Annotated in this window: 95 protein-coding genes and 12 pseudogenes (2 of these 107 only partly in view); 37 read left to right on the top strand and 70 right to left on the bottom strand. The window is 69.8% G+C overall.

Going from position 1 to position 114,122, the window contains the following annotated elements; translation table 11 throughout:
• Both zwf and P8T65_RS07435 read right to left on the bottom strand, forming a co-directional pair.
• On the bottom strand, window positions 1–373 hold the beginning of the coding sequence (gene zwf, locus P8T65_RS07440) for a glucose-6-phosphate dehydrogenase (RefSeq protein WP_316724567.1). The gene continues 1,157 nt to the left of window position 1, outside the view; the window shows 373 of its 1,530 coding nt (coding positions 1–373); it begins with the start codon at window positions 371–373; its stop codon lies beyond the left edge, outside the window.
• Between the two features lie 73 nt (window positions 374–446).
• Window positions 447–740: pseudogene (locus P8T65_RS07435) on the bottom strand (transketolase-like TK C-terminal-containing protein); the annotation flags it as partial.
• A gap of 337 nt (window positions 741–1,077) precedes the next feature.
• Between P8T65_RS07435 and P8T65_RS07430 the strand changes: the two are divergent.
• The 3 genes from P8T65_RS07430 to P8T65_RS07420 all read left to right on the top strand — a co-directional run bounded on the left by P8T65_RS07430 (window position 1,078) and on the right by P8T65_RS07420 (window position 3,802).
• Window positions 1,078–1,506 (top strand): transposase domain-containing protein, encoded by a 429-nt coding sequence (locus P8T65_RS07430; RefSeq protein WP_399098498.1) that lies wholly within the window; start codon window positions 1,078–1,080, stop codon window positions 1,504–1,506.
• 314 nt (window positions 1,507–1,820) lie between these two features.
• Window positions 1,821–2,684, top strand: a complete 864-nt coding sequence (locus tag P8T65_RS07425) for an SGNH/GDSL hydrolase family protein (protein ID WP_316724566.1) — start codon at window positions 1,821–1,823, stop codon at window positions 2,682–2,684.
• 62 nt (window positions 2,685–2,746) lie between these two features.
• On the top strand, window positions 2,747–3,802 hold the full coding sequence (locus P8T65_RS07420; protein WP_316724565.1) for a S1 family peptidase: 1,056 nt from the start codon (window positions 2,747–2,749) through the stop codon (window positions 3,800–3,802).
• Between the two features lie 345 nt (window positions 3,803–4,147).
• Here P8T65_RS07420 and P8T65_RS07415 read toward each other — a convergent pair whose 3' ends face one another.
• Window positions 4,148–5,551, bottom strand: a complete 1,404-nt coding sequence (locus P8T65_RS07415) for a glycoside hydrolase family 16 protein (protein ID WP_316724564.1) — start codon at window positions 5,549–5,551, stop codon at window positions 4,148–4,150.
• A 251-nt stretch (window positions 5,552–5,802) separates the two neighbouring features.
• The gene (locus P8T65_RS07410) at window positions 5,803–8,175 is read right to left on the bottom strand and encodes a serine/threonine-protein kinase (protein WP_316724563.1); all 2,373 of its coding nucleotides are present in this window, start codon (window positions 8,173–8,175) and stop codon (window positions 5,803–5,805) included.
• Window positions 8,176–8,355: 180 nt separating this feature from the next.
• On the opposite strand from P8T65_RS07410, the gene P8T65_RS07405 reads away from it, so the two are divergent.
• On the top strand, window positions 8,356–9,453 hold the full coding sequence (locus P8T65_RS07405; RefSeq protein WP_316724562.1) for a serine hydrolase domain-containing protein: 1,098 nt from the start codon (window positions 8,356–8,358) through the stop codon (window positions 9,451–9,453).
• Window positions 9,454–9,710: 257 nt separating this feature from the next.
• On the opposite strand, the gene P8T65_RS07400 is transcribed toward P8T65_RS07405, so the two are convergent.
• Together P8T65_RS07400 and P8T65_RS07395 are read right to left on the bottom strand one after the other, a co-directional pair.
• Window positions 9,711–10,577: an IclR family transcriptional regulator gene (locus P8T65_RS07400; RefSeq protein WP_316724561.1), complete on the bottom strand. Its 867-nt coding sequence runs from the start codon at window positions 10,575–10,577 to the stop codon at window positions 9,711–9,713.
• 7 nt (window positions 10,578–10,584) lie between these two features.
• On the bottom strand, window positions 10,585–11,010 hold the full coding sequence (locus P8T65_RS07395) for a MarR family transcriptional regulator (protein WP_316724560.1): 426 nt from the start codon (window positions 11,008–11,010) through the stop codon (window positions 10,585–10,587).
• Window positions 11,011–11,282: 272 nt separating this feature from the next.
• Between P8T65_RS07395 and P8T65_RS07390 the strand changes: the two genes are divergently transcribed.
• Genes P8T65_RS07390 through P8T65_RS07375 form a run of 4 tightly spaced genes read left to right on the top strand, consistent with a single transcriptional unit; the run spans window position 11,283 to window position 15,127 of the window.
• Window positions 11,283–12,200 (top strand): SDR family oxidoreductase, encoded by a 918-nt coding sequence (locus P8T65_RS07390; RefSeq protein WP_316724559.1) that lies wholly within the window; start codon window positions 11,283–11,285, stop codon window positions 12,198–12,200.
• A 20-nt stretch (window positions 12,201–12,220) separates the two neighbouring features.
• Window positions 12,221–13,099, top strand: a complete 879-nt coding sequence (locus tag P8T65_RS07385) for an amidohydrolase family protein (protein ID WP_230214092.1) — start codon at window positions 12,221–12,223, stop codon at window positions 13,097–13,099.
• Window positions 13,100–13,148: 49 nt separating this feature from the next.
• A complete protein-coding gene (locus P8T65_RS07380; protein ID WP_316724558.1) occupies window positions 13,149–14,657 on the top strand; it encodes a long-chain fatty acid--CoA ligase in 1,509 nt (502 codons plus the stop codon).
• Window positions 14,658–14,671: 14 nt separating this feature from the next.
• Complete coding sequence (locus P8T65_RS07375; RefSeq protein WP_316724557.1) at window positions 14,672–15,127, top strand: MaoC family dehydratase; 456 nt, start codon at window positions 14,672–14,674, stop codon at window positions 15,125–15,127.
• A gap of 36 nt (window positions 15,128–15,163) precedes the next feature.
• On the opposite strand, the gene P8T65_RS07370 is transcribed toward P8T65_RS07375, so the two are convergent.
• The 8 genes and pseudogenes from P8T65_RS07370 to P8T65_RS07330 all read right to left on the bottom strand — a co-directional run bounded on the left by P8T65_RS07370 (window position 15,164) and on the right by P8T65_RS07330 (window position 27,438).
• Window positions 15,164–16,855, bottom strand: a complete 1,692-nt coding sequence (locus P8T65_RS07370) for a PHP domain-containing protein (RefSeq protein WP_316724556.1) — start codon at window positions 16,853–16,855, stop codon at window positions 15,164–15,166.
• Between the two features lie 21 nt (window positions 16,856–16,876).
• Window positions 16,877–18,706, bottom strand: coding sequence for a LamG-like jellyroll fold domain-containing protein (locus P8T65_RS07365; protein WP_316724555.1), 1,830 nt, complete (start codon window positions 18,704–18,706; stop codon window positions 16,877–16,879).
• Window positions 18,707–18,731: 25 nt separating this feature from the next.
• A complete protein-coding gene (locus P8T65_RS07360) occupies window positions 18,732–21,704 on the bottom strand; it encodes a glycoside hydrolase family 2 TIM barrel-domain containing protein (protein WP_316724554.1) in 2,973 nt (990 codons plus the stop codon).
• 626 nt (window positions 21,705–22,330) lie between these two features.
• Window positions 22,331–23,158: pseudogene (locus P8T65_RS07350) on the bottom strand (alkaline phosphatase family protein); the annotation flags it as partial.
• A 26-nt stretch (window positions 23,159–23,184) separates the two neighbouring features.
• Window positions 23,185–24,078 (bottom strand): carbohydrate ABC transporter permease, encoded by an 894-nt coding sequence (locus tag P8T65_RS07345; RefSeq protein ID WP_316724553.1) that lies wholly within the window; start codon window positions 24,076–24,078, stop codon window positions 23,185–23,187.
• Window positions 24,075–24,959 (bottom strand): sugar ABC transporter permease, encoded by an 885-nt coding sequence (locus P8T65_RS07340; protein WP_316731511.1) that lies wholly within the window; start codon window positions 24,957–24,959, stop codon window positions 24,075–24,077. The genes P8T65_RS07345 and P8T65_RS07340 overlap by 4 nt, the downstream gene beginning before the upstream one ends.
• Before the next feature lie 124 nt (window positions 24,960–25,083).
• Window positions 25,084–26,364, bottom strand: coding sequence for an ABC transporter substrate-binding protein (locus P8T65_RS07335; protein ID WP_316724552.1), 1,281 nt, complete (start codon window positions 26,362–26,364; stop codon window positions 25,084–25,086).
• Between the two features lie 33 nt (window positions 26,365–26,397).
• The gene (locus P8T65_RS07330; RefSeq protein WP_316724551.1) at window positions 26,398–27,438 is read right to left on the bottom strand and encodes a carbohydrate kinase family protein; all 1,041 of its coding nucleotides are present in this window, start codon (window positions 27,436–27,438) and stop codon (window positions 26,398–26,400) included.
• A gap of 150 nt (window positions 27,439–27,588) precedes the next feature.
• On the opposite strand from P8T65_RS07330, the gene P8T65_RS07325 reads away from it, so the two are divergent.
• The 3 genes from P8T65_RS07325 (at window position 27,589) to P8T65_RS07315 (ending at window position 33,039) form a co-directional block, all read left to right on the top strand.
• On the top strand, window positions 27,589–28,338 hold the full coding sequence (locus P8T65_RS07325; RefSeq protein ID WP_033529655.1) for a DeoR/GlpR family DNA-binding transcription regulator: 750 nt from the start codon (window positions 27,589–27,591) through the stop codon (window positions 28,336–28,338).
• Between the two features lie 227 nt (window positions 28,339–28,565).
• Window positions 28,566–29,906, top strand: coding sequence for a 6-phospho-beta-glucosidase (locus P8T65_RS07320; RefSeq protein ID WP_316724550.1), 1,341 nt, complete (start codon window positions 28,566–28,568; stop codon window positions 29,904–29,906).
• A gap of 85 nt (window positions 29,907–29,991) precedes the next feature.
• Window positions 29,992–33,039: a glycoside hydrolase family 38 C-terminal domain-containing protein gene (locus P8T65_RS07315; RefSeq protein WP_316724549.1), complete on the top strand. Its 3,048-nt coding sequence runs from the start codon at window positions 29,992–29,994 to the stop codon at window positions 33,037–33,039.
• Between the two features lie 131 nt (window positions 33,040–33,170).
• Here P8T65_RS07315 and P8T65_RS07310 read toward each other — a convergent pair whose 3' ends face one another.
• Together P8T65_RS07310 and P8T65_RS07305 are read right to left on the bottom strand one after the other, a co-directional pair.
• The gene (locus P8T65_RS07310) at window positions 33,171–34,262 is read right to left on the bottom strand and encodes an IS630 family transposase (protein WP_316724548.1); all 1,092 of its coding nucleotides are present in this window, start codon (window positions 34,260–34,262) and stop codon (window positions 33,171–33,173) included.
• A gap of 188 nt (window positions 34,263–34,450) precedes the next feature.
• Window positions 34,451–35,632 (bottom strand): ATP-grasp domain-containing protein, encoded by a 1,182-nt coding sequence (locus tag P8T65_RS07305; RefSeq protein ID WP_316724547.1) that lies wholly within the window; start codon window positions 35,630–35,632, stop codon window positions 34,451–34,453.
• Between the two features lie 365 nt (window positions 35,633–35,997).
• Between P8T65_RS07305 and P8T65_RS07300 the strand changes: the two genes are divergently transcribed.
• The 3 genes from P8T65_RS07300 to P8T65_RS07290 are packed head-to-tail and all read left to right on the top strand — an operon-like array spanning window position 35,998 to window position 38,541.
• Entirely contained in the window at window positions 35,998–36,909 is a 912-nt protein-coding gene (locus P8T65_RS07300) for a metallophosphoesterase (protein WP_316724546.1), read from the top strand.
• Entirely contained in the window at window positions 36,854–37,561 is a 708-nt protein-coding gene (locus P8T65_RS07295; RefSeq protein WP_316724545.1) for a 4'-phosphopantetheinyl transferase superfamily protein, read from the top strand. Before P8T65_RS07300 ends, P8T65_RS07295 begins: the two co-directional genes overlap by 56 nt.
• Entirely contained in the window at window positions 37,558–38,541 is a 984-nt protein-coding gene (locus P8T65_RS07290) for a polyprenyl synthetase family protein (RefSeq protein WP_316724544.1), read from the top strand. Before P8T65_RS07295 ends, P8T65_RS07290 begins: the two co-directional genes overlap by 4 nt.
• 81 nt (window positions 38,542–38,622) lie before the next feature.
• Here P8T65_RS07290 and P8T65_RS07285 read toward each other — a convergent pair whose 3' ends face one another.
• The 5 genes from P8T65_RS07285 to P8T65_RS07265 all read right to left on the bottom strand — a co-directional run bounded on the left by P8T65_RS07285 (window position 38,623) and on the right by P8T65_RS07265 (window position 42,853).
• Window positions 38,623–38,850, bottom strand: a complete 228-nt coding sequence (locus tag P8T65_RS07285) for a hypothetical protein (protein ID WP_316724543.1) — start codon at window positions 38,848–38,850, stop codon at window positions 38,623–38,625.
• 119 nt (window positions 38,851–38,969) lie between these two features.
• Window positions 38,970–40,397 (bottom strand): FAD-dependent monooxygenase, encoded by a 1,428-nt coding sequence (locus P8T65_RS07280; protein WP_316724542.1) that lies wholly within the window; start codon window positions 40,395–40,397, stop codon window positions 38,970–38,972.
• On the bottom strand, window positions 40,381–41,589 hold the full coding sequence (locus tag P8T65_RS07275) for an MAB_1171c family putative transporter (RefSeq protein WP_316724541.1): 1,209 nt from the start codon (window positions 41,587–41,589) through the stop codon (window positions 40,381–40,383). Before P8T65_RS07275 ends, P8T65_RS07280 begins: the two co-directional genes overlap by 17 nt.
• Window positions 41,590–41,634: 45 nt before the next feature.
• Window positions 41,635–42,165, bottom strand: a complete 531-nt coding sequence (locus P8T65_RS07270; protein ID WP_316731509.1) for a toxin-antitoxin system, toxin component — start codon at window positions 42,163–42,165, stop codon at window positions 41,635–41,637.
• Between the two features lie 31 nt (window positions 42,166–42,196).
• Window positions 42,197–42,853 carry a helix-turn-helix transcriptional regulator gene (locus P8T65_RS07265; protein WP_316724540.1) on the bottom strand — a complete coding sequence of 219 codons (657 nt, stop codon included), beginning with the start codon at window positions 42,851–42,853 and terminating at the stop codon, window positions 42,197–42,199.
• A 274-nt stretch (window positions 42,854–43,127) separates the two neighbouring features.
• Here P8T65_RS07265 and P8T65_RS07260 point away from each other — a divergent pair, with 274 nt between their 5' ends.
• On the top strand, window positions 43,128–43,811 hold the full coding sequence (locus tag P8T65_RS07260) for a hypothetical protein (RefSeq protein ID WP_316724539.1): 684 nt from the start codon (window positions 43,128–43,130) through the stop codon (window positions 43,809–43,811).
• 52 nt (window positions 43,812–43,863) lie between these two features.
• Here P8T65_RS07260 and P8T65_RS07255 read toward each other — a convergent pair whose 3' ends face one another.
• Genes P8T65_RS07255 through P8T65_RS07240 form a run of 4 tightly spaced genes read right to left on the bottom strand, consistent with a single transcriptional unit; the run spans window position 43,864 to window position 47,211 of the window.
• Entirely contained in the window at window positions 43,864–44,673 is an 810-nt protein-coding gene (locus P8T65_RS07255; RefSeq protein ID WP_316724538.1) for an ABC transporter ATP-binding protein, read from the bottom strand.
• Between the two features lie 26 nt (window positions 44,674–44,699).
• Window positions 44,700–45,476 carry an ABC transporter permease subunit gene (locus P8T65_RS07250; RefSeq protein ID WP_316724537.1) on the bottom strand — a complete coding sequence of 259 codons (777 nt, stop codon included), beginning with the start codon at window positions 45,474–45,476 and terminating at the stop codon, window positions 44,700–44,702.
• Window positions 45,473–46,246 carry an ABC transporter permease gene (locus P8T65_RS07245; protein WP_316724536.1) on the bottom strand — a complete coding sequence of 258 codons (774 nt, stop codon included), beginning with the start codon at window positions 46,244–46,246 and terminating at the stop codon, window positions 45,473–45,475. Before P8T65_RS07245 ends, P8T65_RS07250 begins: the two co-directional genes overlap by 4 nt.
• A complete protein-coding gene (locus P8T65_RS07240; protein WP_316724535.1) occupies window positions 46,243–47,211 on the bottom strand; it encodes an ABC transporter substrate-binding protein in 969 nt (322 codons plus the stop codon). Before P8T65_RS07240 ends, P8T65_RS07245 begins: the two co-directional genes overlap by 4 nt.
• Before the next feature lie 390 nt (window positions 47,212–47,601).
• On the opposite strand from P8T65_RS07240, the pseudogene P8T65_RS07235 reads away from it, so the two are divergent.
• Window positions 47,602–47,876, top strand: a pseudogene (locus P8T65_RS07235) (IclR family transcriptional regulator C-terminal domain-containing protein); the annotation flags it as partial.
• Here the strand turns inward: P8T65_RS07235 and P8T65_RS07230 are convergent.
• The 12 genes and pseudogenes from P8T65_RS07230 to P8T65_RS07175 all read right to left on the bottom strand — a co-directional run bounded on the left by P8T65_RS07230 (window position 47,827) and on the right by P8T65_RS07175 (window position 58,250).
• Window positions 47,827–48,780 carry a PDR/VanB family oxidoreductase gene (locus tag P8T65_RS07230; RefSeq protein ID WP_316724534.1) on the bottom strand — a complete coding sequence of 318 codons (954 nt, stop codon included), beginning with the start codon at window positions 48,778–48,780 and terminating at the stop codon, window positions 47,827–47,829. The pseudogene P8T65_RS07235 and the gene P8T65_RS07230 overlap by 50 nt on opposite strands.
• Window positions 48,777–48,974 carry a hypothetical protein gene (locus P8T65_RS07225; protein WP_184901854.1) on the bottom strand — a complete coding sequence of 66 codons (198 nt, stop codon included), beginning with the start codon at window positions 48,972–48,974 and terminating at the stop codon, window positions 48,777–48,779. The genes P8T65_RS07230 and P8T65_RS07225 overlap by 4 nt, the downstream gene beginning before the upstream one ends.
• Window positions 48,971–50,035 (bottom strand): aromatic ring-hydroxylating dioxygenase subunit alpha, encoded by a 1,065-nt coding sequence (locus P8T65_RS07220; protein ID WP_316724533.1) that lies wholly within the window; start codon window positions 50,033–50,035, stop codon window positions 48,971–48,973. Before P8T65_RS07220 ends, P8T65_RS07225 begins: the two co-directional genes overlap by 4 nt.
• A 396-nt stretch (window positions 50,036–50,431) precedes the next feature.
• A pseudogene (locus P8T65_RS07215) lies at window positions 50,432–50,803 on the bottom strand (electron transfer flavoprotein subunit alpha/FixB family protein); the annotation flags it as partial.
• A 58-nt stretch (window positions 50,804–50,861) separates the two neighbouring features.
• Window positions 50,862–51,362: a GNAT family N-acetyltransferase gene (locus P8T65_RS07210; protein WP_316724532.1), complete on the bottom strand. Its 501-nt coding sequence runs from the start codon at window positions 51,360–51,362 to the stop codon at window positions 50,862–50,864.
• 7 nt (window positions 51,363–51,369) lie between these two features.
• Window positions 51,370–52,947, bottom strand: coding sequence for a long-chain fatty acid--CoA ligase (locus tag P8T65_RS07205; RefSeq protein WP_316724531.1), 1,578 nt, complete (start codon window positions 52,945–52,947; stop codon window positions 51,370–51,372).
• Between the two features lie 45 nt (window positions 52,948–52,992).
• Complete coding sequence (hcaB, locus tag P8T65_RS07200; RefSeq protein WP_316724530.1) at window positions 52,993–53,832, bottom strand: 3-(cis-5,6-dihydroxycyclohexa-1,3-dien-1-yl)propanoate dehydrogenase; 840 nt, start codon at window positions 53,830–53,832, stop codon at window positions 52,993–52,995.
• A gap of 3 nt (window positions 53,833–53,835) precedes the next feature.
• Complete coding sequence (locus tag P8T65_RS07195) at window positions 53,836–54,702, bottom strand: alpha/beta fold hydrolase (RefSeq protein WP_316724529.1); 867 nt, start codon at window positions 54,700–54,702, stop codon at window positions 53,836–53,838.
• 14 nt (window positions 54,703–54,716) lie between these two features.
• Window positions 54,717–55,268 (bottom strand): 3-phenylpropionate/cinnamic acid dioxygenase subunit beta, encoded by a 552-nt coding sequence (locus P8T65_RS07190; RefSeq protein ID WP_316724528.1) that lies wholly within the window; start codon window positions 55,266–55,268, stop codon window positions 54,717–54,719.
• Window positions 55,269–55,363: 95 nt separating this feature from the next.
• Window positions 55,364–56,584 carry an FAD-dependent oxidoreductase gene (locus P8T65_RS07185; RefSeq protein ID WP_316724527.1) on the bottom strand — a complete coding sequence of 407 codons (1,221 nt, stop codon included), beginning with the start codon at window positions 56,582–56,584 and terminating at the stop codon, window positions 55,364–55,366.
• A complete protein-coding gene (locus tag P8T65_RS07180) occupies window positions 56,581–56,928 on the bottom strand; it encodes a bifunctional 3-phenylpropionate/cinnamic acid dioxygenase ferredoxin subunit (protein WP_316724526.1) in 348 nt (115 codons plus the stop codon). The genes P8T65_RS07185 and P8T65_RS07180 overlap by 4 nt, the downstream gene beginning before the upstream one ends.
• Window positions 56,925–58,250, bottom strand: coding sequence for an aromatic ring-hydroxylating dioxygenase subunit alpha (locus P8T65_RS07175; RefSeq protein WP_316724525.1), 1,326 nt, complete (start codon window positions 58,248–58,250; stop codon window positions 56,925–56,927). Before P8T65_RS07175 ends, P8T65_RS07180 begins: the two co-directional genes overlap by 4 nt.
• A 306-nt stretch (window positions 58,251–58,556) precedes the next feature.
• On the opposite strand from P8T65_RS07175, the gene P8T65_RS07170 reads away from it, so the two are divergent.
• Entirely contained in the window at window positions 58,557–59,411 is an 855-nt protein-coding gene (locus tag P8T65_RS07170; RefSeq protein ID WP_316724524.1) for an IclR family transcriptional regulator, read from the top strand.
• Window positions 59,412–59,504: 93 nt separating this feature from the next.
• Here P8T65_RS07170 and dmpG read toward each other — a convergent pair whose 3' ends face one another.
• From dmpG to P8T65_RS07140, 6 genes are all read right to left on the bottom strand, one after another.
• Window positions 59,505–60,533, bottom strand: a complete 1,029-nt coding sequence (gene dmpG / locus P8T65_RS07165) for a 4-hydroxy-2-oxovalerate aldolase (protein WP_316724523.1) — start codon at window positions 60,531–60,533, stop codon at window positions 59,505–59,507.
• Window positions 60,530–61,492 (bottom strand): acetaldehyde dehydrogenase (acetylating), encoded by a 963-nt coding sequence (locus P8T65_RS07160; RefSeq protein WP_316724522.1) that lies wholly within the window; start codon window positions 61,490–61,492, stop codon window positions 60,530–60,532. Before P8T65_RS07160 ends, dmpG begins: the two co-directional genes overlap by 4 nt.
• Window positions 61,489–62,286, bottom strand: coding sequence for a fumarylacetoacetate hydrolase family protein (locus P8T65_RS07155; RefSeq protein ID WP_316724521.1), 798 nt, complete (start codon window positions 62,284–62,286; stop codon window positions 61,489–61,491). Before P8T65_RS07155 ends, P8T65_RS07160 begins: the two co-directional genes overlap by 4 nt.
• Window positions 62,287–62,292: 6 nt before the next feature.
• The gene (locus P8T65_RS07150; protein ID WP_316724520.1) at window positions 62,293–63,234 is read right to left on the bottom strand and encodes a 3-carboxyethylcatechol 2,3-dioxygenase; all 942 of its coding nucleotides are present in this window, start codon (window positions 63,232–63,234) and stop codon (window positions 62,293–62,295) included.
• A gap of 10 nt (window positions 63,235–63,244) precedes the next feature.
• Entirely contained in the window at window positions 63,245–64,222 is a 978-nt protein-coding gene (locus P8T65_RS07145; RefSeq protein WP_316724519.1) for a zinc-binding dehydrogenase, read from the bottom strand.
• A 564-nt stretch (window positions 64,223–64,786) separates the two neighbouring features.
• The gene (locus P8T65_RS07140) at window positions 64,787–65,398 is read right to left on the bottom strand and encodes an XRE family transcriptional regulator (protein ID WP_316724518.1); all 612 of its coding nucleotides are present in this window, start codon (window positions 65,396–65,398) and stop codon (window positions 64,787–64,789) included.
• Window positions 65,399–66,010: 612 nt separating this feature from the next.
• Between P8T65_RS07140 and P8T65_RS07135 the strand changes: the two genes are divergently transcribed.
• Together P8T65_RS07135 and P8T65_RS07130 are read left to right on the top strand one after the other, a co-directional pair.
• Window positions 66,011–66,667 carry a PAS domain-containing protein gene (locus P8T65_RS07135; protein WP_316724517.1) on the top strand — a complete coding sequence of 219 codons (657 nt, stop codon included), beginning with the start codon at window positions 66,011–66,013 and terminating at the stop codon, window positions 66,665–66,667.
• Between the two features lie 461 nt (window positions 66,668–67,128).
• Window positions 67,129–67,451, top strand: a pseudogene (locus tag P8T65_RS07130) (DNA polymerase III subunit alpha); the annotation flags it as partial.
• Window positions 67,452–67,758: 307 nt separating this feature from the next.
• On the opposite strand, the pseudogene P8T65_RS07125 reads toward P8T65_RS07130, so the two are convergent.
• The 7 genes and pseudogenes from P8T65_RS07125 to P8T65_RS07095 all read right to left on the bottom strand — a co-directional run.
• Window positions 67,759–67,929: pseudogene (locus P8T65_RS07125) on the bottom strand (3-oxoacyl-ACP reductase); the annotation flags it as partial.
• 20 nt (window positions 67,930–67,949) lie between these two features.
• The gene (locus tag P8T65_RS07120) at window positions 67,950–68,921 is read right to left on the bottom strand and encodes a fumarylacetoacetate hydrolase family protein (RefSeq protein ID WP_316724516.1); all 972 of its coding nucleotides are present in this window, start codon (window positions 68,919–68,921) and stop codon (window positions 67,950–67,952) included.
• A gap of 116 nt (window positions 68,922–69,037) precedes the next feature.
• Window positions 69,038–69,976 (bottom strand): VOC family protein, encoded by a 939-nt coding sequence (locus P8T65_RS07115; RefSeq protein ID WP_316724515.1) that lies wholly within the window; start codon window positions 69,974–69,976, stop codon window positions 69,038–69,040.
• Between the two features lie 4 nt (window positions 69,977–69,980).
• A complete protein-coding gene (locus tag P8T65_RS07110; RefSeq protein WP_316724514.1) occupies window positions 69,981–70,979 on the bottom strand; it encodes an amidohydrolase family protein in 999 nt (332 codons plus the stop codon).
• A pseudogene (locus tag P8T65_RS07105) lies at window positions 70,976–71,284 on the bottom strand (FAD-dependent monooxygenase); the annotation flags it as partial. The pseudogene P8T65_RS07105 and the gene P8T65_RS07110, both read right to left, overlap by 4 nt.
• 130 nt (window positions 71,285–71,414) lie before the next feature.
• Window positions 71,415–72,376: pseudogene (locus P8T65_RS07100) on the bottom strand (cyclase family protein).
• Window positions 72,373–73,374, bottom strand: a complete 1,002-nt coding sequence (locus tag P8T65_RS07095) for a fumarylacetoacetate hydrolase family protein (RefSeq protein ID WP_316724513.1) — start codon at window positions 73,372–73,374, stop codon at window positions 72,373–72,375. The pseudogene P8T65_RS07100 and the gene P8T65_RS07095 overlap by 4 nt, the downstream one beginning before the upstream one ends.
• Before the next feature lie 22 nt (window positions 73,375–73,396).
• Between P8T65_RS07095 and P8T65_RS07090 the strand changes: the two are divergent.
• A pseudogene (locus P8T65_RS07090) lies at window positions 73,397–73,711 on the top strand (IS1380 family transposase); the annotation flags it as partial.
• Between the two features lie 114 nt (window positions 73,712–73,825).
• Here P8T65_RS07090 and P8T65_RS07085 read toward each other — a convergent pair.
• From P8T65_RS07085 to P8T65_RS07060, 6 genes are all read right to left on the bottom strand, one after another.
• Window positions 73,826–74,659: an SDR family oxidoreductase gene (locus P8T65_RS07085; RefSeq protein WP_316724512.1), complete on the bottom strand. Its 834-nt coding sequence runs from the start codon at window positions 74,657–74,659 to the stop codon at window positions 73,826–73,828.
• A complete protein-coding gene (locus P8T65_RS07080; protein WP_316724511.1) occupies window positions 74,646–75,917 on the bottom strand; it encodes an FAD-dependent oxidoreductase in 1,272 nt (423 codons plus the stop codon). Before P8T65_RS07080 ends, P8T65_RS07085 begins: the two co-directional genes overlap by 14 nt.
• Complete coding sequence (locus P8T65_RS07075; protein WP_316724510.1) at window positions 75,914–76,132, bottom strand: ferredoxin; 219 nt, start codon at window positions 76,130–76,132, stop codon at window positions 75,914–75,916. The genes P8T65_RS07080 and P8T65_RS07075 overlap by 4 nt, the downstream gene beginning before the upstream one ends.
• Window positions 76,129–76,668 carry an aromatic-ring-hydroxylating dioxygenase subunit beta gene (locus tag P8T65_RS07070; RefSeq protein WP_316724509.1) on the bottom strand — a complete coding sequence of 180 codons (540 nt, stop codon included), beginning with the start codon at window positions 76,666–76,668 and terminating at the stop codon, window positions 76,129–76,131. The genes P8T65_RS07075 and P8T65_RS07070 overlap by 4 nt, the downstream gene beginning before the upstream one ends.
• Window positions 76,665–78,047 (bottom strand): Rieske 2Fe-2S domain-containing protein, encoded by a 1,383-nt coding sequence (locus tag P8T65_RS07065; RefSeq protein WP_316724508.1) that lies wholly within the window; start codon window positions 78,045–78,047, stop codon window positions 76,665–76,667. The genes P8T65_RS07070 and P8T65_RS07065 overlap by 4 nt, the downstream gene beginning before the upstream one ends.
• A 179-nt stretch (window positions 78,048–78,226) precedes the next feature.
• Window positions 78,227–79,183: a LysR family transcriptional regulator gene (locus P8T65_RS07060; RefSeq protein WP_316724507.1), complete on the bottom strand. Its 957-nt coding sequence runs from the start codon at window positions 79,181–79,183 to the stop codon at window positions 78,227–78,229.
• Between the two features lie 544 nt (window positions 79,184–79,727).
• Here P8T65_RS07060 and P8T65_RS07055 point away from each other — a divergent pair.
• From P8T65_RS07055 to P8T65_RS07020, 8 genes are all read left to right on the top strand, one after another.
• The gene (locus P8T65_RS07055; RefSeq protein ID WP_316724506.1) at window positions 79,728–80,054 is read left to right on the top strand and encodes a hypothetical protein; all 327 of its coding nucleotides are present in this window, start codon (window positions 79,728–79,730) and stop codon (window positions 80,052–80,054) included.
• Window positions 80,055–80,084: 30 nt separating this feature from the next.
• Window positions 80,085–81,059, top strand: coding sequence for an ornithine cyclodeaminase family protein (locus P8T65_RS07050; protein ID WP_316724505.1), 975 nt, complete (start codon window positions 80,085–80,087; stop codon window positions 81,057–81,059).
• Window positions 81,060–81,069: 10 nt separating this feature from the next.
• A complete protein-coding gene (locus P8T65_RS07045) occupies window positions 81,070–82,554 on the top strand; it encodes an NAD-dependent succinate-semialdehyde dehydrogenase (protein WP_316724503.1) in 1,485 nt (494 codons plus the stop codon).
• 106 nt (window positions 82,555–82,660) lie between these two features.
• Window positions 82,661–83,680: a dihydrodipicolinate synthase family protein gene (locus tag P8T65_RS07040; protein ID WP_316724502.1), complete on the top strand. Its 1,020-nt coding sequence runs from the start codon at window positions 82,661–82,663 to the stop codon at window positions 83,678–83,680.
• Complete coding sequence (locus P8T65_RS07035; protein ID WP_316724501.1) at window positions 83,677–84,654, top strand: cyclase family protein; 978 nt, start codon at window positions 83,677–83,679, stop codon at window positions 84,652–84,654. Before P8T65_RS07040 ends, P8T65_RS07035 begins: the two co-directional genes overlap by 4 nt.
• Before the next feature lie 449 nt (window positions 84,655–85,103).
• Window positions 85,104–85,544 (top strand): ester cyclase, encoded by a 441-nt coding sequence (locus P8T65_RS07030; RefSeq protein WP_316724500.1) that lies wholly within the window; start codon window positions 85,104–85,106, stop codon window positions 85,542–85,544.
• A gap of 41 nt (window positions 85,545–85,585) precedes the next feature.
• Entirely contained in the window at window positions 85,586–86,071 is a 486-nt protein-coding gene (locus P8T65_RS07025) for a hypothetical protein (protein ID WP_316724499.1), read from the top strand.
• On the top strand, window positions 86,017–86,535 hold the full coding sequence (locus tag P8T65_RS07020; protein WP_316724498.1) for a hypothetical protein: 519 nt from the start codon (window positions 86,017–86,019) through the stop codon (window positions 86,533–86,535). The genes P8T65_RS07025 and P8T65_RS07020 overlap by 55 nt, the downstream gene beginning before the upstream one ends.
• A 90-nt stretch (window positions 86,536–86,625) precedes the next feature.
• Here P8T65_RS07020 and P8T65_RS07015 read toward each other — a convergent pair whose 3' ends face one another.
• From P8T65_RS07015 to P8T65_RS07000, 4 genes are all read right to left on the bottom strand, one after another.
• Window positions 86,626–86,919, bottom strand: coding sequence for a DUF4193 domain-containing protein (locus P8T65_RS07015; RefSeq protein WP_316724497.1), 294 nt, complete (start codon window positions 86,917–86,919; stop codon window positions 86,626–86,628).
• Window positions 86,920–86,997: 78 nt separating this feature from the next.
• Window positions 86,998–89,028, bottom strand: a complete 2,031-nt coding sequence (locus P8T65_RS07010; protein WP_316724496.1) for an AAA family ATPase — start codon at window positions 89,026–89,028, stop codon at window positions 86,998–87,000.
• 918 nt (window positions 89,029–89,946) lie between these two features.
• Window positions 89,947–90,870: an alpha/beta fold hydrolase gene (locus P8T65_RS07005; protein ID WP_316724495.1), complete on the bottom strand. Its 924-nt coding sequence runs from the start codon at window positions 90,868–90,870 to the stop codon at window positions 89,947–89,949.
• A gap of 213 nt (window positions 90,871–91,083) precedes the next feature.
• Window positions 91,084–92,436 carry a helix-turn-helix domain-containing protein gene (locus P8T65_RS07000; RefSeq protein ID WP_316724494.1) on the bottom strand — a complete coding sequence of 451 codons (1,353 nt, stop codon included), beginning with the start codon at window positions 92,434–92,436 and terminating at the stop codon, window positions 91,084–91,086.
• Window positions 92,437–92,593: 157 nt separating this feature from the next.
• Here P8T65_RS07000 and P8T65_RS06995 point away from each other — a divergent pair.
• Window positions 92,594–93,144 (top strand): annotated as a pseudogene (locus P8T65_RS06995) (hypothetical protein).
• Here P8T65_RS06995 and P8T65_RS06990 read toward each other — a convergent pair.
• From P8T65_RS06990 to P8T65_RS06975, 4 genes are all read right to left on the bottom strand, one after another.
• Window positions 93,101–94,018 carry an IS5 family transposase gene (locus P8T65_RS06990; RefSeq protein WP_316724493.1) on the bottom strand — a complete coding sequence of 306 codons (918 nt, stop codon included), beginning with the start codon at window positions 94,016–94,018 and terminating at the stop codon, window positions 93,101–93,103. The pseudogene P8T65_RS06995 and the gene P8T65_RS06990 sit on opposite strands and share 44 nt — an antisense overlap.
• A gap of 143 nt (window positions 94,019–94,161) precedes the next feature.
• Window positions 94,162–95,031: a helix-turn-helix transcriptional regulator gene (locus P8T65_RS06985; RefSeq protein WP_316724492.1), complete on the bottom strand. Its 870-nt coding sequence runs from the start codon at window positions 95,029–95,031 to the stop codon at window positions 94,162–94,164.
• Between the two features lie 195 nt (window positions 95,032–95,226).
• Window positions 95,227–95,826 (bottom strand): flavodoxin family protein, encoded by a 600-nt coding sequence (locus P8T65_RS06980; RefSeq protein WP_316724491.1) that lies wholly within the window; start codon window positions 95,824–95,826, stop codon window positions 95,227–95,229.
• Window positions 95,827–96,247: 421 nt separating this feature from the next.
• Window positions 96,248–96,919, bottom strand: coding sequence for an AraC family transcriptional regulator (locus tag P8T65_RS06975; RefSeq protein WP_316724490.1), 672 nt, complete (start codon window positions 96,917–96,919; stop codon window positions 96,248–96,250).
• A 307-nt stretch (window positions 96,920–97,226) separates the two neighbouring features.
• Between P8T65_RS06975 and P8T65_RS06970 the strand changes: the two genes are divergently transcribed.
• The 3 genes and pseudogenes from P8T65_RS06970 to P8T65_RS06960 all read left to right on the top strand — a co-directional run.
• Window positions 97,227–98,024 carry a siderophore-interacting protein gene (locus P8T65_RS06970; protein WP_316724489.1) on the top strand — a complete coding sequence of 266 codons (798 nt, stop codon included), beginning with the start codon at window positions 97,227–97,229 and terminating at the stop codon, window positions 98,022–98,024.
• Window positions 98,025–98,426: 402 nt separating this feature from the next.
• Window positions 98,427–100,049 (top strand): ISL3 family transposase, encoded by a 1,623-nt coding sequence (locus P8T65_RS06965; protein ID WP_316724488.1) that lies wholly within the window; start codon window positions 98,427–98,429, stop codon window positions 100,047–100,049.
• A 36-nt stretch (window positions 100,050–100,085) separates the two neighbouring features.
• Window positions 100,086–100,457, top strand: a pseudogene (locus P8T65_RS06960) (PP2C family protein-serine/threonine phosphatase); the annotation flags it as partial.
• A gap of 69 nt (window positions 100,458–100,526) precedes the next feature.
• Here the strand turns inward: P8T65_RS06960 and P8T65_RS06955 are convergent.
• Entirely contained in the window at window positions 100,527–101,180 is a 654-nt protein-coding gene (locus tag P8T65_RS06955) for a TetR family transcriptional regulator (RefSeq protein WP_316724487.1), read from the bottom strand.
• A 137-nt stretch (window positions 101,181–101,317) separates the two neighbouring features.
• On the opposite strand from P8T65_RS06955, the gene P8T65_RS06950 reads away from it, so the two are divergent.
• From P8T65_RS06950 to P8T65_RS06940, 3 genes are all read left to right on the top strand, one after another.
• Complete coding sequence (locus tag P8T65_RS06950; RefSeq protein ID WP_316724486.1) at window positions 101,318–104,539, top strand: cytochrome P450; 3,222 nt, start codon at window positions 101,318–101,320, stop codon at window positions 104,537–104,539.
• A gap of 153 nt (window positions 104,540–104,692) precedes the next feature.
• Window positions 104,693–105,739 (top strand): zinc-binding dehydrogenase, encoded by a 1,047-nt coding sequence (locus P8T65_RS06945; RefSeq protein WP_316724485.1) that lies wholly within the window; start codon window positions 104,693–104,695, stop codon window positions 105,737–105,739.
• 119 nt (window positions 105,740–105,858) lie between these two features.
• Entirely contained in the window at window positions 105,859–106,605 is a 747-nt protein-coding gene (locus P8T65_RS06940) for a TetR/AcrR family transcriptional regulator (protein WP_316724484.1), read from the top strand.
• Window positions 106,606–106,737: 132 nt separating this feature from the next.
• Here the strand turns inward: P8T65_RS06940 and P8T65_RS06935 are convergent.
• Window positions 106,738–107,092 (bottom strand): annotated as a pseudogene (locus P8T65_RS06935) (hypothetical protein); the annotation flags it as partial.
• A gap of 44 nt (window positions 107,093–107,136) precedes the next feature.
• Here P8T65_RS06935 and P8T65_RS06930 point away from each other — a divergent pair.
• Entirely contained in the window at window positions 107,137–107,364 is a 228-nt protein-coding gene (locus P8T65_RS06930) for a hypothetical protein (protein ID WP_316724482.1), read from the top strand.
• A gap of 490 nt (window positions 107,365–107,854) precedes the next feature.
• Here P8T65_RS06930 and P8T65_RS06925 read toward each other — a convergent pair whose 3' ends face one another.
• From P8T65_RS06925 to P8T65_RS06915, 3 genes are all read right to left on the bottom strand, one after another.
• Window positions 107,855–108,490 (bottom strand): TetR family transcriptional regulator, encoded by a 636-nt coding sequence (locus P8T65_RS06925; protein WP_316724481.1) that lies wholly within the window; start codon window positions 108,488–108,490, stop codon window positions 107,855–107,857.
• A gap of 270 nt (window positions 108,491–108,760) precedes the next feature.
• On the bottom strand, window positions 108,761–110,386 hold the full coding sequence (locus P8T65_RS06920; RefSeq protein ID WP_316724480.1) for an MFS transporter: 1,626 nt from the start codon (window positions 110,384–110,386) through the stop codon (window positions 108,761–108,763).
• A gap of 134 nt (window positions 110,387–110,520) precedes the next feature.
• The gene (locus tag P8T65_RS06915; RefSeq protein ID WP_316724479.1) at window positions 110,521–111,000 is read right to left on the bottom strand and encodes a MarR family transcriptional regulator; all 480 of its coding nucleotides are present in this window, start codon (window positions 110,998–111,000) and stop codon (window positions 110,521–110,523) included.
• 524 nt (window positions 111,001–111,524) lie between these two features.
• Here P8T65_RS06915 and P8T65_RS06910 point away from each other — a divergent pair.
• A complete protein-coding gene (locus P8T65_RS06910; RefSeq protein ID WP_316724478.1) occupies window positions 111,525–113,570 on the top strand; it encodes a phosphocholine-specific phospholipase C in 2,046 nt (681 codons plus the stop codon).
• A gap of 288 nt (window positions 113,571–113,858) precedes the next feature.
• Here P8T65_RS06910 and P8T65_RS06905 read toward each other — a convergent pair whose 3' ends face one another.
• Window positions 113,859–114,122 carry the end of a hypothetical protein gene (locus P8T65_RS06905; protein ID WP_316724477.1) on the bottom strand. The gene runs 684 nt beyond the window's last position, so the window shows 264 of its 948 coding nt (coding positions 685–948); its start codon lies off the right edge, out of view — the gene reads right to left on this strand; the stop codon is at window positions 113,859–113,861.

Below are 114,122 nucleotides of genomic sequence, written 5' to 3'. Positions count from 1 at the left end.
CGTCCAGCTCCTCGACGGCCTCGCGGAGCCGCTTGAACGCCTCGTCGTCACCGAAGTCGCCCGGGATGAAGCGCATCCCCTCGGCGAGCTGCTGCCAGACCTCCTCGCGGAACTCGGTGCGGGCGTGCTCGCGGACCGCGTCGTGCACGATCTGCGCGAAGTCCTCGTCCTCCCAGTCCCGGCGGGCGAACCCCACCAGCGAGAAGCCCGGGGGCAGCAGACCCCGGTTGGCCAGGTCGTACACGGCCGGCATCAGCTTCTTGCGGGACAGGTCACCGGTCACCCCGAAGATGACGAGCCCGGACGGGCCCGCGATCTTCGGGAGCCGGCGGTCCTCCGCGTCCCGGAGCGGATTGCGCCACTCGGTGGTCATTCCCCATCAACTCCCTTGCTGTTCAAGAACTCCCCCTGGCCTGCGGCGTCGTGTCGACAGTGATCATCTTCCTTCAGGCGCGCGTGCCGGCCGCGTCGGTGCCGGGCCGAGTCGTGCGGTCGAGCACGCTCCTCGCCACGGCGGCGACGTTCTCGGCGGTGAAGCCGTACTCGGCGAACAGGGTCCTGGCGTCGGCGGAGGCGCCGAAGTGTTCGAGGGAGACGATGCGGCCGTGGTCACCGACGTAGCGGTACCAGGTCAGATCGAGCCCCGCCTCGACCGCCACGCGGGCCCGCACGGACGGCGGCACCACGCTCTCGCGATATTCGCGCGGCTGTTCCTCGAACCACTCCACCGACGGCATCATGGACAGAGACTTCCCGGACGGCGACCGGATCAAGGCCTTTCCGTTCCCCGTCGATCGCGGACTCTCCGTTGCCGGCATGTGGATCGGCCCGATGGGGACCTTTGGCTCTGGCACGTGGATGTACCCCTGGGTGGGGTCCGCCCTCGTCGACTTCCATGCCAACACCGTTGCGTCTGAGTCTTGAGTCGCAGGTCGAGCCCGGGTGAATGACGCAACGGGACGTCCTGATAGATCAACTTGTTGTCGAAGCAAGGTGATCACCGGGAGTCCCGTCGCAGGAGAAGTCTGTATCACGCGCACGGCCGAGGCGGCCGGGGGTCTGTGTGCGCCCGGTCACTTGGGCGAGCTGACGCAGACCGTGGACTTCATGCTGGTGGACGCGGTGATCGAGGAGGCCGGGTCACGCGAGAAGCGGCTGCGGCTGCTTCCGTCCCGGGTCGTGGTCTACTTCGTCCTCGCGCTGGCACTGTTCGAGAACTGCTCCTACCGGTGTGTGTGGGGCAAGCTGACGGCGGGGCTGGACGGACTGCCGTCGGTGCGTCCGGCGGTCTCCTCACTTTCCCGGGCCCGACGGCGCATAGGAGCGGCACCGCTGCGGCGGCTGTTCGAGATCCTCGCCGGGCCCGTCGCCCACCTTGGGCAGGCCGGTTCGTCCTATCGAGGGCTTCGGACCGTGGCCGTGGACGGCACTTTGCCGCACGTGCCCGATGAGGAGGCGCTCACCTGGCGCCATCCCAAGCGAGCGGGCGAGGTGCTCGGCGGTTGAGACCGTGCCTGCACTGCGTCCGCTCCCTGCCCGAACCGCGGTGCCCCCTCCGCGGAAGGGCCGGCACGGCATCCGGACGAAACGTGATCATGCAACGGCCCCTGTCATGTGTCCGGCGTCACCCTCGACCGCACACATTTACCAGCGAGTAAGGATATTTGCCCCTGGTTGTCGAGCCAAATCGATCCTAGGTTCATCGATGTCATTCACGGACACCGGTTGGGAAACCGTCGTCGCGAGTCGACGGTCCCGGTGAGAGCGTAAGGGGATCACCGATGGCAGGCGGCAGGTCACGTAAGAAGCGGCGATTCAAGATGCGACTTTTCGCCGGATTGGCAGCAGTCGGACTGTCGGGCATCGTCGTGTTCGCGGCGAATGCCGCCGACAATACCATCGACGGCACCCTCGACTACGTCGCACTCGGAGATTCGTACTCCTCTGGCCACGGCGCGAGCAGTACCTACACGGGGGCTGCCAACACCACTTGCAAGAGGAACGACTTAGCCTATCCGAATCTCTTCTTCGCGAAATACGTGGCCTCCGAGCAACCGTCCAAGTCGTCCAGCATGTTCAACCTGGCATGCACCGGAGCGAAGATACAGGATGTCATCGACAAGCAGCTCGGCAACGTAACAGGCTCTGTCGAAATGGTGACCATCACTATTGGTGGGAATGATGTGCACTTCGCCGACGTCGCGAGAACCTGTGTCCTGAACGGTTCGGCGGTCTGCACGCAGGCGTTGAACGAAGCCAGTCCCAATATTTCGGCGCTGCGGCAGCCGCTCACCGATCTCCTCGCTCAGATACGCAGCCGGGCGCCGATCGCCAACATCGTCATTTCCGGGTATCCGAAAATTTTCGCCACCGGAGATTGCGGCGCCTTGTCCATCTCGGAAGACAACCGGGACCGTATGAGGGGCCTTCAAGATGTGATGAATGATCTGATCCGGGAAGTGGCGGCGGCCAGCGATCGGGTTCAGTACGCCGATCCGGATGGCCTCTTCAACGGCCACCGGGTGTGTGACACCGGCGATCTGTGGATGAATCAGGTGAGCGACGCAATCGCGCAGCTGGATACCGGGGCGGCCTACCACCCCAACGCGAACGGCCACGCGGCCATGGCCGACGCGGTCTTCGCGGCCGCCCTGGGCGGCACCACCGGGCCTCAGGCCAACTAGCCATCCACCTCAGGACCGATCATTCCGGTCCGCGCCACATCCTGTAAGGAGTGCACCCACTCATGCCCCCCAAAGGCTCTCGCGCTCGACGTCCTCGGCCTCTCAAGGCCGCCGCCTTCGGCCTCGGGCTGCTCACCGTCCTCAGCGTCGCCGCCGGCATTGGTATCGCCAACGAGGACAGTGGCAGAGCCAGTACCGCCAACACTGTAAAGGCTGCTGATGCCAGTCGGCGCGACGAGGTCCTCGATCTTGTTAATGCCGCCGACATCCCTGGGCTGGACGCCTTCTCGGTCGGCATCGATCCGATCGCAGACAGGATCGGTGTGCACCTTTTCGTCCCAGCGGGTCTGCCGGTCGCTGCGGAGGCAGCACTCCAATTCGGTGACGATGTCACGGTAACGGTCCAGAAAGCTTCGGCGCCGGTCCCGCATATCAACGTGAGCGGCGGTGCGTCGATCGGTGACGTCGGTTTTGGGGCATGCACGGCGGCTTTCGCCGTCGGGCTCGCCGACGGGCAGTCGGGATTCCTCACCGCAGGACACTGTTTCAGCCCCCAGACCGCCGCCAACCAGCAGACCGCCCTGATCGGCTCGGTGAGGGCAACCGGGCACTCATTCAATTACGGCCCGTCCGATCACGGAATATACGCCCTGAACGACAGCCCCAACACCAACGACGCGTTGCCCCAGGTCGCTGACGACAGCGGGACCCACCCGGTCCGGGGAATCACCGAACCGACAGTCGGCACGGAGATCTGCAAGCACGGCATCACCACCGGAACGACCTGCGGGAAGGTGACTCTCGTGAACACCCGGGTCACCTATGCAGCGTCGGGTTCCCGGCCAAGTACGCAGATAAATGGTGTGATCCAGAGCGATCTGTGCTCGGAGCCCGGTGACAGTGGCAGTGCGGTCTATACCCGACCGGCGGCAGGCAACAACACCGCTGTCAACGCCGTCGCAGTCCACAGTGGAGGAAGCACCTTCAAGCAAGGTGACAAGCAATTGTGCGGCGAGAAGGTGGGATTCAACAACGTCGCCTACCACGTCCCGCTGTCCGCCACCCCTGCCAAGAGCACCAATCCGTTCGATGACGTCTTCATCAAGGTCGCTCCCTGACCTCCGATGTGACGGCGGCTTCCCGCGGCCCAACGGTCCGTCAGATCCAGGAATTCGAGGATCGCTGCAAGACAGGTTCGGTTGATCAGACCGTGGGCGGTTTGGACAGACGCTCGGCCGGGGTTTCCCAGCCGAGCGTCTTGCGTGGGCGGCCGATGAGTTCGGCGGCGACAGTGTCCAGCTTCTCGCGGGCATGACGGGAAAGGTCAATGAGCTCTTTCCCACCTGCTGATGGGTCAGCTGGTTGGCGTTCCGGGCGGAGATGCGCTGACACGCGGTGCGGGGCGGGCTCCACCGCAGTGGAGCCCGCCCCGCACCCGAGTCGTGCCTCAGCCAAGCCGACTGTCAGCGGCCGAAGTTGAACCAGTTCACGTTCACGAAGTCCTGCGGCTGTCCGCTGGTGAAGGTCAGATAGACGTCATGGGTGCCGGTGACCCCGCTGATGTTCGCGGGCACCGTCCGCCAGGACTGCCAGCCGCCGGTGTTGCCGATCGAGAAACTGCCGACCGGTGCGTTCGAACGGCTGTCGAGCCTCACCTCGACCAGGCCGCTCACCCCCGCGCCCGCGCCGGAGGCCACCCGGGCGACGAACTGGGTCGCGGCCGTGGAGCCGAAGTTCACGTGTCGGAAGAGCGCCCAGTCGCCGTTGGCCAGGGCGCCGATGTTCTGTCCGCCGCCGGTGTCGGTCGTGGTCTCGGTGAGCGTGCCGCTCTGGCTGTTGTACGACTCGGCCTGGATGGCGCTGTACGCGTCCCGGGTGCCCGTCGGCGGCGGCGTGGTGGGGCCCCCGGCCGCCGACAGCACCTGCACGTAGTCGACGACCATCGGGACACCGGAGCGGGTGTCCCCGTCCAGACCGCCGCCGAACGCGTCGGGGAAGGCGCCGCCCATGGCCACGTTCAGGATGATGAAGAACCCGTGGTCGGTGGCGTTGGTCCAGGTGGTCGCGTCGACCTGGTTGGCGTTGACCGAGTGGAACTGGGTGCCGTCGACGAGGAACCGGATCGTCTCCGGGGTCACCGAGCGGTCCCACTCCATGGTGTAGGTGTGGAACCCGGACTGGCAGGTCGTGTTCGGGCACGCGGTGGAGTTGCCGATACCCGTCGTCTCGTTGCACGGGCCGCCGGGGTTGGTGCCGCAGTGCATCGTGGCCCAGACCTGGTTGCGGCCCTGCACGTTCTCCATGATGTCCAGCTCGCCGACGCTCGGCCAGTTCTGGTAGTTGCCCCGGTAGGGCGCGCCCAGCATCCAGAATGCCGGCCAGTAGCCCTCGGCGGCCGTCCCGGTGACGTTCGGCATCTGGAGCCGGGACTCGACCCGCAGCTTGCCGCCCGCCGGGGGCTGGAAGTCGGTGCGGTTGGTCTCGATCCGGCCCGAGGTCCAGCGGCCGGCCGCGTCCCGGATCGGGGTGATGCGGAGATTGCCGTTGCCGTCGAGGGAGACGTTGGCGGTGCTGTTCGTCATCGTCTCGACCTCGCCGGTACCCCAGTTGGCAGGACCGCCGGGGTACGAAGTCCCGGTCGCGTACTGCCAGTTGGAGGTGTTGACGCCGGTGCCGGCGGTGCCGTTGAAGTCGTCGACGAAGACCTGCGTCCAGCCGGCGGGCGGGGTGGGGGCGGCGCCCTGCGCGGTCGTCGCCCAGGCGGTGGCCAGGGCCAGCGCCGTGGCCACGGCGAGGAACGCGCGTCGCAGGGGGCGGCGGCGTCCCACGGGCGCGCCGCGGTCGGGTATGCCGGGGGTTTCACTCATGGCGGCCTCTTCGGGTGTACGGAGTGAATTGCGCGGGTGTGGGGGAGCGCTCCGCGGAGTCCCGTCCTGAGAGCGCTCTCAAAGAAGAGCGTGCGGTCAATGTGCGCTCCGGCGCCGCGGCCGTCAAGAGTTAAAGCGGAGAAAGTCCGTGCGGGGGCGGCGAGTTCACGATATGAAGATCGGCCGTCTCGGGAGGTGTCCACGTCCCCACGCCGTTACCTTGCGGCTGGTTGGCTTCCGGCGGAGGGCGGTCAGTCGCCGGTGGTGGGCACGGTCGGTCCGGCCTCCGTCGGCTCGTCCGGGTTGACCGAGAAGGCCATGTTCCCGGCCGTCGCCACGATCGCGTCGTCCACGAGCAGCACCCGGGGCGGGGTCTGGGTGGCGATGTCCCCCGGGTCGTCGAGCGCGTCCGTACGCCACAACTCGGCGCCCGTGCCGCGCTCCAGGGCCAGCAGTCGGCCGAACCGGTTGGCGAAGTAGATCTCGTCGCGGGCCGCCGACACCACCGGGGCGGACAGGTTCTCCATGTCGGTGGTCAGCTCCCACAGCACCTTGCCGCTGTTCGCCGACACGGCGGTGACGGCCCCGCTGGTCCGCACGAAGTACACGACCCCGTCCATGAGCGTCGCCGCGCCGCGCAGCGCGCGCTCCAGCGGGATCCGGGTGACCTTCCCGGTCTCCGGGGCCACCCGCAGGAACGCGTCGTACGGCCGCTCGTACCCCGCCTGGTAGACCTCCTCGGTGGTCTCCGCCTCCAGGAACAGCGGCCGCCCGCCGACCGCGCCCAGGGCGAGCGACTTCTCGGGCATCGGGGTGCGTGCCCGAGGGGTGCCGTCGTCAGGATCGAGCCGTACGAGGGTGAACGGGTGCGTGTCGAGGAAGTCGTCGCCTTCCCAGCACACTTCGTGCGGGGCGTCGCCGAGCACCGTGGGGACGCAGTTGACCCCGGCGGGTTCGGAGGTCCGCCACAGTTCCCTGCCCGCCGTGTCGAGGGCGATCACCTGCGAGTGGTCGGGCGTGAGGGTGAGCAGGCCGTCGGCGAAGAGGGCCGCCGGCTCGCTCCCGCTGATGTCCCGGGCCCACCGCTGCTTCCCGGTCCGGGTGTCGAGGGCGACCAGGCGCCGCCGGGTGCTGTCGGGTTCGGTGTAGACGAAGACCAGGCCGTCCCGTACGCCGATGGGCCGTGCGGTCTGCGGGAGTTGGCCGTGACGCCATCCTGTCTTCCCGGTGGCGGCGTCCACCTTGGCGACGACGAAGCCCGTGCCGCCGCAGTACAGGTCGGTGCCGTCCGTCCGGCATCCCGTCTCGTCGTAGTTGACCGGGATGTACTCGGCAGGCAGGCCGCTGTCGGCCCGCAGCCGGGTCTGCCACGGCCGCCAGCCCCCGGGCAGCGACGCGGAACGGTAGCCCACGACGCTGTCGGCACCGGACGCCGTCGAACTGTCCTCGGCCCCCGGGTAGAGCATCAGCGCGGCGCTCAGCGCGGAGACGGTCAGGGCGGCGCCGGCGAGGAGCAACCGCCGTTTGACACGGAGCCTCGGACGGCGTCCGCCCGCAGGTCGGCCGGCCGGCGACCGGTCCTCCGTCGGCCCGCCGGCCACCGGCCGGAGGCCCGGCAGCAGGTCGTCGGCGGTCGTGTCATCCGCCCGGCCGGCGCCCACGCCGCCCGGGGCCGGGCGTTCCGTGACGGCCTGGCCCGCGTCCGCCTCGTCGACGTCGGTTCGGCCCGCGCCCCTTCGCTCCGCGACCGCCTGCCCGGTGATCGGCCGGCCGGTCTCCGCTCGTGCGGCGGCCGTCGTGTCGTCGTCGGTGGTGGGTGCGGTCCCCAACTCCCGGAACAAGGCATGCAGTTCGGTGAGATCCGGGCGGGTCGTCGGGTCCTTGTCCAGGCAGCGTTCGGCGATGGTCCGCAGCGGTTCGGGCACCGCGTCCAGCTTTGGGGCCTCGAACATGACCTGGTAGCCCGCGAGATAGGGGCTCTCGGCCTTGAACGGGCTGTGCCCGCTGGCCGCGTACACCAGCAGCGACCCGAGCGAGAACAGGTCCGACGCGGCGGTGACGTCCCTCGGTGAGCGCAGCTGTTCCGGTGACATGAACGGCGGGGTGCCGATGACCCGTCCGGTCACGGTGAGGGGCAGGTTGTCGCCGGCGCGCGAGATGCCGAAGTCGATGACGCGCGGACCGTCCTCGGCCATCAGGACGTTCGCCGGTTTCAGGTCCCGGTGCACGACGCCCGCCCGGTGGATGTCCCGCAGCGCCTCGACGAGCCCCAGCGCGAGGCCCCGGATCCGGGGAGCCGTCAGCGGACCCTCCTCACGCACCAGGTCGGCGAGCGTCGGGCCCGGTACGTACTGTGTCGCCATCCAGGGCCTGGCCGCGTCCGGGTCGGCGTCCACCACGGCGGCCGTGAACGCTCCGCTCACCCGGCGCACCGCAGCGACCTCCTGACGGAACCGGGAGCGGAACTCCTCGTCGTCGCGGTACTGGGCGTGGACCAGCTTGATCGCGACCAGTCGCCCCGACGCGGACCGCGCCCGGTAGACGACGCCCATGCCACCCGCGCCGAGCCTGTCCTCCAGGACGTATTCGCCTATGACGGTGGGATCGTCGTCCCTCAGCGGCATTTTCCACCACGCTCTTGTCCGTCGGCAGCCCCCGCACGGAGCAGCCTAGGCGATCCGTGCGGGGGCTGCCGGACCTGGGGCGCCGGGGCGCCGGGGCGGCCGGATCGGGCCGCCGCCGTTCTCGTCGGGGCCCCGGTTAATTCGATGGCTCCTCCCGAGGGGACCCGTTACCTTCCCCTCATGGCGATGACTCATGGCACGTGCACGGACCGGTTCGGCGCGGTGCGGGAGGCGTTGGCGGCCTCGTTGGACGACAAGGACGTGGGTGCCTCGGTCGCCGTGTACGTGGACGGTGAGCCGGAGGTCGACCTCTGGGGCGGATACGCCGACGTCGACCGGACCGTTCCGTGGGAGCGGGACACCCTGACCCATGTGTGGTCCACCACCAAGACGATGACCGCCCTGTGCGTGCTGATGCTCGCCGACCGGGGCGAACTGGACCTGCACGCCCCGGTGGCGAGGTACTGGCCGGAGTTCGCGGCGGCGGGCAAGGAGGACGTACGCGTGAGCCATGTGCTCTCGCACACGGCCGGTCTGCCCCGCTTCGAGGCGCCCACGACGCTGGAGGACCTCTACGACTGGCCGACCGTCACCGCGCGGCTCGCCGCGCAGGAACCGGCCTGGAAGCCCGGCACCGAAGCCGGCTACCACGCGCTGACCCAGGGGTATCTGCTCGGGGAGATCGTCCGCCGGGTCAGCGGCCGCAGCCTGGGCACCTTCCTCGCCGAGGAGGTCACGGGACCGCTGGGCGCCGACTTCCACATCGGCCTCGCCGCCGAGCACGACCACCGCGTGGCGCCGATCATCATGCCGCCCTCCTCCCCGCCCGAGGACGGCCCGCCGCCCAACCCGCACATCCCGGACGGCGCCCCCAACTCGACCGCCTGGCGCCGGGCGGAGATACCGGCCGCGAACGGCCACGGCAACGCCCGCTCGGTCGCCGCCGTCCAGTCGCTGCTGTCCTGCGGCGGCGCGGCGCGCGGGGTGCGGTTGCTGTCGGAGCAGGGGTGCGAGCGGATCTTCGAGGAGCAGTTCAACGGCATCGACAGCGTCCTGCGCGTCCCGATGCGCTACGGCATGGGCTACGGCCTGAACGGCGGCCAACTGCCCAACGCCCGCACCTGCTTCTGGGGCGGCTGGGGCGGCTCGCTCATCATGGTCGACCTCGACGCCCGGATGACCGTGGCGTACATGATGAACAAGATGATCGACGGCAGCCTCGGCGAGGAGCGGGGTTTCTCGATCCTCGCGGCCGCCTACGAGGGCCTGTCGGGCTGAACGCCCGCACGACACAGCCGAATCGACGACCACCGACCTGCCGCGACAAGCTACCGCCGCCGTCCGCGCGACCGGATCGGCCGTCGGCCGCGTCGCCCGGGAGGGGCACAACGCCGATGGCACCTCGCCGACGACTTCGGCTACGGCCAACTCGGCTCCTACGGCCGGAAACCCGCCGAACGACCGACGGGTGCGCGGCCCCGGCACGGCCACCGCGGACCGGTTCCGCCCGGGCGGACGGTTGGCTCGCCCGACGGTCAGGCGGGGGCGGAGCCCCGGCCCGGGATCAGCGAACCCCGGCGGGGTTCGTCCGGCTGCCAGCCCAGGGCGCGGGAGATACCGCGTGCCGCCACCCGCACGGCAGGCGTCAGCACCGGGACCTGGGCGCCGGCCTGGGGCACCACGACCGAGACGGCGGCGACCACGGCTCCGCCCGGTCCGCGCACGGGGGCGGCCACCGACAGCGCGTCCTCGGTGACCTGACGGCTGCTCACCGCCACGCCGGTGCGCCGTACTTCGGCGAGCGCACGACGCAACCGGGGCGCGTCCGTGATGGTGTGCGGCGTGAAGGAGGCCAACGGCCCCTCGCAGTAGGTGTCCTGTGAGTCCGCGTCGCTGTGTGCGAGGAGCGCCAGGCCCACGCCCGTGGCGTGCAGGGGCCAGCGGGCGCCGACCCGGATGTGGACGCCGACGGCGGAGCGTCCGGAGAGCCACTCGATGTAGACGACCTCGTCCCCGTCGCGGACCGCGAGCTGGACGTTCTCGTGCGTCGCCTCGTACAGGTCCTCCAGATACGGCAGCGCGATCTGGCGCAGCGCGAGCCCGCGCGGGGCGAGCGCCGCGAGTTCCCAGAGGCGGAGTCCCACGTGGTAGATCCCGCAGGCGTCCCGCTCCAGGGCGCCCCACTCGGTGAGGGCGCCCACCAGCCGGTGTGCCGTGGTGAGGGTCAGCCCGGCCCGGCGGCTGATGTCGGTCAGCGAGAGCGCCGGGTGGTCGTGGTCGAAGGAGGCCAGCACGGCGAGCAGCCGGTCGGGAGCGGAACGGACGGCCGCCGGGGTGCTTCCCGGCGCGGGCTGCCGGGGCGCGGATCCCGTCGGCGGAAGCGCGTCGGTGGTCATCGGCATCGTGGTGTCACCCCAGTCCGGCCTCGGCGATCTTCTGCAGCAGTGCGTGGAGCGTCGCGCGCTCGGCGGCGTCGAGGGGCTCCATCAGATCGTCGGAGACGCGCTGTCCGGCCTCGTCGGTGTCGCGGAGGAAGGACCGGCCGTCCTCGGTGAGTACGACGATCCGGCTGCGGCGGTCGTCGGGGGAGGGGCGCCGCTCGGCGAAGCCCAGTTTCTCCAGGTCGTCCACCAGTCCGACGATCGCGCTCGGGTCATAGCCGAGGGAGGCGCTCAGCTCGCGCTGGAGCGGGCCCGGGGAGGTGGCCAGGAAGCGCAGCAGCGCGTAGTGCCGCAGCCTGAGGCCGGACTCCTGGAGGGAGGAGTTGAACAGCTGACCGGACCTGAGCCCCAGCCGGTACAGCAGATAGCCGGTGTCCGCGTGCAGCCCGCGCATCCACGGCTCGTGCGCGTCGATCGAGGCGGCGTCCTGCGTCTGCTGGCGGGTGATGGCGAGCTCCCTGGTCCAGGGCCTGTCGTGCGGGGATCAGGCCTGCGCCCCGGTCGGGGCGGCGCGTACGTACCGCTCCAGCATGACGCAACGCCCAGGGAACAACAACTATTGACGTCAACAACTATTGCTCTTAACTTCGATCTCGACAGTGCACCTCGGCACCGCGGTGCCGCATTTCGACCTCGAAGCCGTTCCGCCACTCGAAGGGACCCCTCGTGCCCAGCATCGATCTCACCGGCAAGGTCGCCGTCGTCACGGGCAGTGGCCGTGGCCTCGGCCTGGCCTACGCACAGGCCCTCGCCGCCGCCGGCGCCTCCGTCGTCGTCAACGACATCGACGAGGCCGTGGCCGAGGCGGCCGTGAAGTCCATCACCGAGGCGGGCGGCAAGGCCGTCGCCGAGGTCGTCGCGGTCGGCACGACCGAGGCCGCCGACCGGCTGGTGGGCCGCGCGGTGGAGGAGTTCGGACGGCTCGACATCCTGGTCACCAACGCGGGCATCCTCCGCGACAAGGTGCTGTGGAAGATGTCGGACGACGACTTCGACGCGGTGATCACCACCCACCTCAAGGGCACCTTCACCTGCGCCCGCGCCGCCGCGATCCGTATGCGCGAACAGGGCGAGGGCGGCTCCCTGATCCTCGTCGGCTCCCCGGCCGGCCAGCGCGGCAACTTCGGCCAGACCAACTACGCCGCCGCCAAGGCCGGCATCGCCGCCTTCGCCCGCACCTGGGCGATGGAGCTGGGCCGCGCGAACATCACGGTCAACGCGATCATCCCGGTCGCCGCCACCGCGATGACCGAGACCATCCCGGTCTTCGCCCCCTATGTGGAGGCCCTGCGCGAGGGCACCCCGTTTCCCGACTTCCTGCGCAAGGGCGAGGGCTTCGGCACCCCCGAGGACTGCGCGGCCCTGGTCCCGTTCCTCGCCTCCGAGGCGGCGCGCGGTGTCACCGGCCAGGCCATCGGCATCGGCGGCGACAAGGTGGCACTCTGGTCGCACCCGCAGGAGATCAAGACGGCGTACGCGGACGGCGGCTGGACCCCCGAGGCCCTCGCCGACGTCTGGCCGACCTCGCTGGGCGCCGAGCCGCAGACCGTGGGCATCCCCGCCCCGAAGATCCCGGAGGCGTGATGAGCCCCGCCGACCCCGCCATGAACGTGGACGACCTCGTCGCCATCGACGTCCACACCCACGCCGAGGTGTCCTCGAAGAAGGGCACGTCGTCGCTGGACGACGACCTGCACGACGCCTCCTCCGCGTACTTCAAGGTCGAGGGCAAGCGCAAGCCCACCCTGGAGGAGACGGCCGCCTACTACCGCGAGCGGAAGATGGCCGCCGTGATCTTCACGGTGGACGCCGAGTCCGCGACCGGCACCGAGCCCGTCCCCAACGAGGAGGTCGCCGAGGCGGCCGCCGCCAACGCGGACGTGCTGATCCCCTTCGCCTCCATCGACCCCTTCCGCGGCAAGGCGGGCGTGAAGCAGGCCCGGCGGCTGGTCGAGGAGTACGGGGTGAAGGGCTTCAAGTTCCACCCCAGCATCCAGGGCTTCTTCCCCAACGACCGCTCCGTGGCGTACGACCTGTACGAGGTCATCGAGGAGACCGGCACGATCGCCCTCTTCCACACCGGGCAGACCGGCATCGGCGCCGGCGTCCCCGGCGGCGGAGGCATCCGGCTGAAGTACTCCAACCCGCTGCACGTGGACGACGTGGCCGCCGACTTCCCGCACCTCAAGATCATCCTGGCGCACCCGTCCTTCCCCTGGCAGGACGAGGCCCTGGCGGTCGCCACGCACAAGCCGGGCGTGCACATCGACCTGTCCGGCTGGTCGCCGAAGTACTTCCCGCCGCAGCTGGTGCAGTACGCGAACACCCTGCTCAAGGACAAGGTGCTCTTCGGCTCCGACTACCCCGTCCTCACCCCCGACCGCTGGCTCGCCGATTTCGAGAAGCTGCCGATCAAGGACGAGGTCAGGCCGAAGATCCTCAAGGAGAACGCCGCCCGACTGCTCGGCCTGACCAAACCGTAGAGGACACAGATGGACCTCCCCATGTGCGACGACGGACAGGGGTACACACATGCGCAATGAGGGACTGGGGTCGTGGCCCGCCCGCCGGGCCCGCAAGACCCCGCAGCGCACCGCGCTGATCCACGGCGACACGAGCCTCACCTACGGGGAACTGTACGAGCGCACCACGCGCCTCGCCCACGCTCTGCGCGCCGTCGGCGTACGCCGCGGCGACCGCATCGCCTACCTGGGGCCCAACCACCCCTCGTACCTGGAGACGCTGTTCGCCGCGGGCACCCTCGGCGCGGTCTTCGTCCCGCTCAACACCCGCCTCGCGGGCCCCGAGATCGCCTACCAGCTGGCGGACTCCGGGGCCAGGGCGCTGGTGTACGGCGCCGGGTTCACCGCACTCGTCGCCGGACTGCCGGGCGGCGGGACCGACGTACGGACGTTCGTGGAGATCGGCACCGAGTACGAGGCGCTGCTCGCCGGGGCCGAGACCGACCCCATCGACCAGCCCGTCGCCGCCGACGACACCTGCATCATCATGTACACCTCGGGCACCACGGGCCGCCCCAAGGGCGCGATGCTCACCCACGGCAACATCATCTGGAACGCCGTCAACGTGCTCGTCGACCAGGACGTCATCACCGACGAACGCGCCCTGGTATCCGCCCCGTTGTTCCACACGGCCGGGCTGAACATGCTCACCCTGCCCGTGCTGCTCAAGGGCGGCACCTGCGTCCTGGTCGAGTCCTTCGTGCCGGAGACCACCTTCGACCTGATCGAACGGCACCGGATCACCTTCATGTTCGGCGTGCCGACCATGTTCGACCAGATCGCCCGGCACCCCCGCTGGGCCGACGCCGACCTGTCGTCGCTCAGGATGCTCTCCTGCGGCGGCTCCCCGGTACCGACCCCGCTCATCGCCAGGTTCCAGGAGCGCGGGCTCACCTTCCTCCAGGGCTACGGCATGACGGAGGCCGCCCCCGGCACGCTCTTCCTCGACGCCGAGCACGCCGTGAGCAAGGCCGGGTCGGCGGGCGTACCGCACTTCTTCAGCGACGTACGGGTCGTCCGCCCCGACATGACCCCGGTCGACGTCGACGAGCCCGGCGAGGTGGTGGTCCGCGGGCCCCATGTGATGCCCGGCTACTGGGGGCTGCCCGAGGAGACCGCCGCGGTCTTCGCCGACGGGTGGTTCCGCAGCGGGGACGCGGCCCGCGTCGACGAGGACGGCTATGTCTTCATCGTCGACCGCATCAAGGACATGATCATCTCCGGGGGCGAGAACATCTACCCCGCCGAGATCGAGGACCAGCTCCTCGCCCACCCCGACATCGTCGAGTGCGCGGTCATCGGCGTACCCGACGACAAGTGGGGCGAGGTGCCGCGCGCCGTGGTCGTGCCTCGGGAGGGCGTCTCGCTGGACGCCGACGAGGTGCTGGCCTCGCTCGCCGGGCGGCTGGCCAAATACAAGATCCCGAAGTCGGTCGTCATCGCCGACGAGCTGCCGCGGACCGCCTCCGGCAAGTTGCTGAAGGCACGGGTGCGCAAGGCCTTCGGTACCAACTCCTAGCTAAGGAAAGCTACATGAGCATCACGGTCAACGGTCTCGACGAACTCAAGAAGCTCGCCGGCAGCGACCTCGGCACCAGCGAGTGGATCGAGGTCACCCAGGAGCGGATCAACACGTTCGCCGACGCGACAGGGGACCACCAGTGGATCCACGTCGACGAGGAGAAGGCCAAGGAGGGCCCGTTCGGGGCGCCCATCGCGCACGGTTACCTCACCCTCTCCCTCTTCATCCCGCTGTTCACCGAGCTCCTGGACGTCCAGGGAGTCACCACCAAGGTCAACTACGGCCTGAACAAGGTGCGTTTCCCCTCGCCGGTGAAGGTCGGATCGCGCATCCGGCTGGTCGCCAAGCTCGCCTCGGTCGAGGACGTCCCGGGTGGCGTCCAGATCACGGTGGACGGCGCGATAGAGATCGACGGCGGCGGGAAGCCCGCCGCCGTCCTGCAGAGCCTGTCGCGCTTCTACGCCTGACCGGTCACCCGGTCACCCGGTCACCCGGTCACCCGGTCACCCGGTCACGTCCACGAACACCGGGTTCGAGTAGAACCACGTGTCCTCCCACGGGTCGCCGTCGCCCGGCTCGTGGGGGACCGGGCCGTGCGGGTCGACCGCAGCGCCCAGGTAGCCCGCACCGTTGCGCTTGCCGTCGCTGCCGCGCAGGCGGAGGTAGAACGACTCGTCGCCCGCCGTGACGGGGACGCGCAGCGTGTACGTGCCCGTGCGACCGCTCACGTCCTTGGTGTGGACGACCTTCGTGTCGGGGGCCTGCCATGCGTCCCGGTCCGCCACCGACCCGCGCACCGCGCCCCGGATGACGTCGACGTGGGCCAACTCCGGCAGAATCCCGTGCGGGTTGGCGCGGGACGCCGTCGTCACCGTCACGTTCAGGGTGAGCCGCTCGCCCCTGCGGACACGCAGCCGGCCGCCCAGGGTGACGCCCCGGCCGTGGTCACGGTCGCGCTTGACCCGGACGTCCAGGCCGTCGAGGAGATGGCCGTGGTCGACCCAGACACGGCCCGCGCGCAGACCCGCCATCACCGAGCGGTAGCCGTAGCGGGTGACACCGACGTGGGTGCGGCTGAACTGGCCGGGCCAGAAGTCGCTGCCGGGCTGCGGCGTGTCGGTGTTCACCGGGTCGGGCAGCTTGCCGGTGTTGTCGAAGTTCTGCCCGGTCGGCCAGTCGCCGTTCTTCCAGGTGTCGAAGACGATCCGATGGGCGTCGGAGTTGGTGGTGATCGAGAACAGCCTGCCCTCGGCCAGCATCGCGTCCCAGAGTCCGCCCACGGTCGCCGTCGACCAGTCGAAACCGCCGTACGTGAGGTACGCCTCGGCCGGATAGCCGGGCCAGGACTGGGCGGAGGGCTTGTTCTCGTACTCCCCGCGGATCGAGTTCGTCCCGCGCCAGCCGGGGATCGCCGCGCCCTGGGCGCCGGGCGCACCCTCCATGCCGATCATGATCTCCGGGGCCGCGTCGCGCCAGTTGCGCATCTCGTGCGGGGAGTCGATGCCCAGCCGCATGGGGTGGTTGGCGAGGACCAGCACATCGTCGACGTAGCCCGAACGGCGCTGCCGGGCCAGCCACTTGATCGCCCTGACGGCGTGTGCCTCGTTGCGGGCGGTGTCCGCGCCGCCCACGGACCCGTCCGTGTAGCCCAGCAGCTTGCCGTCGTACGCGCTCTCGAAGCGGGTGAGCAGGTCGACCTCGTGCCGCCCGGGGGTGGTGAAGACCGTGCAGTGCTCGGCGGCCGGGATGTACCACTCCAGACCCTGGAAGATCAGCTGGCGGGGGTTCTCCGCACGGGCTCTGAGGATCTCCTCGTGCTCCAGCGCCGCACCGAAGTCGGTGTGCCCGAAGTTGGAGTGCTCGGTGAACACCATCCAGTCGAGGCCGTACTTCGCGCCCGCGGAGGCCAGCTGGGAGAACGTGTACTTGGCGTCGTGGCTGTAGACGGTGTGGATGTGGTGGTCGCCGACGAGGTAGGCGAGCCGCGGGTCCTCACCCCCGTACGGGCGGGAGGCGGCGGAGGCCGGAGCCGTCAGGGCGCCCGTGGCGCCCATCGCGAAGGCGGCGCCGAACAGGCCCGCGCCGCGCAGGAGTCCGCGCCGTGAGACGCCCTGCGCGTCGAGGTCGGCGGGGGAGACGGACGGATCGGCCCAGGTGGGCAGTTGCTGCTCGGGGGTGCCGGAGAGGTCGGACATGGTCTGTGGTTCCTTCGCGTCTCAGTGGTTCATGAACGACTTGACGGGCAGCGCCCGTTCGACGACGCGGACGTCACCGAGGCGTCCGTGCAGGATCTGGTCGATCTTCCCGGCGTACTCGTAGCCGCCGAGGATCCAGGGCAGTCCGACCGAGGTGAGCCCGACGGCGGTGGCCTTCGGGTTGCGCACCACCGGGCAGCCCTGGACGTAGAGGGTGGTGTGCCGGCCGTCGCTGACGACGGCGAGGTGCCACCACGTCTCCAGCGGGGTCTCCTGACCCCAGTTGGTGGCGATGCCCTGCTGGTTGAGCGGGCGCACCGCCCACTGCGGCTCCCGGTCGTTCGAGAGCGACAGCGTGGCGAGCGGCTCGTCCGGGTCGTCGGCGGTCTTCCCCGCCGCGCCGCCCGTGCCGGTGCGGCCGAGGATGCCGGCCCACGCGTGGTGCGACGGGTCCCAGTCGGCGGGCAGCCGGTAGAACGCCTCGATGGTGTAACCGTCCCTGAACGTGGCCGAGTTCAGGGGCGCACCGTCGACCGTCCGCAGATACGCGCCCGTCAGCGGGGGCTTGCCGCCGTGGAACTCCAGGCTGCCGTGGCCGGGCTGGTCCGGGTGGTGGTCGGCGGACCAGGTGAGGGTGCCGCCGCCTACGGTCACGAGGGTCAGGTCGTTGCCGCGCCCGGAGCGGTCCGGCACGGTGGCGCCGACCTGCGCGCCGTCCCGCTGCCCGTCGAACCGCCAGTAGGCGACCGTGCCGGGTATCAGCATCGTCGACACCGGACGCGAGGCCCGCGCCGGCACCGGCGTGAAACCGGCGAACCGCTTCTCGAAGTCGATCTCGACCGTGAACCGGTCGGCATCGCCGGAGAGTTCGCTCTCCTGCCGCTCCAGTTCGTTGAGCCCCTTGGCTGCCCGGCCCAGGATCCACGGGGAGATCGTCTCCACGTCGATGGTGTTCCGGTCGAGGTCGAAGCGGTAGAGACGGATCATCGCCGCGCCGCCGAAGTACCGGTTCTGGTAGTTCGTGAGGTGGAGATGGACATCGTTGTCAGCGGCGTTCCTGCGGGTCGCGCGCGCCGCCGGCCAGTAGTGCCCGTTGAGGGTGAGGAAGATCTGGTCGTGGTCCTTGATCAGCTGGTCCCACAGCTGCTGCCCGTACGACGAGAGGGAGTCGTCGCCGTCGACGATCTCGTGCGTGGTGAGGACGACCGGAGTCTTCGGGTGGCAGGCCAGGACGTCCTTCGCCCAGGCGAAGCCCTTCGCGGAGAGCCGCCAGTCCAGCGCGAGCACCATCCACTGCCGGCCCCCCGCCTCGAACAGGTGGAAGGAGTTGTAACCGTCAGGGGAGGCGCCCCCGAAGGTCGGCCGGCCCGCGAAGCGGTCGGGTCCGAACTCGTCCAGGTACGGGGTCGCCCCCCGCTGGTCGTCGGTGGAGGAGCGAACGTCGTGGTTGCCCGCGAGGACGCTGTAGCCGACTCCCCTGCGGTCGAGGAGCCGGAAGGCCTCGCCGATCGCCGCGGTCTCCCGCGCGGTGCCGTTCTGGGTGAGGTCCCCGAGGTGGGACAGGAACACGATGTTCTCCTCCGCACCGTGCTCCAGGAGGTACCGCAGGGACGCCGCGACGGGCGCCTTGTCGATGCTCGGCCCGTCGAACAGGTACTGCGTGTCGGGCATGACGGCGAGCGTGAAGCGACGGCTCGTGCGGTCGGGCTTCCAACGCCCGGGCGCCGCCTGCGCCACGACGGGCAGCGAGACGGTCGCCGCGGCGCCCAGCAGGGCCGTCGCGCGCAGGAAGTTACGTCTGCCCGAGCGGGCCTGGGCAGACTCCTGCCCCGGTTCGTGCGAGGTGCACACAGTGACTCCGTAAGAGGTTCGTGGTTCAGAGCGCCCGCACCGTCCACGACCAGCGGTGGACACCCGGGGGAACGAGGTACGGCGGCGAGGTGTCGGGACCGCACGACGCGGTGCCCAGCCCCCGGTGCGCCGCGTCGATGTGGACCACACAGCCGGGCCGGGGCACCAGCTCGTCGTGGTGCGCCACGGCCGCCAGGTCCGCCGCGCGGTGCCGGGTGACCGACACCTGCCGGGGGCCGTCCAGCCGTACCGCCAGGACGTGGTCGCCCCCGGAGAGCGTGAAGTGCCGTACACCGTGCCGGCCCCCGCTCTCCTGCGGCCGCAGATACGGGGTGAACAGCGCGTCCACGGGGGCCGCGTGGTGGCCGACGGGTGCCCCGGCGGCCCGGTCCGGGTAGCTCTCCCAGGGGCCCTGCCCGTACCAGGCCAGGCTGTCGAGGCCCTCGACGGTTTCGAACACCGTGCCGACCCGGGCCACGTCCGTCAGCTCCTCGGGGAGGGCGGCCGTCTCCTCGACGAGCACCCGGCCGTCCACGAGCGCGGTGAACACCTGCTCGTGCTCGACCTGTCCGGCCCCCGTCGACCAACGGGAGCGGACCCGCACGGACGACCCCTTGCGCTCCACGGCGACCGGCTCGCGCTCCATGCGGTCCAGGCCCAGTTCACGCCAGCGCTCGGCCATGCCGCCGAGGACGTCGTTGTCGGTGGGGGCCCGCCACAGGCTCAGGGCCGGCGGGGAGGCGAGCAGCGGGTGCAGCAGCAGCCCGTCCGGGTCCGTCTCCGGCGGCGGGATGTGCCCGAGGTCCTCCTCGGCGCCCACCACCGGCTCGCCCTCCTCAGCCGCGTACCACTGGAGCTGCGGGCTGCACACCTCGGTGCCGCGCGGCGCCCAGGGCTCGTCGCCGGCCGTCGTCACCCGCAGGGTCAGCCAGATCTCGCCGGCCCCGCCCGCCACCTCGGGCCGATCGATTACCGCCGAACCGCCGGGCGGTACGGCGGGCAGCTGGGCCGGGACCGTCCAGCTGCCGCCGTCGGCCGCCGCGAACTCCCACTCGGCGGCCAGCCACGACAGATCGCGGAAGTGCTGCCGGTTGTGCACCCGCAGCACCCGCCAGGTGCCCTCGCCCTCCACCGAAAGCCGCACCGGGGCGGCGATCTCCCGGTGCTCGAACATCACCGGCTTGGGCGTGCGGTCGGGGAACACGACCCCGTCGGCGATGAACGCGCCGTCGTGGATCGTCTCGCCGAAGTCGCCGCCGTAGGCCCAGCGCAGACCGGGGCCGGCGACCCCGTTCTCGTACAGCCCGGCGCCCCCACGCCCGGCCGGTCGTCCGTCGTTCACACGCTGGAGGATGCCGTGGTCCCAGAACTCCCAGATGAACCCGCCCTGAAGACCCGGGGTCGCCTCGATGGCGGCCCACGTGTCGGCGAGGGTGCCGTTGCTGTTGCCCATGGCGTGCGAGTACTCGCACTGGATCAGCGGCCTGGTCTGCCTGCCCGACAGCGCGTGCGCCACGCAGTCCTCGATGGGCGCGTACATCGGACAGGCGATGTCGGAGGCGTCGTCGGTGGCCGCCCAGTCCAGCTTCGCCGCGCCCTCGTACTGCACCGGACGCGTCGGATCGTGCCGTCGCAGCCAGCCCGCCGCCGCGTCGTGGTTCGCCCCGTAGTCGGACTCGTTGCCCAGCGACCAGACGATCACCGACGGATGGTTCTTGTCCCGCAGGACCATGCGGGAGACACGGTCGACGAAGGCGTTCAGATAGCGCGGGTCGTCGGCGATCTCGTGGGCGTGGTCGTGCGACTCGATGTCCGCCTCGTCCACCACGTAGAAACCCAGCTCGTCCGTGAGGTCGTACAGGGCCGGGTCGCCCGGATAGTGGGAGGTGCGGATCGCGTTGAAGCCGAACCGCTTCAGCGTCAGCAGGTCCGCGCGCATGTCCTCCCGCGACACCGTCCGCCCGGTCAGCGGGTGGAAGTCGTGCCGGTTCACGCCCCGGATGTAGACCCGCTCGCCGTTCACCAGCAGGTCCCGGCCCCGGACCTCCACGTCGCGGAAGCCGACCCGGTGGTGCGAGGTGTCGGCCACCGTGCCGTCCGCGCGGTGCAGCCTGACGGTGAGGTCGTACAGCTCGGGGGTCTCGGCGTTCCAGGTCCGCACGCCGGGGACGACCGTGCCCAGCCGGGCCTCGCCGAGGAAGTCGGAGACCCGCTCGTCCTCCGCGTTGAGCCGGTCGAACTCACGGTCCTGGACCAGCGCCAGACCCTCCAGCCCCGGACCGTCCAATTCCCCGCTGACGTGCCACCCGGCGGGCAGCGTGCCCGTCGCCGTGCCCGCCGCCGCGCGCACCCGGCAGTCCACCCGGAGCTCCCCGTCGCGGCGGGCCCGCACGGTCACGTCCGCGAGATGGAGCGGATCTGTGGCGTACAGCAGCACCGGGCGGGTGATGCCGCCCAGCCACCACTGGTCCTGGTCCTCGATGTGCGAGGCGTCGGACCACTTCACCACCGTGAGCCGCACGGTGGCCCTCGCGCCGGGGCGGACCAGCCCGGAGAGGTCGAACTCGGCGGCCAGATGGGAGTCCTTGGAGACACCGGCGGGCCGTCCGTCCACCTGGACGAGCAGCACGCTCTCGGCGGCGCCGACGTGCAGCACGATCCGGCGGCCGGCCCACTCGGCAGGGATCTCGACCTCCCGCTCGTACACGCCGGTCGGGTTCTCGGGCGGGGAGTCCGGTGGGAACTGGGCCCACGGCATCCGGACGTTGGTGTACTGCGGGGGATCCTCCGCCACGTCCAGGGCCCAGGAACCGGGGAGTTCGGCCCAGGACCAGGCGGGTCCCGGTTCCCGCTCGGGCGACGGCAGCAGCTGGAACCGCCACCGGCCGTCGAGCGACACGGCCCCCGCACGCCGGTCCACGGCGTTCATGGGCAGCCGCCCCCAGGAGGTCACCTCGGGCGAGTTCCAGGGGCACAGGGCGAAGAGTGCGTCGGTCATGACCGTTCCGGAGTCGGGGGTGGCGTGAGGGAGGGGGAGGGGGCTGCGGCCGGCCGGGGCAGCACCCGGCCCGGCAGACCCCAGTCGGGGTCGACATGGACGCCGAGCCGGTCCAGCACGGTGGGCGCGATGTCGACGAGAGCGGGCGAGCCCAGCGGGGTGCCGCCGGGGGTTCGGGGGGTGCGGGGGCCGCCGTCCGCGCCGGCCGTGCGACCGGGACTGTACGTGCCGGTCACGCTGTGCGTGCTGTGCGTGCCGCCGATGTTGTGCGCGTCGGCTGTGCTGTGCGTGCTGTGCGTGGGGCTGGGGCTGGGGCTGTGCGTGCCACTCAGGCTGTGCGTGGTGGCCGTGCCGCCAGTGCTGTCCGCGCCGTCCGCGCCGTCCGCGCCGTCCGCGCCGTCCGCGCCGTCCGCGCCGTCCGCGCCGTCCGGGCTGTGCGCGCTGCCTGTGCTGTTCGCGTCGGGCGCGCCGTCTGGATCACCCGGGCCGTCTGGATCACCCGGGCCGCCCGGACCATCCTGGCCGGCCGGACCGTCCGTACCGGGCTTGCCGCTCGTCCTGCCCGCGCTGCCCGCATCGGCCGTCCCCGGCTCCACGGCCCTCGTCGGCTCAGCGGCAGCCCCCGGCCCGACCCCCGTTCCCAGTTCCGCGAGGACGACGAAGATCTCGCGTTCCGCGTGGGTGTCGCCGCCGTGGCCGCCGGTGTCCAGGTGGCCGTGGTCGGTGGTGACCACGACCGTCCAGCGCTCGTCGGCGCGTGCGGGGTCGCGGCGCCGGGCGGCGATCGCGTCCAGCAGTCGCCCGAGGTGGGCGTCCTGGGCGAGAAGCGCCCGGTCGTACGCCGGGCCGAGCGGCCCCGTGGCGTGACCGGCCTCGTCGGTGGCGCCGAAGTACACGAACAGCGCGTCCGGGTCGTCCTCGGAGAGCCAGCGCACGGCGGTGTCGGCGACGAGCCGGTCCGCCTGCTCGTAACCGTCGGACTCCCCGTCGTACCGCGCGCGTTCGCCGACGCCGGGCCCCAGCGTGCCGCGGTCGATCAGCTCCGGCCAGGACACCGCGGCCGCCGTGCGCAGACCGGGTCGCGTGGCGGCGGCCCGGCTGAGGAAGTCGGGGTGGCGGACGTAGTCGGCGCCCTCGAAGTCGTTGCCGGTGACCCCGTGCCGGTCGGGCCACACCCCGGTCAGCACGCTCGACCAGCCGGGACCGGAGTCGGTGTAGGCCATGCTGGTGGACGGCCCGCCCTCGGCCTGGCCGTCCACCTCGCCGTAGGGCAGCAGACCGCTGCCGTGGGCGCCGGTGACCATCAGGCCGTGCAGTACGGGCGCCGTGGCCGAGGAGCGGACGAGCCGGTCGTAGCGCACCCCGTCCATGCCCACCACCAGCACCTTGCCGCGCCCCGGCCGCACGGTCGTCGCGCTCCCGGTGTCCGTCACCGCGCCCCTCCGTCCCGACATCGGCCCACCTGCCCCTGCCCCGCGGTTCAACTGCCCTGGACCGCGCCCTCGGTGGCCCCCGCGATGAAGCCCCGCGCGAAGACGGCGAAGACGATCACCAGCGGGAGGGACGCCATCAGCACACCGGCCATCACCATGCTGTAGTCGGTGTTGTGGCCGACGTTGAGCTGGGCCAGCTCCACCTGGAGCGTGACGTGCTCGGGGTTGGTGAGCACGATGAGGGGCCAGACGTAGTCGTTCCAGGCGCCGACGAACGCGTAGATGGCGAGGAAGGACATCGCCGGCCTGATCATCGGCAGGGCGACGTTCCAGTACTGCCGGAAGAACCCGGCGCCGTCGATCCGGGCCGCGTCCAGCAGTTCGTCGGGCACCCCGTTCTCGATGTACTGGCGCAGCCAGAAGATGCCGAAGGCGTTGGAGAGGGCGGGCCACACCAGTGCCTTGAGCATGCCGACCCAGCCGATCTCCGACATCAGGATGAACTGCGGCAGGACGGCGAGCTGGAGCGGCAGCATCATGAACACCAGGAGCGTGGCGAAGAGGATCCGGCGCCCGGGGAACTCGAACTTGGCGAAGGCGAAGGCCGCCAGGGAGTCGACGAACAGCACCAGGACCGTGGTGACGGACGCGACGACGATCGTGTTGAGCATCGAGCCGAAGAAGTCGACCGTGTCGAGCACACCCCGGATGTTCTCCAGCAGGTGCGAGCCGAAGGTCAGCTTCGGCGGGCTCTTGTAGATGTCCCGGGTGGTGTTGGTCGCCATCACGATCGTCCACAGGAACGGGAAGACCGAGATCACGACGGCGAGGATCAGGAAGACGTGCGCGGACAGGCCCCTGGGGCGGCGCGGCCGCCTCGCGCCGGGGGGCGACTCCTTGCCCGTGGCCGTCGCCGGCCGTGGCGTGACGGCTGTCGTCATGACTTCCTCCCTCGTTGCACGATGCGCCAGTTGATGACGACGAGCACGATGATCAGTACGAAGAAGGCCCACACGATGGCCGCGCCGTAGCCGTAGTCGTTGTCGAGGAAGGCCGATTGGTAGAAGTAGAGCAGCGTGGTCAGACCCGCCTGGCCCGGACCGCCGAGGTTCTGGTTGGCGGCGTTGCTGGCGAAGAGGACCTGGGGTTCGCTGAAGCTCTGCAGACCGTTGATGGTCGAGATGACGACGGTGAACAGGATGATCGGCCGCATGATCGGGATGGTGATCTGGAAGAACGTGCGGATCGGTCCTGCGCCGTCCATCCTGGCCGCCTCGTAGACCGACTGCGGGATGGCCTGGAGGCCGGCCAGATAGATGATCATGTTGTAGCCGGTCCACATCCAGGTCATCAGCAGCGCGATGACCACCTTGATCAGCCACGGGTTGCTCAGCCACGGCACGGGGGAGATGCCGACCGTGCCGAGGATCGCGTTGACCAGGCCGAAGTCGTTGCTGAACACCGCGCCGAAGAAGATCGCCACGGCGACGATCGACGTCACGTTCGGCACGTAGAGGGCGATGCGGTAGAAGCCCTTGAAGCGGCGCACCGAATGCAACAGCGTCGCCAGCACCAGCGCGCCGAAGAGTGTGGGGACGGTCGACAGGACCCAGATCAGCAGGGTGTTGCGGATGGACAGCCAGAAGACCGGGTCGCTCCACAGGAACTCGAACTGCTGGAGGCCCACGAACTCCTTGGTGCCCAGGCCGTCGTAGCGCTGGAAGGACAGGTACAGCGAGTAGAAGACGGGGACGAACGAGAAGACCAGGAAGATCAGATAGAAGGGCGAGATCGCCAGGTACTGCCGCCAGTAGGACAGCACCCCGCGACGAGTGGGCCGAGCGACGCCCGCGGGCGGGGTGCGCCGCGGGCGGAAGCGGGCCGGGCCCGGCCCGCCACGGTGCTCGGGCACCGTGGCGGGACCGGTCACCGGAGGTGACGACACCTCACTTCACCCCCTGTCGCCTGGCGATCTGCTTGGCCTGGGAGACCGCGTCGTTCCAGGCGTCGTCGGGCTTCTTGCCCTTGGCCTCGATGCTGGTCAGCTCGGCCATGAAGGGAGCCATGACCGCGGAGTCGGCGGGCGCCTCGTAGCTGACGGGGATGGCCTCGGCGGCCGGGCCGAAGACCTCGATGATCTTCTGGCCGCCGAAGAAGGCGTCGGGGCCGGTCATCGCCGGCATCGCGTACGTCTCCGGGGAGGCGGGGAAGATGGTGGCGTCGGCGAAGCTCTTGGCGTTGTTCTCCGGGCTGAGGATCCAGCTGATGATCTTGAATGCCTCTTCGGGGTTCCGGCACTGCTTGGGCAGGGTCAGATAGGAGCCGCCCTGGTTGGCCGGTCCGCCCGGGGTCGCGGTGACCCGCCACTTGCCCTTGGTGTTCGGCGCGGCCGATTGGATGTCCAGCGCGTGCCACGCGGCGCCGACCTCGGTGGTCAGGCTCTTGCCGACGGCCGCGTTCCAGCTCTGGTCGTTGATCTTGGCGTCGAGGCCGAGCGTGTAGGCGCGTATCGCGTGGTCCCACGCGGCGCGGATGTGGTCCTGGTCGCCGATGAAGTGGTTGTCCTGGTCGATGAACCGCTTGGTGCCCTGGCCGATCGCGATGCTGAAGACCGAGCCCATGTTGTTGATGAGGAAGGTCCCGGGCAGCGCCTTCTTCAGCTCCGTGCCGAGCGCGAAGTAGTCGTCCCAGGTCTTGGCCTCGGCGGCGACCTTCGCCGGGTCGCTGGGCAGCCCCGCCTTCTCGAACTGGTCGGCGCGGTAGAAGAGCGCGGTGGGGCCGATGTCGATCGGGAAACCGATCTGCTTGCCGTCCTCGGTCTGGGCGAGCTTGGTCTTCCACTCCAGGTACTGGGAGGAGATCTTCTTGAAGCCCAGGTCGTTCAGGTCGAGGAAGCGGTCGGCGTTGGGCAGGAAGGAGGCGATGTCCTCGCCCTTGATGCCGGTGATGTCCGGGACGGAGGAGCCGCCCGCCGCGAGCGTGGTGGTGAGCTTCTGCTTGAAGTCGCCGCCGATGGAGGAACTGGTCAGCTTGATCTGGCTCTTGAAGTGCGTCTTGGCCTCGGCGACCACCTTGTCGCTGAGGGCGCCGCCCCAGTACCACAGGGTGAGGTTCTTGCCGTCCTTGGTGCCGCCGGATTCCGAGCCGCCGCCACAGGCGACGGTCAGTCCGGAGGCCGCCGCGGTGAACACGGCAGCCTGGAGGAAGCCTCTACGAGAAAGGTCCACGGGATACTCCTGTTTGTTCCTGTTCGTGGTACTTCAGGGCTTTGGTGCGTGGGGTCTTTGGGGCCGAGCGGGCGGGGTGACCGGGGCGAAGTGCACCGGTGGGCCGACGTCGGCCGGGATGCGGTCCGCGAGGAAGCCGTAGGCCTTCTTCAGGCCGGGGTCGGTCAGCGAGCGCCACCAGCGCTCGACGCCGTACCAGCCGGGCGCGGCGAGCCCTCCGCCGTGGTGGCCGACGGAGAGTCCGGCGGACAGGACGGCGAACCGCAGCCGTTCCGTCAGGGGCCAGCCGGCGAGGGAGGCGGCGACGAAGCTCGCGCCGAAGACGTCGCCGGCGCCCGTCGCGTCGAGCACGTCGACGTCCAGGGCCGGGACCTCCGCGTACTCCCCGGTCGTCTGGTCCACCGCGACCGCGCCCTCGCCGCCGCGGGTGACCACGGCCACCGGGACCAGCTCGCTCAGGGTGCCGAGCGCGGCGGCCGCGCTGTCGGTGCGGGTGTAGGCCATCGCCTCGGTCTCGTTGGGGAGGAAGGCGTGGCACAGGGCGAGTTGGTCGAGCAGGGCGCGCGACCACCGCTGGGTGGGGTCCCAGCCGACGTCCGCGTAGATGAGCGTGCCGTTCGCGGCGGCCTTGGCGAGCCACTCGCGCGGCTCTGCCTCGATGTGCACGAGCGCGGTGCGCGACTCGGGCGGGTCGCCCATCAGGACGTCCTGCGAGTACGGCGGTTCCTGGCCGTGGGTGACCAGGGCGCGGTCGTGACCGTGCGCGAGGGAGACGGTGACGGGGGTGTGCCAGCCGTCGGCGGTGCGCGAGAGGGAGAGGTCGACGTTCTCCTGGCCGGCGAGGACGTCACGGCAGTACGCGCCGTAGTAGTCGTCGCCGAAGACCGTGGCCAGCGAGGTCCGCAGGCCGAAACGGGCGGTGGCCACCGCCAGGTTGGCGATGCCGCCAGGACCGCAGCCCATGCCGTCGGTCCAGATCTCCTCGCCGGGGGTGGGCGGCTTTCCCAGCCCCGTGAGCACGAGGTCGTAGAAGAGCAGCCCGGTCAGCAGCACATCGGGCCGGTCGTCGTCCACGCGTGCACCCTCTCGTCGAGACTTTCGAGGATCACTCTTCAAAAGTCTTCAATTTCGGTGCACAGATCGTGCGCGCCTCCGAGAGGTTTGGCAAGAGTCGAGCAGAAGTGAGCATAGATTTGCTTGCGAATGACGAGTACTGTTCAGCGCGTGCTGGCAGAGAGACGACACCAACTCATCCTGCGGGCCCTGCGATCTGGCGGGCCGGCGGCGGTCACCGACTTGTCCGAACAGCTCGGTGTGAGCCCCGCCACCATCCGGCGTGACCTCGTCCGGCTGGAGGAGGAGGGGCTGCTCACCCGGGTGCACGGCGGCGCGGTCGTGGACGAGGGCGACCAGCCCTTCGCCGAGGTCGCCGAGGTGCGGGTGGCCGAGAAGGACGCGATAGCGGCGAAGGCCGCGTCGATGGTCCACGACGGCCAGTCCGTGCTCCTGGACATCGGGACCACCGCCTACCGCCTGGCCCGGCAGCTGCACGGCCGCCGCCTCACCGTGATCACCAGCAACCTGGTGGTCTACGAGGAGCTGGCCGACGACGAGGGCATCGAACTGGTGCTGCTCGGCGGCATGGTCCGCCGCGAGTACCGTTCCCTCGTCGGTTTCCTCACCGAGGACAACCTCCGTCAACTTCACGCCGACTGGCTCTTCCTCGGTACGAGTGGAGTTCGCCCCGGCGGACAGGTGATGGACACGACCGTCGTCGAGGTCCCCGTCAAACGCGCGATGATCAGGGCGAGCGACAGGGTCGTCCTGCTCGCCGACTCCGCGAAGTTCCCCGGGACGGGCATGGCGAAGGTCTGCGGCCCCAGGGAACTCGACGTGGTCGTCACCAACGGGCCGGTGGAGCAGGCCACCCGCGCGTCGCTGGAGGAGGCGGGTGTCGAAGTGGTCACACCGTGACCGCCCTTCCGTGCGGCGCGGCTGACACGTGTCGGACGCCTCCGAGCACGGTGGCGGAACGGCCCGGACGAACGGCCTGGACGAACGGTCCGGGCGAACGGCTCGGACCAGGCCGGCAACAGGGGGCGTGTCGTCGGGTACGGGTGGGAGGGGCGTCCCGCCCACGGGGGTCGAGGGGGCAGGCCGGACGGCCGCACGAACGCACGATCGGCAAAGGTGGTAGTTGAGTGAAGCTGACGATTCTGGGCGGCGGAGGATTCCGGGTGCCCCTCGTGTACGGGGCGCTCCTCGGGGACCGCGCCGAGGGCCGGGTCACTCGTGTCGTCCTGCACGACCTGGACGCCGAGCGGCTCTCCGCCGTCACCCGCGTCCTCGCCGAGCAGGCCGCGGACGTCCCCGACGCCCCCGAGGTGAGCGCCACCACCGACCTCGACGAGGCCCTGCGCGGCGCCGACTTCATCTTCTCCGCGATCCGGGTCGGCGGTCTGGAGGGCCGCGCGAACGACGAGCGCGTGGCCCTGGCCGAAGGGGTCCTCGGTCAGGAGACCGTCGGCGCGGGTGGCATCGCCTACGGCCTGCGCACCGTCCCGGTCGCCGTGGACATCGCCCGGCGCGTGGCCCGGCTCGCCCCGGACGCCTGGCTCATCAACTTCACCAACCCGGCGGGCCTGGTCACCGAGGCCATGTCCCGTCACCTCGGCGACCGCGTCATCGGCATCTGCGACTCACCCGTGGGCCTCGGCCGCCGGATCGCCCGCGTCCTCGGGGTGACGAACCCCAAGGAGGCCTGGATCGACTACGTCGGCCTCAACCACCTCGGCTGGGTCCGGGGCCTGCACGTCGCCGGCCGCGACGAGCTGCCCCGTCTCCTCGCCGACCGCGACCTGCTCGGCTCCTTCGAGGAGGGCAAGCTCTTCGGCGTCGACTGGCTCCAGTCCCTCGGCGCGATCCCCAACGAGTACCTGCACTACTACTACTTCAACCGTGAGGCCGTCCGCGCCTACCAGGCCGTCGAGAAGACCCGCGGCGCCTTCCTCAAGGAACAACAGGCCCATTTCTACGAGGAGATGCGCCGCCCCGACGCCCACGCCCTCAAGGCCTGGGACCGCACCCGCGCCGAGCGCGAGGCCACCTACATGGCGGAGAACCGGGAGACGGCCGGCGCCGGCGAACGCGACGCCGACGACCTCTCCGGCGGCTACGAGAAGGTCGCCCTCGCCCTGATGCGGGCCATCGCCCGCGACGAGCGCACCACCCTCATCCTCAACGTCCGCAACAAGGGCACCCTCACCACCCTCGACACCGAGGCCGTCATCGAGGTGCCCTGCCTGGTCGACGCCAACGGCGCCCACCCCGTCTCCGTCGCCCCCCTGCCCGACCACGCCACCGGGCTGGTCTGCGCGGTCAAGGCCGTCGAGCGCGAGGTCCTGGCGGCGGCCGAGGCGGCTTCCCGCGCGACGGCGGTGAAGGCCTTCGCCCTGCACCCCCTGGTGGACTCGGTCAACGTCGCCCGCCGTCTGGTCGAGGGCTACACGGCCGTGCACCCTGGCCTCGGGTACCTGAAGTAGGCTCCCCCTCAGAAAGCGCTTTCCCGACCCCACCTGCTCCCGCATCTGCTCCACCCGCTCCCGCACCACCCTCTCTGGAGACCTCATGCATGACGAACGCCGCCGGATCGAGGAACGCGTAGAGCGCGTCCACACCCAACGCATCAAGCCCGCCCTCTACGCGGCCTCCGTCCCCTTCGAGGTCGAGGCCTGGCAGGCGCCGGGCGAGCCCGTGCCCTTCGAGGAGGCCGCCGCCGCCTCGTACGCCCCGTTCGCGATGGACACCCCCTGGGGCCCGCCGTGGGGCACCACCTGGTTCCGGATGCGCGGACAGGTCCCCGCCGAGTGGGCGGGCCGCCGCGTCGAGGCCGTCATCGACCTCGGCTTCGTCGGCGACTGGCCCGGCAACCAGGCCGAGGCCCTGGTCCACCTCGTCGACGGCACCCCGCTGAAGGCGGTCAACCCGCTCAACCAGTACGTGCCGATCGGCAACCCCGTACGCGGCGGCGAGAGCATCGACTACCTGGTCGAGGCGGCCTCCAACCCCGACATCCTCGCCGACAACTTCTCCAGGATCACCCCGCTCGGCGACATCCTCACCGCCGGCGACAAGCCGCTCTACACCTTCCGGCGCGCCGACATCGCCGTCCTCGACGAGGAGGTCTTCCACCTCGACCTGGACCTGCAGGTGCTGCGCGAGCTGATGGTCCACCTCGGCGAGCACGAGCCCCGCCGCCACGAGATCCTGCACGCCCTGGACCGGGCCATGGACGCCGTCGACCTCGACGACGTCTCCGGCAGCGCCACGGCCGTCCGCGAGATCCTCGCCCCGGTCCTCGCCAAGCCCGCCCATGCCAGCGCCCACACCATCTCCGGCGTCGGCCACGCCCACATCGACTCGGCCTGGCTGTGGCCGATCCGCGAGACCAAGCGCAAGACCTCCCGCACCTTCTCCAACGTCACCGCGCTGGCCGACGAGTACGAGGACTTCATCTTCGCCTGCTCACAGGCCGTGCAGTACGAGTGGGTGCGCGACAACTACCCGCAGGTGTGGGAGCGGATCAAGAAGGCCGTCGACAAGGGCCAGTGGGTACCGGTCGGCGGCATGTGGGTCGAGTCCGACGGCAACCTGCCCGGCGGCGAGGCCATCGCCCGCCAACTGGTCCACGGCAAGCGGTTCTTCATCGAGCACTTCGGCATCGAGACCAGGGGCGTCTGGCTCCCGGACTCCTTCGGCTACAACGCCTCCTACCCGCAGCTCGCCAAACTCGCCGGCAACGAGTGGTTCCTCACCCAGAAGATCTCCTGGAACCAGACCAACCGCTTCCCCCACCACACGTTCTGGTGGGAGGGCATCGACGGCACCCGCATCTTCACCCACTTCCCGCCGGTCGACACCTACAACGCCCGCTTCAGCGGCGAGGAGATGGACCGCGCGGTCCGCAACTACCAGGAGAAGGGTGCCGGTACGCGCTCGCTGGCCCCGTTCGGCTGGGGCGACGGCGGTGGCGGCCCCACCCGCGAGATCATGGAACGCGCCCGCCGACTGGCCGACCTCGAAGGATCCCCGAAGGTCGTCGTCGAACACCCCGACGAGTTCTTCGCCAAGGCCCGCGCCGAGTACGAGGACGCCCCCGTCTGGAACGGCGAGCTCTACCTGGAGCTGCACCGCGCCACCTACACCTCCCAGGCCCGCACCAAGCAGGGCAACCGCCGCAGCGAGCACAAGCTGCGCGAGGCGGAGCTGTGGGCGACGACGGCCGCGCTCCACGCGCCGCAGTACAGCTACCCCCACGAGAAGCTCGACCGTCTCTGGAAGACGGTCCTGCTCCACCAGTTCCACGACATCCTGCCGGGCTCGTCCATCGCCTGGGTGCACCGCGAGGCGGAGGCGGAGTACGCGCGGGTCGCCGAGGAACTGGAGGAGCTGACGGCCGAGGCCGTCGCGGCACTCGGCGGCGGCGACGCGCGTGTCTTCAACACCAGCCCGCGCGACCGAGCCGAGGTCGTCCGCACGGCCGAGGGCACCCCGGTGTACGTCACGGTGCCCGCGAACGGCAGCGCGCCCCTCACCGCCGCCGAGCCCCCGCACCCCGTCACCGTCTCCGGCCGCGTCCTCGACAACGGCCTGGTCCGGGTGGAGATCGCCGAGGACGGCACCCTCGCCTCCGTCCGCGACCTGGTCACCGACCGCGAGGTCCTCGGCGACAAGGGCAACCTGCTCCGCCTGCACACCGACCTCCCCAACTACTGGGACGCCTGGGACGTCGACAAGCACTACAAGAACCGCTACACGGACCTGCTGGACCCCGAGTCGATCACCGTGGTCGAGGAGAACCCCCTCCTCGGCGCGATCCGCGTGGAACGGACCTTCGGCAAGGGTTCCCGTCTCACCCAGACGATCACCCTGCGCGCAGGCAGCCCCCGGATCGACTTCGAGACGGACATCGACTGGCACGAGGCCGAGAAGTTCCTCAAGGCAGGCTTCCCGATCGACGTCCGTGCCGCCCACTCCTCCGCCGAGATCCAGTTCGGCCACATCCAGCGCCCCACCCACACCAACACCAGCTGGGAGGCGGCCCGCTTCGAGGTCTCCGGCCACCGCTGGGTGCATGTCGGCGAACCCGGCTACGGCGTCGCGGTCATCAACGACTCGACCTACGGCCACGACGTCTCCCGCACGGTCCGCGAGGACGGCGGTACGACCACCACGGTCCGCCTCAGCCTGGTCCGCGCCCCGCGCATCCCGGACCCCGAGGCCGACCAGGGCAAGCACCGCTTCACGTACTCCCTCCTCCCCGGCGCGGGCATCGAGGACGCGGTCGCCGAGGGCTACGCCCTCAACCTGCCGCTGCGCGTCGCGGACGCGGCGGGCGCACCCGAACCGGTCGTGTCCGTGGACGGCGAGGGCGTCACCGTCGAGGCGGTGAAGCTCGCCGACGACGCCTCGGGCGACGTCGTGGTCCGGATCTACGAGTCGAGCGGCGGCCGGGCTCGGGGCGTCCTGCGCACCGGATTCCCGCTCGCCGGGGCCCAGATCACCGACCTGCTGGAACGCCCCCTGTCCGAGGCGCCCACGGACGGCGACGGCGTCCCGGTGACCCTGCGCCCGTTCGAGGTGCAGACACTACGGCTGACGGTGGGCAAGGGCTGACCCGCCGACAGGGCCTAGAAGCGTCCTGAAGATCTTGAAAATGCGCCCGGCTTGCCCTACTTGATGGCGATTGACATTTACCGGCAATCCAGGGTGAGTCGGGCGGCCAGAGCAAGATCTTCAGCGGTCTCCTAGTGTCCTGAGTCTTTGATTCGGTTCAGATATCCGGTGAGGCGTTCGAAGATCTCGTCAGCGGTCTTCGTCCAGACGAAGGGCTTGGGGTTGTCGTTCCAGTCGGCGATCCAGGTCCGGATGTCCTTCTCCAGGGCTTGGACGTTCCTGTGGACGCCACGCCGTATCTGCTTGTCCGTCAGCAGGGCGAACCAGCGCTCCACTTGGTTGAGCCAGGAGGCGCTGGTCGGGGTGAAGTGCATGTGGAACCGCGGATGGGCCAGCAGCCACTTCTGGATCGCGGGCGTCTTGTGGGTGGCGTAGTTGTCGCAGATCAGGTGGACGTCGAGATGGTCGGGGACCTCCTTGTCCAGCTTGGCCAGGAACTTCTTGAACTCCACCGCGCGGTGCCGGCGGTGGAGCGAGCTGATGACCTCGCCGGTGGCCGCGTTCAGGGCGGCGAACAGGGTCGTCACGCCGCCGCGCAGGTAGTCGTGGGTGCGGCGCTCGGGCATGCCCGGCATCATCGGCAGCACCGGTGCCGACCGGTCCAGTGCCTGGATCTGCGACTTCTCGTCCACACAGAGGACGATGGCCCGCTCGGGCGGGTCCAGGTACAGGCCGACGACGTCGCGGACCTTCTCGATGAACTGCGGGTCCTTGGACAGCTTGAAGGTGTCCACCAGATGCGGTTTGAGGCCGAAGGTCCGCCAGATCCGCGAGATGGTGGACTGGCTCAGGCCGCTGGCCGCGGCCATTCCCCGCGTCGACCAGTGCGTGGCGTTCTTCGGGGTGGTCTCCAGGGTCCGCACGACCACCTCCTCGACCTTTTCGTCGCTCACCGTGCGGGGCGGGCCGGGCCGCGGCTCGTCGGACAGGCCCTGGAGCCGGTCGGCCGCGAACCGCCTGCGCCACTTGGCCACCGTGACCGGGTGGACCCCAAGCTCCGCTCCCACCGCGGTGTTCGAACCGCCCTCAGCACACGCAAGCACGATCCGGCACCGCAACGCCAGAGCCTGCGAGGACGCTGCTCGCCGCGACCAGCGCAGCAGCGTCTCTCGCTCCTCATCCGTCAGGACCACTTCGACCGTCGGCCGACCCATACGCGCCATGAGCCCAGCCTACTTCTTTAGCGAAATAAAGACTCAGGACACTAGCGCAGTTCCCCGCGCCCTTCTCCAGGGGCGCGGGGAACTGCGCGAACGGGGTCCGGGGCGGAGCCCCGAATCTTTGACACGGGGGTCGAAGGGGCGGCAGCCCCTGGGGATGGGACGGGTAGGGGCGGCGGGGGCGAGAGAACTCAGACGGCGAGCGGCCGGTCGGCGACCGTCGGCTTGCACGCGACCGGCGGCGCCACAGCCACAGGCCGCGCATCCACCGCAACCGCCACCTCGGCCACGGCCACCTCGGCCACAGCCACGTCCGCAACCCCCACCTCAGCCACCTGATGCGGCAACGACACCGGACGCACCGGCCGCGGCCCCGACACCACCGTGTAGTCCTGCCCCAGCCGAGTCGGCAGCACATCCCCCGTCTCCTCGCCGAGCGCCAACCGCACGGCCGCCCACGGCGCGTTGATCCCGCACAGCGCGAGCTGGTGCAGCCCGCCCGCCGGGCGCGTGTTCACGTCCATCAGGACCGGCTCGTCGCCGTACATCCGGAACTGGATGTTCGTCAGGTGGTGCAGCCCGAACCGCTCCGCGAGCCGCCGCGCCGGCTCGATCCACGCCGGGTGGAGCGTGAAGCCGCGCCGCCGGCCGTTCTTGGTGCGGCCCACGGCCATCCGGACCCGGCCGTCGGGGCCGGTGAGGCAGTCGACGGACACCTCCGGCTGCTCCAGCCGCGGCATCACCATCCAGTCGACGGGCTCCTCGGCCGCCCGCACCGCCTCCACGACCATGTCGAGCTGGACGTACGGGCTGGGGAAACCGCTGAGGTGATCGAGCGAGAAGGGGGCGCGTGTGACGACACGGAAGCCCACACCGCCCGCCCCGGACGTCGGCTTGAAGCACGCCCTGTGTCCGTCGGCCTCCAACTCCTCGACGGCAGCGACGAGTTCGTCGGCGTTCGTCACCCGGTACCACGGCGGCACCGGAATCCCGTGCTCACGGACCGCCTCGTACGCGGTCACCTTGTCCTCGAACACCTCGATGGCTTCGGCGGTCGGCGCCAGCAGGGCCGTACCGACGGCGGCGAACTCCTCGCGGTGCGCGGCGAGGGCCGCCTGGTGCAGCCGGGGCACGAAGACATCGATGCCGCGCTTGGCGCACTGGTCCAGCGCGTACTCCACGTACGCGGCGGGGGAGAGGCCCTCGGGCTCCAGGTCGGCGGTGTCGGCGGCGGCCAGTACGGGGGAGTCGGCGTCGCCGTGCGTGGCATGGATGTCCACCGGACGAGCGTGCGGATTATGCCGCAGCTGATCCATGAAGAAGACATTCTCCGCGTACGTGCGGTTGAGCCAGACGCGTACGCGAGAGACCATGCAGGCCGCCTTTCCAAGGTTCGCGGGCAGGGCGAAGCAGGCCGTGCCCGGCCAGGGGGGATGGAGGTACGCCGAACCGCCGTACGCGAAGGAGGGGCGTGGCGGTGGTGTAGGACGGATCATACGGCCACTGGGACCCATGTTTCTGTCACGCGCGTGTTAATCCTCGCGCGGCGGTGTCTTCGCACAGGTCGGCGGGGTCCACGGGCGCGCCGACGGCGCACACGGGCGAGTCGGCGGTGTTCCCCGACAGGGCGACGACGGTGTTCCCCGCCCCGGCGGGCCGTGGCTCGGCAGGTCGGTCTTGTCCGTGGGCGCGCACCTGTGTTCTCGTGTTGATGTTCGGCGTTCGGAGAGGAGCACGGGTGGAGTCGAGGGTCGGCCGTCACGGAAATCTGCTGGCCGTCAGTGATCTGCACATCGGCTATCCCGAGAACCGCGCCCTGGTCGAGCGGATGCGCCCCGAGAGCGACGACGACTGGCTGCTCGTCGCCGGTGACGTCTCCGAGACCGTCGCCGACATCCGCTGGGCGCTGACGACCCTCGCCGACCGCTTCGCCAAGGTCGTCTGGGTGCCGGGCAACCATGAACTGTGGACCCACCCCAGCGAGACCGTCCGGTACCGGGGCGTCGAACGGTACGACCATCTCGTGGCCCTCTGCCGGGAGCTGGGCGTCGTCACCCCCGAGGACCCGTACCCCCTGTGGGAGGGGCCGGGCGGCCCGGTGGTGATCGCGCCGCTGTTCCTCCTGTACGACTACTCGTTCCTGCCCGACGGCTGCGCCACCAAGGCGGAGGGCCTGGAGTACGCGCACGGCACCGGAGTGGTCTGTGCCGACGAGCACGTGCTGCACCCCGACCCGTACCCGACCCGGGACGACTGGTGCCGCGCCCGCGTCGCCGAGACCGAACGCAGGCTCGCCGAACTCCCGCCCGACCTGCCGAAGGTGCTGGTCAACCACTACCCCCTGGACCGGCACCCGACGGACGTCCTGTGGTACCCCGAGTTCGCCATGTGGTGCGGCACCGAGCTGACCGCCGACTGGCACCGGCGGTTCAACGTCGAGGTCATGGTCTACGGCCATCTGCACATCCCGCGGACCACCTGGCTGGACGGGGTCCGCTTCGAAGAGGTGTCCGTGGGATACCCCCGCGAGTGGCGACCGCGTCCGGAACCCCCGGGCAGGCTGCGCCGCATTCTGCCGTTGGAGGTCGGAGCCGGTGATCGAGGAACTGCTCCCGGGAGCGGTCGTGGTCGTGGAGGCGCACGCCCATGAGGAGGCCGCCGCCGTCGAGGGGGTCGAGCTGTACCCCGAGGAGGAGGCGGTCGTCGCCCGGGCGGTACCGAAGCGGCGCCGCGAGTTCACCCTCGTCCGGGCCTGCGCCCGGCGGGCCATGGAGAAGCTCGGGGTCGCCCCGCGGGCGATCGTGCCCGGCGAGCGTGGCGCCCCCCGCTGGCCGGACGGCCTGACCGGCAGCATGACCCACTGCGAGGGATACGCCGCCGCCGCCCTGGTCCGCGCCGTCGACCTCGCCTCCCTCGGCATCGACGCCGAACCCCACGACGCCCTGCCCGAGGGCGTCCTGACGGCGATCGCCCTGCCCACGGAGGAGACCCGGCTGCGCCGGCTGACCGCCGACGACCCCTCGGTCCACTGGGACCGGCTGCTCTTCAGCGCCAAGGAGTCCGTCTACAAGGCGTGGTTCCCGCTCACCCGGCGATGGCTGGACTTCTCGGAGGCCGACATCGAGGTGACCGTGGGCCCCGACGGCCGCTCCGGCCGCTTCCGCGCCGAACTCCTCGTACCGGGACCGGTGGTGGCCGGCCGGCGACTCGACGTCCTCGACGGTCGCTGGAGCGTCCGACGGGGGCTGGTGGCGACCGCGGTCTCGGTTCCCTTTCCCTCCGAGGCCGAGGACGCCGGATGACCACCCTGTCCTATGTTGAGCTGCACAGACAGGTCGCGCCGGAGATCGACGCGGAGATCGCCACCGCCCTGGAGAGCCTCGGGCCGTCGTCCGGGGCGGTCCGGCGATCCATATCCGGGCTGCTGGGCCACCAGCGGATGAAATACCCCCTGTCCGTGCTCCCCCTGCTCGTGCACGCCTGCGAGACCGGGGCCCCGGGACCGGCCGTTCCCCTGGCGGCCGTGCACGTCCTGTGGTGGACCTCCGCCTGCTACCTCGACGACCTGGCCGACGGGCACGGCGCGCACACCCCCGCCGGACTCGGCACGGACGAGGCGCTGCTGGCGTCCGTCCTCAGCGGACAGGCCCTGCCCATCAGGATCGTCCAGGCCCAGCCGGTGCCGGACGCGGTGCGGGGCGCCCTCACCCGGGAGATCGTCGACTGCTGGATCGACGCCGTGGAGGGCCAACTGCGCGATCTGCACGGCGACCTGACGAACGCCTCGTGCGACGCGGTCGTGGCCGCCTGTCGCGGGAAGTCCGGCGCACCCTTCGGGATGATCACGGCGATGGCCGCGATCCTCTCCGGCGCCGGGAGCGAACGCACCGCACTGTGGCGGGAGTTCGGTGAGGTCTTCGGAATCCTCTGGCAGCTCTTCAACGACCAGGAGGACCTGCTCTCCGGCCGCGACGAGGACCTGCTGAACGGCACGGTCACCTATCTCCTCGCCTGCGCCCTGGAGGAGGCGCCCCCGGGCTCCCGGGAGCGGGTCGCGGAACTCGGGCGCGCCGCGCGCGGCTCCGCAGCGGCCCGCGCGCGGTTGCGCGCACTGCTGCTCGGCCCCGCCGTGCTCCGGCGGTTCGAGAAGGACCTCGCCGCGTTCCGCGACGACGCGCACCGGGTCCTCGACGAACTGAGCGGCGACGAGAGCCATGTGCCGGCCCTGCGGCAACTGGTGGACCAGGCCGCCGGGATGTACCTGACCATGGGTCTGCCCTAGACCGGGACCGGCGAGGGCCCGCCGGAGGTCACCCGGCGGACCGTAGGAGCCCGCGCCCCCGCACACGGAGACCGCGCTCACTCACACCCGCGGGCACCAGCTCCGCAGCAGCTCGAAGAACTCCTCCTCGTTGCCCGAGAGCCCCGCCGCCGCCAGTGCCTGCTCCGCCTCGGCGAGCGCGGCGGGCGGCACCACGGGTGGTCGGCGGGAGTCCGGCGGCCCGTCGAACGCTGCTCGTACGGTCCCCAGCAGCCGAAGATAGGCCTGTACGGCGGCGCGCTCGCGGTCGGTCAGTACGGCGGTCGGCATCGAACGGCTCTCCCCTGGTCGGATCGGCGAAACTCCGTGCCCGCCCCGGCACAGGGGCGGGCACACTCCCAGCTTGCCGTCCACCACTGACAATCCCGCTCTCCCGCGCGGAAGTCGCCCTAGGAGCCCGCTCCAAGCACCGTTCTTCGCTCATCCTCCGTCAGGGGCGGTTCCGCCAAAGGAGGTTTGACCGGGCCGCGCAGCACCGCGAGGACGACCTCCGGCCGGACCAGGGCGCCGATCGGCGCGGTGAGGGTGACCACGCCGAGGTACGCCCGGAACACCAGGGGCCGGCCGAGCGCTGTCCGCATCAGCCGCTCCACGTAACGCCCGAAGAGCCTCTGCGCCGCGTTCGGCCGTTTGCCGATGGCCTCCGGGTACCGGATGTCCGTGCCGGTGGCCAGCTCCCAGGCCAGGCTCACCGGCTTCGCCACCGCCCTCTGCACCCGGCGCGCCAGCCCCGGCGCCGTGAGACCGAGCGCGGCGACCCGTTCCCGCAGTACGAGAGCGCTCTGCGCGGCGACGGACATGCCGTGGCCGTAGATCGGGTTGTACGTGGCGACCGAGTCGCCGATCGCGACGAAACCGTCGGGCCAGCCGGACACCTTCTCGAAGAAGCGGCGCCGGTTGATCGTGCTGCGGGTGACCACGACGTCCGTCAAGGGCTCGGCGCGGGAGATCAGCTCGCCCACGACGGGGTGCCGGACGTCGTCCCGGGCGAACGGCTCGAACTCCTCGGACCGCGCCGTCGGTTGACCGCCTCGGGTGCCCGACAGCGTCACCAGCCACCGCCCGCCCTCGATGGGCACGAGCGTCGCGCTCCGCCCCGGCACCGGCTGCGACCCGTCCGGCTGCACATTGACCACCGGGTACTCCTCGGTGCCCGCCGGCGCCCGGAAGACCCGGCTCGCGTACACGAGACCGGAGTCGACCTCGTCCATCGGCGCGGGCGCGACCCCGAGCGCGTCGAGCCAGGCCGTGCCCCGCGAACCGCGCCCGGCGGCGTCCACCACCAGATCGGCCGTGAGGACCCGGTCCTCGCCGTCGGCGGAGGAGAGCCGGATGCCCGTCACCCGGGAGGCGTCGCCCGCCAGGCCCAGGATCTCTGTGCGCTCCAGCACGGTGACGCGAGGGTCGGCGACGAGCCGGGCGCGGACGACCGACTCCAGCAGATCGCGGCTGCACGCGATCATGAACTCCATCTCCGGCCAGCGGCGGATCCAGCCCTGCGGCGACAGGGAGACCAGTCCGGTCGGCAGCGGGATGCGCCGGGCACCCGCGGCCAGCCAGGCGTCGGTGACGCCCGGCAGCAGCTCCTCCATCGCCCGGGCCCCGCCCGACCAGAGCAGGTGGGCGTGCCGGGCCTGGGGCACGCCCTTGCGTGGCTCCGGACCCTCGGGCAGCGCGTCGCGTTCGACGACGGTGACCTCGGCGTGGTCGCGCAGCGCGGCGGCGGCCAGCAGACCGGCCAGGCCCGCGCCGACGACGACGGCTCGCCGGGGAGTCGTGACCGCGCCGTCGCGCGGGCCGCTAAGGGGTTCGCTCATGGAAGTCGCTTCCTGACCTGGTCGCGGCGGCCCATTCGCGGGCGGCCGCTACGACGGGTGACTGACGCAGGGCGATGGACATCCGCACGAGGTCACGGGGGTTCTCGGCCGGCGGGGCCGGGGCGTCGGCCGGTGCCGAGCTGATGACCCGGCCCTCCGGATCGTCCGCCTTCGCCCGCACCGCCGCCGTCACCATCGCCGCGTCGGCCTCGGCCCGCGCCTGGACGGGCTCCGAACCCGACGCGACGGCCGCGTCGTACGCCTTGGCCCGCACTTCGGCGTCGAAGTACGGGTACAGGCTGAGCATGCCGTCGTGGATGTCGGACTCGCGCTGTGTCATCTGGAGCCGGGCCGGCGCCCACCAGGAGATCCGCACCTCGTGGCTCGCCTGGGCCCAGACGGGGCGCAACTCCCGCCACAGCGGGCCGAGCCGGCGGTACATGGACCAGATGGTCCAGGAGTCCCCGAGGCGTTCCCCGGCCAGCGGCAGACAGAAGCCGACCGCGCAGACCTGCGCGCCGACGGACGACAGCACGGGCGCCACGTACGTGCTCAGATAGTCCAGGTCGCCGCCCTGCCAGCGGGCCACCACGGCGATCAGCTTGACCGCCGCGAACGGGACGTTGAGCAGGAAACCGAACGCGATGATCAGCAGCCCCGCGCGCAGCCAGCCGCGCACCTGGAGCGCCCAGCGCCAGCACATCACGTTCATCGCGAGCCCCGCGACCATGAACCCGGTCAGGTACAGCACGATCATCTCGCGCAGGAACGGGGCGCCCGCGTAGTACGTGTCGAAGTCCCGCACCCGCTCGACGGGGGCCTCGCCGAGCACGAACAGCACCACGATCGCCACGCACACCGCGCCGTACCCGGCGATCCAGCGGCGCGAGAGGCGACGGGTCGTCTCCGGCGGGCCGCCCCGCCAGTTGGTGATCAGCACCAGGCAGGAGCCGCTGAACGCGCTCAGCAGCAGATAGACGACGGCGGCCGAGACGTTCGTGACGCCCGTGACGCGGTTCAGCTCGATGATCGTCGGCGGCGCGGCGAAGCAGAAGACCAGGGCGGCCAGGGTCATCAGCGCGCACACGGACCTGATCAGGGGATCGCCCCAGTTCCGCAGCAGCGCGGGCGTCTTGAGGGCGAGGGCGATCGTCATCGCGACGGCCGGAATGTAGTAGCTGGACCCGTCCATGTCTTCGGAATTCTCGGCGTCTCGGCGTCTCGGCGTCCGTGCCGCTCAGCCCTGCGGCCCGCGGTAGCCGAGCGAGGCCCCGATGCGGCCGGCCAGGTGGTCCCGGCGCACCGGCCCGCGCAGCGCCGAACCGGCCAGCCACATACGGCACTTGCTGGCCAGCAGCAGTCCGAAGCTCTCCGCGTCCTGCTCGTCGGACAGGTCGAACCGGGTCCGGGCGACGACCCTCAGCACGGTCTCCTCGAGATCGGCGTCCTGGCTCAATAAGCGCGCGGCGACGGCGGCGCCGTCCACGTGCTGTCCGCAGTGCCCGGCCTGCATGTGCCACAGCTCGTGACCGAGGATCACCAACTGGTGGTCGGGCGCGGTGCGTTCCTCGATGACGACCAGGTCCTGCTCGGCCATGTCCAGCCACAGCCCACTGGCCGTACCGGGCGGGAAGGCGGCGGTGCGGTAGTGGACGGGGCGGCCGCGGCGTCTGCTCATGGCGTCGCACAGGGCGCTGTAGAGATCGGCGGGGTCCGCCGGTGCCGGCAGGGTGAGTTCGCCGACCAACTCGCCGCACAGACGGCGCATTTCCCTTCCGATGCTCACAGTTCTCCCCCGGTCAGGACTCGGGCCGCTTGACGCTCTCCAGCAGCATGTCCAGCCACTCCGCGACCTTGTCGCGGTGCTGGTCGGTGGGCAGCTGCGCCGCCCGCCAGGCGATGGAACGCACACCGTGGTTCTGGAGCAGCCGCTGCAACGGGTCGTCCGCGGCCTCGGTCGCCGCGCGCTCGCGGTCGGCGAGTTGCTGGAGGAGCTCCTGCTCGGTCCGCATCAGGGCGCTCGCCAGCGCCTCGGGATCCTCGGCGGTCAGGAAGCCGGCGTGGACCCTGAAGAAGCGCTGGATGGCGTCGCAGTGCTCCATCGTGGGACGCCGGTCGCCGTTGATCAGGGCACCCGCCTGCTGGCGCGACATGCCCGCGCCGTCGGCGATCTCCTGCTGGGTGTACTTGCGGCCGTTGGGCTTGAGCCGGGTGCGTCGCAGCAGGTCGAGGCGTTGCAGAAAGCGGGCCTGGACGTCCGGCTCACCGGCGCGCCGACCGCTCAGCAGGGCCTTCACGACCGCCTCCGGCACACCCGAGGCCACCGAGAGCCGCCGGGTGTCGAAGACCTCCGCGTGCCCCACGCGCAACTTGTCCGCCAGCGCGGTGACACGGGCCACGACGGCCGGCAGCAGAACCGTCGCCGCGGCGTCCGGAACCTCGAAGCCATCCGTCACCGACAGATCTCCTACGTCTCTCTCAGGCCAATTTCGCGGTACTGCGGAATCCGTGGATCCAAGCCTGGCGCGAGACCCTGGTCCCGGCAAGTACACCGTGAACTGCGGGGAGACTAGCGGTTCGGTCGAACTCACATCCAGGTCTCGCCACAACTGTGGCGAGATTCAGCCGTCAACCGGCGTCGAATGCCACGATAGTTGACACGCCTCCGCTCGGGGCAGGAGGATCAAGGAGCCGCGTGAAGGCCGCATAGGCAAGAGGGGTGACCTCCCGATGGCACATCAGGCAGGAGGGCAGCGGTCGGTACCGCGGCCCGTCCCCGACACTCTCGAAGCCCAGGAAGCGCAGGCGTATCTCCAGGACTACGCCGTACTGCTGGACTCCGTCCTGTTCCCGTCCGTCGTCCTCGACCACCGCTGGGACGTCGTCCTGAGCAACGCCGCGTTCCGCGCGCTCTTCACCGCAGTGGGGCCCCACCCGACGGCCCTGCCGGACGACAACTTCCTCCGCTTCGTGCTCTTCCACCCGGACGCCGCCACCGTTCTCGGTGACCACGAGTCCAGTTGGTGTCTGCCGATGCTCGCCCACTTCGCCGCCGCCGTGGAGCGCCACCCCCAGGACCGGGGCCTGCAGTCCATCCGCCGGGACATCGCTCAGGACCCCATCATGGACGCCGCCTACCGCCACGGCCTGCCGCACTGGCTCCGCACCGTCGGCCCCGGCGCGATCCGTCACGACGGCGCCGTCCGGCCCCTGGTCCACCCGGACCCGCGGTGGGGCGCGACCCACTGCCGGGTCGTCGGCGAGAGCCCCGACACCCTCCACGACCTCGGCTACCACCGGATGACCCTCGTCCTGCACGAGGTGAACCGTCCGACCGACCACGCCCGCAGGGCCCGCCGCCCCCGCCGACCCGCATCGACCCACCTGAGCGTGGTGCCCTCCCCCGAGAGGTGAGCCGCACCCCCTCCGGCGCCGCCGGCGTTCAGGTCGCCGACGGCGCCGGAGGTCAATCCTTCTCCAGCGTATCCTTCTCCAGCGCGGTCCCCCGCTTGGCCGCCTGGATCTGCTCGTACACATGGGTGCGCAGTTCCGCGAAGCGCGGGGCCACGCGGGTGTGCAACTGGTCGCGCTCGGCGGGGAGATCGACCTTCAGCTGCTCCTGGACGACCGTGGGGGAGGCGGACAGGATCAGGACACGTTCGCCCAGGTAGACGGCCTCGTCGATGTCGTGGGTGACGAAGAGGATCGTGATCCCGCGCTCCCGCCACAGGCCCCGTACGAGATCCTCCAGGTCGGCGCGGGTCTGGGCGTCGACCGCCGCGAACGGCTCGTCCATCAGCAGGACGTCCGGCTCGTACGCCAGCGCGCGGGCGATGGCGACCCGCTGCTGCATCCCGCCGGACAACTGCCACGGATACGCCCCGGCGGCGTCGGACAGACCGACCGAGGCGAGCGCGCCCTCGACCAGACCCCGCCGCTGCTCGCGGCTCAACCTCTTCTGCCTGAGCGGGAGTTCGACATTGTCGCGGACCCGCATCCAGGGGAAGAGGCTGCGCCCGTACTCCTGGAAGACGACCGCCATGCCCGGCGGCGGCCCCTCCACCGGCCGTCCCATCAGGCGGACTTCACCCGCCGTCGGCCTCAGCAGCCCCGCCACGCACTTCAGCAGGGTCGTCTTGCCGCAGCCCGACGGGCCCACCAGACACACCAGTTCGCCGGCGTCGACGGTGAAGGTGAGGTCCCGCACCGCCTCCACGCGGCGCCCGGAACCCTCGTAGACCTTCTTCAGGCCCGCTACCTCAAGCAAGGCGTGCATCGCCCGCTGCTCCTTCTCGAGTTTCACTACGACCGCCGGGAGGACGCGCGCTGACCGTGGTACCAGCCGAGCACGCGCCGCTCGACCAGCCGGAAGACGACGGACAGCAGGAACCCCAGCAGGCCGAGGACGAGAATGCCGGTCCACATGTCGGGGATGGCGAAACCGCGCTGGAACTGGACGATGGTGTAACCCAGTCCGTTGCTGGCCGCGGTCATCTCGCTGATGACCATGAGGATGATGCCGATGGACAGCGCCTGGCGCAGCCCGGCGAAGATCTGCGGGCTCGCCGAGCGCAGCACGACGTTCCGCAGCCGCGCCGCGCCCGTGATGCCGTACGACCTGGCCGTCTCGGACATCACGGAGTCCACCGCGCGGACGCCCTCGACCGTGTTGAGCAGGATCGGCCAGACACAGCCGCTCGCGATCACGGCGATCTTCATCGTGTCGCCGATGCCCGCGAACAGCATGATGACCGGGACGAGGACGGGCGGCGGCACCGCCCGCAGGAACTCCAGGACCGGTTCGCAGACCGCCCGCACCCGCCGGTGGGTGCCGATGACCGTGCCGAGCGCCACACCGACGACCGCCGCCAGGGCGTACCCGGCGGTCAGGCGCAGCAGGCTGGGCAGGACGTCGGCGCGCAGCCGCTCGGCCGTCCAGACGTCCGGGAACGTGGCGAGGATCGTGCGCAGCGGCGGCCAGTACACATCGGTGCTGCCCGCCGACGCGAACCACCAGACCGTGACCAGGACGAGGGGGAGGGCGACGACGAACAGTGGTCGCAGCAGGGCACGGCTCACACCGCCACCTCCCCGCGCACCGACTGGTGCCAGGCCAGCGCCCGCCGCTCCACCGTCCGCGCCCCCACGTTGATGAGCAGCCCCAGCAGCCCGGTGACCACCACCAGGGCGTACATCTCCGGCACCGCCTGCGAGCTCTGCGCGACCGCGATGCGCTGGCCCAACCCCGGCGCTCCGATGACCAGTTCGGCGGTCACGGCCAGGATGAGCGCCACCGCCGCGGCCAGCCTGACGCCGGTCATGACGTACGGCAGGGCGGTGGGCCACAGCACATGGCGAATCCGCGCCCACGTACCGAGGCCGTAGGAGCGGGCGGTCTCCTCGGCGACCGGGTCGACGTCCTGGACGCCGTACAGGGTCTGGATCAGAACCTGCCAGAAGGACGCGTAGACCACCAGCAGCAGCACCGACCGCAGTTCGCTGCCGTACAGCAGGACCGCCAGCGGGATCAGCGCGACCGAGGGGATCGGGCGCAGGAACTCGATCGTGGAGGACGTCGCCTCGCGCAGATACGGCACGACGGCGATGACGATCCCCACCAGGATCCCGGCGGTGACGGCGATCAGCAGCCCGACCGCCCAGCCGGTGAGGGTGTCGCCGAGCGCCGTCCAGAACGCCTCGTCGGCGAACTCGGTGCCGAGGGCGCCGGCGACCCGGCTGACCGGCGGGAAGTAGGCGTCCCTGACGACGCCGACCCGGGGGACCGCCTCCCACAGCACGAGGAACCCCACGAGGCCGGCCGCGCCCAGCGCGGTGTTGCCCGTCCTCACGGAAGCAGCTTGTCCAGGTCCGGGGCCTTGTCGAACAGGCCGTCCTGCACGCCCAGTTCGGCCAGCCGTTCGATGGAGGGGCGGTCGGGTTCCGCGGGGAAGTGGGGCAGGGTCAGCTTGTCCCGCAGGTCGTTCGGGATCTTCGTGTACGTGGTGAGGATCGCGCGGACCTCGTCGGGGTGGCTGTCGGCGTACTCGAGGGACTCGACGGTCGCCTCCTGGAACTTCTTCACCAGCTCCGGGTTCTTCTGGGCGTACTGCTGGGAGGTGAAGTACATGGCCACGGTGAGGTTCGGGTCCACGTCGAAGAAGTTCGACGCGATGGACCGGCCGCCGGCCGCCTTGACGGTGGCCAGCGCGGGCTCCGGGGTGCAGGCCCCGTCGACCTGGCCCTTGTCGAGCGCGGCGGGCATCTGGTCGAAGGGCATCTCGACGAACTCGACCTTCGACGGGTCGCCGCCCGCCTTGCGGATCGACTCCCTGATGGAGGTGTCACAGATGTTGTTGAGCGTGTTGACCGCGACCTTCTTGCCCTCCAGTTGGTCGGGGGACTTGACGGGGCTGTCCTTCTTCACCGTGATGCCGCAGAAGTCGGCACCCTTCTCGGCAGTGGACGCCACACCGTTGGCCACGACCTTGACAGGCACGTTCTTGGACTGGGCGACCAGCAATGACGTCGTGTTGCTGAACCCGAACTGGAACTGGCCGGAGATCACACCGGGCACGATCGCGGCCCCGCCCTGAGCGGGCGTCAGCTCCAGCTTCAGGCCGCGCTCGGCGTAGAAGCCCTTCTTCTGGCCCAGGTAGACGGGAGCGACATCCAGGATGGGAATGATGCCGACCTTGAGGGTGGTGGTACTGCCGGACGCGCCGGCCCCGCTCGACCCCGAGGAGTCGGACGAACCGCAGCCCGTGGCGGCCAGAAAAAGAGCGCCGGCCGCGAGGCCGATGGGCAGACGACGCATGGCTCCCCCTAGTGGGACAGTTGCTCGGCAAACGTGTGCGTGGACCGCACGGCAGTGCACAGCGCGAACGTAGAGCGTCGGTGCGAGTGGGTCAATGCCCCCGCTGTGCAAGGTCGCTGACGTTTTTGCAAGAGTGCTCCTGGCGTGCGCAGAGCGCACCACCGTGTGTACGAGGCGCATCACCGTGTGTACGAGGCGCATCACCGTGTGTATGAGGCGCACCGCCGTGAGTGCGGAGCGCGCGTGCCGGGCGTCTCCGTGCGTCTGCCACGAGGCGACGATGGCCGATCAAGACCGGTTGGGCGCGGCCCGCGAACCGCACTTCGTCTGCGGCTGGGCGGGCTCACTCATGCTCACTCCCCAGGAACGGTAAGTCCTGGTCGACCAGGACTGGAAGAGGGGCTCCGCTCGGTCGCCGCCCCGGTGCGGGACCGGGACGGTGAGGTGGCGGCCGCCTTGAACATCCCGTCCACGCCGGCCGTACCTCCGTGGAGGCGGTACGCCGCGACCTGCTGCCCCATCTGCTCGCCACGGTCGCCGGGATCGAGGCGGACCTGTGTGTGACGGGGGCGGCCGTGGGCCGGGCGCGAGCCCTGGCCCCCGGCTCCGGCGCCCCTACAGGTCGAGCACCAGCCGCGAGCCCTGGCAGCGGGACACGCAGATGAGCATGGTCTCCCCGACCGCGCGCTCCTCGTCGCTGAGCACCGAGTCGCGGTGGTCCGGGGTGCCCTCCAGGACGTCCGTCTCACAGGTCCCGCACGTGCCCTCCGTGCACGAGTACAGCACCTCGACCCCGGCGGCACGCACGGTGTCGAGCACGGAGACCCCGACGGGAACCGTGACCGTCTTGCCCGTCCGCTCCAGCACGACCTCGAACTCGCCGTCCGGGCCGGTCTCCTGCTCCTTCGGCCGGAACCGCTCGATGCGGAGCGCCTTGCCCGGGCACCGCTCCTCGACCGCGTCGAGCAGCGGTCCGGGACCGCAGCAGTAGACGAGAGTGTCCTCGGGCAGCCCGTCCAGCACGGACCCGAGGTCCAGCAGCCCGCTCTCGTCCTGCGGGGCGACCGTCACCCGGGTGCCGTACCCGGCCAACTCCTGCTGGAACGCCATGGATGCACGGCTGCGCCCGCCGTACAGCAGCGACCACTCCGCGCCCGCCGCCTCGGCGGCGGCCAGCATCGGCAGGATGGGGGTGATGCCGATGCCACCGGCCACGAACCGGTAGCGGGGCGCCGGCTCCAGCGCGAAGTTGTTGCGCGGGCCGCGCACCCGGACCTTGTCGCCGCGCGCCAACTCCGTGTGCACGTACGCCGATCCGCCGCGCCCGTCGGGCTCCCGCAGCACCCCGATCCGCCAGGTGTGCCGGTCCGCCGGGTCGCCGCACAGCGAGTACTGCCGTTCCAGCCCGGGGCCGAGCAGCACATCGATGTGCGCGCCCGGTTCCCAGGCCGGGAGTTCCTCGCCCAGTGGATGCCGCAGGGTGAGGGCCAGCACGCCGTCGGCGGCGAACTCCCGGCTGTCGACGATGAGTTCGACCTCGTGGACGGACGAGGCGGAGGACGAGGTCATGAGGTGTTTCCTTGTGGCTCTGTGCCTTGCGGCTCGTGTCCTTGCGGGTGGGCGAGCATCCACTCCCACATCTCGATGGGGTCCTGCGCGGTGTGCTCGCGCCCGCAGTGACAGGTGCCGTGCAGGATGTCCGTGCCCGGCAGCCAGGCGATGCGGTAGACCTCACCGGTCCGGAAGGTGGGCGGTGTGCTCACTGGACCTTCTCCACCGGCTTCTCCCCCTGCTCGACCAGCCGGGCGAGGATACGGCGGGCGGCCAGACCGCCGGTGTCGATGTTGATGCTCAGCTCCTGGTAGCCGGTGCGCTCGGAGCCCAGCGTCTCCTGGAGCAGGTTCAGCGCGACGACGTCCTGCATGACGACCGTGTGGTTGTTGCCCCTGAGGAACTCGGTGACCTCGTCGTCCTCGGTCGCCCAGTCCCGGGAGACCATCCAGAAGTCGTACACCTTGCCGTCCGTCGACGGGGTGATCGCGTAGGTGATCTCGGTGTGGAAGCCGTTGGGGTCGCTGCCGTCCGCCTCGGGGAGCACGCCCACCGGCGCGATCCGGCTGTGCAGCAGGTACAGGCAGGGGGCGAAGTACTCGATGTCCTGCCAGCGGGTGATGCGTCCCTCGATGCCGGTCGACCTCGCGTAGAACGGCGGGCACTCGGCGTCGTCCATGTGCCGGCTCACGCGCACGACGCCGGCGCCCTCGTCGACCTCGGTGGTGATCGGTGTCTCGGCGACCTCGGGGGTGCCGATGTAGCCGCCGTGCAGGTAGGTCTCGTGGGAGAGGTCGAGGAGGTTGTCGACGAGGAGCCCGTAGTCGGCGTCGATCGGCTCCATACCGCGCACGGTCGTCCAGCCGGGAGCGGCCAGGTGCTTCGCGCGCGGGATCGTCTGCGGGTCGGCGAGCGCCGGGTCGCCTATCCACACCCAGATCAGCGAGTCCTGCTCGACCACCGGGTAGGAGGCCACACGAGCCGTCCGCGGGATCCGCTTCTGCCCCGGCACGTACACACACGCGCCCGTCGTGTCGTACGTGAAGCCGTGGTACCCGCACACGATCCGGTCCCCGTCCAGCCCGCTCTTGGAGAGCGGGTACCGGCGGTGCACACACCGGTCGTGCAGCGCGACCGGCGTCCCGTCCTCCTCCGTCCGGTAGAAGACGAGCGGCTCACCGAGGATCGTCCGGCCCAGCAGTTCCCGCCCCACCTCTTCGGCGTAGGCGGCGACGTACCACTGGTTCCTGGCGAAGGCGGTCATGTGAGGCATGGGGGTTCCCGTCCCTGTCGGCGGGGCGTCGTCGCCCCGCGTGCCGTGGTTGGAATCAGGGTCGTGAGGCTTGTACCGGCTCGGCAAGGCGGCTTCTGCCAGGCGGAAGAACTTCTACAAAGGGGCTGGTCAGAGCCTTGCCCTGTCAACCCTTAGTCGCCAGAGTGGAGTGCCGCGTGGTGCGGCCATTCGGTTCGCGCTCGGGGGAACCGGGGGCGGCGATGGCGAGTGCGACTACTCACTACGTGGCGTTAATCGCCCAAGAATGTCCACTTAGTTTTAATTGTGAGACTCCTCTATTGGTGGATGCTGGGTACAGCGGCAAGAATCGGCATCACTGCAGGTCAACTACTGTTCGTTTTGGAGTCTGGGGTTCTCGGGGCGAATCCGGGTCGACGACTGGGTGGCCACCGGGCCCTCGTCGCCGGCCTCGAGGCCGACGGCGCCGGTGATGATGCCGGAGCCGATGCGCAGCGCCAGACGGGCGGCGATCTCCTTGCCCTCCGCGGAGGACGGGACGAGGACGGCGGCGAGGGAGCCCGCGGCGGACACAGGCTCGACGGCGGCCTGGAGGGCGTCGACCTTGGGGACGACCAGGTAGTCGGCGTACTCGGCGTACTCGGCGGCCTCGTGGGTGAGGACCTTGACCGCGCCGTGCTCGGCGAGGGCGGCGGCGGTGTCACCGGCGCCGCCTCCCAGCGCGACGGCGACCGGCTCGCCGATGCGGCGGGCCAGGGTCAGCAGCTCCAGGGTGGGCTTGCGGACGGCTCACCCATCGGTCAGCTCCTCCTACTGTGTTCGGGCTCGGCCAGGGGACCTGGCCTGATCAGTGAGGCATGTCGTCCAGCGCGGTGGATATACGGGCGATATCCGGCGGTTCCACCGCGTAGAGGACCACGCTGGCGTCCGGCAGATCCGCCTCCGTGACCCGGAGGAAGCCGCCTGCCTCCAAGACGACCTGCGTGGCGGTGTCGCTCTCGTCCGGTGCGGCGACGATGCGGCGGCATTCGGAGTCGGCGGCGAAGAGGGCGGAGACGAATGCGCGCAGCAGCTTGGGGGCCAGCGCTTCGCCGGGCGCTCCCGGATCCGAAAGGTCGAGCCCGAGGGCGAGGTCGTGGGCGCCGAACGGGTAGCAGGCGTGGAGCGGGTGATGTGGGACGCGGTGAACGCGCAGCAGAGCCGTCGGGCCGCCGCCCGCCGGGGTAACCGAATAGGTGCGGGCGGCCTGCAGGGACGCGGTCGCGGGCTCGTCGATCGGACGTAGTTCCCAGTCGGCGTTCAGGACGGGCTCGGGCGGTGTGCGTGCCAGGCCGGAGAAAGTGATCATGTGGTGCTCACACCTCGTCAGCGCGCTGCTGTGCCTCGACCCAGCGGCGGAGTTCAGTCTTGGCCAGCTTGCCGCTTCCGTTGCGCGGTAGTTGTTCGGCGATCATCACCCGGGTCGGCAGCTTGTACCTGGCCAGCTGCCCACCGGCGAAGGCACGTACCTCCTCCAGGGTGGGAGCCGTGCCCGACTCGCAGGTGAGGACGGCGAGGACCGTCTCGCCCCACTTCGGGTCGGGGACACCGATGACGGCCGCCTCGATGACGCCGGGGAGGGCAGCCAGGACGCGTTCGACCTCGGCCGGGTAGACGTTCTCCCCGCCGCTGATGATCATGTCTTTGAGGCGGTCGACGATGTAGTACAAGCCGTCCTTGTCCCGGTGGGCGATGTCACCGCTGTGGAACCAGCCGGCCTCGTCGAAGGCGGAACGGGTGGCGTCCGGGTTGTTCCAGTAGCCGGTGGTGACGTTGGGGCCGCGCACGCACATCTCGCCACGGATGTCGGTGTCCCGGATTACGGCGCCCGTGGCGGGGTCGACCAGACGGACCTCGGTGTACGGCATGGGCGCACCGGCCGACCCTGCCTTCTCCGATGTCAGCCCGGCCGGGAGGTAGGTGGCGAAGGGGGCCGTCTCGGTCAGTCCCCACGCCTGCTGGAGCAGGACGCCGTGCTCGCCGTAATCCCTGATGAGTTGCGGCGGCACCGGTGCTCCCGCCACGATCGCCGCTCGCAGTGCACTGAGATCGGCCTCGCGGAACCCTGGCACGCGGGCCAGCGCGGCGAACATGGCGGGGACGGCGAAGAGACTGTTCACTCGGTGCTGGACGAGGTCTTCGAGGCACTGGGCGGGGTCGAAGCCGCGGCGCAGGATCACCGTGCCGCCGCGCAGCAGAGTGCGCAGGGTGAGTGCGTTGAGGCCGCCGATGTGGAAGAGCGGGGCGACGGCCAGGTTCACGTCGGCGGTGCGGGTGTCGACGACGCTGTCGACGTTGGCCGCGTTCCACCAGAGGTTGCCGTGAGTGAGCATGACCCCCTTGGGGCGACCGGTGGTGCCGGAGGTGTACATGAGGACGCCGAGGTCGTCGTCGTGCAGAGTCGCGGGTTCCCGGGCCGGCTGATCGGAGCCGAGCAGTTCCGACAGCGGCGTCCAGACGGCGGCGGGGGCGGCTGCCGCCGGGCACCGGGGGTCGGTGTCGATCAGGACGTGACGTCGTGCGGGCACCTCGTTCATGATCGACTCGACCAGTGCGCGGTGGCCCTGCTCGACGACCAGGGTGTGGGCGCCGCTGTCGACCAGAATGTGCCGCACCTCGTCCGGTGCGAGCCGGAAGTTGACCGGGACGAAGACCGCCCCGAGTTGGGCGGCGGCGAACAGGGTCTCGAAGAAGGTCACGCTGTTGAGGCCGAGGTAGGCGACGCGGTCACCGCTGCGGAGTCCGTTCGCGGCCAGCCCAGCGGCGAACCGGGTGACGGTTCGGCTGAGTCGGCCGGCGGAGATCTCGGTGTCCTCGTACACGAGCGCGCTCGGGCTTGTGTACTGGGCTCTGCGGTGCAGCGCCGCGGCGGGGCTGATGTCGACGGCGGCCATGGCGGCGGCTCCTTCGATGGCTGGTGTACGGGGTGCGGGGAAGGGTTACAGGTCGGCGCCGCCGGCGGGGGTGCGGAAGCCCCGGACGGCGATGCCTCCGTCGGCGGGGATCACTGCGCCGGTGACGGTGCCGCTGTCGGTGCGGGAGGCGAGCAGGACGTAGGGCCCGGTGAAGTCCTCGGGTTCGACGCTGGAGTCGTACAGCGGTATAAGAGGCGGTTGTTCGGCGCCGGAGGCCTCGTTCTTCTCGAAGGACGCGGCCAGCGTGCGGTCCTGCAGTCCCAGGCTCTGCGGACCGCGCAGCTTGGTGCGCATACCGCCAGTGGCGACGCCGTTGACGCGGACCTTCGGCGCCAGTTCATAGGCGAACTGGCGGACCAGGCCAAGGCAGGCGTGCTTGCTGGCCGTGTAGAGGGCGCCGCCGCCGTCGGTGTGGAAGGAGGCGTTGGACAGGGTCATGACGATACTGCCGCGGGTGGCCACCAGCTCCCGCCAGGCGGCCTCTACGGCCAGGACATAGCCCTTGACGTTGATTCCGAAGATCTCGTCGAAGGCCTCGGAGAGTTGCTTGCCGTCGAGACGGGTGACGCTGCGGTGGTAGTCCCAGATGCCTGCGTTCGGGACGAGGATGTCCAGCTTGCCGAACCGGGCGACGGTGGCCTCGACGGCGCGGTGCAGGTCCTCGGGAGACCGTACGTCGCCGGTGAGCGTCAGCATGCGGTCGGCCCGGTCGCCCGCGGCCTCTACGACCTCCTCCAACTGTGCAGCTCCGCGCCCGAGAATGGCGACGCTGGCGCCCTCGGCGAGGTAGCGCAGGGCGACCGCGCGGCCGATGCCGGAGCCGCCGCCGGTGATCAGGGCGACCTCGCCCTCCAGCCATCCCATGCGTCAGTGCTCCTTGAGGAAATCGGTGACCAGGCGTTCGAACTCCGCCTGCCGCTCCAGTTGGACCCAGTGGCCGCAGCCGCCGAAGACGTGCAGTTGGACGTCACGGATCTGCTTGAGCATCAGCTGGGCGCCGTCGAGGGTGATGGTGCGGTCGTCACGGCCCCACAGCAGCAGGGTCGGGCACTTGACCTTGTGCACGTGCTGCCAGAGCGGGTCCATGCCATGCCGCTTGGCGAAGGCGGCGTTGTAGGCGTGGTAGAAGGCGATGTGGGTCTCGTCGAGGGAGGCCTCGTAGCGCGCCTGTGCCGTGTCGGCCCAGCGCTTGGGCTCGGCGGTCATCACGCCGATGAAGTCCCGCATCTTCTTCAGCGTGGGGCCCTCGCCGTTGTAGTAACGGAACATGGCCTTCTGGCCCTCGGTCGGGGTCGGGCCGAAGGGCAGCCAACCGCCGCCCGGCGCCATCAGCACCAACTTCTCGACCCGCTCGGTGGCTTCGAGTGCGGTGGCGATGGCGGCAGCTCCGCCCAGGCTGTTGCCTAGCAGGTGGAAGCGGTCGATGCCCAGCGCGTCCAGCGTCTGAAGCAGCGCGTCGACCGTGATCTCGGTGATGCTGCGGGCGTCCAGGTCAGCCTCGGTCGGGCGGTAGCTGCCGCCGAAGCCGGGCTGGTCGGGCAGGATCACGCGGAACTGCCGGGTGAGCGCGGGCAGATTCTGGTGGTAGTTGGCCACCGCGCTCGCGCCGGGGCCGCCACCGTGCAGCATGACCAGTACCGGCCCCTCACCGGCCTCGCTGACCGCGATGGTGCCGAGCGTGGTCTGCACGGTGTGCTCGACGAGCTTCACGTCTGCAGTTTCTTCAGTGGTCACGAGCGGGCTCCGGTTCACAGGAAGGTGCTGATGTTCTTGGCGAGCAGGACGTTCTGGTCGAGCAGGATCGTGCGGCGGGCGATCAGTAGCGAGCCGTCCGCACCTCGGCGCAGCACGTCCGTGCGGCCGCCGGCGTAGATGTCGACCTCGCGCTCCAGACGGTTTCGGTAGCAGAGGAAGGCGGACTCGGCGACGTATTCGCCCGGCTCCTCGCCCGCCCGTACCGTCACGTTGGTGATCAGGTGGCGGGTGCGGGAGGGCGGGTCCTCGGCCCAGGCCATGCCGGAGTCGAAACGGCGGATCCGCCAGGCCAGACTCGCCTTGGTCTCGTCGAAGATCGCCACCTCGCCGGGCGAGCCGTCGGCAAGGGCCTGCTGGCGCCGCAGCCGGTTGGTGCGCACCGGTGCCCAGTAGTGCAGGTCGTCGGCGAGCAGCTCCAGCCAGTCGGCGTACCGGTGCTGGTCGAGCAGCTGTGCCTCCAAGGCGTACAGGCGCTGCACCTCGAAGTGAAGCCGGATGTCCTCGTCGACGACCGGTGCGGTCGTCTCCGGAGAGTGAATGCTCATCAGTGGGTCTTCCTGCAGGGCCGCGCTGAGTGCTGTCATTCCAGCGCGGAGCGGGGCGTTTCGGGGAGCGTGCGTGCCGGTGGACGGCACGGGCGTCAGCGCTTCAGCAGGGTGCGCAGGTCGGTTCCTTCGTCGGCGAGCCGCGACAGCTCCACCTCAATGCCGCGGTCGATGAGACGCCGGGCGGCCTTGATGTCACGCGCTCGGTCGATGGCGGCCGCGGCCACCAGCCGGTCGCCGCGCAACCCGAAGACCGTGAAGGCACCGCCGTCCGGTGTCCCGCGCAGCACCGTCCGCTCGGCTTCCGCCATGGTGCCGACCGCCTCCACCCGGGAGCCGTGCCGGTCGGACCAGAACCACGTGGAACCAGGCTCCGGAACCGGGCGGCCGAGGATGCCGCGAGCGGCGGACTCCCCGTCCCGCTGGGCTGCCTCCCAGTGCTCGTGACGGACGCGATGGCCGTCAAGGCGCGCCACGTCACCCACGGCGAAGACGTTCGGGTGGGAGGTCCGCTGCCCGGGACTCACCACAGTGCCGTTGTCCACGTGGAGTCCGGCGGCTTCGCCGAGTTCAGTGGCCGGGCGAATGCCGATACCGGCCACGACTGTGTCGACGGAGACGGCTCCGCTGTACCCGGAAAGCTGCACCAGGACTCCGAGGCTGCCGGGGCGGCGTTCGATCCGTTCGACACCGGCCGTCAGCACCCCGATCCCTTCGGCGGAATGTCTGAGGTGCAGGGCACTCGCGATGTCCTCTCCGACCACCGCCGCCAGCGGCACCGGGACCGGGTCGATCAGGGTGACGCGGCAGCCCAGGCCGTGGGCGACGGCCGCGGCCTCGGCTCCGATCAGCCCGGCTCCGATCACGGCGATCCGGGCACCTGGCAGCAGCTGCTCCCGCAGGCGCTCGGCCTCCTCCCACGTGCGTAGGACATGGACGGCCGGGCCATCGCCCCCAGGTACCGGCAGCGCGCGGGGCGTACCGCCGGTGGCCAGCACGATCCGGTCGGCCCTGATCAAGCGCCCGTCGGCCAGTTCCAGGCCGCCCTCGTGCGGGCGGACAGCCCGGACGGGGGTGCCGTCGTGGAGTTCGACGCGCTGCTCCTCGTACCACTGCTCGGGCCGCAGCAGGATGTCCGGGCGGCGGGCCTTGCCGAGGAGCACGTCCTTGCTCAGGGGCGGACGGTCGTAGGGAAGGCCGCGCTCGGCCGAGTAGAGGGCGATGTCGCCGTCGTATCCTTCGCTGCGCAGTGCGTCGGCCGTCGACACGGCGGCCAGGCCGGCGCCGACGACGGCGATCCTCCCCGGGGCACTCATGCGCCGGCCTTCTCACCGGGGTGCAGCCAGATGCCGCCGTCGCGCTCCTCGACCCGGTGGGTGCGCTGGGCGAGGGTGGCGGGCATGCACTGCGGTTCGCCGGACTTCAGGCAGAACCGGGCGCTGTGCAGGGGGCATTCCACCTCGCCGTCCTCGATCCAGCCGTCAGCGAGCGAAGCCTGGCCATGGGAGCAGGTGTCGTCGAGGGCGTAGTAGGCACCGCCGTCGTGGAAGACGGAGATGGCGTCGGTGTGGCCGGTGGCCTCGGCGGGCACCCGCAGCGCTTCACCGCCTTCGATCTCGCCGACGGCGGCGACCTGAATTCCAGTGCCGATGGTGCTCATGGGGTGTCCTTCTCGTGCCAGGCGGGGGTGTTCATCAGGTCGCGCCAGCGGGCGTAGAAGCCGCGGGCCGCGCCGTCGGTGTAGAGGCGGCCGGTGGTACCGGGGTGAACGCCGTCGTCGGCCTCAAGTCCCAGGCCCATCTGGTAGTTGAGGGTCATGGAGCCGGCCACGAAGCCGTGGGCGGTGGCCTGGCACTCGCTCCAGTTCTCGCCGTCGTCCTGCTCGAAGATGCCGGACGGTCCGAACGTGCGGAGGTTGTAGAGGCGTTGGGCGTTCTTGACCTCGTCGGGCATGGACTTGTCGACGATGGTCCAGGCCCAGACCTCCATCTTGTCCGGACCCTTGGGGTGCCAGACCCGGATGGAGCCGTTGACCGGCAGGTAGGAGAAGTTGGGGAAGACCGTGCCGTGTCCGGTGGTCATGGGGCCCTCGACGCGGGCGTCACCGAGCCGTTCGCGCAGCGCGGCGTAGTCGTACCACTCGTGCACGACCCGGTCGTCGAAACGGCTCTTGGGGTGGGTGGGGAAGCCGTGACCGTGCCCGAGGGAGTCGGTGTACTGGCGACCCGGCGTCTGCACGATCTCCGTCTTCGGCCCCTTGCCGCTCGGCGACATCACCATCAACGCCGAGGCGTGCGAGATGTTGACGTGGTACCAGTCGGAGGCGAACTGCTCGGCGGCGAGCTTCCAGTTGCCTTCCAGCACCCACTTGTGCACGCCGCCCACGACCTCGGTGCCCTCCGGATCCCGGTCGAGCATGGCGTCCAGGTACCAGGCAAGTCCGCCGAGCGCCTCGACGAGCGGCGGGGCCTCGGGGTTCCAGGTCGCGAAGACGAGTCCCTTGTAGGTGTCGAGCTGGGCGACCTCGATCAGACCCCACTGGTCCTGATCGAAGTGGGCCGGGTAGTCCTCGCCATTGGGTACGTTGGTCAGCTTCCCGGACGTGTCGTAAGACCAGCCGTGGTAGCTGCATGTGAACGCCTTCGTGGCGCCCGCGTCGGCGCGACAGACCCGCATGCCCCGGTGCCGGCAGGCGTTGAGGAACGCCCGCAGCTTGCGATCACGCCCCATCGTGACGATGACGGGATCCTCACCCATGTATGTGGTGAAGAAGTCGCCCGGCTTCGAGAACTGGCTCTCGTGCGCGAGGAACAGCCAGCTCGGTGCGAAGATGCGACGCAGTTCCTGCCGGTAGAGGGCCTGATCGCTGAAGATCGTGCGGTCGACCAGCCCCCGGTCCAGGTCGAAGTAGGGGGCGACGTCGACCGACGTCTCCGGCACGCCGGCAAGCCGGTCTCCCCGGCGCATGGGCGCGGTTGTCATCGCTGGACCTCCTCGGGCTGGTTCGTGCTCGTGAAGCGGCACGGAACGGTGGTGGTCGGTTCCGGTGAGCGCCCCGGTTCCCCTCGGAGGCTCGTCCCGTCACTGGGCTGTCGCTGCATGGGCTCAGGAAAAGCCGTTCGGCTGCACATCGCCCAGCAGTCGTGCCGGGATACGGCACAGCGCCGCCGGAGTCGGCGACCTCACACACAGGAGACGTCCGCTTCCGTTTACAGTCCTGACATCGACCATTTAAAATGGACAGGCGTCCACTAAAGTGGCCACCTTGCAGAGTCGCCGGAGGCCGTCATGCCACTCTCTTCACCCGATTCACCCCACGTCCGGCCCACGCCGCACGGAGATCCCTGCGGGGGAGCCGATCAGCAGACCGCGGTCGACAAGGCCCTCGTCCTGCTCAAGTCCCTCGCCGAGGTGGACGGGCAGATCGGCGTGAGCGATCTGGCTCGCCGCGCGGGATTGACCAAGTCGACAGCCTTCCGGCTGCTTGGGATCCTGCAGCGCAACGATCTCGTCGAGCGGGTGGGCAGCGACTACCGGCTGGGCGCTCAGCTCTTCGACATCGGTATCCGGGTCTACGGTCAGGCACCTCCCGTGCTGCAGGAACGGCTCGTGCCCCACCTTGCGGACCTCTACGAGCTCACTCACGAAACCGTGCACCTCGCCGTGCTGCACGGCACCGACGTCGTCTACGTCGACAAGATCCACGGGCACCGGGCGTCCCGCTCCCCGTCTCGCATCGGTGCCCGCCTGCCGGCGTACTGCACGGGGGTGGGCAAGGCGCTCCTCGCCTACGACCACGACGCCGCAGAGGCAGCGATCGCGGCGGGGCTGACGGCCCACACCAGCAACACGGTGACCGATCCCGACCGCTTCCGGGCCGAGCTGGGACGCATCCGCAGAGACGGCCTCGCCTTCGACCGCCAAGAGGCCGTCTCCGGCCTCGTCTGTGTCGCAGTGCCGATCATGGGGTCCGCCGGGCGTCCGGTGGCCGCCCTCTCCGTCGCGGGCGCCGATGGGCGGTTCGATCCCGTCCGCTACGCGCCGGCCCTCCGCCGGGTGGCCCACGCGGCGGCGCGCACGGTCAACGCGGCGACGCCCCGGACGGCCGCACTGTCCGGGCTCGCCGAGGTTCGGGCAGCATGACCGAACCGGGGCCGCCGCGACTCGCGCAGCAGCCCGGTACGCACGCCGCCGCGGCAGACGAATGGGGGGCCAGCCTGGGGTCGCCCCCAGGGCTCAACGACCGGTTGCGGTTGTCCCGCCCGACGTGAGGTCGAGCGCGATGTCCACGATCATGTCCTCCTGACCGCCGACCAGGCCCCGTCGGCCCACCTCCAACAGGAGCGTGCGCGCGTCGACGCCGTAGCGCTGCGCGGCGTTCTCGGCGTGGCGCAGGAAGGAGGAGTACACGCCTCCATAGCCGAGGGTAAGCGTTTCTCGGTCCACCTGGACCGGGCGGTCGCGAAGCGGGCGGACCAGGTCGTCGGCGGCATCCTGGAGTGCGAACAGGTCGCAGCCGTGCTTCCAGCCCTGCAGGTTCGCCACGGCGATGAACGCCTCGAGGGGACAGTTGCCGGCCCCCGCGCCCTGCCCGGCGAGGGAGGCGTCGACGCGGGTGACGCCCTCCTCGACGGCGACGACGCTGTTGGCGACCGACAACGAAAGGTTCTCGTGTGCGTGCACACCAATCGCGGTGCCCTCGTCGAGGACATCCCGGTAGGCGCGGACGCGCTCGCGTACGCCGTCCAGGGTGAGGCGGCCGCCGGAGTCGGTGACGTACACGCAGTGGGCGCCGTAGGACTCCATGAGCTTGGCCTGGGCGGCGAGTTCGGCGGCCGGGGCCATATGGCTCATCATCAGGAATCCGGACACGTCCATGCCGAGGTCGCGGGCCTTGGCGATGTGCTGGGCAGCGATGTCCGCCTCGGTGCAGTGAGTGGCGATGCGCACCGAGCGCACGCCAAGAGCGTGGGCGCGCTCCAGTTCGGCGATGGTGCCGATACCGGGGAGGAGCAGGGTCGTGAGCACGGCGTTCTCGATCGCGTCCGCCGCGGCCTCGATCCACTCCCAGTCGGTGTGGCTGCCCGGACCGTAGTTCAGTGAACCGCCCGCCAGACCGTCGCCGTGCGCGACCTCGATGGCGTCGACGCCGGCCGCGTCGAGGGCCGCCGCGATGCGGCCCACGTCAGCGGGGTCGATGCGGTGCCGGATGGCGTGCATCCCGTCCCGCAGGGTCACGTCCTGGATGTACAGATTGCGGCTCATCGGTGGGCCTCCGAGGGGGCGGTGTCGCGCTGGGCGATCGACTCGGCTACCCGCAGAGCGGCCGAGGTCATGATGTCGAGGTTTCCTGCATAGGCGGGCAGGTAGTGAGCGGCGCCCTCGACTTCGAGGAACACCGAGATGCGGGTGGTCACCGGGCCGGCGCCGTCCGGCACGAGGGTGTGCACGGGTTCACCGTCCGCGATCGGGGTGAACTGCACCTCCTGCTTCAGCCGGTAGCCGGGCACGTACTGCGCCACCCGCTCGGCCATCTCCTTGACGGAGGCACGTACCGCGTCCTGGTCGACGTCACCGGTGAGGCAGAAGACCGTGTCCCGCATGATCAGGGGAGGCTCCGCCGGGTTGAGGACGATGATCGCCTTGCCACGGCCCGCGCCGCCGACCTTCTCGATGGCGTGCGAGGTGGTCTCGGTGAACTCGTCGATGTTGGCGCGGGTGCCGGGACCGGCCGACTTGGAGGCGATCGAGGCGACGATCTCCGCGTAGTGGACGTCGGTCACCGCGGAGACGGCCGCGACCATGGGGATGGTGGCCTGGCCGCCGCAGGTGACCATGTTGAGGTTGTCGGCCCCCGCGTCGAGGTGCTCCTCCAGGTTGACGGGCGGTACGACGAACGGGCCGATGGCAGCGGGCGTGAGGTCGATGAGCTTCTTGCCGTACGGTGCGAGCCGGTGGGCATTGGCCAGATGGGCCCTGGCCGAGGTCGCGTCGAAGACGATCTCGATGTCGTCGAAGTGCGGCATGGCGATGAGACCCTCGACGCCCTCGTGGGTCGTGGGGACCTTCAGGCGTGCGGCGCGGGCCAGGCCGTCGGAGGCGGGGTCGATGCCGACCATGGCGCCGACTTCCAGCGTGTCCGACAGGCGCAGGATCTTGATCATCAGGTCGGTGCCGATGTTGCCCGATCCGATGATGGCGACCTTGGTCTTGGGGGGATTCATGCGTCTCTCTTTTCGGAGAAGGCGGCGGTGACTTCGCCGAGTGAGCTGATCTCGGCGCGGATCCGGGTTCCGGGCGGAGCGGGGACCATGGGACCGAGCGCGCCGGACAGGACTACCTGCCCCGCGCGCAGCGGCTCGCCGAGCGACACGGCTGTGCGGGCCAGCCAGGCCAGGGCGTTGAGCGGGTCGCCGAGGCAGGCGGCGCCGTCGCCCTCGGAGACGAGGACGTCGTCGGCGTACAGCCGCATGGTGGTCTCGCGCGGCTCGAACTCGTCGAGGGTGAGCCGGTGTTCGGCGAGCACGAACAGTCCGCTGGAGGCGTTGTCGGCGACCGTGTCGGTGAGGGTGATGTCCCAGTTGGCGATGCGGCTGTCGACGATCTCCAGGGCGGCGACCGCGTAGTCCACGGCATCCCTTATCCGTGCAAGCTCGAGGTCGCCGTCGGCCAGGTCTTCCTTGAGCACGAAGGCGATCTCCGCCTCGGCTTTGGGCTGGAGCAGCCGGCCGGATGGCACCTCGGGCAGGCCTGAGACGTCCATGTCGGCGAAGAGCACCCCGAAGTCGGGCTGGTCGACGCCGAGTTGCTGCTGCACGGCTGGGGAGGTCAGGCCGATCTTCCGGCCGGCCACCAGGGCTCCCGCGGCCAGCCTCCGCCGCGTGAGCGCCTGCTGGACGGCGTAGGCGGCTGCGATGTCGTGCTCGCCGAGCAAGTCACGGACCGGAGACACGGGCCGGCCTTCGTCCAGCGCGGTGGCGAGTCTGCGGGCCGCCTCGTCAACTGCCGTACGGGTCATGGCCGTTCACTGTCCCTTCGCCGTGGTGACCGCGAATCCGGCGATCCATGCGGGGATCGCCTCGTAGAAGCGGGAGTTCATCTCGTACGAACCCGAAGCCGCCGCGAGAGAGGCATACGCCGCGATCCAGGTGCGGACCTCGTGGGCGGAGCCTCCGCCTTCCTTGGCCATGCCCTCGACCGTCCAGGAGTCGAACTCCGTGAGTTCGCCGCGCTCCAGGTGGTCGAGGAGCCGGTTGTCCCAGACGGGGTTGATCGGGATCATCGCCGTCGATCCGGCGGCGTAGTCCCGTCCGGCCTGGACCACACGCTCCTCGCCCTTGGCGCGCTGCTCCGGCGTCGGGGGGTGTCCCTCGATGAGCGCGTCGGCGACGCGGGGCGGTGCGCCGTCCAGGACCGGAACAGGCGGGTCGTGGGACAAGCCGCCGGAGGCGAGGAAGAGCACCCGTTTGTCGAGTCCGGCGGCGGCCCGCCCCAGCGCCGTGCCCAGCGCCCGGACGCGGCTGACCGGGCCCAGCGGGGTGGCGACACCATTGATGAACACCGGAACGACCGGCACCCGGTCGATGCCGCCGAACAGCACTTCGAGCGGCTGCGCGAACCCGTGGTCCACGGTCATCCGGGACGAGATGGTCAGGTCGACGCCGGCGTCGAGCACCCCTTGGGCCAGTGCCTTCGCCGCGGCGGTGTCGACCGACAGCGCTCCGGCCCGGGAGCCGAAGTCGCCCACGGCGTGGGCCTCGGTGGCCAGGCAGAACGGGGGCATCTCCTTGTAGAAGAAGCCGTTGTAGTGGTCGGGCGCGTAGAGCACCACGAGTTCCGGGTCGTAGGCGTGGACGAAGGCCCTGGCCTTGTCGACGGCCTGGTTCACGCGGGCCAGGACGTCCGGAGCAGGGTCGTTCTTGCCGATGAGGGGCGAGTGGGAGAGCCCGACGGCGGCTGCGGTCATGGCGGGGTCCTTACTGCGTGGGCGGGTGGATGACGAGCTTTCCGGTCAGCCCGCCGTCGATCATGAGCTGGAAGCCCTTGTGGATGTCCGTGAGCGGCAGGGTCCTGTCAATCACCGGTCGAGCACCGGTGGCTTCGAGCATGCGGAGCATCGCGACCAGTTCGGCGCGAGTACCGCCGGTGGAGCCGAGGATGCGCTGCTGGAGGTAGAACACGCGGCCCAGATCGGCGGGCGGATTGGTGCCGCTCGTGGCTCCGGCGACGACGACGGTGCCGCCGGGGCGCAGGGACTTCAGCGAGTGCGACCAGGTCGCCTCGCCGACCGTCTCGATGACGACGTCGACGCGCTCGGGCAGCCGTTCTCCGGTGGGGAGCGCTGCCCGGACACCCCAGGTGAGGGCCTCGGCGCGCTTGGCCTCGCTGCGGCTGGTGGTGTAGACGACGGCACCGGCCGCCACCGCGAGCTTGATCGCGGCGGAGGCGACCCCGCCGCCCGCACCCTGCACGAGGACACGGTCGCCTGCGGTGATCTGAGCCTGCGTGTACAGCATGCGGTAGGCCGTGGTCCAGGCGACAGGCAGACAGGCGGCCTCGTCGAAGGACAGCCAGGCGGGCTTCGGGACCAGGTTGCGGGTGGGCACGGTCAGGTACTCGGCGAAGGCCCCGTCGTGCTGCTCGGACAGCAGCACACGGTTCGGGTCGAGGGTCTCGTCGCCGCGTCCGGCGTCCGGGTCGCCGATCACCGGGTGGACGATGACCTCGTTGCCGTCCTCGTCGTATCCGGCTGCGTCGCAGCCGAGCACGATCGGCAGACGCTCCGGCGGATGTCCCACACCGCGCAGGGTCCACAGGTCGTGCATGTTGAGAGAGGAAGCGACGACACGGACCCGGGACCAGCCGGGCCTCGGCTCGGGCTCCGGGACGTCGCGCAGTACCAGCCCCGACAGAGGGTCGGCGGCGCTCTGGGAAATGGCGGTTGCAGCAAGCACGAGGTCACGTTCACCCAGATACGGAGCAAAGCCCTAGCCGGTGTGCCACAGTGCAGCACACAGGTGAGCGGAGTTCGATGCCGCAGAGGGGACTCCGAGGGATGTATGCCGGAGCGCACCCGGGTGGTGGCGGGGCATATGCGTGAGCGGTGCCGTCCTCCATGAGCCGCATCTTTGGCCGCCACAGACACCGAGTTCTGCTCAGGGCGGCGCAGCTCGCTTCGCCCTTGTGGGCGCGCCGCTGCCGCAGGCACGCGTGGAGCCGAGTCTGAACTCGAAAATGGCTCGGACGGACACCTCACCGGGCGGCTCGTGAAGGAGGCGGCGCTGTGTTTCCGGCGGGCGGACCGGCCTCGCCGACCCGGCCGGTCCGCTCCCGTTGCCGTCGCGGCAAGCCCGGAACCGGCGAGTCGGGTGATCCGGGAGGGCACCACGAAGTCCCCGAACCCGCTCCTCGTACGAGATCCTGGACCGCATTGGCGATCGGCTGAGGCCAGGTCCGTGCCTCGCCGCAGTCGGTTCAAGCGGTCGTGCCGCTGCATGGCACGACGGCCGCGGCAGTGCTCAGCGCGTTCCGTTGCCGTGGGTTCGCGTGAGGTTCGCACCGCCCGTGCCAGGCTGAACGCGGGGCACACTCACCACGATGTGCACCAGGCTCTCGCCCGCCAGCGACTCGTACACATGGGGCCGATCGCCCGGGTAGCGCGCGAAGTCCCCTTCCGACAGCTCCAGTGGGTTGTCGGAAGGTCCCACGCGCACCCTGCCGCTGATGACGTACAGGTGCTCCAGAGTGCCCACTGGGTGCGGCTCGGAGGGCTTGCCCACGCCATCGGGGTGGGGGGCAATACGGACCACATAGTTCTCGATGACGCCCGAACCATAGATGTGGTCGAGTGACCGTGCTTCGTATCCGCCGTGCTTCTGCCACACGACGTCGTCGCCCCGCTGCACGGTGATCACCTGCTCCCGCTCGGCCACCAGCCGGGTCACCGGAACGCCTAGTGCCCCTGCGATGGAGAACAGGGTGTCGACCGTGGGGTTGCCCGTCCCCTGTTCCAGATTCGACAGCGTTTGCTTGGCCAGCCCTGCCCGTCGGGCCAGCTCGGCGATTGAGAATCCGCGCTGCTCCCTCAGAAGGCGCAGGTTGCGCGCGACGACGGCGTTTCCTTGTGACACGAGCCCACTCTATGAGGTCCGGTCGACGACCCATTCGTCAGCCCGGTCCGGTGAGACGAGCCAGGCAGGCGACAGGGCCTCCCGGACGGCCCCTCCAACGAATGACATCGTCGTCGGTAGTGGCAGTGCCGGGCCACGGCCTGACGCGTTCGCCGCCATCGCGACCACGGTGGGCACAGTGCGGCACCTCGATCCGTCGGTGCTCGCCACGGTGCTCGACGTCAACGTGACCGGCAACTGGCGGTTCATCCGGACCAGGAGTCGGTCAAGGCCGCAGTTCAAGCCGTGGCCGAGGAGTTCGGCGCCATCGATGTCGCCGTGTCCAATGCGGGTATCGGTCCAGAAGGCAACGTCGGTGACCGTCGTGCCCCCATGCGCACGTGAGAGGTCCCGGTAGCAGGCCTTCAGGCGACGCTTGGCCCTGGAGCGAGACGCTGCTGGGCGTCACGCCGAATGCCTGCTTGAAGGCTGTGCTGAAGGAAGGGCCTCTTCCACACCCGTGGGCCTGGTCGCGAGCCGGCGACTGGCCCTGGCCGCTTGCCTTGCCAGGGTCAGCCCCCTGGATGACGATGAGGGTAGCCGCTCCGGCGGCCCCGACGCAGGCAAGGCGCCATGACGGAAGACACCACGGCATCCGGTCGGCTCTCTCCGACAGTGCTGGCGGCAGCACGTTCAGTGGATGCTGTCCTCGCCACGGACGGCAGAGGTGCGGTGACTCAATGGAGCGCCGGTGCTCACGCGCTGTGGGGATGGTCCTGGCAGGAAGCCGTTGGTCTGGAACTGGCGGATCTGTACACAGCCGACGGAGTACCTCGGCACAAGGACGGCCACACCTTCGACGCGCCGACGCAGATCACAGCGCTGACGGTAGAGGATCAGCGCGTTGGGTTCCTGGTGACGGCCGATCTCGGGGCGGAGGAGCAGGCGCCAGACAACGCCCTGATGTCCTGGCTGTTCGATCAGTTCCCGCTCGCGATTTCGATCACTGACGGTGAGGCCCGTGTTCTGAGGAGCAACGAAGCGATGTGCCAGCTCCTGGGGCTGAGCGAGGAGGACATCCGTACACGGCTCATGACCGAGGCGGCGCCGGGGGTTGCTACCGCCGAAGATGTCCGGCGTGTGCGCCGCGTCGTCGCGACGGGCGAACCAGTGACCACAGAGAGGTTCGTGAAAGTCCCGGGTGAGACGAAGGCCCATGCATGGGCCGCGGACTTCTTCCCACTGCGGGACTCCACCGGCCGAGTGCGCGCGGTGGGCTGTGCGGCATGACTACTCGCAGCAATACGGTTCGAGGGAGCGCCTGGCGCTGATGGGCGAGGCGCGAACGCGGATCGGTGAGAGCCTGGACGTCACGGGAACCGCTCAGGAAGTGATCAAGGTTGCCGTACCACGCTTCGCGGACGCCGTCAGCATCCATCTGTGCGAGGTCATATTTAACGGAGATCTGCCCGCTCCCATCCTGTCCGGCCCCGTGGCGCTGCGCCGTGCTGACCCTCCTCCGGAGCAGGCCGGCGGGAAACCGGCCGCACCCGTCGAGACGGTGCATCCTGAGTCCTCACGCATCGCCCGGTGTCTGACCGCCGACCGCGCCGAACTCCTCCGTGTCGGAGCCTCGGAGATTGACCGCTGGGTCGGTGACGCCTCTGGACCGACGGCCGGCCTGCCCCGGGGCGAGCCCCACCCGCTGATCGCTGTACCGATCCCCGTGCGCGCGGTCTCTAATTCGAGAAGGATTCTGCCGCGCCCAGGCCGTCGCGTTCGCCGTCCCCGCCCTACAGCCCGCTGGCTCAAAGCCCACCACCCCGCCGCCCTCTACGCCGGCTTGCTGGAACACGACCCCGGCATGTGGCCCCTGCGTGTCATCGTCGCCGACGCCCGCCGCCACAACGTCCCCGTCCTCCCCGTCGACATCAACCACTCCGAGCCCGCGTACACGGTCGAGGAGACGCCGGACAGCTGGGGCGTGAGGATCTCCCTGTCCTCGGAACACGGCACCAGCGAAGACGAGGTCGTCAGGATCGCTGCCGCACAGCCCTACAACTCGCCCCTCGACCCGGCCAGGACGGAGCCCGGGCACGGCGCTCGCGAGGGCCCCGGAGTGACCGCCCGCTGCGCGTCGAATCCTCGGCAGCGTTTCGTCATGGAGTTGCGCGCCGGCAGGAGCCGCATGCCGGCGTCGGCGTCGTAACGCCACACCGAGGACTGCCCGGCGCGTTTCATCCCCGGCCGGTCACTGTTCTACGCGACGCAGGACCAAGCCCTTGAAGAGGTAGGCCGCCTCCACGGCGACGGGAGATGGCTCGGAGCGGTCGTGCAGCCACCCTCTCGCGTCCGCACCGGAGCGGACGACATGGCTTCTACAGTTCGGCGGCGAGCTCGGCCCATTCCTTGTCGCTGGTGACGTCGAGCCGGCGGCAGCCAGGGGTTCCCGTCACATCGGTGGCGATGACACGGGCGCCTTCCCTCGTGAGGGCCTCGGCCGCCCCCTGGCCGCGGGCCGCTCCGGTGATGACGACGACCTTGCCGAGCAGCCGCTTGCTGCGGAGTTCGCTTACGGCCGCTCCCGCGAGCGGCGCCTGCCGACCGGCAGGGCGACGGGTTCGGGACCGGGCACGACGGTGTTGGAGACGGTGCCGATGCCCTCCACCGTGAGGGTGACGACGTCGCCCGGTTTCAGCGGGGGCGGCGTCTGCTCGCCGCGCAGGCCCCACAGCTCTGCCAGGCAGCCACCGTTGCCGCAGGTGCCGGAGCCGAGGACGTCACCGGGAACGACGCGGGTGCCGCGGGAGGCGTAGGCGACCATCTCCTCGAAGGTCCAGCTCATGTTGGACAGCAGGTCCTTGCCGACGACCTCGCCGTTGACCTCGGCGGTCAGGGCCAGACGCAGGAAGCCGTCCGGGTCGCGGAAGGGTTCCAGTTCGTCGGCGGTGACCAGGTACGGCCCGAGCGTGGTGGCGGTGTCCTTCCCCTTGCAGGGGCCGAGGCCGATCTTCATCTCGGCGGACTGCAGGTCGCGGGCGGACCAGTCGTTGAAGATCGTGTAGCCGACGATGTGGTCGCGGGCCTGTTCGGGGGTGAGGTCGCGGCCTTCGAGCCCGATGACGGCGGCGACCTCGAGTTCGAAGTCCAGAACGCTCGATCCCGGGGGTACGGGGATGTCGTCGTACGGGCCGAAGACCGCGTAGGGATTGGTGAAGTAGAAGGTCGGGGCGGCGTACCACTGCTCGGGCACCCCGGTGGCGCCGTCAATGGCCCGCCGTACACCCTCGACGTGCTCCTCGAAGGTGACGAAGTCCCGCACGGTGGGCGGCTGGAGCGGCGCGAGCAGCCGCACCTCGGAGACGTGCGGGCCGGCCGGGACGTCCTGCGTCACGGAGCCTGCAGCCAGCAGGTTGCGTAGGCTGCCTCCCTCGGCGAGCAGGTTGGTGAGTGAGCTGACACCGGGCAGGGGGCGGAGCGTGCCGTCCTGGTCGAGGACGGCCACATGGCGCCGGCTGCGGTACTCGTATGTGGCGAAGCGCATGGGGGCTCCTGTCGGAGGGAGTGCGGGCGCGCGGGCCCGGAGGCGCTACGGGCGGACAAAGCCGACCGTCGCTGCGCTCCGGGCGGCCGGGGGCTAACGGTTGGACAGGTGACAGGTCAGACCGGCGGGGCGACGAAGCAGCCGCGGTCGGGGTCGTTGAAGGACTCCTTGGCGACCAGTTCGTTCATCGGGTTGGCGGTGCCCCACTGGTCGGCGACCTCGGGCTGGGAGAAGTCGTAGACGTGCGGGTGCCAGGTGTCCTCGTCCAGCAGCTCCAACTCCGTCGTGTACTCGACGGTGTTGCCGTGCGGGTCGAGGAAGTACGTGAACGTGTTGTCGCCCGCCAGGTGCCGGCCCGGGCCCCAGATCTTCTTGAAGCCGGCCCGCAGCACCCGGCCGGAGCCACGCATGTACTCGTCGATCCCGCGCATCTCGAAGGAGATGTGGTGCAGCGCGGTGTGCGGGCCCTTCGCGATGGCCATGGAGTGATGCTGGTTGCTGATGCGCATGAAGTGCATCGCCTCACCCATCCTGGGGTGCATGAGGGAGTCGGTGAGGCGGAAGCCGAGGTGGCGCTCGTACCACTCCCGAGTGCGGTTCAGGTCGGGGGAGTTGAGGACGACGTGGGACAGCTTGACCGGGATCGACTCCTTCTCCTCGATCCTGCGGTGCTGCCGCACCTCGACGTCGGCCGAGACCTCGATGGTGCGCCCGTCGACGTCGAAGAAGCGGAAGCCGTAACCGCCGCCGGGGGTGTCGACCTTGCCGGGCTGGGAGACCAACTGCACGCCACCGGCGAGGAGTTGTTCGGCGAGGGTGTCCACGTCCGCCTCGCTCGCTGCGCCGTACGAGACGAGGTCGAGGCGCTTCTCCTCGGCCTTGCGCAGCCGTACGACGTACTGTTCGGGGCTGCCCTCGGCGGCCAGGAAGGAGATCCCGGAGTCCTCGGCGACCTTGGTCAGGCCCCAGACACCGGAGTAGAAGTCGAGCTGCTTGTCGTAGTCGGGCACGGCCAGGTCGACGTGCCGCAGGTGGGTGAGCAGACGTGCGGTCATGGTTTCAGTCCTTCCGGAGGAGTTCGGCGGCGTTGCCGCCTCGTACGGCGTGGAAGTCGGGGTCGGACAGACGGGCCGCGCGCAGCGCGCCGACCGGGTCCTCGGTGCCCATGTCGAAGGGGAAGTCGGAGCCGAGCAGTACCCGGTCGGCGCCGACGACGCGGATAAGCTCCCGCAGGACGTGCGGGTCGTGGACCAAGGAGTCGAAGTACAGGCGCCGGAGATAGCTGCTGGGCAGGTGGGCGCAGCTCGCGCCCGCGTCGGAGCGGGTCGACCAGGCGTGGTCGGAGCGGCCGATGTGGGTGGGCAGGTAGCCGCCGCCGTGTGCGGCGATCACCTTCAGGTCCGGGTGGCGGTCCAGTACGCCGGAGAAGATGAGGTGGGACAGCGCGACCGCGTTCTCCGTGGGCTGGCCGACGCTGTTGGACAGGTACCACTGGTCCAGGCGCTCGTCGAGCGTGCAGCCGAAGGGGTGCAGGAACAGGAGCGCGCCCGTCTCCTCGGCCCGTGCCCAGAAGGGCTCGTAAGCCGGATCGGACAGCTCGCGGCCCGGAGCGTGCGAGGAGATCTCCACGCCCGCCAGGCCCTGGTCCAGAGCGTGTTCGAGGGCGAGTACAGCCTGGTCCGGGTGTTGCAGCGGGACCAGCCCGAGGCCGTGCAGCCGGTCCGGCGCCTGGGCGCAGTGCGCGGCCGTCGCCTCGTTGGCGAGCCGGTACACCTTCTCGGCCGTCTCCTCGTCCGCCCAGTAGTGGTAGTGCGAGGGCGACGGGCTGACCAGCTGCACATCCACGCCCTGCGCGTCCATCGCGGTGAGGCGTACGGCGACGTCGGTGAGGCGTGGGATGCGCTCGCACACCATGGGCCCGTTGACGGCGAGCGCGGCCGGGCCGTTGCGGCGGGCGTCCAGCGCCCGGGCCGCCGCGAGGCCGGGGTGATCGGCGACGGCCGCCTCCACCTCGGGGACCAGGAGGTGGGCGTGGACGTCGACTGTCGGTGTGGTCACGGCAGTTCCCTGAGCGGGATGAGGGTGCGGGCGATCAGACCGGGTACGTCGGCGTCGCGCACGCCGTCCAGCTGCCACTGCCCGAGCTGGACCGACGCCTCGACGACCGGCCGGACCCGTTGGATGCGGCGCTCGTAGAACTCCTGGAGCAGTGCGTCGTCCCAGTCCCGCCCGCCGGTCAGCAGCTCGGCCGGCACGGAGGCGTCCTCCGGGGACAGGGCCGCCCCCTGGGCCGGGGTGGGCGGGCAGCAGTGCGCCGCGTCGCCGATGAGGACGACCCGGCCGCGATGCCAGGAGCCCTCCACGGAGGCCTCGATCAGGTCCACCTCGACGTCGGCGCGGCGCGGCAGGACCGTCACTGCGTTGCCGGCGGCGCTGCCGCCATCGATGAGGACTCTGCTGGTGTTGCTCATGGGGAACTCCTTCGTTCCGCTGCTACTTGACGGCGATCGGATTGACCGGAGAGCCGACGGCGCCGGTGATGGGCAGCGGCGCCGCGGTGAGCCAGAACTCGTACACACCGTCGTCGGCACAGTCCGCCGCGAGCGCGTCGAGGTCCCACATCTCGCCGATCAGCAGACCCATGTTGGGGATGACGACCTGGTGCAGCGGCTGGAAGGCGCCCTCGAACTCGTTGGGGCGGACTTCGAAGCCCCAGGTGTCGGTGGCGATGGCGGCGATCTCGGTGCGGTGCAGCCAGCCGGCGTGGTGAACGACAGGCCGGGCGCGGGTCCGCCCGCGTAGTCTCCCCAGCCGTCGCGTCGCACCCGGGCGAGCTGTCCGGTCCGTACGAGGACGATGTCACCGCGTCCCACGGTCACCCCGTGAGCTTCGGCGGTCGCGCTGAGATGCTCCACCGTGATGGCGAAGGCGTCCGACAACTCGCCCTCGTCACCGCAGACTTGGCCCACGTCCAGCAGGACACCGCGTCCGGCGACGTGCGGTGCCATGTGCTCGATGCCGGTGACGAGGTCGCCTTCGGAGGTGACCACCTTGTTGGCGCGCCGTCCGTTCCAGGCGAATCCGTGGTCGAAGATGTGGCCGAGCCCGTCCCACTGGGTCGAGCACTGCAACGGCATCGCGATCACGTCGTCGGCGCCGCCGATGCCGTGCGGGAAGCCCTGGTTGCCGAGGACGGCGTCGGTACCCGTGTCGAGCATGGTGTGCACCGGGTTGGTCCGCCGGCGCCAGCCCTTCTGCGGGCCGTTCATGTCGAAGCGCTGCGAGAGAGAGAAGCTGACATCCCGGCGGACCAGGGCGGCGCCCTCACGCCGCTTTGCCTCGTCGGGGAAGTTGAGGGTGCCCAGGATGTCGTCCGCACCCCAACGCCCCCAGTTCGAGTACTCCTTGGCGGGATCGGCGATCGCGCCCTCCGGGTCGCGGCGGTCCAGGCTCATGTCGTTCCCTCCGCGACACAGCGGGTGCGCTGCACGCCGAGGCCCGTGACGGCCCCCTCCATGACGTCGCCGTCCCGCAGCAACCGCCCCCAGTGGATGCCGTTGCCGGCCGGGCTGCCGGTCAACACCAGGTCGCCGGGCAGGAGCCGGGAGGTCTGCGAGATGTACGACACCAGCCGGGCCACGCCGAAGATCATGTCCTTCGTGGACTCGTCCTGCATGGTCTCGCCGTTGAGCCTGAGCGTGACGCGCAAGTCGTCCGGGTCGGCGATCGACTCGGCGGGCACGATCCAGGGTCCCAGCGGGGTGAAGCCGGGAACGTTCTTGCTGCGCAGCCAGTCGGTGCCGATCTGCGGCATGTCCCGGCGGAAGACGGTGGCACGGTCGGTGAGGTCGTTGGCGATCGTGTAACCGGCGACATGGTCGAGGGCACTCTCGACGGACACCCGGTGGGCCGGCCGGCCGATGACAACCGCCAACTCCAGCTCCCAGTCCGGCTTTTCAGCCCAGGAGGGCAGGACGACATCGTCGTACGGGCCGACGATCGCGCTCGGCAGGCCGATGAACACGTACGGCAGCTCCTCGGCCGCCCGCCGGTCCATGATCTCCGCGGCCTCGGCGCGCCGATCCTCCTCGGAGCGGTCGTCGGCGGGGTCCCGGTGGGCCACGTGCAGGTCGATCACGTGCTGCCGGTAGTTGGCTCCCGACTGCAGCACCTGGCGCGGCTCGATGGGAGCATGCACCTGGAAGTCCGCCAGGGGCCGCCGTTCGGTCCCGGGGGCGGCGGCGAGCGCGCGCAACCGGGGGAGGGCGACCGCCCACTGCTCGAGCAGACCGCGCATCGTCAGAGCGTCGTCCCGCAGGGCCGTGCGGAGGTCGGCCACCTGACTGTCGGCCGTGACCAGGGCGGGAAAACGCGGATTGCCCGGGGCCGAGAGGGTGGCGAGGGCGAAAGGGCCCGCGAACTGAGCGGATGCGGGTTCGGGTTTCACGGACATGTCCTCCTGATTGCGGGTGGAAAAGCGGGCCCTGGACGCGATCCGAACTGCCGGGGCCGAAGTACGTGAACACGTCTGGAGGTTGGTCGGTGAAAGAGCTCCGGACGCCGGCGGGCAGGTGGTCGTGGACCTGGAGGGGGTGCTGGTCATCGCGCACTCCGAGAAGCAGGACGCGGCCGCTGCCTGGAAGAAGACCTTCGGGCACCATCCGTGGATGGAGTACGTCGACCACGGCCAGGGCAGGTCCGGCGAACCCGTGGCCGGCCTACTGCGTCTGGGGAACGCGGGCAGCAACACCGCCGCCGACCATGTCGAAGCCGCCCGGCTGGCCCTGGCAGGCCGGCTGAGCGGCAACAGCACGTACGTCAACGGTCGTACGGTTGATGCACGTCCAGCAGGAAGACGGCATGCGCGCCTCTGCGACCCGGTGTGGTGCGCAGAGGCGCGGCACTCAGGCCGACGGGAAGCTGCTGATGAGCTGGCTCATGCTCATGAGGGCCCGGTTCAGGGTGCCCGAGTCGGCGATCACGGTCTGGCCTGTCATCACCTTGTTGTGCCGGGATGCGAGGAGTGCGTAGAAAGGCCCGTACTCCTCCGGGGTGGGCAGATGCTGAAGGGGCGTGCCCCATTCGAACTCCGCACGGAAGGCGTCCGCAGGAATGTCCGACTGCTTGGACTCCTGCAGGTCGAGAGCGCCCGGCCCGCGGAGCTGACTGCCCGCGATGCCCGTAGGGGCGACGGCGTTGACCCGTACCCGCGGGGCGAACTCGAACGACAGCTGGTTCACCAGGCTGCGCACCGCCCCCTTGCTGGCCGTGTAGGCCGCGCCGCCGCCGTCGGCTGCGAACGCCGCCTGGGACGCGGTGAGCACGATCGCCCCTTCCTCGGCCTGCAGCAGGTCGTGCATGATCCGCGCGGTCAGCGCGTAGCCCTTGACGTTGATCGAGAAGACCTCGTCGAACAGGTCGCCGACGCGCTCGACGGGGATGTCGGCCAGCCGGACGTTACCGTCGAAGATGCCCTGCGCGCCGATGAGGGAGGTGAGCCGGCCGTAGCGGTCCTCGATCTGAGACCGGCAGGCACGAAGATCGTCGATGCTGCGCACGTCGCCGTGCACGACGAGGACGTCGTCGCCGAACTCCTGCTTCAGCCCGAGCACCTTGGCCTGGTCGTATTCGAGGATCGCCAGCTGCGCGCCCTGTTCGAGACAGTGGCGGGCGACTCCGAGACCGAGGCCCGAGCCGCCGCCGGTGACGAGTACGATGTGGTCGTCAAGCAGCTTCATGGGTGGTGCGTTCCTTCCGGTTGGTGCACGACAGGGTGGTGTCGAGGTCGGGATTGTTCGTGCGGGCGAGCGCGAGTGCCTCGTTCCAGGTGCCGCCGCGTGCGAGCAGCTTGCGGTAGTCGCGCAGCGAGCGGACACGCCCGCGGGCGAACGCGGCGTGGAACTCGCCGGCGTGGCCGAACAGGACGAGAAACTCGCCCGTGTCGAGTGAACCCTCGACGAAGAGGCTGCGGTCGCCCGCGCGGCGGCGGCCGTAGCACTGGAACCGTACGCCGTACTGGTCGGTCCAGAAGTACGGCACTCCCTGGTAGGGCGTGGTCTCGCCGCGGGCGATGTTCAAGCCGATGTGCCGGCCCTGCTCGACCGCATGGGTCCAGTGCTCCACGCGTACGCGCTGGCCCAGCAGCGGGTGGTGGAACGCGGCCACGTCACCGGCGGCCCACACGCCGGGTACGTTGGTCCGGCCGGCGGCGTCGGTGACGATCCCGCCGGTCACCTCGACCCCGGAGCCCGCCAGCCAGTCGACGGCGGGTTCGGCGCCGATACCCGTGAGCACGAAGGGGGCCCGGTGCACACTTCCGTCCGTGAGCCGGACCTCGTACGCCCCGGGTTGTCCCGTGACCGACGCCACCGCGACGGCACTGCGGAAGCGGACCCCGCGTGCGGTGTGCAGGTCGCGGAGATGGGTGGCCAGCTCGGGCCCCAGTACGGGCTCCAGCGGCAGCGGGAGCGCGTCGAGGACCGTGACCGTCACGCCCCGCGCGACGAGAGCGGCCGCGACCTCCAGTCCGATGAAGCCGGAGCCGATCAGGGTCATCTCGCCGTATCGCGCCGCGGCCTCGCGCAGCACCCGCAGGTCCTCGGGGGTGCGCAGGGCCGGCAGTACCTCGCCGGCGAGGGTCCTCATCTCGCGGGGGCGGCTGCCGCAGGCGATGACCACAGCGTCCCAGGGAAGTGCCTCGCCGTACGTGGTCACCACATAGCGGCGGTCGACGTCGAGGCCTGCCGCGGCGTGCCCGAGACGCAGGTCGACGCGGTTCGCCTCGATGCGTTCGGGAGAGCGGAGTTCGAGGAGTTGCGGGTCCTCCTCGGCGACAAGCAGGGCCTTCGACATCGTGGGCCGGTCGTACGGCTGGTGCAGTTCGGCGCCGAGGACGGTGATGGAGCCGGTGAATCCGGCCTCCCGGAGGCCGTCGGCGGCGCTGAGGCCGGCGGCGGAGGCTCCCACCACGACGACCCGCTCAAAGCCGCCGGTCACGGCTTGGGTCCCGAGTTGAGCGCGATGGCCTGTGCGGGGCACGCGCGGGCGGCCTCTTCGAGGTCTTCCCGCTCGTCGGCGTCGACGGTGTCGCGCAGGAGAACAGCCGTCGGGCTGCCGGGCGGGGTGTCGAAGACTTCGGGCATGACGCTGACGCAGATGCCGTAGGACTTGCAGCGGGTGCCGTCGAGGGAGACGGAGAGGTTGTCGCTCACAGGAAGACTCCAAGGTTCGGAGTGGCCAGCGCCGTTTCGGTCAGCACGATTTCGCGGGACAGCAGGCGTGGGCCCGACGGTGTGAGGCGGAGCTGGTCGTAGCGCCTGCACGGGATGAGATCGAAGTGCGGGTCGATGCCGCGCTGGCGGTAGACCAGCAGGGCGCTCGACACCTTGATGACGTCGGGGCGGTCGCTCTCCTCGACCTCGACGCTGCCCACGATGCGCAAGGTGCGGGACGGAGGTACCTCCGAGTACGCGTGGTCGGTGTTGAGCCGGTCCAGGCGCGTGCGTACGTGGGCCTTGGTGTCCCGGAGCCGGAAGGCGTTGCGGTCGATCTCCTTGGAACGCGGTTCAGCTGCCTGCCGGATCGGCACGGTGTAGAGAAGTTCGTCGTCAAGGAGTTCGTACCACTCCTCCTCGCGGCCCTCGTCGAGCAGCCGGGCCTCCAGCGCCAGGAACTGGGTGGCCAAGGCCTGAAGTTCGGGGTTGGCGCTCACGGGCGGGACGATGCGGGGTGTGTCGGTCGTGGTCATGCTGACTCAGCTCCTCCGGTGCCGGGGCCGGTGTTCCCGCGCATCACGTTCAGCCAGTGTCGGTAGAAGTGGAGCTGCCCGTGCTCGCCGTAGCCGGTGTTGCGCTTGCGGCCCGGGCCGGTCCACGAGGGGTCGGGCGACTGGTCGACCTGACTGTTGTTGCCCTGCTGGAAGTGGAACTCCATGCCGGCCTTGCGCATCCACGGACTTTGGGCGGCGCGCGGTGCGCCTTCCCAGGCGACGGTGTCGTCCTGCTCGAAGATGCCTGCCGAGCCGAAGGTGAACTGGCCGTTCACGTAGGAGTCGCGGGCCTCGTCCTCCGACATGAAGTCCCAGACGAACTGCCAGTTCCACAGTTCGATCTCGCCGGGGCCGATCGGCTGCCACTGCCGGAAGCTGGTGATCACCGACAGGGGACCGCCCGACACGGACGGGGTGTTCACCCGGATGAAGCTGAGGTTCGGGAAGATCGTTCCGACCGTCGGCGGCTCGTGGTTGACTACGTGGAGCTGTGCCTCGTCCAGGCCCGACAGGTCGAAGTGCTGGGTGATTTCCGGCGCGTAGCCCCAGAGCACGTAGCCGGGATGGACTGCCTTGGTCCAGGCGTGGCCGATGAAGGCATGGCCGTTGTCGAATTCGTATGTGCGCGCCATCGCGCACATCATCTGCAGCCCCTGGGCGATGGCGACCTCTTCCGTGCTCTCGTGCAGTGTGCCGATGTGGTAACCGTCGCCGGCGAAGTTCTCGGCGGCCGTCTTCCAGTCGGCGTGCAGCCGGTAGCGCTCCGGAGGCCCGGCGACCCGCATGCCGCCGGGCGCCAGCCCGACGATCAGGTCGAGCATCCACCCGGCCCCGCCCAGGTACTCGTCCAGGGACGGTCCGTCCGGGTCCAGCGAGGCGAAGACGAAGCCCTGCCGGGTGGCCACCCGGGGCGCGCGTATCAGGCCCCACGCCTTGGGGTCGAGGCGCTCGCCGTAGGCGTCGTGCAGGTGCGGGGTGCCGACCAGGTCACCGTTGTTGCTGTAGGTCCAGCCGTGGTAGGGACACTTGAAGAACCGGGAGTTGCCGGCATCGGTCTGGCACACCTGAGTGCCTCTGTGACGGCAGTAGTTCGACAGCACGTTGATGCCGCCCTTGCCGTCGCGCGTGACGATCACCGGATCGAGGCCGATTCTGCGCTGCACGAAATCACCCGCCTTGGGGATTTCGCTCTCGTGCGCGACGAACACCCAGCACTTGGTGAATATCTGCTCGATCTCGGCGCGGAACACCGCCGTGTCGTTGAAGATTTCCACCGGGACGAGATCGTTCTTCAGCGAGGCCTCGACGCGGTCCAGGAGGGCAGCGGCATCAGCCGTTTCTGGAGAGATGGCAGTCATGGGGCTCCCTTGCCTCAGTCGTGCTCAGCAGGGGCGATCAGCGGATTTCCGTGGCCCTGCCTGCGGCTCGAGACGTCAGGGTATGGCTGTCATCACATGGTGAAAAGCAATTCCCGTCGATGGGTCGGCATTGATCCAATCGATGGAACGCGGCCAGGCTCCTCCTGGCCGGTCCTGTCTCAGTCGGCTGCCGGGGCGGGCGGTGTGTCCCGGATATAGGCATCTGCGAAATGGCGCATGCGCTGCCGCAGCCAGGCGTGGCCCGGATCGTCGTCCATGCGTTTCATCCAGACCATCATTTCGGTTCCCGGCTGCAGCTCCATGGGAGGTTCGAGCAGCCGCAGGCCTGTCGCCAGGGCGATGCGGCGCCCGAGCGATTCGGGGATCAAGGTGATGAGCCGGGTACCGCTGATCAGGAACGGGGCGAGTTCGAAACTCGTGGTGACCTCGACGTGGCGCGGGATGCCGAGCAGGTCGAGTTGCAGTTCGCCCAGGGAGGGTCGCCGGTCGGGGCTCGTCGCGAGATACGGCAGCTCGCTGAACTCCTCGACCGAGATGCTCTCGCCCACATCGGGGTGCTCCCGGTCGACGGCGAGCACGTAGCGGTCGGTGTACGCGGCCTCACTGCACAGGTCCGGCCCGCTGGGCACCAGCTCGCGCGGCACGACGACGAGGTCGATCTGGTGGCGGGTCAGCTGTTCCGCGTACTCCTCCGCGAAGGGCTGGATGCGCAACCGCACGTTCGGAGCCTCGGCCGGCAGCTGCACCAACAGCGGATGCAGTACGGCGACGGCCGCGTAGCTGCTCGCCATCACCGAGTACGTCCTGTGGTCGGTCGCGGGATCGAAGCTGTCGCGCTGTGACAGCAGCGACTTGATGTCGGTCAGCGTCTTCTGCACTGGCTGCACCAGCGACTCGGCAACCGGTGTGGCAACCATGGTCCGCCCCTGCCTGACGAGGATCGGGTCGTTCAGGAGCTTGCGGAGCCGAGCCAGCGTCGAGCTCATGGCCGACTGTCCGACGGACAGCCGGGCCGCCGCCGCGGTCACGCTCCGTTCCGCCATCAGGGCGTCGAAGGCGACGAGCAGGTTCAGATCCACCCGGTTGAGATCCAGGGGCGCATTGGTGGTGGGCATCGACCGGATTCCCGTCTGTGCTGAAGCATGCCGACAGAAGTCGGCTGCCGCGGCTCGACGGTCGACTTCGACCACGGATTGATGTCATCAATCCGAACGCATCACTATCGATTGTTTGTATCGAGGAGTGCGTCTGTCTAGCGTCTTGCAGCGGGGAAAGCGACGCGAACGACCTGTTCGGCGTCACTGAAGCGCAGGAGTCGACGATGACCGCAGCCTTCCGGCCGATCACCCATCTCAGGGATGCAAGTATCGGTGTGCCCGGCTACGGCAAGGCTCTGGAGTTCTACAAGAACCTCTGGGGACTGCAGCCGGTGGCCGACGACAGCGCTGTGACGTTCTTCGCCACTCCCGCGGACCCGGAGCAGTACGTCCTTCGCGTCCGGCACCGGGAGCTCGGCAAGCTGGACACCCCGGGCGGCGGATACGGCGTCCGGTTCTTCGACCCCCACGGCCGACTCGTCGAGGTGCCCGCCGGGGGGTCGCGCAGAAGCCCTTCCGGGAGCTCGAGGAACGCGAATCCGCCCCCAAGAAGCTCAGCCACGTGGTGGTCAACTGCACCGATGTGTCCGCGACCAAGGCGTTCTTGCGTCTGATGCGCGCCGGTCACCGCCCGCTGTGGGGGCCAGGCCGGCACGGCGCGGGAAGCAACACCTTCACCTGCTTCCTCGATCCGAACAAGAACGTCGTCGAGTACACGACGGAGCTGGAGACGATCGAGGACGAGGAGGCGTGGGAGCCCCGCGTCTTCGACGGCACCTCTCCTCAGTCGCAGGACCAGTGGGGGACCGGCGGGGCTATGACCGAGGCCATGCTGCCGGTGCTGCTCAAGCAGACGGACGGCGGTCTGTGGACCCCCTCGCCCATCTGATCCCTCCCCTCCTCAGCAAAGGCCACTGAAGTGACTCTTTTCCTTGATGACGCAGCGGTACAGGCGGCCTTCGACTGGGAGCTGGCAACCTCGGCGGTGCGCGAGGCGTACGCGACGAGCGTGGACGGAGCGCGCTATCCGGCTCGCGGCATGGCCCGCGGAGACCACGGCTGGCTGCGCACGCTGACCGGCGTACCGGCCGGACGCGAACTGATGGGGGCGAAGATCATCGCGGCTGCGATGCCGACGCGCCGCGCGTCCTACCTCATCCCCCTGTTCGACCAGCGGACGGCCGAGCTGGTCGCCCTGCTCGACGGCCACTCCATCACCGGATACCGGACGGCGGCCACCTCGGCCGTCGTGGCGGACCTGCTGTCCCCGCCCGGCGCCCTGACCGTCGCCGTGATCGGCTCCGGTTTCGAAGCGCAGAACCATGTGCGCGCCCTCGCCGTCGCACGCGACCTCAAGGCCGTACGGGTGTACAGCCCACGACCGGAGAGCCGAGCCCGGTTCACCGCCGAACTGTCCGACCTGCCGATCACGCAGGCGACCAGCGCCGAGGAGGCCGTCGCAGGCGCCACGCTGGTCGTCTGCGCCGCCCGGTCCCGCGACGAGACCCCCACCCTGCTCGGCAAGTGGCTCCGACCCGGCATGACCGTCGTGTCCATCGGATCCACCCTGCCCGAGCAGCGTGAGGTGGACCCCGAGGTGATCGCCCGTGCCGACGTGATCGTGGCGGACATGGTCGAGGAGGTGCTCGACGACACCGGAGACCTGATCGCCGCGCGAGCCGCCGGTCTCGACGTGGCGGGCAAGATCTGCTCGCTGGCCGACCTCGTCGGCAAACGCATCCCCGGGCGCACCCACGTCGACCAGATCGCGCTGTACAAGTCGGTCGGATCAGCGGCCCAGGACCTGGCGGTCGCCGGCATGTGCGCGCGCAACGCCGAGCGGCTGGGACTCGGAACCCGGATGCCGGCCACCATCCATCCCGTGCAGAAGTGAGAGAGCCGCCATGACCACGCAGACGACCGTTCCCCTCGGTCTGTCCGACCCCACGCTGCTGCACACGGCCGCCTACGTCGAGGGCACGTGGCTGGAAGCCGGCGACAGCGGTCGGCTCACCGTCCGCAACCCGTCGACCGGTGTACTCGTCGCGGACCTGCCGGCACTCAGCAGGGCGCAGACCGCCCAGGCCGTCGACGCCGCTCATCGCGCGCTGCCCGAGTGGCGGGCGCGGTCGGGCAAACAGCGCGCACAGGTGCTGCGGCGCTGGTTCGACCTCGTCTCCGAGCACACGGAGGACCTGGCCCGGCTGATCGTCCTGGAGGAGGGCAAGCCACTCGCCGAGGCCCGCGGGGAAGTCGCTTATGCCGCCTCCTTCATCGAGTGGTTCGCCGAGGAGGCCAAACGGATCCGCGGCGACGTGTTCGCGGCACCGGAAGGCTCGCGCAGGGTGCTGGTGCTCAAGGAGCCGGTCGGGGTGTGCGTGGCCATCACCCCGTGGAACTTCCCCGCCGCGATGATCACCCGTAAGGCCGCTCCGGCACTGGCCGCGGGCTGCACGATGGTCGTCAAGCCCGCCGAGCAGACGCCCTTGACGGCACTGGCCCTCGCCGAGCTTGCCGAGCGGGCCGGTGTACCGGCCGGGGTCCTCAACGTGGTGATCGGCGACCCGCGCGAGATCGGGCCCGAGCTGACCGGCAACCCGCTGGTCCGCAAGGTCAGCTTCACCGGCTCCACCGAGGTCGGCAGGCTGCTCCTGGCCCAGTCCGCCCAGACGGTGAAGAAGACCTCGATGGAACTGGGCGGCAACGCACCGGTGCTTGTCTTCGACGACGCCGACGTCGAGACCGCCGTCGCCGGTGTCGTCGCCACCAAGTACCGCAACACCGGACAGGCCTGCATCAGCGCCAATCGTGTCTACGTGCAGGCGGGAATCCACGACCGCTTCGCAGAGGCGTTGACCCGCAGGGTCGAGGACCTCGTCGTCGGCGACGGCTTCGACGACGGCGTGCAGCAGGGACCGCTCATCGACGAGGCAGCGGTGGCAAAGGTCGAAGAACATCTCGCCGACGCAACGAACCGGGGTGCCAGGATCCTGTGCGGCGGTTCACGGCACCGGCGTGGAGGGCTCTTCTTCCAGCCCACCGTGCTGGCGGACGTGGCCCCGGGCATGCTCGTCACCCGCGAGGAGACCTTCGGCCCGCTCACCCCGCTCATCCGCTTCACCGACGAGGCCGAGGCCGTCCGCATGGCCAACGACACCGACTACGGTCTGGCCGCCTACCTCTTCACCCGCGACGCCGAGCAGACCTGGCGCGTCTCGGCCGCCCTGGAAGCGGGGATGGTGGGCATCAACACCGGCCTGATCTCCAACGAGGTCGCCCCCTTCGGCGGCGTCAAGCAGTCGGGGCTGGGGCGGGAGGGCTCCGTCTACGGCATCGACGAGTACCTGGAGATGAAGTACCTGGCCTGGGAAGGCGCCGGCGCGCCCTGAGCCGACTGCCGCGCCGGACACCGCAGCACGAACGAGTGCGCCAGGACCAACCCGCCAGCCGCTGAGTCACCACCCCCATCACCCACACACCGAGGCAAGGACGACAATGCCTGCATACACCCGCACAGAGGCCCGGGACTGGGCCCGCGAAAAGCTCGTCGGAGCCGTCAACTGCACTATCCCGTCGTTCACCGCCGACCTTCACGGCATCAACGAGCAGGGCATCAGACACGACATCCGGCTCGCCGAGCAGCACGGATTCCTCGGCACCCTCGGCGTCTCCGAGATCAGCATCACCCTGCCCGAATACCTCGACTTCCTGCGCATCGTCCGTGATGAGGCAGGCGACGACTTCGTCGTGGTCCACCACGGCAGTTGGAGCACCCTGGAGCAGAACATCGAGGCGGTGCGCGGCGCCGAAGCCGCCGGTGCCGACCTGGTGCTCCTGTCCTACCCGCCGAACTTCTACCCGGAGTCGGAACAGGAGATCTACGACTACACCAAGGCCGTCTGCGACGCCACGAACCTCGCGGTCATCCTGTTCCCTATGTTCCTGTGGGGGTTCAGTTCCCGGGTGCACCCCTCGGACATCCCGACGCGGCTCATCCGCCGGCTCATCGACGACTGCCCCAACATCGCGGTCATCAAGGCCGAGGGCGGCTTCCCCAGCATTCAGAGCGCCATCGAGTGCCACCGGCTCTTCGGCGACGAGGTCGTCATCTCGGTGCCCATCGAGAGCGAGCTCATCCCGCTGGCACAGGTCATGCCCATTCAGCTGTCCGCCACGAGCGACCACGAATACTTCGGGCCCATGATCCCGCGTGTCATGCAGCTGCTGCGCGAGGGCAAGTACGACGACGCCACCGACATCTACTGGCAGCTGCATCCGGCCCGCAAGATCAAGAGCGGCCTTGCTCCCGTGCTGAACGGCGGTGCCTTCATCAACCGGCAGGCATGGAAGTTCCAGGGGTGGCTGCAGGGCTACAACGGCGGACCGCTGCGCCAGCCCACCCAGCGCATCCACGACGCCCAGATGCACGCCCTGCGCAAGGGACTCCTCGACGCCGGACTCGAGCCCAGCATGGACCCGTTCCGTGAGTTCTTCATCGGAAGGAACCCGGCATGACCCCGGACGAACTGGACCGTGCCGACCCCGCCGGCGCGATCGCCGATGCCGCCAAGCGCTGCTCCAACTGGGGGCGTTGGGGACAGGACGACGTACTGGGCACCCTCAACTTCCTCGACGAGGGCAAACGGCGGGAGGGCGCAGCCCTGATCCGGCGCGGGGTCTCCTTCTCGCTCGCCCAGCGCTTCGACACGAACGGTCCGCAGAAAGGCTGGCGCCGCAGGACCAATCCCGTGCACACCATGCTCACCTCGGGCCTGGACGCCGAGTTCGGTCCGCCGGAGTTCCCGCACGGCCTCGGCGGTGCCGACGACGTGGTGTTCATGCCGTTGCAGGCGTCGACGCAGTGGGACGGCCTCGGACACATCTTCGACCACGGCATGGCCTACAACGGACGACGCGCCTCCGCGGTGGTGACCAGCGACGGCGATCAGCTCACGGGTATCGAGACCGTGGCCGACCGGATAGCGGGCCGAGGAGTGCTGCTCGACGTCGGCCGGGCGAACGGCACCGACGGCGAACTGCCGGACGGCTTCGCCATCACCACCGAGCACCTCGAAGCCACGATCGCCGCACAAGGGGACTCCTCCCGAGTGGGCCGGGGCGATCTGCTGCTGGTCCGTACGGGACAGCTGGCGCGGACGCGTCGCGACGGCTGGGGCGACTACGCGGGCGGGCCGGCACCCGGCCTCTCGTTCACCACCGCCGACTGGCTGCACACCCGTGAGATCGCCGGTATCGCCACCGACACCTGGGGCTTCGAGGTCCGGCCCAACGAATTCGACCAGGCCTTCCAGCCCCTGCACCAAGTGGCCATCCCGCACATGGGCCTCTTCATCGGCGAGCTATGGGATCTCGACGCCCTCGCAGACGACTGCGCCGCCGACGGCATCTACGACTTCTTTCTCACCGCCGCCCCCCTCCCCGTCACCGGTGCCGTCGGAGCCCCGGTCAATCCCATCGCCATCAAGTAGCCCCCCCGGGAAGGACGCAAGTCCGGCCCGTACGAGGTCCAGGACCGTCGTCGCACCGGGGAGGGTGTGCAGCCCGTGCTCGCCGACGACCCCGGCGGCGCAGCGGCCGGCGCTTTCTCAGGTGGAGAAGCGCATGGTGTGAGGAGTTGTCGAGGGCGGCGGCACGGCCTCAAGGGCGGCCCCTGGACCGCGACCGCCGGTGAGGTCCTCGCGAAGGTCAGGCTCGTCACGACCAACGTGAATAAACTCGTCAATAACAACTCGAACCGACATGAACAGGAACACGAGGCACTAGCGTCCGTGCGCGGGCCGATTCCATCGATGAAATCAATGCGACCGTATTGACAGGACCCGTTTCCCGCTGTGCCCGAGCGCTCCTACGCTTCCTATCAACCGCGAGTAACGGCGCCGCGGTCGGCGTCGACGCAACAAATCGTGAGGAGACGCTTGTGACTTCAACGGATGCAGTCGCGAAGGCGGATGCTGTCGCGAAGGAATACTTTGCCGCGTTCAATCGGCGGGATTTCGAAACACTGACGAACATGCTCGCTCCGGATTTTGTCTTTGAACATGAAAGCCCGATCGAGGGGCGCGACAAAACCATCTCGATGTTGCAAGGTTTCTGCACCGCCTTCCCTGATCTCGCATTCTCTGATATCGACCAAATAAGTCGCGAGGACGAGGTAGTGTGCTTCCTGCATGCGTCAGGAACCTGGCGGGGTGAGTTCGCCGGGATTCCGCCGACGGGCAGGCACTTCACAGCTCTTGTCGTCGACCGTATTCGATTCTCCGGTGCATCCATTGCGAGTGTTTCGACGGTGTGCGAGGTCCTGGGCAGCTTCAGCATGATGCATCAGTTGGGGATAGCTGCGCATCCATCGGAGGTGTAAGCGACCGCCTGGCCGTTCTCCGGGCGTTCGTTCACGGCAACGTGCGCCAGCTCGCCGCGGTGCACCGCCGGGTGCTGGCCGCGCTGGCGTATATCGGTGTCGACTCGGTGCAACGGCGGGTGTTCGGCGGCACGAAGCAGCGCGCGGCGTTCGGGCACGCCAAGACCGCGTCGAAGTCGCCGTTGGTGCGCGGGCTGAACGTGCTGGCCGCCACCGTGTCCACGCCGCTGGCCGCGCCGGTGGTGGCGGCGCGGTCGCGGGGCGGCAACGCCAGCTCCACCCGGGGCGCGGCCACCCTGGTGGCCGCGTGCCGCCGCAACGGGGCGTACTTCTCGGTCACCGTGCGGATGGATCCCAAGGTCAAACAGGCGATCACCGGCATCGCCGACGACGCATGGACCGCGATCAACTACGCCAACGCCATCTACGACGAAGCCACCGACACCTGGATTTCCGACCCGAGATCGCCGAAGTGCCCTACACCGCGTTCGCCCCCAAGGCCGCGCACCGCACCGAAGGCAGCATGATCGTGCGGCGGGCGAAGCGGCTCAACCGCAAGGCCGCCGCGCAGGGCCAGGGTGAGCTGTTCGCCACCTACCGGTATCACGCGTTGTTCATCGACAGCCCGTTACTCCTCCGCGCCGAGTCCGACCGCCGCGGCCACGCAGTCGTTGAGCAGGTCTTGCTCGCGGTCACCGCCCGCACGCTGACCCGAGCACTGGGTGCACTGGCCTCGGCCCGCCACGGGAAGGCCCGCGGCGCCACCATCCGCACCGAACTGATCGCCGTCGCCGCCCATCCCGCCCGCAGCGGACGCGACCAGATCACCCCGTCATGGGCGCGCGTGGTCACGCCCTTGGCGGTCACCGCGATGCTGGGGGCCCGTGCTGCCGGCTTGTTCACAGCAATGGGGCGGACAGTGGGAGGCGCGCTCCGGCTCGAGAGAGGTCTCTCACCGGGAGCGCGCCGCTCGTCCTCACCTACGCCGTGAGCCCTACGAAGGGATCACGGCCGGGTCCCCGGCAGGAGCACATGGCGATGCCGGGACGGGTCGTGGGGCGTTGTCGTAGTCGGCGTGATGTCAGGTGTGGTCGCAGTCACGGCAGATGCGGAGAGTGCTGTTTCCGCTGGCAAGTTGGCTACGGTGGTACACGAGGAAGCAGGCCGTACAGACGAATTCGTCGTCCAGCGGCGGAAGTACTGGGATGGCCAGTTGCTCGCTGGAGAGGTCGGCGCCGGGCAGTTCGAGGCCCTCGGAGGCCTCGAACTCGTCGACGTCAATGGCGGGAGCGGATGTGGACGTGCTCCGGGCTTTGAGCTCCTCGAGGTTGTCGATGACGCCGTCATTGCGTGGGGCGTCGTAGTCCTTTGCCATGCCACCTTCTCTGTCTGATGCTTACGGTGCCTGCGCATGTCTGTGGCGCATGGGCGATAGGAAGCGGACGGTGATACGTCAGGCGGGCTGGGCGGTAATCATGCAGAGCCTCTTGGTGGCCCGGGTCAGGGCTACGTACAGGTCCCTTTCCCCGCTGGGGCGGGCTGTGATGATCTCCGCGGGGCTCATGACGATGACCCCGTCGAACTCCAGACCGCGCGCTTGGGACGCCGGCACTACGCGTGCGAGCTGCGCGATGCCCGCGGCCGTCAGCTCGCCCACCCTCGTGTCCGCGCAGATCACCCCGACCAGCTCTCCCGGGTGGGCGGTGTGCTGGGCACGAATCTCCTGGGCGACGGTGGCGACCAGCCCGTCCAAAGGTGCGGTCAGGGTGCGAGGAGCCTCACCACGTCGCAGCGACCGTGTCGGCTTCTGGTCCGGAGCGATCCGCGCGAGCAGGTCTCGCACACTGTCCAGGACTTCCTGGGTGGTGCGGTAACTGACGGTCAGGTTGTGGAGGTTGAACCGCGGGCCGACATGCGGACTCAATGCCTCCTTCCAGTCGCGTGCTGTCGCGACCGGGCCGGCCTGGGCGAAGTCGCCCACCAGCGTCATCGCTCGTGCCGGGCAGCGGCGGACGATCATCCGCCACTGCATGGCGGTCAATTCCTGTGCCTCGTCGACGACGACGTGCCCATACGTCCGCTCCGGCGGGCCGTCGATCAGGCTCGCCGCCTCGTCCAGCAGCGGCACATCGGCATCCGTCCACGGGTCGTCCGGACTGCGCAGCAGACCTGACCGCTCGTCCGCGGTCAGCCGGGGCAGATGCTCGGCGAGAGAGGCAGGGTCGGTCAGGAGAGCCCTCACGAGGTCGGCGGGTACCAGCCGCGGCCACAGCGCCTCCACCGCTCGGTCGACGTGGGCGTCGTCGAGGAGATCGGCCCGGACGGCGTCCGCGTCGAACTCGACGGCCGGTCCCGGGGCGGCCGCGCCGTCGTGGCCGTGGCGCAGGTCGGCCGCCGTGAACCGGTCGAGGTTCCTGCCCGTCAGCTGGGCGACCTCGGAATCGATCCGCTCCAGGAGGTCGCCCATATTGCGTGCCAGCGCATCGGTGACGGCGTCGACCAGGAGCTCCTTGAACACCTGGCGCGAGGGGTTGTGCCCCAGCTCGGTCGCCACGGTGGCGTCGCGTGCCACGGCGACTCTCTCGCCCGAGAGGTGAACTACATCGTCTCCGACCCGCACAGCGAAGTCGCCATCCGCAGCCTGGTGGACGCGCAGCAGGGAGGCCAGAGCGTCGGCGAGGACGGAGCTGCCCTTGAGACGCGCCGCATCGAACGGCTCCACCGTGTCCGGGAACACTCCGGCCAGTTCCTGGCAGGTCGCCAGGACGACGTCGTTCTCGCCGAGCGAGGGCAGGACCTGGGAGATGTAGTCGAGAAACCGCACGTTCGGCCCGACCACCAGGACACCTTGCTCCGCGGCGCGCGGGAACGTGTACAGGACATACGCTGCCCGGTGCAGGGCGACCACCGTCTTCCCCGTGCCGGGCCCGCCTTGCACCACCGTCACCCCGCGGTGCGCGGAGCGAACGATCTCGTCCTGCTCGGCCTGCAGCGTCGCGACGGCCGCTTGCATCCGGCCCGTACGCCGTGCCGAAAGAGCGTCGGTCAACGGGCCGTCGCCCACTACGTCTTCGGCAGTCGGGGCGGAGCCGTCCAGCAGTTCGTCGCTCACTGCGACCACCGTGCGATCCTCCAGGCGCAGATGCCGACGCCGCCGCAGGTTCATCGGGTGAACCGGCGTCGCCTCGTAGAAAGGCCGCGCCGCGGTCGCACGCCAGTCCACGAGCAGGGGCAGGTCGTCGGCCTCCGTCTGCAGTCCGATCCGGCCGATGCGCAGAGCGGTGTCGTCCGTCCAGTCAATGCGGCCAAAAACCAGCCCATTCTCGGCGCCCTCAAGCCGACCGATCTCCTTGGTCAGACGTTCAGCGGCGACCTCTCGCTCATATACCTCACCGGCGCTCTCGGCCGGAGCCGTGAGTACATCCGCCCGGTGCGCCCGCGCCTCGGAGAGCCGCTCGGCGAGCAGTTCGTACAAGGCGGACACATGAGCTCGTTCCAATTCGACCTGACGCACAGCGGGGTCGTTGACCTGCGACAACAGGGGGCTCCTCTCGGTTCGAGCCACCACTATGCGGTCGAAATTATTCAAAAGTAAGTCTTGACTTACATGGGTTGATCGTTGCCTATGGGAGGGGAATATGAATGACCTGGGGGAATGCAGGTATGCGTTTGGCTCGGCTTAGTCAATTTGCATTTACGCCGCATGTGTGTCCCCAGATCGGTGCTCATGGACGGCTGAAGACGGCTGCTCACCCACCGCTGAATTCCGGCGGGACCTGCCGTGACATGCGACAAAGCCACTGCGTTGCGGAGGCAGGCGTCGGATCACTGCGGGGGTGGGCACGAAGGCCAGCCGTGCGAGCGCAGCCACGCCAGCAGGTGCCGATAGCCTTTAGGCTTGGGGGGAATGCCTCGGTGGCCAGGTGCCGGCCGATGGTTTCGATGACGGCGGCCTGGTGGAGGTCGGTGTGCGTGTCGATCCCGCCGACCACTGCGATGGGCTGCGGCTGGCGGCCGGGTTGGTCCTTCCGTGCGCGGTCATGTGGGCGCGCGTACCGGCTCGGCGGAAGGACACGACTGCGATGGGACCACGTGGGTCACGCTTCTATGAGGTCACGGTCGCGGAGCCGGTACGCGTAATGGCACCGCTCGTCAGGTTGACGATCCAGAGTGAGGACAGCCGGAGCGTCAATCGGGGATCGGGTCGGACCCCCGAGCGGTGCCTCGGGCATCCTCACAGTCGGGGATCTTGGAATTTCCCGTGTGCCGGCATGATGAGCGGGCATGCTCGGCGCTGTTTCGAAGACCGATCTTCACCGAAGTCATCCACCCACGACCACACGAGCATCCCGAACCCCGCGCTCACTAGACCCGTGACCAGCAACATCATGATGCGCAGTGTTCACTGAACCCTGGGGGGCACGTTTGCGGTGAGGAAGGCGACCTGGTCGCTGACTACCCGCTCAAACACCTCGCCGACGTAGATGTCGAAGTGACCGACGTCGTATCGCTTCACGGTGCCCCACGGTGCCTTGGAGAGGTGACGGATGGTCGTCTTGGCCGGCGCCACGCTGTCGCGGTCACACACTGCGAACAGCGCTGGGCAGCCGATTTTCTCGGCGCTCTTTCCGGGCATGTAGGTCGCGATCTCGAACATGACACGCGCCGGCACAGCTAGGTTCGCTTGATCGAGACCGGAGGCTGCGAGCAAGGCTTCGAAGCCTGGCAAAGCGTCGGGAGAGGACATCACGGCCACTGTTCCTGGTCGTCCCATCCCGTCGATGCGCACGGGCTCTCGTCCGAGACGAGCAGCGATGACGTCCTGGAACGCCTTGCCCATCAGCTTGAGGGCAGTCAGCTTGGGCATGGCCTTGCCTGCCGCTTGACCGTCGGTGAAGGGGCACTGAGAGATGACAGCGGCGATCCCGGGATCGTCAGCGGCGGTCACCAGGACGTGCCCGCCAGCGAACGATGTGCCCCACAGGATGACTCGGTCAGCGTCGGCCTCGGGTACCGAACGGGCAAACGCGACCGCGTTGCGCCAGTCCTGAAGTTGGCGCTTGACGTTGACCAGCTCGCGCGGCATTCCTTCGCTTCCACCGAAATGGCGGTAGTCGAAGACCAGGCATGCGTATCCAGCGGCCACGAAACGCTCGGCAAACGCGTCGAGCCGTTGTTCCTTCACACCGGTGAACCCATGCCCCATCACGACGATCGGAACCTGGTGCTCGGGGCCGGCCCCGTCGGGCAAGTACAGCCAAGCCGCGCAGTTGCGCTCTCCGGACCGGAAATGCACGTCTGCGCGTGTCGGTATGGGGGTAGTCATCTCGTCCTCGTTCCTCGAATCAGCAGCCACGTGGAGCGTCCGCCGCCGGCTGGACCGCCCGTGAACGGGATGCCGCGCGTCACGACGTGGCAGCGTCACGAATGATGCACGGCGGACTGCGGTAGCGGCATCGTCGCCCGGCACAGAGTCTTGGAGGGGCCTTGTGCAGTCTGCACAGCAGGGGGCGAGCGCCGCCGTCTGTTCTTGTTCGGGCTATTCCCGTTCGGGCGGGGCGGCTGGGTCAACCAGGACGGCCGCGCCGAGCCACCGTGCCGCTGCAAGGGCCAGCGGCAAGTCATGAGCGGAATCGGAGACCGGATGTCCGAGCAGCCTCTCGGCGACCGAGAGCCGGTAGTGCACGGTGTTGCGGTGGCAGTTCAGCACGCGCGCCGCGGCGGAGACGCTGCGGCTGGATCCAAGGTATGCCTCGAGGGTGCCGCGAAGCTCGCTCTCTCTCGGCGCATCGAGGGCGAGTCGGCCCAGTGTTTGCGTCACCCAGTCCTGGGCCTGGTCGAGGTCTGCGGCGAGGAAGGCGATCGCGCCGACTTCTTGGTAGGGCACCACGAGCGCTCGACCGCCGTGCGGAACGGCAATCTTCCCGACCGCGTACGCCGCTGCGGCCTGCCGGTGGCTGCGGGCGAAACCGTCCGGGCCCCTGGCGGGTTCGCCGAGGGCGATGCAGAGGTTGGCGTCAACGGAGTCCAACTTGTCGCGGATAGCCGCGGTGTCCAGCGGGGCGTCCGTCACCGGGAGCCAGAACCACCGGATGGACCGGTCGCGCGAGGTGACAAGCGGTGCCCCCACCGCGCCGAGAGCCTTGGCCAGAGCCGAGATCGCCCCATCGAAGCGGATCGGATCGCTCTCGCCCGCAGCGGAGTCCAGTGCCCAAATGATCGCAGCGACGTGTCGGCGGCGTAGCCGATATCCCAACGCGGCCTCGGCGCTGCCGACCTCCGCGTGATTGCCCGACAAAAGCCCTTCGATCGCCTGGGAGCGCAACGACTCGCCATGCTCTGCCCAGCGGATGCGCTCCTGCTCGTACTCCCCAGCCAGCAGCCGGAGGTTGTGCTCAACGAACAAGCGATCGAGATCCAACAGATACAGGACCGAGGCGAACGCCGAGGGCACGTCCTCGGCCAGATCTGTCAACTCCGCTACGCACGCGCGGATCCACCTGCGCTCGGCGAACAGGTAGGCGTCCACCACGTCGTACAGAGGCATGCCGCTCCGCGCCAAGGCACGGATGAGGGAGACCGTCCGGTGTGGGGGAAGCGCAGTTCCGACTTCGTCCGGGTTCGCGAGCAGATGCAGGAGGATGTTGACGTTGTCCTGAACCACTCCCCTCAGTAGAGCCAGGTCGATATCGACAGGCCCCTGCTCTTGGAGCCTCGCGAGTACCCTCGCAGCGATGTCATCGACGACCGCTGCGGATCTCGCCGCCAGCCATTCCGCCAGTTCAGGCCTGCCCAGCACCGTTGACACCACACCAGCGTCACAAGTTTGTGCATCGAGCACAAGTTGCCGTGAGAGGCTGTTGATCAACAGAAAGGCATCGAAGCCAGTCATTCCGCGGGTCAGGCCACCGCTCGAAGCGGTACCAGATCATCCTCACAGTCTTTCCAGACGTGAGGGCTGCGTTTTCGCTGGTGGGGCGTAGGGTCGGTGATCTGGTGGGAGTGACGGCTTGTCATGTCGTCGCTGCTGTGTGTGTGGGGGGGCGTGGATGCCGTCGGTGGTCGGGCTGCTGGAACAGCGCGAGCTGGGTGCTCGCCGTCGGGTGGACGAGTTGCGGGAGGAGGCCGACCGCGTCCAGGCCGAGCCGGCCGTGGCCGAGCGGGAATGGCAGAAGTGAGCCATCGCCCGCTCGCGGGTCGGCGAGGGCTGGCCCCGGCGGAAGAGATGGGGCAGGACCATGCCCGGGCCGACCAGAGCGTGCCGTCCGCCGAGGAGCAGTCCACAACGATGCCGCCGCTGCCGGAGGCGGCGAAGCCGAAGTCGCGGGTGCCCATGTGGCGTGAGGGGCTCGACTGGGCGGTGCTGTCGGTGGACTACCAGCGCATCCTGCAGTTGGGGGCGGACCGGGTCCGGCTCGGTCAGGGGCCGGTGACCTGCCAGGAGATGGCCGCCGCGTTCGGCATGGAGGTGGTGCCGGCCCGTGTGGAAGCGCTGCGGTCGAAGGCGAAACGCCTTCTCGCGCGTGGCTGGCTGGCCGAGCCGGCGCCGGGCCGGTTCACGCCCGCCCGAGGTGTGGCCCAGCCAGGCGGCGGCTCATGACCATGGTCATCGACCACAGGATCATCGCCTCGGCACTGGCGGTGCGGCGTTCGTAGTCGCGGGCCAGGCGGCGGCTTTGCATCAGGTGGGCGAACAGACGCTCGACGATCCACCGCTTGGGCAGCACCACGAAGCCCTTGACGTCGTCGCTGCGCTTGACGATCGCCAGCACCAGCGCGAACGTGGCCAGGCAGTGCTCGACGAGGCTGCCGGTGCAACCGCCGTCCGCCCAGACGAGGGCGAGACGGTGGTGCGCGTCGGCCACCCGCGCCAGCAGGACCTGCGCGGCGGCACGGTCGCCGACGTCCGCGCTGGTGACCATCACGCCCAGCAGCAGGCCGAGGGTGTCGACCACGACGTGCCGCTTGCGCCCGTTGATCTGCTTGCCGCCGTCGTAGCCGCGGCTGTCCGTGCCGACGACGGCGTCCGCCTTGACCGACTGCGAGCCGATCACCCCGGCCGTGGGCTCGGGGTCATTGCCCAGCGTCTCGCGGACCCGCGCGCGCAGCCGGTCGTGGAACTCCCTGACCAGGCCATGGTCGCGCCAGCGGCGGAAGAAGGCGTACGCCCGGTCCCACGGCGGGAAATCGGCCGGCATCGCCCGCCACTTGATGCCGTTGTCGACCAGGCAGCGGATCGCGTCCAGTATCGCGCGGTGGCAGTACGCCTCCGGCTGCCCGCCGCGGCCGCGCATCCAGCCCGGCACCGGCAGCAGCGGCCGGACCCAGGCCCACTCGACGTCGGTCATATCGGTCGGATACCGGCGCTCGCGCACCCCGTTGTCGGCTGCGTTTCCGAACCGGTGAGCCAGGCAGTCACACTCCAGGGCGACCGAAGTGGACTGCCAGGACATCGACACGGAAGACTGCGGCACCGGGGCCTCCTGATGTTGCTCGGTGATTCGACACCAACGAGCTGTTCAGGAGGTCCCACTCGCATGCGCCCAGTGGTCGGCGACCACCCGATCGAGACTCCCGTTCGAAACGCATCCCTCAGGATCGGAACGACAACAGCTTCTCAGATGGAGCTGCCGCTGGTCGTGCGGCTCGGGTCGGCCGCCCATGAGGCCAGCATGCGCAGGCTGTCGTGGGTCGGGGTGCCGGACTCGGCGGTCCAGACGATGATCTGCAGGTCGGGGTCGGCGGCCCAGGTGACGGCGTTCCAGTCCAGGTGCAGGTCCCCGACGACAGGGTGGCGCAGGTGTTTGGTGCCGGTGTCGCAGACGGCGACGTGGTGCGCGCCCCACCACTGGCGGAACTGCTCGTCCCGGGCGGAGAGTTCCTCCACCATGGCAGCGAGTTGCGGGTCCCCGGGGTTGTTCGTGTTGTGCATCCGCATCAGGGCGATGGCTTGCCGGGTGACACCCTCCCAGTCCGCGTACAGCTGACGCATCGCGGGGTCGGTGATGAGCAGCCTGATGTGGTAGCGCTGCTTCTCGGGGATCTTGGTGAAGTCGGTGATCAGGGCGGCGCCCATGGCGTTCCAGGCGACGATCTCGGTGCGCGGTCCGATCACGAAGGCGGGGGTGTGCGCCATGTCGTCGATCATGCGCCGCAGCTGCGGCTGCGCCTTGGGGCGAGGCTTCCTGCGGGGCGGGCGGAACTCCTCCCTGGCCGCGAGCTCGTACAGGTAGGCCCGCTGGTCGTCGTCCAGGTGCAGGACGCGGGCCAGGGACTCCAGCACGGACGGCGAGGGCTGGATACGGCCCTGCTCGAGGCGGGCGTAGTAGTCGGTGCTGATGGCCGCCAGTACGGCGACCTCCTCACGGCGCAGACCCGCGACGCGCCGCTGGCCGCCGCCGGGCAGGCCGACGGCGGCCGGGTCGAGCTCGGCGCGGCGCGCCTTGAGAAATTCCCCCAGATCGTGGCGGTGAGGATCGCGGTTCATGCCATCACCCTGACATCGGAGAGCGGTGTTGTCAGGGGGGAGAGATCTGTCCCTGGAAGCCTCACCTTCAAGATGAATTGCGACGGTGTAGTCCTCGATGCGGGTGACGTGGTCACCGGCTCGGTCCAGCGCACGACGTACAGGCCGTCACGGAGCTGGGTGGTTCTGGGTTCGGACACCCCATGTCGTTTGAAGTCAGGCGGCGAGGGCGGCGCGGCCGGCGCGGAAGAACGCGGTCTGTTGCGCGACACGGGCGCCGAGGCCCTCGGCGGTGGCGATGTCCGCCTTGTGGACCGCTTCCGGACCGGCATCGACCGGGGTCTGGGCGCCCGCTCCGACGAAGTAGCCCAGCCGGTTGACGTCGTCCTCGCTGCCTTCGGTGGAGGCCCAGCCCGGGTGCACGCCGAGGCTGACCCAGTGCATGCCGTGCTGGGCGGCCAGGGTGAAGAAATAGCCCAGGGTCGAGGACTTGTCGCCGTTCTTCGCACTGGAGTTGGTGAACCCGGCGGCGATCTTGTCGGCCCAGGTCTGGGTGTACCAGCGCTTGCTGCTGGCCTCGGCGAAGGTGTGGAAGGCGGCGGAGGCGGTGCCCATGTAGGTGGGGGCACCGAAGATGATCGCGTCGGCGGCGTCCAGCCGCACCCACTGCTCATCCGTGATCGTGTCCACAGGAATGGAGATCACCTCGGCGCCGGCCTGCGCAGCACCACGCGCCACGGCCTCGGCCATCACGGCAGTGTGGCCTGAGCCGGAATGGAAAGCGACGGCGACAGCGGGACGGGAGAGAGCGGACATAGGATTTTTCTCCTCGAAAAGCATTGCGTGAACCGGGCTCAGGAAGCGTGGCACGGAATTCGAATGCGAAGGTAGGAAGGACTGGTCCCTGGCTGCGCTGCCCCCGCTGTTGTTCCGGGCCACCTGTTGGTTTTACGAATTCATGGCGCAGGTTTCCGGCCAGGAGGAGGGGAAGCGCAACCCCGCAACCCCGCAACCCTTGACATCCACAGGGGCATCGCGCTCGACCTGCCATATGCGCTCGCGCAGGCGCCTTCGGCCCACACCTGGGCCTGATCCTGTTTGGCGGACATCGAAGATCAGTGGCTGCCGCTCCAGAAGGATGATGTCCGTCAAAGGGGATCAAGCCCAGCGCAGTGGACAACCCGCTCGACCCGAGCGTCACATCATGTGACACCGAACCGCACTCGCTGTATGGCTCCTACTCGCCCCCGTAGGTACCGGGCGTCTGCCCGGTCACGCGCTGAAAGGCGGCGATGAAGGCGCTGGGCTTTCGGTATCCCACAGCCCGCGCGGTGGCCTTGACCGATGCGCCGGTCGCCAGATGGCCTACTGCGGCGCGGACACGGACCCGAGTCCTCCACTGCGAGAAGGTCAGCCCTGTCTCGGCGAGGAAGAGTCGTGACAGAGTTCGCACCCCGCTGTGCACCTCCGCCGCCCACATCGCCAGTTCTCGCTGATCTCCGGGCGAGTCAATGAGTCGCTCGGTGATCGTACGCAAGCGCGGTTCGGCGGGCATGGGCACCTGGATCGAGTGGGTCGGCAGCGGCCGGAGGACCTCGAAGAGGAGGGCTTCGGCATGCCGGCGGCTCGCCGCGTCCGGCTCGGCCCGCAGGTATCGGATGAGCTCACGAAGCAGCGGCCCGACGGCGACGCCGGTGGGCTGCGCCCAGTCGACGGGGCAGCGTGTGGCCATGAACCGGATGACGCACAGTTCACCGGCGTGCCGTGTCGTCCCCGTGTGCTCGACGCGGCCGGGAATCCACAGGCCGTGTCCCGGAGGCACCAGCCAGTCGTGCGAGACCGTGCGCAGGGTGACGGCAGTGGTCGACGCCCACAGCAGCATCGGCTCCGCATGGGTATGGGGTGCCATCGGGAGGGGCGGATGCGCATGCTGGTGATCGATGCTCAGGATCGGCGAGGCGGTTCCCTCGCCCGGAGCTGTCACCTGAGCCAAGACGCTCACCTCTCCATCCGCCGATCCGATCCGATCCGTCCCGTCCCGGCCCACAAGTCCCGTTCGCCCCGTGCTCCGATCACGGTCTGGCCGTTCCGGGGTATCGCATGGCCACCATGCGCACAAGCGCCATTCTACGGTTAGGCATGCCTTACTTGATGCCCGGGCGCGGTGCGTACCCACCTCACGTCGCGGCGTCGTCGCATGGGAAGAGGACGTCACCATGAACCGGATCAAGCCCGTCAGCCGTCGGGTGCTGTCGGTCGAAGTCGTGCGCAAGGAGTGGAGGCCCGGAAACTTCCTGCTGGTGACCGTGGGCGGAGAGGACCTCAAGGACTTCCGGCCGATCGGAGTCGACCAGCAATTCAGGCTCCTGTTCCGGCGGCCCGGCCAGGACCGGCTCTGGCTGCCCTCCCGGTCCGACGCCACATGGATGGCGCAGTACATGATGACGGGCAAGGCGGCACGCCCCTACGTCCGTTTCTACACGGTCCGGCACTTCTGGCCCGGCCGCAACGAACTGGACATCGAGTTCGTGCTCCACGAAGGGGACAGTCCGGCCTCCACCTGGGCGCGGGGTGCCCGCCCCGGCGAACCGGTCGGCATCATCGACGAGGGAGCCGCCTACAGCCCGCCCCATGGCGTGGAATGGCAACTGCTCGTGGGGGACGAGACCGCGGTACCGGCCATCCTGTCCATCCTGGACTCCGACGAGGGCGCGTTGCCCAGCGAAGTGTTCCTCGAGGTACCCAGCAGCGCGGACGTCCAGAAGCTGAACACGCCACAGCACGTCAGCGTGCACTGGCTTCCGCGCGACGGCCGCCCCGGACTTCCGGGGCGCTACGCGCTCGACACCGTGATGAAGGCCGGCCTGCCGCCAGGGCGCTTCGCCACCTTCGTGGCGGGTGAGAACCACCTGCCCACGACACTGCGGCGGCACCTCGTCCGTGAGCGCGGCGTCGACAAGTCCGACATCGCTTTCGTCGGTTACTGGCGGCACGGCAGGGCGACTCCGGGATGACGGCCGCGGTGTCCGGTCGAGGCGGCCCGCGTGGACCGCCCTCTCACCCCACTCCGGGGGCAGATCTCGCTCTGCCCCCCATCGTCACCCAGCGACGTGCCCTTCGCGGGTCGGTTCTGTTCACGGGGCACCTCCATGACCGAGGCGACCTCTGAGCGCCGCCGCCCCGCCCGTTCGCCCGGTGACTCCTCTTCTCCGACCGAAAGGAACAACCTTGAAGTCCCCAGCACCCGCTGACGCCAGGATCAGCATCATCGGCGCCGGACCCGGCGGACTGACCCCCGTGTGGACGTTCACGTATTTCGGCTCTGTCGGGGATCTTGTGACGTACCCAGCCTGAACTGGGCATCTACAGGGTGTGTGGTTCAGGGGGTTTGGGGCGGTTGCTACCGCATTTAGCCGGTGTGGTGGTCGAGTCGATCGAGTGTGCGGCCGGGACGGTCACGTTCTGCGCGTACTCCGCAGTGCCGACGGCGAGGTGCCGCAAGATGCGGGGTGGCATCGTGGCGTGTGCACGGCCGATACGCGCGCCGGCTCGCTGACGCGCCCGTCGGCGGAGCCCCGGCGGTGATCGAACTCATGGTGCGCCGGTTCAAGTGCCTCAATCCGCAGTGTTCGGCGGTGACGTTCGCCGAGCAGCTCGAGGGGCTGACCAGCCCGCATGCCCGATACACGCCGCTGTTGCGCACGCTGCTCACCTCGATCGCCGCATGTCTGGCGGGCCGTCCGGGTGCACGGCTCGCGGCCGCACTGAACATCCGCGTCGCCAAGGACAAGCTCCTTGAACTCCTCCAAGGGCTGCCGGAGTTACCGCAGACCAGAGTGCGCGTCCTCGGCGTCGACGACTTCGCGCTGCGCAAGGGCGACTCCTACGCCACGATCCTGGTGGACCTGGAAGAGCGGCGCCCGGTCGATGTGCTGCCGGGCCGGGACGCCGAGCCGCTGGCCACCTGGCTGCGCGATCACCCCGAGGTCGAAGTGATCTGCCGCGACCGGGCCGGCGCCTACGCCGAAGGCGCCCGCACCGGGGCCCCGCAAGCCCTCCAAGTCGCCGACGCTTGGCATCTGTGGCGCAACCTCGCCGAAGCCGTGGAGAAGACCGTCGGCGCTCACCACCCCTGCATCCGCGCCGCGCTCACCCCGACCCCCGACATCCAAGAACCGCCTCCAGCACCCCTGGTCACGGCGGAGCTGCCGGAGCCGGAGCCTGGCCTCGTCCCACCCGACGGCACGCTCGACGTCTTGGGCCGCCCTCGGCGGCTGGTGGCCCGGACCACCGAACGCTACGAGGCCGTCCAGCAACGACTCGCCGAGGGGAAGTCCCTGGCCACGATCCGGCGGGAACTGCGGCTGGACCACTCCACCGTCCGCCGATTCGCCCGCGCCCAGAGCCTGGAGGAACTGCTGGTCAAGGCCACTCACAGGGCTTCGATACTCGACCCCTACAAGCCGTACCTCCATGAACGCTGGCGCGAGGGCTGCCACGACGTCCCGAGTCTCCACCGCGAGATCCAAGAACAGGGATTCACCGGCGACGTCCAAAGCGTCCGCCGGTACTTCCGCCCGTTCAAGAAGCCGCACAGTCCCCTGCCAAAGTCACCATCCACACCCCCGCCCCAGGTCAGGACCCTTCCTAAACCCCGGCGTGTGGTCCGCTGGATCATGTCCGCCCCCGACCGGCTATCCGAGGCCAACGTCGCAGAGCTCAAGGAGATCCGCACCGGCTGTCCCCACCTGGACCTCACCGTCCGGCACGTACGTGACTTCGCCGCGATGATGCGAGACCACAACGCTGCGGCCCTCCCAGATTGGATGGACCGGGTCATGGCCGACGACCTGCCCGCCCTGCACTCGCTGGTCAACGGCTTCCGCCGCGACCTCGACGCCGTCACCGCCGCCTTCGCCACCCCCTGGAGCTCGGGCCAGGTCGAAGGTCACGTCACGAGAGCCAAGCTCCTCAAGCGCATGGGCTTCGGCCGCGCGCACCTCCCGCTTCTCCGCAAACGCATCCTCCACAGCCCATGACCGCGAAGTCGTCACAAGATCCCCGACAGAGCCGAATTGCATGACCGTCGACACAGGCTGATCATCTACAGCAGCGCCGGGCACCCACCACCCGTGCTGCTCCACTCCGACGGGACCTGCGAACCGCTGGACCAGGCCACCGACCCGCCACTCGGCACACGCGAGCACCATGTCCCGCGCCCCCAGGCCGGCCTCCCCTATACCCCGGGAGACACCCTCGTGCTGTACACCGACGGCCTCATCGAGCGCCGCGACGAGGACATCGACGCCGGCCTGGAACGCCTGACCACAGCCCTGGCCCAGGACCCGACCCTCCCACCTGACCTGCTGGCCGACGCACTGGTGGCCCGGCTCGACGTCGCCGGGGGCGCTCCCGACGACATCGCTCTCGTCATCATTCACCTATGACCCCACGCGTCTTCTCGACCACTCCCGGAGCTGCTCCGGCCGGGATCAGAGACACGCACCTGCCGCCCGTCACCCCGTCTCGCGGGTGCGCGCGGGGTGGTTCTCCACGCCGGCGATCGCGGCGTCCAGCGCGCAGTTGAACATCGTGTCAATCACGTCGCTCGAGGGTGCAGGGGCCTCGATCCTGTCGGGGCCCGACGTCCCGGCAAAGGTGCTCCACCGCTGCAGCGCTCCCGTCAGTTCGCTGACCAGCAGACCCGTGAACACGGCGCGCAGGGTGGCGGCGACGCGCGGGACCTCCTCAGCGGACAGCTCCGAGGTGGCAAGGGTGTCCGTGAGTCCACGCCAGAACGGGTCGTCCGGCTGGACGAAGTCGGCGCGCCCGAAGGAGTACCCCATCAGCTTGGGGTGACGGTGCGCCAGCGCCCGGAAGTCCAGCGCCAGTTGACGCAGCCGGTCCTGCCAGGGGGCATCTTCCCGTTCCGGTGTGCGGAACTGTGAGCCGACGCGTTCGGTCACGCCGCGCAGTACGGCGTCCTTGTTCGGCACGTGGTGGTACAGCGACATGGGGTTCGCGTCCAGCGCCGCCGCAAGTTTGCGCATGGTCAGCGCCTCGACCCCGTCGGCGTCGATGAGTTCCAGGGCCTTGGCGCAGATGCCGTCTTTGGTGAGCGGTACGTCCCTCTTCCTCGTCCCCCGGGGTGCCTTCTTTTGAGTTTCCATACGTCGTATGGTACCACTGTAGGCAGTTCCATACAGTGTATGGAAATCGGGGGTCTCGCTGTCCATCAGCGGCGTCCCAGGCATGCCACAGAGCCCTTGCCCGTCGCCCTACTTTTCTCCGCACAAAGGAGCAAGCCATGGCCACGCAACCCGTGACCGATCTGCGTCCCATCCCGTCCCCGCGCGGGATCCCCCTCCTCGGCCACACCACGCAGGTCCCCGGCACCAACCCGTTCGCCTACTTCGCCGAGCTGTCCAAGCAGTTCCCCGAGGGCATCTTCAGCCTGGACATCGCCGGCATCGAGCAGGTCTTCGTCACTGACCCGGACCTGGTGGCCGAGGTCTGCGACGAGACGCGGTTCTTCAAGCAGATCGAGAAGACGCCGCTGAACCATGTCCGGGACTTCACGGGCGCGGGCCTGTTCACGGCGCATCAGCACGAAGAGGAATGGGGAATGGCCCACCGGATCCTCCTGCCGGCCTTCAGCCAGCGCGCCATGAAGGCTTACTACGGGCAGATGCTGGAGATCGCGCAGAACCTGGCGGGCAAGTGGGAGGGCAGGAAGGGGCAGCCGGTCAACATTACCGACGACTACACCCGGCTGACCTTGGACACCATCGCCCTGACGGGGTTCGGCTACCGGTTCGACTCTTTCGACGAGGAGGAGCTGCACCCCTTCCTCAACGCACTGCTGGGCGCGCTGGTGGAGTCGCTGCGGCGCTCCCAGGAACTGCCGGTGATGACCAAGATGCGCAAGGCCGACGCCAAGACGTACGGCGAGAACATCCAGCTGATGCGGGACCTGGTCGACAGTGTGATCAAGGAGCGCCGCCAGGGGAAGGGCAGCGGCGAGGAGGACCTGCTGGGCCTGATGCTGGAGGCGACCGACCCGGAGACCGGCAAGCAGCTGACCGATGACAACGTCCGCGACCAGGTGGTGACGTTCCTGATCGCTGGCCACGAGACCACCAGCGGCCTGCTGTCCTTCGCCACGTACTCGCTGATGCGTAACCCGCATGTGCTGGCCCAGGCCTACGCCGAGGTGGACCGCCTGCTGCCCGGCGACACCGTCCCGGACTACGACACGATCATGCAGCTGGACGTGATCCCGCGGATCCTGGAGGAGACCCTGCGCCTGTGGGCTCCCATCCCGCTGTTCGGCAAGACGGCGCGGGAGGACACGGTCATCGGTGGCTGCTACGAGCTGAAGAAGGGCACGAAGGTCCTCATCCTCGAAGGCCCCCTGCACACCCACCCAAAGGCATGGGAGCGGCCGGAGGAATTCGACATCGACCGGTGGCTGCCGGAGAACCGCGTGCAGCAGCACCCGCACGCCTACAAGCCGTTCGGCAACGGCGTGCGCGCCTGCATCGGCCGGCAGTTCGCGCTCACCGAGGCCCGCCTGGCCCTGGCGCTGGTGTTGCAGAAGTTCAAGTTCGCCGACCCGAACGACTACAAGATGGACGTCCGGGAAGCGCTGACCCGCAAGCCCGGCGACTTCGAACTCGTCATACGCACCCGCCAGGACCATGAGCGGACCGTCTTCGGTGCCGCCGACGTCCGGAGCGACAACGAGCGGCAGCAGGCCGTGGTCAGCGGCGTCGGCGTGAATCTCACCGTCGCATACGGCTCCAGCCTGGGCTCGTGCGAGGACCTGGCACGCACGATCGCCGACCGCGGCGAGCGCTCAGGGTTCGGCACCACGCTGACGAGCCTGGACGAGCTGGGCGACAACCTGCCCACCGATGGGCTGCTGGTCGTCGTCGCCGCCAGCTACAACGGCAAGGCGCCCGACAACGCCCAGTGCTTCGACGAGCTGATCGCCGCCGGACTGCCCGAAGGCTCGCTGTCCAGGGTGCGATTCGCGCTGCTCGGGGCTGGCAACACCCAGTGGGTTGCGACCTACCAGGCGTTCCCCAAGCGGATCGAAGCCGCACTGCTGGCCGCCGGTGCCACGCCGCTCGTCGAGCGCGGCATAGCGGACGCCGCCGGGGACTTCGACGGCATGGCCAGTCGCTGGATGGACGGCCTGTGGGCCACCCTGGCCGAGGAGTACGCCGCCGACACCTCCGAGGCCAGCGGCCCGCGCTATGAAGTGCAGTTGCTGACCGAGGCGGACGTACGGCCTGCGATCGTCTCCGAGCAGGCTTACCCGCTGACGGTGGTGGCCAACGAGGAGCTCGTGTCCGACGCGACCGGGCTGTGGGACTTCAGCATCGAGCCGCCGCGCCCGTCCGCGAAGTCGATCACCATCGAGCTGCCCGAGGGCGTCACCTACGACACCGGCAACCACCTGGCCGTCTTCGCCAAGAGCGAGCCCGCGCTGGTCGACCGCGCCCTCGCACGGCTTGGCGTCGACCGCGACCAGGTGCTCCGGCTGGAGCAGCCCGCAGGAGGCCGGACTCACCTGCCGGTGGGCACGCCCGTCACCGCAGGTCTGCTGCTCACCGAGTTCCTGGAACTGCAGGACCTGGCCACCCTCTCCCAGATACAGACCCTGGCCGAGTACACCGAGTGCCCCTGGACCAGGCCGCAGTTGGAAGCGTACACGGCCGACACCGAGGAAGCCGGAGAGCGGTACCAGAAGGAGATCCTCGACAAGCGCGTCTCCGTGCTCACCCTGCTGGAGCGCTTCCCCGCCGTCGAACTCCCGCTCGCGGTCTACCTGGAGATGATGGGCCCGATCCGTCCGCGCTTCTACTCCATCTCCTCCTCCCCGCTGGCCAAGCCGCGCCAGGTACGCCTGACTGTCGGCCTGCTGGAAGGCCCGGCCCTGTCCGGCGACGGCCAGTACCGCGGCACCTGCTCCTCCTACATGGCGCGGTTGGAGCCCGGAGACGTCGTCTACGGCTACGTCCGCGTGCCCTCCCCGACCTTCGCCCCGCCCGCCGACCCCACGACACCGCTCGTCCTCATCGGCCCCGGCACCGGCATCGCACCGCTGCGCGGCTTCCTGGAGGAGCGCGCCCGGCAGTACGAGAACGGCACGGAGGTGGGCCTGTCCCAGGTCTTCGTCGGCTGCCGCCACCCGGACCACGACTACTTCTACCGGGACGAGATGGAGACGTGGGAGCTGTCCGGCATCGCCCGGGTCCACACCGCCTTCTCCGCGGTGAGCGGCCACCCGGCCCGGTTCGTGCAGAACGCCATCGCCCAGGCGGCCGACACGGTGTGGCAGGCCATCGAGGACGGCGCGTACGTCTACGTCTGCGGTGACGGCCGGCGCATGGCCCCCGCCGTCCGCGAGGCACTCGCCGTCATCCACCGCCAAAAGACCGGCAGCGACGACGAGAGGGCCCAGCAGTGGCTCGCCCAGCTGGAGGCGGACGAGCGCTACCAGCAGGACGTCTTCGCCTGACCGCCGCACGGCGTGTGCCTCCGGCCGCCGGGAGGCGTGCGGCACCCCCCGCTGCCCGCCGTACGCCTCCCGGCCGCATCAGCCGGTCAGACACCTCATGGCACCCCATGTCCCGAACCGCCGGGCGGTGCCGCTCACAGAAAGCAGATCACTATGGACACCATGCTCGCCGGACGCTTCCACCTGGACAGCAAGAAGTTCGCCGTGGAAGAGGTTCCCATTCCCGTGCCGGGCCCGGGCGAGGTCCTCATCGAGGTCAAGGCCGCCGGCGTCTGCCTCTCCGACGTCCACCTGCTCGACGGCTCCCTCGTCCCGCTGTTCGCCACCTCCGACACGGTCACCGTCGGCCACGAGGTCTCCGGCATGATCCACACTCTCGGCCCCGACCTCAAGCGCGGCCTGACCGTTGGCACCCGCGTCACCCTGGAAGCCGGCAAGACCTGCGGCCGGTGCGCCGGCTGCGTGCGCCACCGCCCCTGCACCCAGATGCTCACCGCCGGCATCGACTACGACGGCGGCTGGGCCGAGTACGTCATCGCCCGCGAGGACACCCTCGTACCCATCCCTGACAGCCTCCCCTTCGACCAGGCCGCGATCATCCCCGACGCGGTCTCCACCCCCTACGCCGCAGTCGTCGCGACCGCGGGCGTCCGCGCCGCCCAGTCCGTCGGCGTCTGGGGCGTGGGTGGAGTCGGCGCGCACAACGTACGCCTCGCCCGCCTGGTCGGCGCCGCCCCGATCATCGCCGTCGACCCGCTGCCCAGCGCCCGCGAGCGCGCCCTGGCCTTCGGCGCGGACCTCGCGCTCGACCCGGCCACCCCCGACTTCGCCGACCAAGTCCGCGCAGCCACTGGCGGACGCGGCCTCGACTTCGCCTTCGACTGCGCCGGCGTCCCCGCCGTCCGCGCCCAGGCCGCCTCCGTGCTCGGCCTGGGCGGCTCGCTGATCCTGGTGGGCATCACACCCCGGCCACTGACCATCACCGAGGGCCTGACCTTCAACTATCTGCAGAAGCAGGTGCGCGGCCACTATGGCGGATTCCCTGAGTCCGTCTCCGAGCTGGTGCAGTTGACCGCGGCCGGCCGCCTCGACCTGGCCCCCTCCATCACCGACCACATCCCGCTCGTCGACGCCGCCGACGCCGTCAACCGCCTGGAGAACAAGATCGGCGACCCGATCCGCCTCATCCTCGTCCCCTGACACCGATCACCAGGACATCAAGCCACCTCGGGCAGGGGTGAGTGGGCGCCGGTGCTGGAGGGAGCACTGGCGCCCACGGATGTGCCGTAGCCGGAATCCGTGGAGATGGAGTCATACAGATGACCGACACCCTGGGCCCCACTACGCAGCGCAGTGACACCCGGCAGCGCAGTGATGCCCGTTCGAACCGCAGACGCATTCTCGCCACCGCTCGGCAGAAGCTGCGCGACGACCCCGACGCGAGCCTGGACAGCATCGCTCTGGCAGCCGGCGTCGCGCGGCGCACCTTCTACGGACACTTCTCCAACCGGCAAGTGCTGATCGCCGACCTGACGCTCGAAGCAGCCCAAGCGGTCCGCCAGGCGTTCGCAGCAAGCCGTATCCCGGATGCCGACCCGCGGGAGGCGATGGCGCGGATGGTTCTGGCGGCATGGGCGGTGGGCGACCAGTACCGCATGCTCGTCTCCTTGGGGCGCCACCATCTGGGGCACGAGACGATCCGCACCACCCTGGCACCGGCCCGCGAAGAGGCCATCGCGACCATACGACGTGGTCAGCGCGAGGGCGTGTTCGCACACCACATCCCAGCTCATGTCCTCGCCCAGGCGCTGGAAGCACTGATGCTGGCCCTGGCCGAGGAGCACTCCGTGTCCACCTGGACGGATCCCACGGGCGAGGCTGCGGCGACCGCGTTCCTCGTCGCCGCGGGCGTAGCACCACAATTGGCTGCGCTCTGCGCTCGGGACGTTCTGCACGAGTCCCGGCAGGGACCTTCGGGTCCGCATGACCTGGACGTTGCCGGCGGCACGGAAACCGGCACGGACGCCTCTTTGTTCGGGCCAGGGCAGGCAGAGAGCGCCGGGTGACCTCGTGTGCGTCCTCCAAGGGCACGCCGAGCATCCCGCGGCCGGCCAGCCGCTTCACCCTGCGCTGCCGGACCATCGGATCAGGGTGCCGCCGCCCCGAGCGGGACCGGCGGCATTGAGCTTCACACGGTGTTACGGGGCGTCATGCCCGTGGTGTGCCTGGCGCTCGCGAAGGAGGGCAACGCCGTCTCCGTCGAGCGCATCGAAGTAGAACGCACAACCGGCCATCGCCATGATCAAGGCCAAGGTCGTGCTGGACACGCGTGGCCCCTGGCCGGTGGCGAAGGGGCTGTCGGTGGCGGTCAGGCGCAGGCCGCGGATGCGGGACTTGGTGAAGAGGGGCAGATCGGTGCGCTGGTGGTGGTCGGCCAGGGTGGTCAACGTGCCAATGGGGTAGTCGCGTTCGATGCCGAGCGGCCGGCGGATGTCCTCGCCGTGCACGAGGGTCTCGGGCGAGCATGGCCACGATCGAGGGGATCGGCTTCGTCCTGCCGCCACCTGACCACGGCCGAGGGCACGCTGAAGTCCCACGTGGTGACGAAGGACGACACACTGCGCCGCTTCCAGAACCGGTTCGTCGAGGGCATGCCCCAGCCCATCGACTTCCACCTGGGCACCATCGACGTGCTCCCTGACGCGGACGGCTCCCGCGTGGTCTACAGCCAGGAGATCCTTCCCGAGGCCCTGGCGCCCATCGTCGAGCGAGCCGTGAGCGAGGGGATCGCGGGCATCGCCCGGTACTTCGCCGTGCGCCCCTGACACGGCAGGGGCGCACGAGGCGCGAACCGGCCCGGCGGTGACACAGCGGGACGCTCCGGTGCGAGCCGGGTCAGGTGGCCTGGCCCGCCTCCCTGTACCGGGCGGGCCTGCGAGTCACGGGACCTGACGGACAGTCCGCCGAGTTCGGCCACCACGATCAGGCCGATCGCGACGTAGACCGGAGATCGTTGGCTTCGGCACCTTGCAGACTGACGTCGGCCGGCGTGCCGCGCCGTCTCGCGGGCGGCCGCAAACCGCATCGCCTTCACGGACGTCCGCAGTGCCCAGGGCGAGCCGCTCCCTTCACTGAAGGCGCTGCTGAACAGGGTGGATCACTCCTTGGCAAACCCTCCCGCTGCGGAACGTCCTCGATTCGAGGGGCCGCACCCACGCGCCGTCGTTCCCCGGCGGGACGCGATCGGCGCCGACTTCGTCGGCCGCTCGGCCACCTTCCGGCCGAGCTCATCGCTCACCGCGCAGGAGTGGCCGGTCAGGCAGGGGCGGGCAGGGGGCGCCGGGCGACCTCGTGGGCTTCGGCCGGTGTGACGCCCAGCATGCGCAGGACCATCTCGGCGACGTTCGCCGCGGCCTCGTCGCCGTCCAGGTCGGGGCGGGCGAATCTCAGCTCCACCAGGGAGAGCAGCGTTCCGCCCAGGGCGGACAGGGCGACCGCCGGGTCGACGGGGGTGAATCGGCCGGAGGCGAGGCCGGCCTCGAGGTCGCGCAGTGCCCGTCGGGCCAGGCCGTTGTCCGAGTGGATATGGCCCATGCCGCGGCGGCGCAGGACCTGCATCAACTCCGGGTGGGACTCGGCCATGCGGGCGCTGAGCCGGAAGCCTGCCGCGACGAGTTCCGCGGGATCATCGATCCCCGCGAGGCGCTCGTCGAAGGCCTGGCCGAACTCCTCCAAGGCGTCCACCACCGCTGCCTCGAACAGCTCCGTCTTGGACTCGAAGTGGTTGTAGAAGGAGCCGAAACCGACGTCGGCGCACTCGGCGATCACCTGGATGCTGGCGCTGGTGTCCCCGGTTTCGGCGAGTATCTGCCGGGCGGCGCGAATGAGCGCGCGACGGGTCTCGGCGCGGCGCCGCTCGAACCGGTTGCTGGGCGGGGCTGACGTAGGCATGCACAGAGTCTAACCTCGGGGCGATGACGACAGCAGCTCTGATGGGATCATCATTTCTGTCGGCAGGTTCTTGGCGGTGACGCTGTCCGCCTTGATGATTTCCCCAAGGCGGCGATGCCGCCAAGGGGCGCCATGTCCAAACCCCGCGCACATGGGGCCGATGTCAGACGGATCCGTTGCGACCGCGGCAGCGTGCCGGCCGACCAGCCCACGCTGGCCACGCACCTGGGGTCGGGCGCCAGGCGGTCCCCGGTCGGGGTGGGCGGTGCGTCAGTGATCGGTGCCGGTCGAGGCGGCGACCGGGCTCGGCGCTGTCGCTCTGCTCTCGTCGGTGCGCCCACGCAGGCCCAGCGCCCCGAGGGCGGCGCCGACGAGGGCGAGAACGCCGGTGATGAGGACGGCGGTGTGGACGCCGTTCATGAAGGCGGTGTGACTGCCGTCCGTCACGGCGGCCCTGAGCTGGGCCGGCATCGCCTCGGAGACCGGGGCGACGCCCATGGCAACCGCGTCCTTCGCCTCTTCGAAGCGAGCGATGGCCGAGTGCGGCACCCCCGCGTCGTTCAGGGAGTCGCCGAGCGTGGAGCCGACGCGGCTGCTGATCAGGGAGATCAGCACCGATGTGCCGAGTGCGCCGCCGAACTGGAGCGAGGTGGCCTGCAGGCCACCCGCGACGCCCGCGTCCTGGACGGGGGCGTTGCCGACGATCGCGTCGGAGGACGCGGACATCGCCATGCCGACGCCGAGGCCGAGCGCGACGAAGGGCGGCCACAGGGCCTGGTACGAGGAGTCGGCGCTCCAGGTGAGCATCGTGAACGCGGCGCCGGCCTGCAGCACCATTCCCAGGGGCATGGTCAGGCGTGGGCCGAACCTCTCGGTGAGCTTCGCGCCGAGGGGCGAGGCCACCATGGAGGCGAGGCTGAGCGGCAGGGTGCGCACACCGGACTCGACGGGCGTGAAGCCGCGTACGTTCTGCAGGTACAGCATCACGAAGAAGATCACGCCGAGCAGGATGAAGAAGATCAGCGCGGTGACGACCGTACCGATGGTCAGGGCCGGGTTGCGGAACAGGCGCAAGGGAAGGAGCGGGTGCGCGACGCGGGTCTCGTGCCGGCCGAAGAGGACCAGGACGACGACGCCCCCGGCGATCGAGCCGAGGGTGCCGACCGAAGTCCAGCCCCACGTCTCGCCCTTGACGACGCCGAAGACGACGGCGAGCAGTCCGAGGGCGAGCAGCATGACGCCGGACACGTCGAACTTCTCGCTCGCGGCCGCCTCGTTCCTGGACTGCGGCAGGACCAGCAGGCCGAAGAGGAGGGCGATGACGCCGATGGGGGCGTTGATGTAGAAGACGGACTCCCAGTTGACGTGCTCGACGAGCAGTCCGCCGACGATCGGGCCGAGCGCGGTGGAGACGGACGAGACCATCGCCCAGATGCCGACCGCCATGCCGAACTTCTTCGGCGGGAACACGGCACGCAGCAAGGCGAGGGTGTTGGGCATGAGCATCGCGCCGAAGGCGCCCTGCACGGCGCGGAAGGCGATGACGCCCTCGATCGAGCCGGCGAGGCCGATCGCGACGGACGCGACGGTGAACCCGACGACGCCGACGAGGTAGACGGTGCGGCGTCCCAAGCGGTCGCCGAGCTTGCCGCCGAGGATGAGGGCGGCGGCGAGGGCGAGCAGGTAGGAGTTGGTGACCCACTGCAGTTCGGCGGTGGTGGCGTTCAGGTCGCGGGCGATCTCGGCATTGGCGACGGAGACGACGGAGCCGTCGAGGCCGACCATGAACAGGCCGAGCGCGACGGCGACCAGCGTCAGCCACGGGTTGGCCCGCGGACCGCGGGGCCGGGGGTCGGGTACGGAACCGAGCGCTGTGGTCGCAGCGGTGACTGACACGTGTGAGACGTCCTTGAGACGTTGGCGCGCGGCTGGGGCGCGTGGACTATGTGAGGAGCTGTGTGCGGAACCAGCACAGCCGGCCCTGCCGCAGCAAACGGCAAGGGCAACAAGAGCGCGGGGAGTTGGACCAGTCAGGCGGAGTGGTCACGCAGGCGCCGGGTGAGCGCCTCGAGTGCGCCGAGCGCCGAGCCGAGGGCGCCGCGGTCGCCGTCGGTGAGGGTCCGCAGCGCGGACGCGAGCTGCGCTGCCGCGAAGTTCTCCACCTCGTCGATGCGCTGACGCGCCACGGCGGTGACGCGCAGGTGTGCCACGCGCTTGTCGGTGTCGTCCTGATGCCGCTCCAGCAGGCCCGCTTTCGTGAGGCGGGTGACCAGGGCGCTGACGTTGTTCGGCACCATCCGCAGCGCCTCGGCGGCCTTGTGGACGGTGGCGCCGTCGTGCTCGGCGACGTACTGAAGCAGGGCCAACTGCCGCTCGGGCAGCTTGGGATAGGGCAACTGCTGGTCGATGCTCTGCTTGAGGAGCCGGTTCAGCGCGGGGAGGCACGCCACGAGGCCCGCGGCCACCTCGTCGACGCCCTGGCTCCTCCGGGCCTCACTGATTCCGGTCACGCCGGCAAGTTACCTACGATGAGAAACCTATGTCAATATACTGATTGAGCGCGTGCTGGCGGACTCTGCCCGTCTGCGCGCATGGCCACCGTCCCGCCGTCGGCGGCAAGCCTGCTGCAACTGCCGGTGGCGTAACGGCCGGTGAGGCCGCCGAGCAGAATGAGGTGCACGCTGGAATCAGAGCGGTCTCCTCTGACTGCCTCCGATCGCCTCCGCAACCCGTCCTGGCAGGTCAGAACAGTGAGAACCCTGTGAGCGGAGCCACGTCACCCCGCGTGCCACCACATACCCGGCCGCGCACGACCCCGGGCACTGCCGCCTTCGCCGTACGGAAGAACCGCTTTGCCCGGCCGTGACGCACCCGCCCGACGCTGTTCGCGAGGCGGCCCCCGCCGCGTCACACCCGCGCCACGGCCCCTTCCCCGCCGTTCGTTCCTCTTGGACCATGCCCCGGGACACTCGAAGCACCTCCAGCGCGCAGGTCACATCCGACGCACCACGTCAGGACAAGAGGTCATCCACCCATGCCTGAAGTCAACCGGCGGCGATTCCTCCAGGTCGCGGGCGCCACTACGGCGTTCAGCGCACTGTCGGCCAGTATCGAGCGGGCCGCGGCGCTGCCCGCGCACCATCGTTCCGGCACCATCGAGGACGTCGAGCACATCGTCGTCCTCATGCAGGAGAACCGGTCCTTCGACCACTACTTCGGCTCGCTGAGAGGCGTACGCGGCTTCGGCGACCCGCATCCGGTGACGCTGGACAACGGCAGGAGCGTGTGGCACCAGTCGGACGGCACGAGGGACGTGCTGCCGTTCCACCCCGAGGCCGACGATCTCGGCATGCAGTTCCTGGAGGGCCTGCCGCACGGCTGGCCCGACGGGCACGCCGCCTACAACGGTGGCAAGTACGACAAGTGGGTACCGGCCAAGGGCACCACGACGATGGCGTACCTGACCCGTGAGGACATCCCGTTCCACTACGCTCTCGCCGACACGTTCACCGTCTGCGACGCCTACCACTGCTCGTTCATCGGCTCCACGGACCCCAACCGCTACTACATGTGGACGGGACACACGGGCAACGACGGCAAGGGCGGCGGCCCCGTCCTCGGCAACGACGAGGTCGGCTACGACTGGACGACCTACCCCGAACGGCTCGAAGCGGCCGGGATCTCCTGGAAGATCTACCAGGACATCGGCGACGGCCTGGACGCGGCCGGTTCCTGGGGCTGGATAGCCGACGCCTACCGGGGCAACTACGGCGACAACTCGCTGCTCTACTTCAACAAGTACCGGGGCGCCAAGCCCGGGGACCCCTGGTACGACAAGGCCCGGACCGGCACGAACGTCAAGGCCGGCGACGGCTACTTCGACCGGCTGCGGGCCGACGTCAAGACTGGGAAGCTCCCGCAGATCTCCTGGATCGCCGCGCCCGAGGCGTTCTCCGAGCACTCCAACTGGCCCTCGAACTACGGCGCCTGGTACATCTCCCAGGTCCTCGACGCCCTCACCTCCAACCCGGCGGTCTGGGCGAAGACCGCGCTGTTCATCACGTACGACGAGAACGACGGCTTCTTCGACCACCTCGTGCCGCCACTGCCGCCGCGCGACGCCTCCCGCGGCAAGTCGACGGTGGAGGTCGGCCCGGACCTCTTCGCGGGCAGCCCCACCCATGTCGCCGGTCCGTACGGGCTCGGCCCGCGCGTGCCGATGCTGGTCGTCTCCCCCTGGAGCAAGGGCGGTTACGTCTGCTCGGAGACCCTCGACCACACCTCGATCCTGCGTTTCATGGAGCGGCGGTTCGGGGTGCGCGAGCCCAACATCTCGCCATGGCGGCGGGCCGTCTGCGGTGACCTGACCTCGGCGTTCGACTTCTCCCGCAAGGACAGCCGGCCCGCCGCGCTGCCGGACACCGACGCGTACGAGCCGCCGGACCGGGAGCGGCACCCCGACTACCGGCCCGCCGTGCCGCCGGACCCGAGCATGCCGCGGCAGGAACGGGGACTGCGTCCCGCCCGGCCCCTGAAGTACGCGCCCCGGGTGGACGGTTCGGCCGATCCGATGGCCGGGACCCTCACCCTCACGTTCGCCTCGGGCGGCAGGGCGGGGGCGGCGTTCCTGGTCACGTCCGGCAACCGTACGGACGGGCCGTGGGTGTACACGACCGAGGCGGGCAAGTCCGTCTCGGACACGTGGAGCTCCGCGGCCTCCGGGGGGTCGTACGACCTCACGGTGCACGGGCCGAATGGCTTCCTGCGGGTCTTCGAGGAGCCGGGGACGGTTCGTGGGCCCGAGGTCACCGCGCGGCACGTCGGCGACGACGTGGAGCTGACCTTCACCAACAAGAGGGCCACCGCGGTGAGCCTCAAGATCGCGAACGCGTACGGCGGCCGGGCCCGTACGGTCCGGGTGCGGGCCGGGGCCACCGTCCGCGAGGTCGTCGACCTGCGCTCCAGCCGACGGTGGTACGACCTGACGGTCACCGCCGACGGGGGGTTTCTCCGGAGGTTCGCCGGACACGTGGAGAACGGGCGTGTCGGGGTGAGTGATCCGGCGCTGGGGCGGCAGTAGGGCGCCGGGTGACCTGGGGTGCCGGGTCGGTCGGGGGCCGGTGACTCGGAGCGCCTACCGGCTCGGCGGGATCTGTGATCGGGCGGCCACCGGTCGTACGTGGCAGATCGCGCAGTTCCCCGCGGCCCTGAGGGCCCGCGGCCCTGAGGGCCTGCGGCCCCGAAGGCCGCGGCCCCAGGGGCGCGTCCGCTCCCGCCCTCCCCAGCCGCGGGCAATCGTGCCGCTGGGGCGGCGGGTGGGCGCGGGCGGCACCCTGTCAGCGCCGGTGAGCGCCTCCCACCCCCCTGCTCAGAGGGGGGTGAGGTGCCCGGGTGAGGGGGAGCCCGGGCGACGCGGTAGCAACGACGGTTCCGTGGGGGCGTGGTGGGGCTCCAGGGCCAGGACGGCCGCTACCGGGTGGTCCTCGCCCACCGGGGTGGGAGCCGTCACCCGGGTCAGCAGCACCACACCCCGTGCCGCCACCACGGCCCCCGCCACCGCGAGCAGCGCCCCCGCCGCCCCGCCCCGCAGGCCCTCTCCGAGGAGGGAGAGGCCGATCACCGCGGCGGCCAG

It is taken from the genome of Streptomyces sp. 11x1 (genome assembly GCF_032598905.1).
Lineage (GTDB): Bacteria > Actinomycetota > Actinomycetes > Streptomycetales > Streptomycetaceae > Streptomyces.
This window is presented reverse-complemented; position numbering and strand designations above follow the sequence as displayed.

Coding starts and splice junctions, on each gene's coding strand:
- P8T65_RS07425 (WP_316724566.1), top strand. CDS start 1,821: ATGCGACTTTTCGCCGGATTGGCAGCAGTCGGACTGTCGGGCATCGTC.
- P8T65_RS07420 (WP_316724565.1), top strand. CDS start 2,747: ATGCCCCCCAAAGGCTCTCGCGCTCGACGTCCTCGGCCTCTCAAGGCC.
- P8T65_RS07415 (WP_316724564.1), bottom strand. CDS start 5,551: ATGAGTGAAACCCCCGGCATACCCGACCGCGGCGCGCCCGTGGGACGC.
- P8T65_RS07410 (WP_316724563.1), bottom strand. CDS start 8,175: ATGCCGCTGAGGGACGACGATCCCACCGTCATAGGCGAATACGTCCTG.
- P8T65_RS07405 (WP_316724562.1), top strand. CDS start 8,356: ATGGCGATGACTCATGGCACGTGCACGGACCGGTTCGGCGCGGTGCGG.
- P8T65_RS07400 (WP_316724561.1), bottom strand. CDS start 10,577: ATGCCGATGACCACCGACGCGCTTCCGCCGACGGGATCCGCGCCCCGG.
- P8T65_RS07395 (WP_316724560.1), bottom strand. CDS start 11,010: ATGCGCGGGCTGCACGCGGACACCGGCTATCTGCTGTACCGGCTGGGG.
- P8T65_RS07385 (WP_230214092.1), top strand. CDS start 12,221: ATGAACGTGGACGACCTCGTCGCCATCGACGTCCACACCCACGCCGAG.
- P8T65_RS07380 (WP_316724558.1), top strand. CDS start 13,149: ATGCGCAATGAGGGACTGGGGTCGTGGCCCGCCCGCCGGGCCCGCAAG.
- P8T65_RS07375 (WP_316724557.1), top strand. CDS start 14,672: ATGAGCATCACGGTCAACGGTCTCGACGAACTCAAGAAGCTCGCCGGC.
- P8T65_RS07370 (WP_316724556.1), bottom strand. CDS start 16,855: ATGTCCGACCTCTCCGGCACCCCCGAGCAGCAACTGCCCACCTGGGCC.
- P8T65_RS07360 (WP_316724554.1), bottom strand. CDS start 21,704: ATGACCGACGCACTCTTCGCCCTGTGCCCCTGGAACTCGCCCGAGGTG.
- P8T65_RS07345 (WP_316724553.1), bottom strand. CDS start 24,078: ATGACGACAGCCGTCACGCCACGGCCGGCGACGGCCACGGGCAAGGAG.
- P8T65_RS07315 (WP_316724549.1), top strand. CDS start 29,992: ATGCATGACGAACGCCGCCGGATCGAGGAACGCGTAGAGCGCGTCCAC.
- P8T65_RS07310 (WP_316724548.1), bottom strand. CDS start 34,262: ATGGCGCGTATGGGTCGGCCGACGGTCGAAGTGGTCCTGACGGATGAG.
- P8T65_RS07305 (WP_316724547.1), bottom strand. CDS start 35,632: ATGGTCTCTCGCGTACGCGTCTGGCTCAACCGCACGTACGCGGAGAAT.
- P8T65_RS07290 (WP_316724544.1), top strand. CDS start 37,558: ATGACCACCCTGTCCTATGTTGAGCTGCACAGACAGGTCGCGCCGGAG.
- P8T65_RS07285 (WP_316724543.1), bottom strand. CDS start 38,850: ATGCCGACCGCCGTACTGACCGACCGCGAGCGCGCCGCCGTACAGGCC.
- P8T65_RS07280 (WP_316724542.1), bottom strand. CDS start 40,397: ATGAGCGAACCCCTTAGCGGCCCGCGCGACGGCGCGGTCACGACTCCC.
- P8T65_RS07275 (WP_316724541.1), bottom strand. CDS start 41,589: ATGGACGGGTCCAGCTACTACATTCCGGCCGTCGCGATGACGATCGCC.
- P8T65_RS07270 (WP_316731509.1), bottom strand. CDS start 42,165: ATGCGCCGTCTGTGCGGCGAGTTGGTCGGCGAACTCACCCTGCCGGCA.
- P8T65_RS07260 (WP_316724539.1), top strand. CDS start 43,128: ATGGCACATCAGGCAGGAGGGCAGCGGTCGGTACCGCGGCCCGTCCCC.
- P8T65_RS07255 (WP_316724538.1), bottom strand. CDS start 44,673: ATGCACGCCTTGCTTGAGGTAGCGGGCCTGAAGAAGGTCTACGAGGGT.
- P8T65_RS07240 (WP_316724535.1), bottom strand. CDS start 47,211: ATGCGTCGTCTGCCCATCGGCCTCGCGGCCGGCGCTCTTTTTCTGGCC.
- P8T65_RS07230 (WP_316724534.1), bottom strand. CDS start 48,780: ATGACCTCGTCCTCCGCCTCGTCCGTCCACGAGGTCGAACTCATCGTC.
- P8T65_RS07220 (WP_316724533.1), bottom strand. CDS start 50,035: ATGCCTCACATGACCGCCTTCGCCAGGAACCAGTGGTACGTCGCCGCC.
- P8T65_RS07210 (WP_316724532.1), bottom strand. CDS start 51,362: ATGATCACTTTCTCCGGCCTGGCACGCACACCGCCCGAGCCCGTCCTG.
- P8T65_RS07205 (WP_316724531.1), bottom strand. CDS start 52,947: ATGGCCGCCGTCGACATCAGCCCCGCCGCGGCGCTGCACCGCAGAGCC.
- hcaB (WP_316724530.1), bottom strand. CDS start 53,832: ATGGGATGGCTGGAGGGCGAGGTCGCCCTGATCACCGGCGGCGGCTCC.
- P8T65_RS07190 (WP_316724528.1), bottom strand. CDS start 55,268: ATGAGCATTCACTCTCCGGAGACGACCGCACCGGTCGTCGACGAGGAC.
- P8T65_RS07185 (WP_316724527.1), bottom strand. CDS start 56,584: ATGAGTGCCCCGGGGAGGATCGCCGTCGTCGGCGCCGGCCTGGCCGCC.
- P8T65_RS07180 (WP_316724526.1), bottom strand. CDS start 56,928: ATGAGCACCATCGGCACTGGAATTCAGGTCGCCGCCGTCGGCGAGATC.
- P8T65_RS07175 (WP_316724525.1), bottom strand. CDS start 58,250: ATGACAACCGCGCCCATGCGCCGGGGAGACCGGCTTGCCGGCGTGCCG.
- P8T65_RS07170 (WP_316724524.1), top strand. CDS start 58,557: ATGCCACTCTCTTCACCCGATTCACCCCACGTCCGGCCCACGCCGCAC.
- dmpG (WP_316724523.1), bottom strand. CDS start 60,533: ATGAGCCGCAATCTGTACATCCAGGACGTGACCCTGCGGGACGGGATG.
- P8T65_RS07160 (WP_316724522.1), bottom strand. CDS start 61,492: ATGAATCCCCCCAAGACCAAGGTCGCCATCATCGGATCGGGCAACATC.
- P8T65_RS07155 (WP_316724521.1), bottom strand. CDS start 62,286: ATGACCCGTACGGCAGTTGACGAGGCGGCCCGCAGACTCGCCACCGCG.
- P8T65_RS07150 (WP_316724520.1), bottom strand. CDS start 63,234: ATGACCGCAGCCGCCGTCGGGCTCTCCCACTCGCCCCTCATCGGCAAG.
- P8T65_RS07135 (WP_316724517.1), top strand. CDS start 66,011: ATGACGGAAGACACCACGGCATCCGGTCGGCTCTCTCCGACAGTGCTG.
- P8T65_RS07120 (WP_316724516.1), bottom strand. CDS start 68,921: ATGCGCTTCGCCACATACGAGTACCGCAGCCGGCGCCATGTGGCCGTC.
- P8T65_RS07115 (WP_316724515.1), bottom strand. CDS start 69,976: ATGACCGCACGTCTGCTCACCCACCTGCGGCACGTCGACCTGGCCGTG.
- P8T65_RS07095 (WP_316724513.1), bottom strand. CDS start 73,374: ATGTCCGTGAAACCCGAACCCGCATCCGCTCAGTTCGCGGGCCCTTTC.
- P8T65_RS07085 (WP_316724512.1), bottom strand. CDS start 74,659: ATGAAGCTGCTTGACGACCACATCGTACTCGTCACCGGCGGCGGCTCG.
- P8T65_RS07070 (WP_316724509.1), bottom strand. CDS start 76,668: ATGACCACGACCGACACACCCCGCATCGTCCCGCCCGTGAGCGCCAAC.
- P8T65_RS07065 (WP_316724508.1), bottom strand. CDS start 78,047: ATGACTGCCATCTCTCCAGAAACGGCTGATGCCGCTGCCCTCCTGGAC.
- P8T65_RS07060 (WP_316724507.1), bottom strand. CDS start 79,183: ATGCCCACCACCAATGCGCCCCTGGATCTCAACCGGGTGGATCTGAAC.
- P8T65_RS07045 (WP_316724503.1), top strand. CDS start 81,070: ATGACCACGCAGACGACCGTTCCCCTCGGTCTGTCCGACCCCACGCTG.
- P8T65_RS07040 (WP_316724502.1), top strand. CDS start 82,661: ATGCCTGCATACACCCGCACAGAGGCCCGGGACTGGGCCCGCGAAAAG.
- P8T65_RS07035 (WP_316724501.1), top strand. CDS start 83,677: ATGACCCCGGACGAACTGGACCGTGCCGACCCCGCCGGCGCGATCGCC.
- P8T65_RS07015 (WP_316724497.1), bottom strand. CDS start 86,919: ATGGCAAAGGACTACGACGCCCCACGCAATGACGGCGTCATCGACAAC.
- P8T65_RS07005 (WP_316724495.1), bottom strand. CDS start 90,870: ATGACTACCCCCATACCGACACGCGCAGACGTGCATTTCCGGTCCGGA.
- P8T65_RS07000 (WP_316724494.1), bottom strand. CDS start 92,436: ATGACTGGCTTCGATGCCTTTCTGTTGATCAACAGCCTCTCACGGCAA.
- P8T65_RS06985 (WP_316724492.1), bottom strand. CDS start 95,031: ATGAACCGCGATCCTCACCGCCACGATCTGGGGGAATTTCTCAAGGCG.
- P8T65_RS06980 (WP_316724491.1), bottom strand. CDS start 95,826: ATGTCCGCTCTCTCCCGTCCCGCTGTCGCCGTCGCTTTCCATTCCGGC.
- P8T65_RS06975 (WP_316724490.1), bottom strand. CDS start 96,919: ATGGCACCCCATACCCATGCGGAGCCGATGCTGCTGTGGGCGTCGACC.
- P8T65_RS06970 (WP_316724489.1), top strand. CDS start 97,227: ATGAACCGGATCAAGCCCGTCAGCCGTCGGGTGCTGTCGGTCGAAGTC.
- P8T65_RS06955 (WP_316724487.1), bottom strand. CDS start 101,180: ATGGAAACTCAAAAGAAGGCACCCCGGGGGACGAGGAAGAGGGACGTA.
- P8T65_RS06950 (WP_316724486.1), top strand. CDS start 101,318: ATGGCCACGCAACCCGTGACCGATCTGCGTCCCATCCCGTCCCCGCGC.
- P8T65_RS06945 (WP_316724485.1), top strand. CDS start 104,693: ATGGACACCATGCTCGCCGGACGCTTCCACCTGGACAGCAAGAAGTTC.
- P8T65_RS06940 (WP_316724484.1), top strand. CDS start 105,859: ATGACCGACACCCTGGGCCCCACTACGCAGCGCAGTGACACCCGGCAG.
- P8T65_RS06925 (WP_316724481.1), bottom strand. CDS start 108,490: ATGCCTACGTCAGCCCCGCCCAGCAACCGGTTCGAGCGGCGCCGCGCC.
- P8T65_RS06910 (WP_316724478.1), top strand. CDS start 111,525: ATGCCTGAAGTCAACCGGCGGCGATTCCTCCAGGTCGCGGGCGCCACT.